Raw genomic sequence first — 115,343 nt, forward strand, 5'->3', positions numbered from 1 at the left:
AACCTTCACGCAGAGGCATCCCCATAGAATTAGAAAACTCAACAGGTGCTGCGCCAGTTCCACCTTCGCCACCATCAACACTTATAAAGTCTGGTTGAATACCAGTAGAGATCATAGCCTCACAGAAATCCATAAACTCTTGTTTGCGCCCAAGGCATAGTTTAAATCCTATAGGTTTTCCTTCAGATAAGTCTCTAAGTTTTTTAATAAAGTACATAAACTCCACTGGATTAGAAAACGCCGAATGCGACGGTGGCGAATGTACTGCAATACCAGGTTTAATGTGTCTTATTTTAGCTATTTCTTCGGTGTTTTTTATTGCAGGTAAAATACCACCATGTCCAGGTTTTGCACCTTGAGATAATTTTATTTCAATCATTTTTACTTCAGGGCGCAATGCATTTTCTTTAAAGGTTTTTTCGTTAAAGGTACCATCATCATGTCTGCAACCAAAATAACCCGTTCCTACTTGCCAAATAAGGTCGCCACCATATTTTAAATGATAGTTGCTTATACCGCCTTCTCCTGTATTGTGTGCAAAACCACCCATTTTAGCGCCTTTATTTAAAGCTAAAATGGCATTGGCGCTTAAAGATCCAAAGCTCATAGCCGAAATGTTTAATAGACTAGAAGAATAGGGTTGTTTACAGTCTTTACCACCAATAAGTAAACGTGGAAACTCACCAATATCTTGAGGATTTTTTTTTGCATACATAGAATGTTCTAACCACTCATAACCAGAATGATAAACGTTTAATTGGGTTCCAAATGGCTCAGTATCGTTTTGGCCTTTTGCTCTTCGGTATACCAAAGATCTTAAAATGCGGTTTAAAGGTCTTCCTTCTGTATCTGTCTCAACAAAATATTGCATGATTTCTGGTCTAATAGATTCTAACATATATCTAAAACGACCTATAAGAGGATAGTTTCTTCGTATGGTGTGCTTTTTTTGAAGTATATCGAAAACCCCCATTATTATTAGTGGAGCTATTAATAAAAATGACCATAAAATAGGAGTCCAAAATAAAGCTACAACAGCTACAGTTAATGTAACTACTATTGAAATTAAAATAAATTTTTCACGAACTTTCATGTTATCAATGTTATATCCAACTTAATAACAAATATAGTTTTAGTAAATAGAATTTCAAATGAAACCAATTATACTTTAGAAATTAAATACTTTTTTTAAACGTATTGTTTAAAAAATGTTTTGAACCATAAAAATTTAATATTTGAGATTATAACTTTTTTGTGTTAGAAAGGCTACTTTATATCGACTAACACAATAATTTGTAATTTTGTTATATAATAAATACAATATCATGGATATTAATGATAACCTAGAGTCGCCCTTAAAGCTTCAAGTTAGTTTTAATAAGCTACTTCAGCATTACGAAAAATTAGCTAAAAGTAGCGATGAGTTTATAACAGCTAAGGCTAAGCGTATATTAAAAACTGCTGATGCTTTTCCGGTTTTGCGTGAGGGTTTTAGTGATATATCTATACTAAACGAAAGGAAAAAAGAAATTGGCATAATTCTTCAAGATTCTTTTAGTCCAGTTTTAACCAATAACGAAATTAAAACAGCGTCTGTTCCTTTTCATAATCTAATTTTTAATTCATCTGAACGATTTAAAAACATTATAAGAAATGCTGGTGATGACTTTGAATTAGAAATTAAAAATATGCCAAAAGATGATAAGTACATTATTGCTTGTACTATCATTTTAAATTTTTGTTATGGATATAACTTAAATTTTAAGCGTCCGTTTTATTATGAAATTCCAGATGTAAATGGCATTACTCATTTTTATAAAATATTATATAATGCCGATTTTACTGAGATAGTGCCAAATAAAAATGCGCCAAAAATAACTCAGAAAGACTATGATGAGTTGTTAGATAATTTTGAAAATATTGAGCTTTGGAAAGAAAAATTTCCACCAAATAGTTACACCTTTAAAGGCTTTGTAATTTCAAATATTTTTGATGTTACAGATGATCAATCCATTTCTAATATAAAGTCTACACTTATTGGAGAAGATAAGCGTAAAGATGATGTCTTTATGGAAGGGTTTCAAGACATCTTTAGATCCCTTTTAGGAATAAACGACCTTAAAGTTGGGTTTTCTATATACAACGAAGCGGATAGTGTTTTTGAACGTGTTTATGGTGTAGGAATGAAAAGTTTCCTTTTAGGAGATAAAGAGCTTTTAAGCTGTTCAGATTCGTTGTGTTCTTGGTCTTATAATAGGTTAATTAAAGAAAACAAATATTTTTCAGTTTCTGATGTTGATAAAATGTATAAAAAAGCAAAAGGTCATGCGCCTCATATTATTACATTACATCAACAAGGGATTAAAAGTGCCATATTTGCACCAATTGCTAATGAAGATGGATTAATGGGTGTTATAGAGATTGTATCTAATAAACCTCAAGTGCTTAATAGTATTAATGCTAATAAATTAGAAGATGTTATGCCGTTTATTATATCGGCAGTAGAACGCTCAAAAAATGATGAGGAGAACTTAATAGAAGCAGTTATTCAAAAAGAGTGCACATCTATTCATCCAAGTGTACATTGGCGATTTGTAAAGGAAGCTAAAGATTACATTAAGTCTGAGTTTAACGGAGAAAAAGCGATTTTTAAAAAGATAGCTTTTGATAATATTTACCCGCTTTATGGGCAAATTGATATTAAAGGATCTTCTGAAGCTCGTAATAAGGCAACAAGATTAGATTTAATGCTACAACTAAATACTGTAAAAAATATTTTTGAAAAAGTTTTAGAAATTGAACCTTTACCGATTTATGAGCAATATATTTTTCAAATCAATAAGTTTTTAAAAGGACTCAATACGCATTTTCAAGTAGATAGTGAGCAACAAATTTCAGGATTTTTTAAAGATGAAATTGAACCCGTATTGAAGCATATTTATACTTTAAAAAGTGTAAAAGAAGATATTGATGCTTATTTTGAAAGTATTGATGATAAAGTAAATGTATTGTATAATCATAGAAAAGATTACGATGAAACAATTGCCTTAATAAATAAAGAAATGGCTTCGCTTTTAGATAGAAAACAAGAAGAAGCTCAAGCCATGTATCCGCACTATTTTGAGCGTTTTAAAACTGATGGAGTAGAGCATAATATGTATATTGGTGAGTCTATAACTAAAGAAGATAGTTTTAATCCTATTTACCTTTATAATTTAAGACTGTGGCAGTTACAGGTGATGTGCGAAATGGAAAATGCGTATTATCAAATGCAATCAGAGTTTCCTATTGCACTAGATGTAGCCTCTATGATTTTGGTATTTAATCAGCCTCTATCAATTAGCTTTAGAATGGATGAAAAGCAGTTTGATGTAGATGGTACTTATAACGCACGTTACGAGATTGTAAAAAAGCGTGTTGATAAAGCTTATATAAAAGGAACTAAAGAGCGTGTTACTCAAAAAGGTAAAATAAGTATTGTATATTCACAAAAGCAAGATGAAATAGAATATTTGAGATATATCAAGTTTTTACAAGAAAAAAAGTACTTGGATACAGATATTGAAATTGTTGAATTACAAGATTTACAAGCAGTAACAGGACTTAAAGCTATAAGAGTAAATGTGCTTTATCATAAAAATGAAGATGATAAAGCGTTTTACACCTATGATGATTTAATGAAAGAGATAAAAGCTTAGAGTTACTTTAAACTCTACCTTGAATTTTAAAAGCTACTGCAAAAGAAATAACACTAATTATTATACCTATCATAAAAACGGTATAGGTTGTTCTTAATAAATTATATTTTGTATTTAGAACTAAACCAAGGAAATATAAATCTTTAGTAAGAGACCCATATAGGTAATCTCGATCTTGCATCATTTCGTGCATTGCCCATTCAAATTCATCCAATTTCATTTTATGAAAATTGCCAAAAAATAATAAATTCACTTTTTTATTGGCAACATCTTGTTTAGTGAATTTTCCTTTAGTAACGTTAGGTCTGGTAGCTAAAACAGAAAGGACTATAGAAGTAACAGTAAATCCAGTAAAAATAACAGTTGGCCAAATAAGATAATCATTAGACGGGTTGTCTAATTTTGATACTAAATTAGATAAAACTAATGATATAATAATGGCGTTAACTGACAATAAAATATTAGCTTTAGTATCTGCAATGTCGCTTAAAGTAATGTGATTTCTTAATGCTACTCTAAACATGGTTTCAATACCTCGTTCTGGTAAAACTACTTTGTTTTTTTTAAACTTTAGCTCTTCTTTTTTATGTTTTAATTTAGAGCTTTCAAGTTTCAGCTTCTTTTGCATTTTAAGCAGTTGAGATAAATTTTTACCCTTTCCCTTGTCCCATAGACTAGAGGCTTCGTTGGTGTAAAACCTATGTTTAGTTGATAAAAAATTAATGTTATCTTCAAGCCATTCATCTTCGGTTAAAGTTTTATCACATTTAAGCTCCCATTCTTTTCTAAGTAATTCAGCAATGTCAATATAATTTTTGCTTCCAATATGTGCGCAATCTGCATCTCTAATTATTTTTTCTAGTTGATTTTTAGGATTTTTATAATCCATCTTTGTTGCAAGAATTAAATCACACACAGATTTAATATCGTCATCAGAAACGTTATACTCTTTTAAAAAATTAGTAGCTATAATAACACTTTCTACCTCATGGTTTTCAATTCCTTTAGTATAACCTGTATCGTGAAACCATGTGGCTAATTTTAATGTGTTTTTTTGCGTGTCATCAAGTTGCGAAAGCTCAGCTAATTCATTGGCTTTTTCAACAACACGTTGTGTATGTGCGAGATTATGATAGACAAAAGAGTTATCTAACTTTTCATTTAAAAAATTAATTACAAATTTTTCAGCTACTTCAATTAAAGTATTCATATTGGATGAATGGTTTATTAAGTAAAAATACTAAACTTTATTAAACAATTTTATTTGTCGTAATTTATTGTTTTTCTTTCAACTATAAATACTTTTCATAATTGTAAGGAATTTGTATTTATTTCGACTACATTTAAGTTGAAAAAGCATATTTATTAATTTAACAAGGAAAGGACAAAAAGTATGCTAACTTGGAAAGAATTAATAAACTTTTCCGTAAAAGGAAATCCTACTCCAGATAAACGAGTAGAAAAAACAGAAGCCGAATGGCGGGCTCAATTAACTCCAGAGCAATTTAGAATTACAAGACAAAAAGGTACTGAACGACCACATAGTGGTGCGCTTTGTAGTATCCATGAGGTTGGAAAGTATAATTGTGTATGCTGTGATACACCATTATTTGATTCTACAATTAAATTTGAATCTGGTACTGGCTGGCCTAGTTTTACACAACCCATTAAAGAAAATGCTATTAAGTATGAAAGAGATACAGCTTTTGGTATGGTTCGCGTTGAGGTGATGTGTAATACTTGTGATGCGCATTTAGGACATGTTTTTCCAGATGGACCAGAACCTAGTGGTTTGCGATATTGCATCAATTCAGAATCTATGATTTTAGATAAGGAGGCTGTAAATGACAACTAAAAATTTTCAAATAGCCACTATAGGTGGCGGCTGTTTTTGGTGTACAGAAGCTGTATTTCAAGAAGTTAAAGGAGTAGAAAAAGTAGTATCGGGTTACTCAGGAGGAAATGTTCCAGGCCATCCAACATATCGTGAGATTTGTTCAGGGTTAACGGGTCATGCCGAGGTAATACAAATTACTTTTGATTCAAATGTAATCTCTTATGAAGATATTTTAGTCATTTTTATGACAACTCATGATCCAACAACTTTAAATCGACAAGGGGCAGATCAAGGTACACAATATCGTTCGGTAATTTATTATCATAATGAAGTGCAAAAAGAAATAGCTAAAATCGTGGTTAAGGAAGTTACTCCTTATTATGAGAATGCTATTGTAACTGAAATTTTACCACTAGTTGTTTTTTATGAAGCCGAAAAAGAGCATCAGGATTATTACAGGAATAATCAAAATCAAGGCTATTGTAGTTTTGTGATAACTCCAAAACTAGCGAAGCTTAGAAAGCTACATGCAGATAAATTAAAGTAATTAAAGAATGTTGTCAGTTCGAGTGATTTCGAGATATCGAAATCGTATCGAGAACGTTTAATAATGACTTCTCGATACAATTTTTCTTTGAAAAATCACTCGAAGAGACTAAAAAAAGAAAGGGCAATAAAATGTCAAATCAAGCAGGACAAAAACAAGTATTTAAAGCTCCTGAATTTGATGTAAATCAATGGGTAGATGCCGCTGGAAATAAAATAGAAGCCGTAAAACTTTCAGACTTTAAAGGAAAGCTTAAAGTGGTGTATTGTTTTCAGCATTGGTGCCCTGGATGCCATAGCAAAGGTTTACCAGATTTAAAAAAAATGGTAGATGCTTTAAAGGATAACCATAAGGTTGTTTTTTTAGCATTACAAACTGTTTTTGAAGGTCATGATAAAAACACTTATGAGAAGATGGTTGAAACTCAAAAGCAGTACGATTTAAAAATACCGTTTGGGCATGACTCAGGCAGTTATGGAAAATCAGGATCTAATATTATGTTTAATTATAAAACAGGAGGAACACCATGGTTTATTTTTATTGATAAGCATGATAATGTAGTGTTTTCAGATTTACACTTAAACCCAGATAAGGCTATTGAGTTTTTAATAGAGGTGACATAATATGATTTCAGAAATTAAACTTTATGGAGCCAAAAGTTGTCACAAAACCCAACATTATAGGATGTTTTTTGAAGCACATAATTTAAATTATGTGTTTATTAGAAGTTGAATAAAATAAAGACCATGCAGAAGAATTGCGTGGTCTTTATGAAAATAGAAAACTGAATTTTCCAACCATTACAATTGGTAATAAAAAATTGAGAAATCCATCGGATTTAGAATTAAATAAATGGATAGAAAAGATAAAATAGTACTGGGTGGAGGCTGTCATTGGTGTACTGAAGCCGTTTTCAGTCATTAAGAGGCGTGGTAAAAGTAGAGTAAGGTTATGTGGCTTCAATGGGTGAAAATAATACATTTTCAGAATCAGTAATCATTCATTTTAACTCTGATGAAATTGAATTGCAAACCTTAATACAAATTTATTTGCATACTCATAAAAGTACTTCTGCACATTCTATGAGACATAAATACCGTTAAGCTGTTTACACTTTTACTAAAGAACAAGAAATGAAGCAGAATCCATTTTAGAAAGTTTACAATTAGAGTTCAATAATAAAATTATCACAAGAGTTTACCCATTTTCAAAATTTAAAATATCACTCCGAACTTATTGGGGGCTAAACTAGCCTACATTACTTATTCAAAAAAAAACAGTGACGATTTAATGCTTGATTTAGATGAGCAAAAACGTATAGATCATTTACAAAAGCGATTGGAATTTGTTGGAGATTAAATGATACTTAAAAAGCGAAACTCAAAGAGATTGCTTCAAAATGCCCTGTGCATAGAACCTTAATATCTGATACAATAATTGAAACAGAAGTGATAAATTAAAATTATCTACTAAAATTGTATTTCTTATATTTAAAAGTTAATCCACCAATCTATGAAATTTCAAAAATCAGCACTTTTAATATCCCTTATATTTCTTTTAAATGCGTGTGCAACTTATAAACCTCAGTACAAGGATACAAATTTTCAAACAACATTTCCAGATAAAAAAATAGCGCATTCGTTTTACCTTATTGGCGATGCTGGTGTTTCAGCGGATGCTAAATCCTCAGAAGCCGTTACTAGTTTTAAAAAAGAATTATCAAAGGCTTCCAAAAACAGCACAGTTATTTTTCTAGGAGATAATATTTATCCTAAAGGTTTGCCAAAAAAGAGTGAAGAAGGTAGAGCTTTAGCAGAGAATCAATTGAATACTCAAATTAATGCAGTTAAAGATTTTAAAGGAGAAACCGTTTTTATTCCAGGAAATCATGATTGGTATAGCAATGGGTTAAAAGGCTTAAAACGACAAGAGAAATATATTGAAGATGCGCTTGGTAAAAATACTTTTTTACCAGAAAATGGTTGCCCTATTGAGAAAATTGAGATTGCAAAAGATATAATTTTAATAGCTGTAGATTCTGAGTGGTACATGACCGATTGGGGTAAACACCCAACCATAAATGACGATTGTGAGATAAAAACAAGAGCTAAGTTTTTTGATGAATTGGAAGGCGAAATAAAAAAAGCGCGCGGTAAAACAACCATTATTGCCATTCATCACCCTATGTTTACAAATGGATCTCATGGTGGGCAATATTCTTTTGGGAGTCATATGTCGCCACTACCTGTTTTAGGAACTTTAAAAAACCTGATTAGAAAAACTGGAGGTATTATAACTGTCGATAATCAAAATAGTAGGTACAACGAGTTTAGAAAACGTATCATTACATTATCCCAAGAAAACGACAAAACCATTTTTGTGTCTGGGCATGATCATAATTTACAATACATAGTTGAAGATAACTTGCCTCAAATTGTAAGTGGTTCTGGATCTAAAATAAACTCAACACGTAATGTTGGTGGCGGCCAGTTTTCTTATGGTGCTTTTGGGTATGCACGATTAGATTTGTTTAAAGATGGTTCTTCGTATGTCCGTTTTTATGCTAATAATGAGGTGGTTTTTCAAACACAAGTGCTTAAAGAAGATGATAAAAAAGTCTTTAATACCTATCCTACATCATATCCAACAGACAAAGTAGCGTCTATTTATACGGAAAAGGAAACTACAAAAGGAGGTCTTTACAAGATGTTTTGGGGTGATCGTTATCGCGAAGATTTTAGTGCAAAAGTAAAAGCACCAACAGTAGATTTAGATACTTTATTTGGTGGTCTAACAGTAGTAAGGAAAGGTGGAGGGCATCAATCAAAGTCTCTGCGTTTAAAAGATAAAAAAGGGCGCGAATATGTTATGCGAGCACTTAGGAAAAATGCTATACAGTATTTGCAAGCAGTGGCGTTTAAAGAACAATATATTGAAGGGCAATTTGATGATACTTATACCGAAGGTTTGCTTTTGGATGTGTTTACAGGATCTCATCCGTACGCACCATTTACTATTGGAACTTTATCTGATGCTGTTGGCATATATCATACAAATCCAGTGTTGTATTATGTGCCAAAACAAAACGCATTAGGGCATTTTGCAAGTGAGTTTGGAAATGAGCTATATATGATTGAAGAACGCACAGATTCTGGTCATGGCAATAAAGCAAGTTTTGGTTTTTCAGATGAATTAATAAGTACAGATGATGTTTTAAAAAAGCTAAATAAAGATGAGGATTTTGTTTTAGATGAAGAAGCATACATCCGTGCAAGATTATTCGATATGCTTATAGGCGATTGGGACAGGCATGAAGACCAATGGCGTTGGGCAGAATTCAAGAAAGATGGTAAAAAGATTTACAGACCAGTACCACGAGATAGAGACCAAGCATTTTCAATTATGGCAGATGGTGCTTTGTTAGGTTTAGCTACTAAAATTGTTCCGGCATTGCGTTTAATGCAAAGTTATGATGAGGAATTAAAGAGCCCAAAATGGTTTAATCTAGAGCCTTACCCTTTAGATATGGCGCTAATAAATCAATCTGGAAAAGACGTTTGGAATGCTCAAGTAAAAAGAATTGTTGAAGGTTTAACAGATAATGTTATTGATGAAGCCTTTACAAATTTTCCTCCAGAAGTGAATCAAAATACAATTCAAGAGATTAAACAAAAGTTGATAGGAAGACGCTCAAATCTTCAAAAAATATCTGATGCTTATTACGAGCATGTTAATAAATTTGCAGTAGTAAAGGGTACAAATAAAGATGATTGGTTTGATGTTGAACGTTTGCCAAATGGAGAAACTAAGGTAACCGCATATCGAATTAAAAAAGGTAAAAAGGCAGATGTGTTTCATACACGAACCTATTCTTGCGATTCTACTAAAGAAATTTGGATATATGGTTTAGATGATGATGACAGATTTGAAGTTTTTGGAAATGGAGACAAGCTTATTAAAGTTCGTATTATTGGAGGTCAGAATAACGATGTGTATAATGTTACCAATGGGAAGCGATTAAAAATATACGATCATAAAACGAAAGAAAATCAATTCTTAACCAATAAAGGCAGTAAAAAATTGACTGATGATTATGAAACCAACGTGTACGATTATAAAAAGCTAAAAAACAGTTCAAATCAGTTTGTTCCTACTTTGGGAGCAAACCCGGATGATGGATTTAAAATAGGTTTTGTAAATACCATAACCAATTATGGTTTTGAACGTAATCCGTTTAGTTCTCAGCATACCATTTCGGCAGCATATTATTTCGCTACTAATGGTTTTGATGTTGGTTATTATGCTGAATTTGCAAATGTTGTAGGACATTGGAATTTAGCTGTAGACACCAAATTTACAAGTCCAAATTACGCGGTTAACTTTTTTGGTTTTGGGAATGAAACTGTAAATCCTGAAGCAGAAGATGGCGATAATTTCGATTTGGATTATAATCGTGTAAAATTAAGAACCTTTAAAGTAGCACCAGCTTTAACTTGGAGAGGAAAACTAGGTGCAAGTTTAAAGATTGGTGTGTCTTATGAGTCTAATGAAGTTGATAAAACAGCAGGACGATTTGTAGATATGCCTAGTGTTTTACCAAGTTCTGTATTCGATCAACAAGATTTTTATGGAGCCGATATGAAGTACGAATTTGCGAATGCTGATAATGCGGCATTCCCAACCTTAGGCATGATGTTCGCATTACAAACAGGATATAAAAATAACGTGAGTACATCTAAGGGTTTTGGTTATATAATTCCAGAATTAGGTTTTGATTATAAATTAGTATCAAACGGACAATTAGTTTTAGCAACAAAGCTAAAAGGACATTTTAATTTAGGGGATGATTTTGAATTTTATCAAGCAGCTAACTTAGGAGCCAATAATGGATTAAGGGGTTATAGAAATGAACGTTTTACTGGAAAAAGTACCTTTGTGCAGAGTACTGATGTACGTGTAAACCTCCGTAAAGTTAAAACGGGATTATTACCACTTAATATTGGTGTTTATGGTGGCGTAGACTACGGACGTGTTTGGATAGAAGGTGAAGATTCTAATAAATGGAATAACTCTTTTGGTGGTGGTATTTTTGCTAATGCGGCAGATATGATGACTTTGAATATTTCGGCTTTTAATAGTGATGATGGGTTGCGTTTAGCTTTTAAAATGGGCTTTGGGTTTTGATGCATTGTGTCATCCTGAACTCGTTTCAGGGTCTCAATTTTAGTTTAATCTTATCTAATTCACAATTCAAACTCGTACAAATTCCCACCTTCACCTTTAGTTTTTTCATCAGTAATAAAAACAGTTTTGGCATCTTTAAAACAAACGCCTTCTTTTTGAGAATTATGGTTAAATGGCAATTCTTCTATATTGCCTTCAAAGAAATCACCATCTTTAAAGCCGGTTATTTTCCAAAGTTTGTCATGATTTAATAATACTACGGTTTTACCATCATCACTAATATCAGCTGAGGTTATTTTATTGTTTTTTCCTTCTAAATTAAATGTAGCAATACGTGTAGCAGTATGTAATCCAATGGTATTAGGTACTTTAAAAAGCATACTGGATTTGTTTTCTTTACTAAAGATGTAGAAATAATTATTGTAAAGAAAAAAAGTTTCAAAATCTTTAGGTTTTACTTTTTTTGGTAAAACAAAATTAATACGCTCAGCTTTGGTTTTGTTACTACTAAAATCAGACACTTTGTAAATGGTAAAATCGTCTCTGTTTTTACTGTTGTTACCAAAATCGCCAATATATAAATTACCTTCTTTATCAGAAGTTAAATCCTCCCAATCAATATTACTAGAATTACTAATATCAATGTCTTTTACAATATTTCCTTTTAAATCTAAACCATAAATATTGTTCTTGTTACCAGAGTCTTCAATAGTCCAAAGTAACTCTGAATTTGCCACAGTTTCTATGGCAGAGACTTCTTTTAAACTGTTTGGTAAATCTGCAATAACAGTTAAATTTCCTGTTGTACAGCTTGAAGTAATTAGTAATATTGATAAAAGGAATTTATTCATTTAGGTAGTGCCCATTTATAATGCTAAATTTACACAGTAATTTTTAATATGACACAATACAACGTTATTATTGTTGGAGGCGGAGCAGCAGGTTTTTTTGCAGCTATAAATATAGCTGAACAAAATCTAGATTTAAAAGTCGCTATTTTAGAGCGAGGAAGTGAGGGTTTGCAAAAAGTAAAAATTTCTGGTGGCGGACGCTGTAATGTAACACACGCAGAGTTTATTCCAAGTGAATTAGTGCAAAATTACCCTAGAGGTGAAAAAGAATTATTAGGGCCTTTTCATAAATTCATGACAGGTGATACTATTGAGTGGTTTGAAAAACGAGGCGTTACTTTAAAAATTGAAGATGATGGTAGAATGTTTCCAGAGTCAAATTCCTCTCAAACAATTATTGATTGTTTTTTAAATGAAGCAAAAAAATATAAGGTTGAGATTTTGTATAATCATGTGGTTAAATCCATTCAGAATGAAGAAAACATTTGGAAGTTAAATACTAATCAAGGTGACTTTTTAAGTGAAAAATTATTAATAACAACAGGAAGTAATCCTAAAATCTGGAAACTTTTAGAAGCTTTAAATCATACCATTTCAGAACCAGTTCCATCACTTTTTACGTTTAACATTAATGATAAGCGCATAAAAGATATTCCAGGTGTTGTAGCAAAAAATGTTGATGTAAAAGTTGTAGATTCAAATTTAAAATCTGAAGGCCCTTTGCTTATTACACATGTAGGGATGAGCGCGCCAGCAATTTTAAAATTATCTGCCTTTGGTGCTTTAGAATTAGCCGAATGCGATTACAAATTTTCAATTGAAGTGAATTTTATAAGGCAATCTTTTGAAGCATGTTTTGAGAATTTAAAATTGCTAAAACAAGAATTAAATAAAAAAACCGTGTTTAAGTTTTCCCCATTCGATTTACCTAAACGGTTATGGCAACAATTAGTTTTAGCATCAAATATTTTAGAACTTACAACCTGGGCAGATTTAAATAAACAGCAATTAGAAGCTTTAGCACTACAATTAACCAAAGCTATTTTTAAAGTTGATGGAAAAAGCACGTTTAAAGAAGAATTTGTTACTGCTGGTGGAATTAATTTAAAGGAAGTTAATTTTAAAACCTTTGAAAGTAGATTACACAAAAACATGTATTTTGCTGGAGAAGTTTTAAATATTGATGCAGTTACTGGAGGTTTTAACTTTCAAAATGCATGGACAGGAGCCTTTATTGCTGCAAAATCAATTTCAATATTTAATTAATTTTGATATTATTTTTATATATTTGATATATAAAATCTATATATCATGGGAAAGACTAAAAAATTAATTGAATTAGATGATAAAGCTATCGAAATCCTTGAAAAACAAGCGAAACTTCAAAAGCGGTCACTAAAAAATTATATAGAATTTACTTTAGAAGATCAGGCATTGCGCTTTAGTGAACCCTCTGAGGAATACAAAGCGATCATGGATGATATGATAAAGCAGATGGAAAACGGTACATTAAAAACAACACCTCTAAATGAAGTTTTGAAAAAGTATGGGCGTGAATTATGAAATTACGGATGTCGCCCAAAAAGAACTTGATAAAGCCATATGTTATTTTAAATTAATTGATAAAAGCGAAGAGTTTTTAAATGATTTGATGGCACAATTAGATTTGATAATAAAAATGCCACTTGCATTTCAATTGCGTTACAGGCAAGTAAGAATTATCACTTTATCCCAATTTAATTACTCAATACACTACTCGATTTATGATGGTACAATTTTTATTCTAAGAATAATAAATCAAAACCAAGATTTCTAAATGCACACTTATATCGCTTTATTAAAGGGGATTAATGTTGGTGGACACAAAAAAGTACCCATGGCAGAATTACGAGAACTTTTAACAAAATCTGGATTTAAAAATGTAAAAACTTACATTCAAAGTGGTAATGTGGTGTTTCAATCTTCTGAAACTAATCTTCAAAATTTAGAAAATAACATACAGAAGTCAATTTTTGATAAGTTTGGATTTGAAGTTTATGTTATGGTAAGAACAAGAGCAGATTTACAGCGTATTTTTAATGATTCTCCGTTTTCTGAAGAGAAAAAGGTAAAAAGTTATTTTAGTATGTTGCATAAAACTCCTGAATCAGAATTAGTTAAAGCAGCTTCAGAAAAAATATATGACGGTGAAGAATATTACATTATCAACGACTGTATTTATTTTTATTGCGAAAAAGGATATGGTAAAGCTAAATTTAACATGAATTTTTTCGAGAGGAAACTTAAAACAATAGGTACGGCAAGAAACTATAACACAATGGTAAAGTTGTTATCTTTGTCCGATATTTAGAAGTATGTTAGAAGAACAGTTTATTTCAAAAGAGTATAACAATTTACCTGAAAAAGGAAGCTTTACTTGGTCATCGCCTAGCAATATAGCCTTAGTAAAATATTGGGGAAAAAAAGAAAATCAAATTCCCGCAAACCCCTCTATAAGTTTTACGTTAAATAATTGTAAAACTACTACTACTGTAAGTTTTACAAAAAAAGAGAGGAAAGATAATTTTTCTTTTGAGGTCTATTTAGATAATGAAAAAAAAGATGATTTTAAACCAAAAATTGAAACATTTTTTAAGCGTATTCTGCCTCATTTGTCTTTTTTAAAAGACTATCATTTTAAAATAGAAACTTCAAATACGTTTCCTCATAGTTCTGGAATTGCATCGTCAGCTTCAGGAATGAGCGCTTTGGCTGCTTGTTTAATGAGTATTGAAAAAGAATTAAACTCTGAAATTACAGATGAATATTTTATTAAAAAAGTATCATTTTTAGCACGTTTAGGCTCAGGAAGTGCTTGCAGAAGTTTAGAAGGCGATATAGTAGTTTGGGGAAAACATGATGAAATTGAAGAAAGCTCAGATTTATTTGGTGTAAATTATCCTTTTAAAGTCCATCAAAATTTTAAAAATTATAACGATACTATTTTATTAGTTGATAAAGGCGAAAAGCAAGTAAGCAGTACGGTTGGGCATAATTTAATGCACAATCATCCGTTTGCCGAGCAACGCTTTGCACAAGCACATAAAAACCTTTCAACGCTTATAAACGTATTTAAAACAGGGGATTTAAAATCATTTATTGAAATTGTTGAAAGTGAAGCACTAACACTTCACGCTATGATGATGACTAGTATGCCATATTTTATTTTAATGAAGCCTAATACACTAGAAATCATCAATAAAATTTGGGCGTATAGAAAAGAAACCAATTCTAAGGTTTGTTTTACTTTAGATGCTGGTGCTAATGTACATGTGTTGTACCCTGAAAATGAAACTGAAAGTGTATTAGAATTCATTAATAATGAATTAGTTGCATATTGCCAAAATGGACATTATATTTGTGACAGAATAGGTTTTGGAGCAAAATTAATAACTCATTTAATTTAAATTTGTTTAAAAAAAACTTATATTTGTTAAACAAATTTTTGTAGAATTTAGAAACGTTACATGAAAGGACCTCTTTTTTACTCAAAAATATTACTCTTTGGAGAGTATGGCATTATTAAAGATTCTAAGGGTTTATCTATTCCTTATAACTTTTATAATGGCGCTTTAAAGATGGATGATAATACTTCTGAAAGTGCTAAAATTTCTAACGAGAGTTTAAAAGAATTTGTTATTTATTTAAGTAAAATAGATAACAAATTAGTAAGCTTTGATATCGCAGTATTAAAAAAACATGTTGATGAAGGAATGTATTTCGATTCGTCAATTCCTCAAGGTTATGGAGTAGGTAGTAGTGGTGCATTAGTAGCTGCTATTTACGATAAATATGCTCAAAATAAAATTACGGTTCTAGAGAATTTAACCAGAGAAAAGCTTCTCAAGTTAAAGTCTATTTTTTCTGAAATGGAATCATTTTTTCATGGAAAATCTTCTGGTTTAGATCCTTTAAATAGCTATTTAAGTATTCCTATTTTAATCAATTCGAAAGATAATATAGAAGCCACAGGTATTCCTTCGCAAAAAACTGAAGGTAAAAATGCCGTATTTTTATTAGACTCTGGAATTATTGGAGAAACAGCTCCAATGGTTAGTATTTTTATGGAAAACATGAAACAAGAAGGTTTCAGAAAAATGCTTAAAGACCAATTTATTAAGCATACTGATGCTTGTGTTGATGATTTCTTAAAAGGTGATATTAAATCGTTATTTAGTAATACCAAACAATTGTCAAAAGTGGTATTAAATCATTTTAAACCTATGATTCCTAAACAATTTCATGACCTTTGGAAAAAAGGGATTGAAACTAACGAGTACTATTTAAAACTATGTGGTTCTGGCGGTGGCGGTTATATTTTAGGTTTTACTAAAAATATAGACATTGCTAAACAATCATTAAAAGATTATAAGTTAGAGGTGGTTTACAACTTTTAATTAGATCTCTCAACTCCGATTAATCGGATTGAGTATCCGCTGAAATTGTCATTCTCGCGAAGGCGGGAATTTAAATAAAAAGAGTTCCTATTATTTTTCAGATGTTATCCAGAAGACAGAAACATATACTATTAAAATTCTTCAGTATGTTTTCTGTAGTTCGTGGCTACAATATTTTAGTTATTGTAATTGCACAATATTTAACAGCTGTTTATATTCTTGCTCACGATAAGTCTGTTAAAAGCGTTATTTTTGATATTAATTTACTCATGTTGGTTTTAGCATCGGCAGCTACTATTGCTGGCGGTTATATTATTAATAATTTTTACGACTCAGAAAAAGATTTAATCAATCGCCCTCAAAAATCGAGACTTGATAGATTAGTTAGTCAAAACACAAAGCTATCATTTTACTTTGTATTAAATTTTATGGCAGTTATAATGGCTAGTTATGTGTCATTTAAACCAGTTTTATTCTTTTCACTTTACATATTTGGGATTTGGTTTTATTCACATAAATTAAAAAAACTCCCATTTATAGGAAACTTAACTTCTGCCATTTTAACTATTACACCGTTTTTTGCCATTTTTATGTATTATAAAAATTTTGAAACTGTCATTTTTGTACATGCCTTGTTCCTATTTTTAATTATATCAATGCGTGAGCTCACTAAAGACTTGGAAAATATTAAAGGTGACTTACTTTTAAATTATAAAACAATACCTATTACCTACGGAGAAAAAGCATCAAAAGTAATGCTAACAGCATTAGCTGTATTAACCCTAATTCCTAATTACTTACTAGTAAATCGTTTTGAAATTGGTTATATGTACATCTATTTTTATTTGTGTGTAGTATTACTAATAGGTTTTTTATTGTTGCTGTGGAAATCTAAAACAAAAACACATTACCTTATACTTCATAACATTTTAAAATTTATAATTTTAGCAGGTGTTTTTAGCATTATTTTAATTAATGTAAATTTAGTATTAAACAGAATCTAATAGGATAATATTTTAAAAACAGTAATAGCTCAAATTTTTCCAGCATGAATAATACTATTTCAAATAAGAAATGATATAAAGAAGTCTTAATAATTTATTCAATTGATTTTAATAGGATATAAGAAGGAGCACCAGAATTTAATCCTGTAGGGCATTATTATCGTCCTGATGTAACTAAATTATCTGTAAATAGAGAACGCCCATCTACCGTTAATTTTAATGATTAAAAACAAATTCTAATCTTAAATCGTCAATCTTAATTTTAACTATATCTTTGCAGCAAAATTAAAACAATGAGTAAGCAACAAGGTGGTCATAGAAAAGAGAAAACTAAAGTTGAAGCTTCTAAAAAGAACTTCAAAAAAAGTTATGGTAAAGGCAATGCATCTTATAAAAAAACCGAATCTAAACCAAAAAAACCTTCTAATCCAAATGAGATTCGCTTAAACAAGTACGTCGCAAATTCAGGAATGTGTTCGCGTCGTGAGGCAGATGTGCATATTGCTACAGGCTTAGTTTCTGTTAACGGAAAAGTAATTACAGAAATGGGTTATAAAGTTAAGCTAGGTGATGAAGTGCGTTATGATGGTGCGCGTATAAACCCAGAAAAAAAAGCTTACGTATTACTTAATAAACCTAAAGGATTTGCTACAACAACCAGCGAAGGTAAGGGGCGTACAGTTATGGATTTGGTTGCTAATGCTACAAATTCGAATATTAAACCAATTGGGCGTTTAGGTAGAAATTCTAAAGGGTTGTTACTTTTTACTAATGATGATACTATTGTTAGTAAATTTACAAATTCTAAAAATGGTGTGGCGCGTTTGTTTCATATTGAACTAGATAAAAATTTAAAGCTTGAAGACTTAAAAAAGATTGAAAAAGGTTTTAAAGTTGATGGAAAATTAATTGCTGTTGAAGAAATTAGTTATATTGATGGTGCATCAAAAAAAGAAATAGGTCTTAAAATTAAAAATACCGGAAACACTATTCTTCGTACTATTTTCGATTATTTAAGCTACGATATAATTAGTATAGACTGTGTAGCCATTGGACATTTAACTAAAAAAGATATACCACGCGGGCATTGGAAACATTTAACAGAGCAAGAGTTGAATATGCTTAAAATGCTTTAGGTTTTTTTAAACTCGCCAATATACCATAAAAATACCTGATGGATCGTGTACAAAATATTCATTTCCCCAATTGTTATAATGAATTTCTGAAATTCTAACCCTTTTATATTTGTTATTTAAGTTTAGTTTTTTTAAATTTTCTACTTCTAGAAAAACATAGTGTTATCAACCCAGTCTTTTGCATAATAACCTTGTAGATAAAATCCAAAATCTTCTTGTTTGAAATAGGACATTTTATCTAAAGTCTTAGTTTCAGTAAATCCAAAATCTTAATAAAAAGCTCTTGATATATTGTATTATTTGGCACCAATAAAAGCTCTTGTTGATTTGATTTGTTGTGTCATGATTGATTAATTGATTGTGATTTTTTAAGAAGAATGAAGATAAATAGATAATAATTATAAAAGCAGCGTTTTAAATAAAACCAAAAAAAAATCTGAAAATGTTTGGCGTATTAAAAAATAAATTACTTTTGCTTACCTTTTTTTGAGCAAGAACATTAGGCTTAAAGAAATAGCTGAACAAATTGAAACCTGTTTCTATGTTCGGGCTTTTGAAAATTAGGAAGTCATATTCAAAAGCAGCTTTCAGATTAAGCAACCGAATTTTAAAGCTAACTTCCGTGTCTCCAATATATGCTATACAGTATGAATATGCTTTTGTGCCTACAACTTGCAAAGCTTTTCGTATTTGATGTTTAATTGTTATTACCGTAACCTGTAGCTAATAAACAATTTGCATTTTTTATTTTTTAAATAAACATTTTGAATACTAAATATATTGATTTAATCAATCAGACTTTTGATTTTCCACAAGAGGAATTTAAAGTTGATAAAGGGCAGTTATATTTTCATGGGATTGATTTAATGCAACTTACAAGACAATATGGTGCGCCTCTAAAATTTACCTATTTGCCACAAATATCGAACAATATTAATAGAGCAAAAAGGTGGTTTACAAGTGCTATAGAAAAGTACAATTACAAAGGCAACTATAACTATTGTTATTGCACAAAAAGCAGCCATTTTAAGCATGTTTTGGATGAGGCTTTGAAGAATGATATACATATTGAAACATCTTCAGCTTTTGATATTGATATTGTTGAAAATTTAAAGGCTGAAGGAAAAATTAGAAACAATACCTATGTAATTAGCAATGGTTTTAAACGTGCGCAGTACATTACCAATATTGCACGTTTAATAAATAATGGACATAAAAATACTATTCCAATTATTGATAATTATGAGGAAATTGATTTGCTTTCACAAGAAATCAATGGTAAATTTAATCTTGGAATTAGAATAGCATCAGAAGAAGAACCAAAATTTGAGTTTTATACCTCGCGTTTAGGAATTGGCTACAAAAACATTGTCCCGTTTTATAAGAATCAGATTGCTAATAATGAAAAGGTAGAACTTAAAATGTTACACTTTTTTATTAATACCGGCATTCGTGATAATGCATATTACTGGAACGAGCTGCTGAAATGTTTAAAGGTGTACACGAGTTTAAAAAAGATTTGTCCGTCACTGGATAGCTTAAATATTGGCGGTGGTTTCCCAATAAAAAACTCGTTAGGTTTTGAGTTTGATTATGAATATATGGTCGATGAAATCATAAATCAAATTAAATTAACCTGCGAAGAAGAAGATGTTAAAGTACCAAACATTTTTACAGAATTTGGAAGTTTCACCGTTGGCGAAAGTGGTGGTGCCATTTACGAAGTATTGTACCAAAAGCAACAAAACGACCGTGAAAAGTGGAACATGATAAACTCTTCGTTCATTACCACATTGCCTGATACTTGGGCGATTAACAAGCGTTTTGTTTTGTTGGCGGTAAACCGCTGGCAAGATAGCTATGAGCGTATTTTACTAGGAGGTTTAACATGCGATAGTGACGATTATTACAATAGTGAACAACACATGAATGCGATTTACCTGCCAAAATACAATAAAGATAAACCATTGTATGTAGGTTTTTTTAATACTGGAGCCTACCAAGAAACCATTGGAGGTTTTGGTGGGTTACAACACTGCTTAATTCCATCACCAAAGCATATTTTAATTAATAGGGATACCGATAGTAATTTAATTACAAGTGTATTTAGCGAGCAACAAAAAAGTGAAGATTTACTAAAAATATTAGGTTACGAGAAACAATCAAGGGCTATTGAGTCAGAAGATTTAGACTTAGCTAATTATAATTAATACAATGAACAATAAAACATATGCTGGAATTCCTGAGGAATTCGCAAAGTTAGAACAAGCAAAAATTGTTTTAATTCCCGTGCCTTATGATGGTACTAGCACATGGCAAAAAGGCGCCGATAAAGGACCAAAAGCATTCTTAGAAGCTTCAGAAAACATGGAACTTTACGATATTGAAACAGATACTGAAGTTTATCAACAAGGGGTGTTTTTAGCTGATGCAGTTACCGAAAATGCATCGCCAGAAACCATGGTTGAGGCCGTACATCAAATCACAAAAAAGTATATCAAGAAAAATAAATTTGTTACCATTTTTGGTGGTGAACACTCCGTTTCTATTGGTACTATACGTGCATTTAATGAGATGTATCCTAGCTTAACAGTGTTACATATTGATGCGCATGCCGATTTACGAGAGTCGTATGAAGGTTCTAAGTGCAATCATGCTTGTGCGGTTTATGAAGCGAACCAAAATACAAATCTAATTCAAGTAGGGATTCGTTCCATGGACATCATGGAAAAAACGGTTATGGACAAAGAGAAAACTTATTTTGCTCATGATATGGCTGTGGATGATACTTGGATGGATTCGGCTATCGATCAGATGACAGATAATGTGTTTATTACGTTTGATTTAGATGCTTTTGATCCTTCTATTTTGCCAAGCACCGGTACACCAGAACCTGGAGGTTTGTTATGGTATGAAACGTTGGAGTTTTTAAAGCAAGTATTTGAAGAAAAGAACGTAGTAGGTTTTGATATTGTGGAATTATGCCCGAATTCAAAAGAAAAATCATCAGACTTTTTAGCTGCTAAATTGTATTATAAGATGCTAAGTTATAAGTTTATGAATGATAATATCGATGATGACTTTGATAATAACTATGAAGCAACCCAAATCAAAAAGAATACCTTAAAATTTACTGAAAATGATAACTACTAAAGGTCCAATTTCACAATTTATTGAGCAGCATTATTTACATTTTAATGCAGCGGCTTTGGTTGATGCAGCTAAAGGCTATGAAGCGCAACTAAATAATGGTGCTAAAATGTTGGTGTCTTTAGCAGGTGCTATGAGTACTGCGGAGTTAGGGAAAAGTTTTGCAGAAATGATTCGTCAAGATAAAGTGCAAATTATTTCCTGTACAGGAGCGAATTTAGAAGAAGACATCATGAATTTGGTGGCACACTCGCATTACAAACGCGTACCTAATTATCGTGATTTAACACCTCAAGAAGAATGGAATTTGTTAGAAAAAGGGTTAAATAGAGTTACAGACACTTGTATTCCTGAAGAAGAAGCCTTTAGAAGACTGCAACAACACATTTTTGAAATTTGGAAGGATACCGACATAAAAGGCGAACGTTATTTACCACACGAATATATGTATAAAATGTTACTATCGGGTGTTTTAGAACAATACTATGAAATTGATTTAAAGGATTCTTGGATGTATGCTGCTGCGGAAAAGAATTTACCAATAGTGTGCCCAGGTTGGGAAGATAGTACTATGGGAAATATTTTTGCAAGTTATGTGCTTAAAGGCGAATTAAAGGCAAGTACCATGAAATCGGGTATTGAATATATGACGTTTTTAGCAGATTGGTATACCGAAAACTCATCAAAAGGCATAGGTTTTTTTCAAATTGGAGGCGGTATTGCTGGCGATTTTCCTATTTGCGTTGTACCAATGTTATACCAAGATATGGAGCGTACAGACACACCATTTTGGAGTTATTTTTGTCAGATAAGTGATTCCACAACAAGTTATGGCTCCTACTCAGGAGCAGTTCCAAATGAAAAAATCACTTGGGGAAAACTAGATATTGATACCCCTAAATTTATTATAGAAAGTGATGCAACTATTGTTGCGCCTTTAATTTTTGCTTATCTTTTGGGCATGTAAATTGACCAAATCAAAAAAAATTACACCAACCATGAAAAATAGAAATGATAATTTGAAACGTGTCATTGTAGATTTTAAAAAATTAACACCAGAGATTCTTGCGCTTTTAGTTGAAAAGTATCCTGATGGGTATGACGACGATCATATTATATCGTTTAGAAATCAGCATAATGAACTTATAGAAGCTGTTGAAGTTGTTACTGAAGATACCAAATACTTGGTGAAAGTAAGTACCAAATTAGAAGTGACTATGGAGAATTATGATGTAGATGATTATGAAGATTTTGATGACGATGATCCAGAAGCGGTACAGCCTCCAAATATAGATGAGAGTGCTGATTCAGAAGACGATAACGATGATTAAAACATAGTAATAATAATATGAGAACAGCTGTTTTTAAGTCCTACAAAAACGGTTATTTTATCTTTTGGTTTGAAAACGGTGAAGAGCTAGCATTTGAAGAAGTGCATCCTCGCGTTTTAAAACAATTCGATTTAAAAAACAATAAAGAATTTAAAGATAAAGAGTTTCGAATAACTTTTGTAGAAGACGAAGATGGAGAAGATGTTATTTACCGAGTTGAAAGTTTGAAACCTCTTTAATAATTTTTTTAAAATTCCTTTAAAGTCTTTGGTGTTTTTATAAACACCTCCCAAATAAATACACTGTAAACAATACCATATTCTAAGCCTATTATCCATAAATTTTCAGATTTATCTGCTTTATCAATATTTAAATATGCTAAATAGCTTAATATAATTACAAAGCTCCATACCAACGGAAATTTATATTTTGTAAAGACTGATAATATCAATAATGTTGCAATATACCAAGGGTGTACCGTTGTAGCTGTAAAATAATAAAAAGACAGTACGAGTAACATTGCGGTTATTAATTCAATAGTCGTTTTGTTCCTTCTAAAAAAGGTTATAATCAATACGAAAACAAATACTATAATAGGTGTTATTTGCCCTATAATGGCAATTTCGTTGTAGCCTCTAAAAGTATACCCAATGGCTCTGGCGATGTAGTAAATGCTCGCGTTAAACTCAAAATTTTTAAACCAAAGCGCAACAGTTTCAGTATAGTTATTTATAAATTCAGAAGAGTAAAAAGGAAGAAATAATACAATTGTTGTTATGCCTACAATAACATAAAACGAGATTAAATGTGTTATCTTGAGTACACCAGAGATATCACGCTTATTAAACCACTGAAAAAATAAAGGTAGAAATATTAATGGTATTAATTTAACGGAAACTGAAAAAGCAAAAGCTACCGCAGCAAGTTGCCATTTACCAATGTGCAATAAGTACAAACTCCATATTAAAAAGAAAATCATCACTCCTTCAAAATGAAGATTACCAGTTAATTCAATAATTATAAAAGGATTTAAAATATACCAGAAAATACGGTAAGTTGGCATGTTTAGATTTGTGAGCAATTTTTTTCCGAAGTAAAGTGTGCCAAAATCTGCAACAATAATTAATAAACGCATTACCATTACCGAGCCTAAAATACTTTTCCCAGAAAACAGTCCAGCAATTACAAAGCAGAGTTGATTAATTGGGGGGTAATTGGTAAAATGGCTTGCATTTAATATGCCCATCCCTTTATATAGTTCTTTTGCTTGAGCCACAGGGAACTCGCCGTTACTAATAAAAGATTCAACCGTAAATAAATAAGGGTTAAAACCTTCTAATAGCATTCTACCATCCCAAATAAATCGATAAAAGTCTTGAGATAAATGGGGTATTGCTAAAATAAAAACAGCTCTAAATCCAAAAGCTAACCAAGTTAAAAGTTTAATGTTTGTTTTTAAAAGTTTTACTAGTTTAAAAAGTAAAAAGCATAAAGCAGTATAAAGCGAAACCAATTTTATATAGTCTGTACGTACTAAATCGTAAGCAAAAGATATATAAAACAGCAGGCTTGCAAATACTAAAAGCAAAGGTGTTTTATAGAGTTTAAAAAGAGTAGTATTTAAAAACATGAAGTAAATATAATGTTAATTGTTTGTCTCGCCTTAACTAGATAACTTACTTCTATTTTTTGGTTGTTAATTTTTATTTAATCATTGCATTTAGTTAAATTTGTTAATCTAGTTTACGGTTTTAATTAAAACTATTAAAAGAGATTAATTGCATATAGCATACTAATTTATTATGAGAAATAGAAAATTAAGGTTTATTAATTGTTTAATTTTGCTGGTCTTTGTTGCTGGTTGCCAAAAACCACAACAAGTAAAACAACCCAACATACTTTTAATTTGTGTTGATGACCTTCGTCCCGAATTAAAAAGCTTTGGTGCAGACCATATAATTTCTCCTAATATCGATAAGCTTGCTAAAAAGGGTGTTGCTTTCCAGAGTCATTATGTTAATTCTCCCAGTTGTGGACCATCGCGCTACACTTTGTTAACAGGCAATTATGGTACTCCAAATAATAACGCTCTTTTTTTAAGAGCACAGCAAATAACCAACGGGCAAACCGTTAATCAAAGTATGCCAGAGTGGTTTAAAACTCATGGTTATACTACAGTTTCGGTGGGTAAAGTCTCGCATCACCCAGGAGGGAGAGGTGGATTAAATTGGAATGATAGCACTAATATTGAAATGCCAAATGCTTGGGATAGACACCTTATGCCTGTTGAGAAATGGCAACATCCACGAGGAGCGATGCACGGATTAGCTTATGGTGAAATTAGAGTTAATGCAAGCGAGATGGATGTGTTTCAATCTGCTGAAGGGCATGATGATATTTATCCCGATGGAGCCATTACTAACGTAGCTTTAAATGAATTAAAAACATTGACTGCTGATAACAAAAAGCCATTTTTTCTTGCCGTTGGTTTTCTTAAACCTCATTTACCTTTTGGTGCTCCAAAAGCATATTTAGATAAGTATGAAGATATCGAGTTTCCTGAAGTAAACCATAATCAAAAGCCTATAGGGAGAACCACTTGGCATAAATCAGGTGAATTTAATCAATATAATAAGTGGGATAAAGACCCGAATACTGATAGTGAGTTTGCAGAAGAGATAAGACGACATTATGCTGCATGCGTTAGTTACGCTGATGCTCAAGTTGGAAAAGTTCTTGCAGAATTAAAACGCACTGGAGCAGATAAAAATACTATAGTTGTACTTTGGGGAGACCATGGTTGGCACTTGGGCGAACATGCTATTTGGGGAAAACATAGTTTATTTGAAGAGTCTTTGCATGCGCCACTAATAATACACGACCCAAGAGTAAAACAAAATGGTTTTAAAACGAATGCCATGGTTGAAACTTTAGATATTTTTCCAACCTTATGCGATTTGACAGCTATAGAAAATCCTAAATTCACTAAAGGGGTGTCGTTAAAAGATATTTTAAATAAACAAGATACTATAGGGCATAGTGTATTGGCTTATAAACCGGGAGCTAAAACGTTAAGAACCAAAACCCACCGATTAATATTGCATAATGATGGATTTGTAGAGTTATACGATCATACAACCATTGAAAAAGAAACTAAAAATATAGCTGATAAATATCCCGAATTAGTTAATAAGTTAATTGATGAATTACGCGCTAAATTTCATAACGAATTCTAAAAGTAACAAATCGTGGTTGAATAAAAGTTTCAGAATTAGATACCGAAAGGTTACCTGCGCTGTTTCTTACTCGAGAATCAATGTCTAATAAATTAGTTGCTCTAATTTCGTATTCCCATTTTGCATCTTTATCTTTTCTGTAGGCTAATGAGGCATCCCATGTTTCAAAAGTTTGTGCTGGTTGAGCGTCGCTACTTTGTCTGTTATAGGTGTATTCGGTTTTAAAAGTAACAGATTTCCATATGTAAGCATCAAAATCTATAGATGGCGCATTAGTAATAAATTTTGTTGAACTCGTACCCAAATTGTTATTAGATATACTATAATTGTACCTTACTCTTACATTTGGTGCAACTCTAAAATTAGTACGTAATTCGGGTCTGTAGCTTTGTGTATATCGTTCGTTTAAAGACTGTCGCCCTTGTATAAACTGATTAATTTTAGAGTAATTGAAATTAGAAGATAAGCTTGCTCTTATTTTACCAAAAGTACGCTGAAATCTACCAAAAGCTGATACACTTTCGTCTGCAAAATTTGAATTAAAAAAGGAACTCGTTCGTATTACATTTTCAAAATCTGTAAGGCCTCTAATTTGATCGATGTTTTTGGAGTAGGCAACACGCGCAAAAACATTAGTGTAATTAAATAAATTAAAACTGCTGTAAAATAAATTCACATTATGTGACAAAGAATTTTGCAAATCGGGTTCACCAAATTGAATACTGTTAAAATTGTTAAATACTAAGCCTTGAGCTAGACGTGTAACATCAGTAAATTGATTTTGCATATTGTAACGCAAGGTTAAGCTCTCACTCTTTTTAAACTGAATTCGGGTTTCGAAATCTGGTAAAAATCTAAAAAAGTTGTCTTTAAATGTTTCTCCAAATTGGCTGTTTTTGTTACCATAAGCATGCACAGAAAACCCAGGAGTAATGGTGAATTTACCTGTTTTTAAAGTATAATGGGCGCCTAAATAAACATCACTAAAATTATAATCGGTATCATTTATCGCTAGTCCGTTATTAAAATTTGGAGTTGGATTAAAAGTTGAACCATTTTCTAAAAACTGAAAAATATTGGAGTTAAATTGCTGATTGCTTAAAATAGTACCTAGGGTTAAGTTGATATTACTTTTTGAGTTAAGTATATTGTAATAATCTAGTTTAGCATCAAGTTGACTAGATTTAATTCGCCTATTTTGGGCAAAATTGTAATTATCTAGTGTAGTATTAAAACCCATTGCTTCAGCTGTAGTATCAAAGGCATCTCTATCGTCAGGGTCTGTTTCATTATTATTGTTTGGGTCGTTACCAAGCAAAGCATTGTAAAATGGATCTTCGTTTTTTAGTAAATGTTGTGCTTCAAAAGCAAAAATATTGGTTTCGTTAAGGGTATAATAATAGTTTAAATTTTGGTTTAAGCTAAAAGGTGTTACTTCATCTAATTGACTAGTACTTCCAATAACTGAAGATATTACACCTTGATTTTGCACGTCTTTAGAAAAACGTCCTAAAACATCATAATCAAGCTGGTTATTAAAATTTGGCTTGTAAGATGCACTTAATTTTGCTAAACCTTGAGTAGAACGCTCTTTACTGTTCTGCTCGGTGGCTTCGTCTGGAATACCTAAATCAGCATCCGTATATTGAACAAAACTGGTTTCTCTTGATAGAATTCTGCTACTATTAAAAATGGCAAATCCACTTAAATCTAAAGCCTTATTGGGCGAATAACTAAAATTAGTAGCTGCTAATTTGTTTTCAATTTCGAGTGCGTTATTTTGATTTGTTAAAAAGTTAAGACTGTTATCTCCTAAATTAATACTGGTACCGCTACTTCTACTTGGTGCTCTAAAACCACCTCCAAAACCACGAAGATCTCTTCGGGTTATAGCAAGCTCTCCTATGTTATTTAAATCGCCAATAAAATTAAGACTAAATTTAGGACTGTAATAAAACAATTTGGGTTGTGCTAAATATAATTCGCTATCTGGAGATGCGCCACCTCCGCCAGTAATATTACCAAACCAAAAGTTTTCTTTTCCTTCTTTAAGCTTTATGTTTATGGCAACATTATCTTGATTATTAGTAACACCACTTAATTGGCTAACTTCAGAAAAATTTCGTAGTACTTGTACTTTGTCTACAGCATTTGATGGTATATTTTTAGTTGCTAATTTGGTATCCCCATCAAAAAAATCTTTACCATTAACCATTAATTTGTTTACTACTTTACCTTCAACTTCAATTTGTCCATCGTCATTAATTTCAACACCAGGTAATTTTTCTAAAACATCTTCAAGTTTACGTTCAGAACCATTTTTAAATGAATCAGCATTATAAATTAAGGTGTCACCCTTAACTGTTATAGGCATTTCGTATGTAAGTTCTATTTCGTCTAAGGTGTTATCTGCAACCATGGAAACATCTTTAGTAATATTAGTTTCTTTAGTTGCAATAGTTTCTTGATGTGTTTTCATACTTATATAGCTTACCTGTAAACTATAATTGGTGTTTTTCTTTAAATTTAATTTATAGCGGCCTTGATCATTGGTAATGCCATAAGACTCTAACGCCTTAGTTTCTTGATTAATGGCAATAACATTTGCTAATTCTAGCGGATTACCGATACTATCTTTTACTACACCTTGAAGTTGAATTTGTGCGTAGTTAAAACTGGATACGCATAAAAGGGCTATAAAAATAATTCTTTTCATTGTTTTGATTGATTTGTGTAACTTGATATAGATGAGCGCTTTAACGTCTTCGTCTTCCTCTGTTATCTCTGAATTCTGTCATTTTTTTTGTTATAATTTCTTTATACTCATTACGAGTTACTTGTTGTCCTTTTTCTGGAGCTTTTATTTTAGTTTTTTCTTTAGGATTCATTACAATTTTTGAACAAAGTATAGTAGTGCTGCCGTCATTAATTTCAAGAATTAACCCAGGTAGTCCCCAATATTCTCCGGGGCCTTGACTAATTGGTATTTGTGGTGTGTACCAAGCTTCAATTTGTGCCATTTCTACTTCATTTTCATTTGAATCATTATTATTTCTTATTTGGCTCCATGAAAAAACATACCATGAAAGTTGGGATTTTGGAATAGAAGCTGTCGCTTTAAAACACATATATTGTCCTATTTGCTTTGTTTCGTTTTCCATTTTCCACTCAATAATTTGCATTTTATCTTTAACTAAAAATTGCTTACCATAAAATTCTTGACTTTGTAAGAACGTATTCGTTTTTATATTTTTATACTGATTGCCTGCTGTAAAGTTTTTACCCCAAGAATCTGTTGCTCCAGAGATAGCGTCTAATTTATCTTCTTCTTTATACATAGACTCTTCTTTGTTAAACGATAGAACATAGGTTTTTTCTAATCTGTTTTTTAAACGCGCTTCTACTTGCTTTTTTTGTTGCTCACTTAACCTTGCTCCCCAGCTTCCCAAATCCATAGGTGTTTTTGAAAAATAATAAGCTTTACCTTGAAATTCTTGAGCATTAATCGTAGTGCTACATGTGGATAAAATTAGTAACGTAATTGTTAATTTGTTTAAAAGTGTTTTCATTGCCAATAATTTAAATGATTATTTTGTTCAATAAAAATACTAAATAATTAAACAAAAAGATGATTTATTCTCATAGATAAGTGTTTGTTAAAATCTTCCGCCTCTTCTTCTACCTCTACTTTCTCTAAATTCTGTCATTTTTTTGGTTATAATTTCGTTGTATTCTTTTTTTGTAACAACTTCGCCTTTTTTCGGAGCTTCAATTTTTGTTTTTTCTTGAGGATTTATTATAATTTTAGAGCAAAGCATGGCGTTATTTCCTGCGCTTACTTCTAGTATTAAACCTGGTAATCCCCAATAATCAGAGGGTCCTTGGCTTACAGGTATTTGTGGCGTATACCACGCTACAACATCAATCATTTCAACCTCTTTATCTTCTTTTTTTTCAGTTTTTGATGCAATAGAGTCTTTAATTTTTAATGAATCGGGTTTAACTTCAGTATTTCTTCTTCTAGGAGAGAAATCAACTTCTGTTGAAGGTTTTTTAGCAGTAGCCTTAAAACATAAGTATTGGCCAATTTGTTTTGTTTCTGTACCCATTTTCCATTCTAAAGGTTGCATATCTTCCTTAATTAAAAATTGTTTACCAAAAAACTCTTGGTCTTGCAAAAACACACGTTCTTTTATGTTTTTATACTGTGGTCCAGGAGAAAAACTGCTCCCCCAAACACTTGGTCCTCTTCCGCCAACAGGCGATGATAATTTTTCGTCTTCTTTAAATATAGATTCCTCTTTATTAAATGTTAACACATAGGTTTTTTCTAACCATGATTTCATTCGCTCTTGCATTTGTTTTTTTTGTTGCTCACTCATCTGCCTTCCTCCTCTATTAAAGCGACTCATATCCATAGTTGTTTTAGAAAAATAGTGTGCTTCACCTTGAAATTCTTGAGCATTAGTTGAAATGGTAACTAATATGATTAAGCATAGTAAATAAAATTTAGTGCAAGTTTTCATTGTGGAGTTTTAAACGGTTAAAGTATTAACAAGCATAGTTAATTATGTCTTGTTAGACCACAATATTAGCTCAAGGTTTAAGGCTAAGTTGTTAATTTAAAGTTAAAAATTAACAGCCAATTCTAATGTGAACTTGCAACAAAAAATTGGACATTTAGTTAAGAGCCTATGTCAAAATAATATAAACTTGACTAAATTTTTGTCATGGACTTAGAATTATTTGTTAAAAAAATCTTACTGATTTTTAACAGGTGCGTCGTTTTCTCGAAAAACTTAACGCAATATGTAAACTACCGATTCTTAATTGACTATATAGATTTAAAAATAGGTCACAAGTTAGAATCATTTAACTTAGAGAAGTTTAACAAAATTAAATATTATAGTTAAAAATATTTTTTCTGGACAGAATTAAAAAGAAAAACAAGTGTTTAAATTCATTTTTTAGTTTAACCCGTAAAATATCAAAAGCTTTAGTCATTTGTCTTTCCACTGTTTTTATCGAAACTTTCATATAAGTGGCAATTTCTGAATTAGATAGACCTTCTTTTTTACTTAGTAAAAAGGTTTCTTTGCATCTTTTTGGTAATTTTTCAATTTCCAATTGTATTAGGCTTATTCTTTTTTTTAGTAATTCTTCATCGTGGTTTTCTACAATAGCGTTTAAAGATTGAATATACCTTTCTTCATAAGCTAAAGACCTTCTTTTTTCTTTTCTTTGCTCATCAATAAATTCATTACGAACAGATTTGTATAAAAAATCTTTTATAGATCTAATGTCTTTTATCTCTTTTCTTTTTACCCATAAGCGTATAAAAACATTTTGTACAATATCTTTTGAGGTGTCATGATCATGGCAGAGACTACTTGCATAAGCACAAAGAGGCTGATGAAAATTATCCATTAAATAGTCGAGTGCCTTTTCATTACCATTAGATAACTCTTTTATTAAGATTTCGTTATTCAAAAACAGCGTCCTCATTTTTTTGTGTTAGTAATGTGAGTAATGTAAGTATAATTAGGTGCAATTTAAAAAAAATATATAAAAATTGTTGGGGTGTTAAAATTTTGAGACGTCTTTAAGATATAAGATTTAAATTAATTTAAAAACAGAGTTTAGTGTAATGATAGATGAGGAAATTAAAATTATTATAACAAGGTGTTTAACCAATACTGATTCAAAGCCTGATAGAGAAAAGCTTAATAAGTGGTTAAATGAACCTGAAAATCAATCTATATTTAATGATTTTATTGAAGCTAACTATATAGTTAATTATGGTGTTGGTGAATTCAATACGGAAGCAGAAAAACAAAAAGTTTTTGACTTAATTCGAGAAAACCAGACTAAAACAAATAAAAATAGATTCCGCAGAATTCTCAAATATGCAGCTGTTTTTATAGGATTAATAGGATTGAGTTATGTGTATATTGAATTAAGTAATGGAGTTAATTCTATTAACGATCCTGAAATTTTAGATATAGATTTAGTTAATGAAGTAATAGTTGAGCCAGGTACAGATAAGGCAATATTAACTTTAGGAGATGGCTCTCAAGTTGCTTTGGAAAAGGGAACTGCTTATCAAACAAAAAATACCGTTAGTGATGGTGAAAAAATAGTATACAAAGATCAAAAAGAAAGAAGTAATATTCAAGAATACAATTTTTTGACAATACCACGAGGTGGGCAATATTTTGTAGAACTATCTGACGGAACTCAGGTTTGGCTAAATTCAGAATCTCAAATAAAGTTTCCTGTTAATTTTATCGAAGGTGAGACTCGAATTGTTGAATTGATTTATGGTGAAGCTTATTTTGATGTCTCGCCTAGTTATTTGCATAAAGGGTCTAAGTTTAAAGTTATTAATCAATTCCAAGAAATTGAAGTTATTGGAACTAAGTTTAATGTTAGTGCCTATAAAGATGAATTGGATATTTATACGACTTTAGTAGAAGGGGTTGTTAAAGTCGATAATGGAGTATCTAATCAAAATTTAGAGCCAAATCAACAACTAGTTTTAAATAGAGATAATAATTTATTTAGTTTAAAACAAGGAGTAGATGTTGAAAGTATAGCGTCTTGGACGAGAGGTGTTTTTAGCTTTAATGAAGGAAAGTCGTTAAAAAATATTATGAAGGTAATTTCTAGATGGTATGATGTAGATGTAGTATTTATGGATAAAAATTTAGAGTCTGTAAGGTTTAAAGGAATACTAAAAAAGCAGCTAAGTATTGATGAAGTCTTGTCAATAATGAAATCAAGTACAATAAATAGTTATGAGTTAAAGGATAGAACAGTAATCCTAAGATAAAATTGATAAGATGTCTCTTTACCTGAAATAATTTAGAACCAGAGAGATGTGGTTTTTGAGGAGAAGAATACTAAAGAATAATAATTAACTAAATAAAATAAATATATGGGATAAAAAAACTTTAAAAAAAATGAGGACGAAGTTTAGACCTGTCAAAGCATTAAACTACATCCTCTTAACTATTACTTATTAATTAAAAATGTTTAACTAACAAAATAATTAACAAATTTATGGAAATTAAATTAACCAAAGGCACTTTATTAATTAGAAAAGTGTTTTTAAAAACTATTATGAAACTATTTATTTTCTTGTTTTATGCAACAGTTTTTGCTTTTACTCCAAGTGAATTGGTGTCTCAAAATGTAAAGGTAAAAATAGATAAAAACGAAACTTTGACTGTTGATGAAGTTTTTAAGATTATAATGGACCAAACTGATTACGTCTTTTTTTATGAGGAAGGCATGTTCAAGGACTTTCCTCTTGTAGATGTGAAAAAAGGAACGGTTCGTGTAAACAAGTTATTAATTAATAGCTTGTCGAAAGAAAATTTAGAGATTGAAGTAACAAAGAATAATGGTATAATTATAAAAGATATACCAACTGAAGATATAATTCAATCTACCATTAGCGGAACTATATCTGATGAAAGTGGTGTTCCTTTAGCAGGTGCTAGTATAATAGAAAAGGGTACTACTAATGGGGTAACCAGTGATTTTAATGGAAACTTTGTTATCGAGTCAATTGGGCAAGATGTAATATTGGTTGTTTCTTTTATAGGTTATACAACTAAAGAAGTTCAAGTTACTGAATTAACAAATCTTAACATTGTTTTAGAGGAAAGTGCTACCGGTCTTGATCAGATTATAGTGGTTGGCTATGGTTCCCAAAATAAAAGATCGGTTACCTCAGCTATAGCGACCCTTAATTCAGAAGACTTAGGAGAAAACACAAATGATTCTTTTACAAGGGCATTGTCTGGTAAAGTTACAGGTGTGCAAGTCCAGCAAACAACAGGGGCACCAGGTGGAGCTCTTAAAGTTCGTGTTAGAGGGACGGGATCTTTAAATGCTAGTAATGATCCTTTATATGTAATTGATGGGATTCCGGTCGAAAACTCGAATTTTGGTAATGGGGCAAACGATGACCGTAATAATATTGGTTTTAATCCGTTGTCTACGCTTAACCCTTTTGATATTGAGTCCGTTCAGGTATTAAAGGATGCTGCTGCCTCAGCTATTTATGGTTCAAGGGGAGCTAATGGAGTTGTTATAATTACGACTAAACGAGGAAAATCAGGTAAACCTCAATTTAGTCTTACTACTTCTATGGCAACGCAATCGGTTCATAATAAAGTAGATTTATTATCTGGAGATCAGTTTTTAGATTTTTTGAGAGAATCATGGACCAATGCTGCGGCTACAACCAAACCTGGGTTACCAATGTTAGGCTTTCTTAGTGATGAAAGTCAATATAGAGGGGTTAACACTGATTGGCAGGATGTGATTTTCCGTTCGGCTATTGTACAGAATTACCAGCTATCTGTATCTGGTGGAACCGATAAATTCCAGTATTTTGTTTCGGGAGGTTTTCTTGATGAAGAAGGGATTATTATTGAATCTGGTTTTAAAAGGTATTCTTTGCGGGCTAATTTAGATGCCCAGTTAACCGATAAGTTAAAATTTGGTGTTAGTATTACTCCTAGTTTTACTTCTACAGACGAAGTAAAGGCTGAGGGGCATTGGGCAAGTGGGGGTGTAATACTTTCCTCATTAATTGCTCTTCCATTTTTACCTCCTAATGCAAGTACAGAAGATTTTGTAAATAGCCAGCCAGATTATGTTTGTTGTGGTACACCTAACCCGGGAGTCATAGCTCGTGAAAGGGAAACTAATAGCACGGCAACTAGGTTGTTGTCCAATGCCTTCTTGGAATATGAAATTGTTAATGGATTAAAAGCAAAGACGAGTCTTGGTTTTGATTATATAGATTTTGAAAGAAATGATTTTCAACCAGCAATTACTAGAAGGAATAATAATAATACAAGCGCAACAAACGAAAAAACAGGTCAAAGAAGTTGGTTGTTGGAGAATACGTTAGATTATAATCAGTCTTTTGGAAAGCATAATATAAATCTACTAGGAGGATTTACCTATCAAGAATTTAGAAGCCAAAACATATTTCTTGGAGCCGATGGTCTTCAAAACCCATCTTTAAGAACTATTACATCAGGTGACTTTGATAAGCTTAATCAGGCTGCATCAAATATAAGTGAATGGAGCTTGGTCTCTTTGTTGGGAAGATTGAACTACTCTTTTGATAATAAATACTTGTTATCGGCAGCGATTCGTCGTGATGGTTCTTCAAGATTTGGTGGCAATAACAAATATGCTTCGTTTCCATCCTTATCTCTAGGTTGGTTGGTTTCAGAAGAAAACTTTTTAAAGGATTCGGAAAAAATTAACTTATTAAAATTAAGAGCTAGCTATGGTGAGACAGGAAATAACCGGATTGGTAATTATGGCTCTGTGGGCTTGTTGGGCGGAGGAGCTAATTATGTTTTGGGTAGTGGAAATGGAACTAATATTGGAGGATTGGCACTTAACAGTATAGCAAATCCAGACTTAACATGGGAAACTACTAAACAATATGGTGTTGGACTAGAACTAGGTTTGTTCAACAATAGAATAGGTCTTACGGTGGATTATTTTAAAAGTAGAACCGAAGATTTATTACTTCAAGTTCCTATTCCCGCTACCACAGGTCTTACAAGTTCTCTTCAAAACTTGGGAAAAATTGAAAATAAAGGATGGGAATTTTTACTCAGTACAAAAAATTTTGCTAATGATTTTGTATGGGAAACAGATTTTAATATCACCTTTACAAAGAATAAGATTCTAGAACTTGGACCTGAAGGTGATCCTATAAGATTTGGTAGTGGTCGTGGTAATGTTTTTTTAAATGAAATTGGTGGTGAGTTAGGGGCGTTTAACGTGTACAAGCCTATTGGGATTTTTCAAACTCCGGAAGAAGTTAACAATAGTGCTACTTTTCCTCGTCCTACATTTCCTGGTGATGTTAAGTACCAAGATACTGATGGAGATGGAGTTATTACAGATGCTGATAGAGTTGTTGTTGGCAGCAATAGGCCTGATTTTGTATGGGGTATTACTAATACTTTTAGGTATAAAAATTGGGATTTAAGTGTTTTGATTAATGGTACTCAAGGAAATTTAATACATAATGTTCAGGGAGCGTTTACCTTAGGTTTGCAAGGATACATGAACCAATACGCTAGTACACTTGGTCGATGGAGATCTGCCAGTCAACCAGGAGATGGCAGAACTCCTCGTGCCACTTTTGATACAACAGGTAACAATAGTATAGCAGAAACAGGATGGTGGATAGAGGATGGTTCTTTTATACGTATTCAGAATGTTTCCCTAGGCTATAACTTCTCGCCTTCTGTTACTGAGAAACTAGGACTTAGCTCATTTAGGCTTTTCTTGTCTGGTAACAACCTAGCTACTTTTACAGATTATCAAGGGTATAATCCTGAAGTAAGTTATGCAGGAGGAAGTCCTTTGTCTGCTGGAGCTGATTACGGTACTTACCCATTAGCAACAAGAATTACATTAGGACTAAAAGTTGGGTTCTAGTTTAAATTTTAATTTTTTAAAAAATAAAAGAAATTATGAAATACATAAAATATTATTTATTTTCACTAGGGATACTATCTGTTTTATCTTGTGATAATGAACTTGAAATAGCCCCTGTATCCAACTTGAGTACATCAAGTTTTTATCAAAAAGAGTCCGATTTTGAGCAAGCTTTAATAGGTGCATATAGTGGACTTAAGAATACATATAATGATGTGTTTGTATTTGGTGATGTGCGTTCTGATAATACGATTCCTAATGAATCAGGTTCAGTAACCACTCTTCAGGATTTTGATAAATTTAATTTGAATCCGAGCAATGCATTGTTAGAATCGAATTGGAATAGAACATATAATACTATTAATAGAATAAATCTTATATTGGACAGAATTGATGATGCTGAGATTGATAATTCTATTGCAAGCCGTATCAAAGGTGAAGCTCAATTTTTAAGAGGGCTTAATTATTTTAACCATGTCCGTAATTTTGGGAATGTTCCTTTGATTTTAAATCCGATTACTGCTAATGAAGCACTGGAATTTCCTCAAAGCAATCCAACGGAAGTATATGCACAAATAGTCAGCGATTTAAAATCTGCAGCAAATCTTTTGCCAGAGAGTTTTAGTGGAAATGATGTTGGTAGAGCAACAAGCATAGCAGCTAATGCCCTTTTAGGGAAAGTGTATTTAACTATTGGTAATTATGTAGAGGCAGAGAGTTCTTTGCGCTCGGTATTAGCTTTAGAAGGGAGTAAGGTTGACTTACTTGCTAATTATGCAGATGTGTTTGACCAAGCTAATGAATATAATGCCGAAATTATTTTTGCTGTTAGATATGCAAATGACGGTCTAAATGGTAATGGGTTCAATTATGGTTTCGCTAATCCCCTTGAGCCAAATAATAGGGCTACAGGAACAGATTTATTTGATGAATATGAACCAGGTGATGTTAGAAGGGATTTTACTTTGAACACTGGAGTGGCGCCAGGTGAGATTTTAATATATAAGTACGGCAATCCAGGTACTTCCGGTAGAGGAGAAAGCGATTGGCCGATAATCCGATTTTCAGATGTGCTTTTAATGCTATCAGAAGCACTAAACGAACAATCTTATGTAGCTGATGGCGAGGCTTTCACACTATTGAACCGTATTAGAAATAGAGCTGGTTTAGGACCAATAACTTCTACAGAAGCTCCAAATCAAGAAACTTTTAGGCTTGCAATGGAACATGAGAGAAGGGTGGAATTTGCAGGAGAAGCTCACAGGTGGTATGATTTGGTGCGAACAGACAGATTTGAAGATCTGTTGGGGAGTTTAGGAGCTAAATCTACTAGCAATCTATTTCCAATCCCTTTAGCGGAAATTCAAAAAATAAATGATGAAAGCATTTTAAGACAAAATCCAGGATATTAAATATTTGAGTTAGTTAAGTTTATGAATAGGAATTGTAAACTTTTTAAAATTGCAGTTCCTTTTCTTTCTTTTCATTTGACTTGAGATATACTTATCAAAGTTTGATACAGTTTCGTACTGGTAAAGGTAGCGTCTTAATTATATGAAAATGATTGCTAATGTTCTCACAAAAGCTAAATTAAGATATTATTAAAATAGTGTTGCTCAAATTATGAATCATAAAAAATTGATGTTAAACTTCTTGGTCATTTTATTTTTGATTACAGGATGTAACTCCGAACTTCCGGATGGTGTAAAATTGAAATATCAAGCATTACCCGAAACGGTCGACTTTAATTTTCATGTACGCCCTATTCTATCTGACCGCTGTTTCCACTGCCATGGACCTGATGAGAATGGTCGAAAAGCAGACCTTCGATTGGACGTGCGAGCAGATGTCATTTCTAAAGGTCATGATAAAGAATTATTCACTATCAAGCCTGGGAAACCATGGGAAAGTAATTTAATTCGTAGAATCCTCACTGAAAAGGAAGAAGAATTGATGCCGCCTCCCGATTCTAAATTATATCTCACAGATGAGGAAAAGGCTATCTTGATTAAATGGATTGAACAGGGAGCTGCTTATAAAGAGCACTGGGCTTATATTCTGCCAAAAAAAGTGGCATTACCCAAGCTTAAATTAAATACATGGGCTCGAAATGAGATTGACTTTTTTGTAGGAGAGAAATTGGAAAAGATAGGTATTGAGCCTTCTTCAGAGGCAGATAAAACAACACTCATTCGTCGATTGACTTTTGATTTGATTGGTTTGCCTCCATCTCTTGAAGATGTTGCATTCTTTATTAATGACACAACTGAAAATGCCTATGAGATGTTAGTAGACAGACTACTAGCTTCTCCAAGATTTGGTGAACGTTGGGCATGGGAATGGCTAGATGTAGCTCGTTACTCCGATACCAATGGTTTTCAAGGTGATTATAGTAGAGATATGTGGCCTTGGCGTGATTGGGTAATCCAGGCATTTAATGATAATATGCCCTATGATGATTTTACTGTTAAGCAGCTTGCAGGTGATTTGTTGCCCAATCCTACAAAGAAAGATATCTTGGCTACAGCTTTTAATAGAAACCATCCTTATAACACCGAGGGAGGAAGTATTCCAGAAGAAACTCGTGTCGTGAACGTATTTGACAGAGTGGAGACTACTGGAACAGTTTGGTTGGGTCTAACTTTAGAATGTGCACGCTGCCATGATCATAAGTTTGATGCTGTGTCGCAGAAAGAGTATTACCAGCTATTTGATTATTTCAACCAAACTTCAGAGGAGGGAGGTGTTTGGATGAACAAGAAGATAAAACCTGTACTTAACATCTGTACTCCCGAAAAGGAAAAAGAAATAGAACAACTAGAGAATTATCTTGAAGGTCTGTATGCTGATATAGATAAAGCTGAACTACAAGTATTTCCACGCGAATTGGGACTTCCTAGTTCTGAATCCAAGATTGCAAAAAGTACTAAAAACCTTAATCGTAGAATTTTGTCGAGTTCAGCCAATAACAGGAGCGCAGGAGATTATAAAAGTTTGTTGAGTTATTTTAATCATTGGGATGATTATGCTTCTTTATTAAGGAAAGCGATTGAAAATACGGGGAAATTGCAAGAACTCGATTCTGAAATTCTTCGTGTTATGGTTATGGATGAAAAAGAAGAGGCTAGACAAACTTTTGTTTTGAATCGAGGAAGCTATGACGGACCATTATTTGACCAAGAAGTTTTCAGAAATGTTCCAGAAGTTCTTCCAGCATTACCTGATGGAATAAAAAATAATAGACTTGCTTTTGCCCAATGGTTAGTTTCCAAAGAGCAACCATTGACCTCAAGAGTTACAGTAAATAGGTATTGGCAGTCTTTTTTTGGAAAAGGTTTTGTAAAAACAGCCGATGATTTTGGGGTGCAGGGAGCGTTGCCAACACATCCTGAACTGTTAGACTGGCTATCAGTGGATTTTCAAGAAAGTGGATGGGACTTAAAGGCATTATTCAAAAAAATTGTGATGAGTTCTACCTACAGGCAATCGTCAAAAGTTCATGAAAAGCATCTGAAATTAGATCCAGAAAACAAGTTCTTGGCTCGGGCAACCCGAATGCGTTTACCTTCATGGATGCTAAGAGACCAAGCACTTGCCTTAAGTGGATTAATGGTAGATTCCTTGGGAGGAAAACCAGTAAAACCATATCAACCCAAGGGCATTTGGGAAGATGCAACATTTGGTAAAATAACCTATAATCAGGATCATGGAGATGCCCTTTACCGAAGGACGTTGTATACTTTTTGGAGACGTATCGTTGGACCAACTGTCTTGTTTGATAATTCTACACGTCTGAAAACAATGGTAAAACCCCAACTAACCAACACTCCTCTTCATGCCCTTACTACGCTAAATGATATAACCTATATGGAAGCAGCTAGGGTGTTGGCCACTAATACTATTAAATCCAATGCAAAGGATAAGGATCGAATCTTAAAGATGTTCACTACGGTAACTTCAAGAAAACCAATTGTTGCAGAACTGGAAATTTTTCAAGATAGATTGATACAGTTACAACAAGAGTTCAGAAAAAAAAGAGAGGAAGCACTAAAAATAGCTACCATTGGTGAGTTTCCTATGGATGAAAGTTTAGATTTTATCGAACTGGCATCTTATACCGTACTGGGATCTATTATGCTCAATTTGGACGAAACTATAACACGACAGTAATGAATAAAAACAAGTTACATCCTTTTGAAGCCTATAACGCTGGTATTACTCGGCGGGCTTTTTTTAGCAAAATAGCCGGTGGCATAGGTACAGCGGCTCTAGGAACAATGCTTAACAACAATTTACTATTTGGTTCTAACAATCCAAATAAATTGTCTTTTTCTAGTGAACGTGGTTTACCTCATTTTCCGCCAAAAGCAAAACGTATAATTTATTTGTTTCAGAACGGCGCTCCTTCCCATGTAGACCTGTTTGATTACAAACCTATGCTCAAGAAATGGCATGGAAAGCAGATTCCAGACGAACTAACACATGGAAAAAGGTTTTCAACGATGACGGGTAATCAGGTATCACGCCCTGTACTCGGAGAGATTTCCAACTTTGCCCAGCATGGACAAAGTGGTGCATGGATTTCAGATTTTATGCCAGAAACTGCTAAAGTGGCCGACGAACTCTGTTTTATAAAATCCATGTATACTGAGTCTGTTAACCATGCACCAGCCATAACCTTTTTTCTAACTGGTACGGAGCAGCCAGGAAGGCCTAGTATGGGATCTTGGCTCACCTATGGTTTGGGAAACTCTTCAAAAGATTTACCAGATTTTGTAGTCATGACATCTAGAGACAAAGAAGCTAGCTGTGGGCAAATATTCTACGATTATTATTGGGGTAGCGGTTTCTTACCAAGTAAGTTCCAAGGAGTGAAATTTAGAGGTAGCGGCGATCCTGTACTCTATCTTAAAAATCCCGAAGGAATGAGTAGAAGTATGAGAAGAAACCTATTGGATGATTTGCAAGCACTGAATGAACTCAATCACCAAGAATTTGGTGATCCAGAGATTCTCAGTAGGATTGCCCAATATGAGATGTCATATAAAATGCAAATGAGTGTTCCAGAACTAACCGATTTTTCAGATGAACCTCAACATGTTCTTGAAATGTACGGGCCAGATGTTAATCGGAAGGGAAGCTATGCATATAACTGTATCATGGCCCGTAGATTAGCCGAAAGAGGTGTTCCTTTTATTCAATGTATGCATGCTGGATGGGATCAACACAAAAACCTTAATCACCAACTTAAGATTCAATGTCAGGATACAGATGCACCCAGTGCTGCCTTAATCAAGGATTTAAAGCAACGGGGTATGCTTGAAGATACCTTAGTTATTTGGGGTGGCGAATTTGGAAGAACTCCATTTCTTCAAGGCGATATTGGGGATTATAAAAATTGGGGTCGAGACCATCATCCTTATGTATTCAGTCTTTGGATGGCTGGTGCTGGTGTAAAGCCTGGATTTAGTTTTGGTGCCTCGGATGATTTTGGATTCAATCCAATTGAGAACCCTGTTCATGTGCATGATTTCCAGGCAACCGTAATGCATTTAATGGGTATAAATCATGAAGATTTTACTTTTAAACATCAAGGAAGAAGGTATAGGCTTACCGATGTTCATGGACATGTGGTCAAGGATATTTTATCTTAATCAATAAAAATAACTATGGAGCGAAGAACTTTTATTAAGAATACGGGAATAGGTGTTGGTGCCTTGGTTACAGCCAAATCCATTCCATTTCAAATCTTGTCGTCAAAACCCAAATTGGATCAAACTATTCTGGGTCATGGTGATTTTAAATATAGGTTAGAACGTAAATGGGGAAACCTTAATCCAAAAAACCATCCCATTAAGAACTGTCATGAGATGGTTATGGATAAAAAAGGGCGCTTGTTGATGCTTACCGATCATGAGAAAAACAATATCCTTATTTATGAAAAATCGGGAAATTTGTTGGATAGTTGGACTCTGAATCTTCCAGGAGCACATGGATTGACCATCCATGACGAAGGTGATTCTGAATATCTATATATTACTGATTCAAGTTTAGGTAAAGTATTAAAATGTACACTTTCAGGCGAAGTAATTCTTACCTTGAATCCTCCTAATAAAATTGGAGAATATAGACCAGATATGAGTTTTAACCCTACGGAGACTGCAATAGGCCCGAATGGTGATATCTACGTGGCCGATGGTTATGGCTCCCAATTTATTTTACAGTATGATGCACGTGGTCGTTTTATTAGAAAATTTGGAGGTGCCAGTATATTAAAAGAAGACAGGTTTCAACAAGCTCATGGTGTAACTTTGGATACCCGTGACCCCAATAATCCTACTCTGTTATGTTCTGCAAGGATGAAAAATGCTTTTAAACGTTTTACCTTAGACGGTAAATATATAGAAACGTACTATCTACCTGGAGCTTATGTGAGTAGAGCTGTAATTCATGGAGAAAATCTTTATTCAGGTGTTTGCTTTGGAATGGAAGAAGGAGATTATAATATGAAAATGAATAAAGGGTTTGTTACCATTTTAAATAAGGAAAATAAAGTAATATCCAATCCTGGTGGTAATAGGCCTAAATATAAACAAGGAAAGTTGCAGCTGATGCTACAAGATGAACCAATTTTTAAACATTGCCATGATGTATGCGTGGATAATGATGAAAACCTTTATGTATGTCAATGGAACGCCGGAGGTGTTTACCCTTATAAATTACATAGGGTTTAGTTATTTTTTAATCAAGTTTAGTATTTTCTTTTAATAAGGAACAATGAACATTATATTAAATATACAAAAGTGAAGGAAGTTTCTGATACTATAATATTTTTAGGTAGATTTCATCCAGTTTTGGTCCACCTTCCAATAGGTTTTATCTTCTTAGCTGGACTTATGGAGTTACTTTCCTGTTTCTCGAAGAAAAACCACAAAGTATTGAAAACAGGTATTTATATAGCTCTAATTGCTGGTGGATTTGGAGCATTGCTATCTGCATTAATGGGATATTTGATATCCCAACAAGGTGGGTATGATGATAAAACTCTGTTTTGGCATCAATGGTTGGGTATAGCTCTAGCATTATTGTCTTTTTTGGGATGGGGAATAAAATCAAATCGATTAAGTTTCAGGTTTCTAAAATCTAGGGCTATAATTGTGCTATTGGTGGTCTTGATGTTCATAACAGGTCACTTGGGAGGTAATCTTACCCATGGTAGTGATTATTTAACTGCATACGCGCCAAATTTTGTAAAAAAGATCTTGGGATATGAAGCTTCGTATCCTTTGATAATTCCGAAAAGTCTCGACTCGGTTAGAGTATTTGATCACCTTATTCAGCCCATATTGAATGCGAAATGTGTTCAATGTCATGGTGAGAATAAGGTTAATGGAGGGCTTAAACTGTCGTCTATAGAAAGTATTAGTAAAGGAGGAGAAGGTGGTGCTGTAATTGTAAAAGGTCAACCTTATGAAAGTGAACTTTTATTGAGGTGTACCTTGCCTCAAGAGCATAAAAAATTTATGCCACCCAAAGGAACTCCACTTTCTTTTAGCGAGATGAAGCTTCTTGAATGGTGGATTTTACAAGGAGCATCTACGGACATGAAATTGACGACTACTATTGTTCCTACAGAAATTCATCAGTTCTTAATGCGTGATTTTGGTGTGGATACTAAAACTAAACCATTTTACGATCGTATACAAGTTCCACCAATTGAAGAAGATTTGCTGCTAGAGTTTTCAAATGTAGGATGGAAGGCAACTAGATTATCTGTAAATCATCAATTATTGAATGTTAAATTATTTAGCGACTCCTTGTCTATCAAGCATTTAGAAGTTTTGCAGAAGGCAAAGGACCATGTTTTTTGTTTAGATTTAAGTGGTATTCGCACCTTAACAGATGATATGGTTAAGGTGGTTGTGCAATTGCCACATATCACTCATCTTAAAGTTGAGAAAACAGGAATCAAAGATTCAGGAGTTAAACTATTGGTTGGGCTACAACATTTGGAAGTACTTAACCTATATGGTACCTCAGTAACCAATGAAAGTTTAATGGCTATTTCTGATATACCTAGCTTAAAGCGAGTATACCTTTGGAATACCAAAGTAACTCCAGAAAGCATAGTAAATTTTCATGAGTTGAATCCAAAAATAGAGGTAATAGGAATAGAATACGATCATCAAATAAAAGATTGAATAACTGGACTTATAGTTTTAAATCAAAATAAAAAAAATGAATTTAAAAAATGTTCTCATTTGGCACTTAAAAATGTTGCTCATCATTTTATTGAGTGGCTGTAGTAGTTCGCTGATAAAATCAGACAGCGGGATTATTTACGAAATTTTTGATGCTGAAACAAATTCTATAAAGAAAATAGCAGTAAATGTTTTGACTCCAACCGTTATAAAAATAGCTGTTGCTGAAAACGATTCTTTACTAGACATAGAAAGCTTAATTGCAAAAAAATCCTTAGAGAATGTCTTTGATTTTTCGGTTGAAGAAGAAAAAGAAAAAATTATTATAAGGACGGACAGTCTGTCCGTATATTTGGATAAATTTACAGGAGAATTTGATTTCAAAAACCACAAAGAGGTTTTATTAATGAGTGCCAAGAAAAGTCGTATAAAGCCTTTTCTCCAAAATGGTAATAGGTCTTTTCATATTCAACAAGATTTTAGTTGGCCAAATGAAGAGGTTCTTTATGGTTTAGGTCAACATGAGCAGGAAGATCTTAGTATTAGGGGAAAAAAGATAGAAATGACCCAACAGAACACAAGGGTTTCTATCCCAGTTATTTTGTCCTCTAAAGGTTATGGAATTTATTGGGATAATTATTCAAAGACTGTATTTGATGACACATCCGAACATCCATTCATTGCTTCCGAAATAGGAGATAAAATAGAGTACTACTTCATTCAAGGACAACGTTTCGACAATATTATTGCAAGCTTTAGGGAACTCACTGGGGAGGCACCCATGTTACCTAAATGGGCATTAGGCTATATTCAAAGTAGAAATAGATATAAAAACAAGGAGGAGTTAATGAAAGTTGTGGAAAAGCATAGAAGTCTTAACATTCCGTTGGATGCAATAATTTTAGATTATTTGCACTGGGGTGACTCTGGTTTTGGCTCGATGGTTTTTGACCCTGTCGATTTTCCAGATGCCGAGGATATGATTACCATTCTTCATGATGATTTTAATTGCAAATTGGTGGTTTCTGTATGGCCAAGTTTTAAAATTAATATCGATAATTGGAATTTGATGAATAAAAAAGGTTTTCTTCTTGATCTTGATTTAGGAAAATTCGGTCAAGTTTATGATGCTTTTAACCCTCAAGCGGGAAAGTTGTATTACGACCTTGTAAAAAAGAATTATTTGGATAAAGGGGTTGATGCTATTTGGTTTGATGCTACAGAACCTGAAAATTTCGATGAATTTACCAAGACCTCTTGTTTTTTAGGGCCTACGTCTAAATATTTGAATCTATATTCCTATTTCGATATGAAGAACATATATGAAAGACAGAGTATTAACAGGGATAAAAGAGCTTTTGTTCTAACACGCTCTGCTTTTGCAGGACAACAGAAATTTGCAAGTGTTGTGTGGTCGGGTGATATCGGAGTTGATTTTAAAACATTAAAAGAACAAATACCAACGGGGCTTAACTTTTGTATGACAGGACTTCCATATTGGAACACAGATATAGGAGGCTATGCTGGTGGAGATCCAAAAGATCCCGCTTATCAAGAAGTGTTTGTTAGGTGGTTTCAATATGGTACTTTTACACCTTTTTTTAGAGCTCATGGCCGTAGGTACCCTATGGAGACTAGAAGTGGGCACAATGAATTATGGTCCTACGGTAGTGATAATCAAAAAATATTGACCAATTATGTAAATCTTCGTTACCGTTTGTTACCTTATCTTTACACACTTTCTTATAAGGTTTATAGTGAAGGCTATACTATTATGAGAGCCTTACCTTTTGATTTTTTGCATGATAAAAATGTTCTTAAAATAAACGACCAGTTTATGTTTGGAAGTAATATTATGGTATGTCCCGTGTTAGAGCCTAATGCAAAAAAACGTGAGGTTTATTTGCCGAAGGGTGGAGATTGGTTTGATTTCTGGACACATGAAAAGTATAGTGGCGGCCAATTCATCATTGCAGATTCTCCTATAGAAATTATTCCATTATTTGTAAAATCAGGATCAATTCTGCCTATGGGTGAAATTTTACAACACACATCTGAGAAACCAATGGATAAACTTGAAATAAGGCTATATACAGGAAAGGATGCGGATTTTACTTTATATGAGGATGAAGGTGATAACTATAATTATATTAACGAAATTGGAACTACGATTCCTATGAAATATTCAGAAAAAAATAAAGTGTTTACCATGGGTCCTACTAAAGGGGGATTTAAAGGGATGCAAAAAGAAAAAAGAATCAATTTGAAAGTTATAAGTAAAAAAAAGGGGGCAATTATTAAAGAAATTAATTACACAGGTGATTTGTTAAAAATAAATATAGAATAGGGTACGCATATAAATAGTGTTGCTCTAATTATGAATCATAAAAAATTGATGTTAAACTTCTTGGTCATTTTATTTTTGATTACAGGATGTAACTCCGAACTTCCGGATGGTGTAAAATTGAAATATCAAGCATTATACCAATTTAATTATGTAATGTCGTTATATTTGTTTATCTTTAAGGATGGCAAAACCACAAGAATTCGCAATCAAAGAAAGTGTAGCAGAACTTGTTTCACTCCGCAAAAAGCAACCAAATTTTTAAGACCACTTATTTATACGGAAGTTATTCGCCCATAGATGGAGATAGTTTTGTATGGGAGGTCAACGGTGTGAACACAGATGTTTTTGAAGCATACTTAAAACAATTTTCGTTGCACAGGCCCAAAGAGCTTAAAATTGTTGTCATAGACAACGCGGGGTTCCATTCTACAAAAAACATAGAGGTCCCTCAAAACATACACCTATTGCGAATCCCACCTTACGCACCTGAACTCAATCCCTGTGAACAAATTTGGCAGTATATCAAGCAACGCTACAAAAATCAAAGATTTGAATCCATGGAAGATTTAAAAAAGTGGTTCCATGGAACGGTCAACAAAATGAGTGCCGAAACTATTAAATCAATTACAGCAAATCATCATTATATAGATGTCTTTATGGCGACATCATAAAGTTAAATTGGTATTAGTGGCTCACTTTAATCCGCTCTAGGTGTTTCACTTTATCCGTTTTTTGCAGTCTTATATTCAATATATAAGATACAAAATATCATGCACATAATCATTGTTTTTTTAACAAAAAAAAGCTGCCTCGGTTTTGAGACAGCTTCTTAAAATTTATATTTTTTTGGAATTAAAGTTTTGCAAACATTTTTTCCATTTTAGCTTTTTGTTCTTCAGCTAATGCAGCATCAACTAAAATTCTGCCACTGTGCTCATCAGTAATTACTTTTTTGCGCGAAGCAATTTCTACTTGAACCTGTGGTGGAATAGTAAAGAAAGACCCACCAGAAGCGCCTCTTTCAATTGGTACTACTGCTAAACCGTTTTTAACGTTTTTACGAATTCTGTTATAAGCAGCAACTAAGCGTTCTTCAATTTGAGTTTTATAATCCTCAGACTTTTTAATTAACGCTTCCTCTTCTTTTTCAGTCTCAGCTAAAATAGCATCTAACTCACTTTTCTTGTGTTTTAAATGGTTTTCACGTTCTTTTACGCGCTCTTTAGTTTCAGCTATAACTTCTTTTTTCTGCTCTATTTGCGACTTAAACTCTTTGATATGTTTTTCGGCTAATTCAATTTCTAATTCTTGAAATTCAACTTCTTTGGTTAAAGAATTAAATTCTCTGTTATTTCTAACATTTTTTTGTTGCTCGCTATACTTCTTTATTAAAGTTTTAGCTTCTTCAATAAGGTTCTTCTTTGAATTAATATCGTTATCGATTAGCTCTAAGTTTGACATTAGTTTTTCTAACCTAATGTTTAGTCCAGCAACTTCATCTTCTAAATCACGAACTTCTAACGGAAGTTCTCCACGAACATTTCTTATTTCATCTATACGAGAATCGATGAGTTGTAAATCGTATAAAGCTCTTAAGCGCTCTTCTACAGTTACTTCTTTCTTTTTAGCCATACTTTAAAAATACTTAACAGGATTGGTATTTGTGTTTGATAAAACGACTGCAAAATTAGTAATTTTTTTTGTAAGATATGCTACTAAAAGATTTTTTGTGAACTGTTCGCTTTCATAATGTCCTATATCAGCTAAAAGAATATGATTTTCTGCTGTAAAAAAATCGTGATATTTTAAATCGGCTGTTATAAAAGCATCAGCGCCAGAGGCTTTAGCTGCTTGAATAGCAAAACTACCCGATCCACCTAAAACCGCTACTTTTTTTATAGGTTTGTTTGTTAATGAGGAATGCCTAATACACTCCGTATTCATTTTGGCTTTTACATGATTTAAAAAGCGTTGCGCCTCCATGGGCTTTTCTAGCTCTCCAATCATGCCCATACCAATGTTTTGATTTTTGTTTTCTAGGGTTGTTATTTCGTAAGCTACCTCTTCATAACTATGGGTTTTAAAAAGAGCTTTCAGTATTTTAGATTCTAAATGTTTTGCATAAGTAATTGTTATTTTGGTTTCAGCTTCCTTATGTAAAATGCCTTTTTCACCAAGACTTGGGTTTGCTTTTTCATTGCCTTTATAAGTGCCTAATCCATCAACATTAAAACTACAATTATCATAATTACCAATACTTCCAGCACCGGTTTCAAATAATACAGTTCGTAATTCTTCGGCTTCATTTTTTGGTACATAAGTGGTTAGTTTTTTTATGGTTTCACTTTGCGGAATTAAAATGCGTTTGTTTGTTAATCCTAACTGATTGAAAATCATATCGTTTACACCTTGCAATGCATTGTCTAAAGCGGTGTGAATAGCATAAATTGCTATGTTATGCTTAATAGCTTTTAAAACCACACGTTCTACATATGTTTTGCCAGTAAGTTTTTTTAAACCCTTAAAAATAATAGGATGGAAGCTTACAATAAGATTGCAGTTTTTTTTAATAGCTTCTTCAACAACGGTTTCAAGGGTATCTAAAGTTACTAAAACACCAGTTATTTTTTCGTTTCTGTTGCCAACTAAAAGTCCAACATTATCAAAATCTTCGGCGTAAGCCAAAGGAGCAAGGGTTTCTAAATGATTTATAACGTCTTGAACTATCATATTATTTTAGGTATGTATTATAAAACAAATATAAATATTATATTTTCGTAGCTGTGAAGCTAGTTAGAAAAATATTATTTCCTATTGTTCCCATATATTATTTGGTGACTTGGTTGCGAAATAAACTATATGATTTGGGTATTAAAAAGTCTGAATCTTATAGTTTTCCAGTAATATGTGTTGGTAATTTAAGTGTAGGAGGCACGGGAAAAACACCAATGATTGAGTATTTAATTAGATTACTTAAAGATGATTTTAAAGTAGCTACATTAAGTAGAGGTTATAAGCGTAAAACAAAAGGGTTTGTATTAGGAAATACAAACTCAAGTGCTGAAACTTTGGGTGATGAACCCTTTCAGTTTTATAATAAATTTAAAAATGATGTTTTAGTTGCTGTTGATTCTGATAGAAAAAATGGTATTAAAAACTTAAGAGGTGTAAAGCAGAAACCAGACATTATTTTGCTTGACGATGCTTTTCAGCATAGAAAAGTTAAAGCGCGATTTAATATTTTATTGACAACTTACAGCAATCCTTATTATGCTGATTTTGTATTGCCAACGGGTAATTTGCGCGAACCCAAAAGTGGAGCGAAACGTGCTAATATTATTCTAGTTACAAAGTGTCCGGATGATTTAGAAGCATTTAAAAAAAACAATATTTTAAAAAAGCTAAACACTGAAAATTATCAGCATGTATTTTTTAGCTCTATTGATTATTCAAACGAAATATTTTCTACTGATTCAGTAAAAAACATTAATGATTTAAAGCATTTTACTTTGGCTACAGGTATAGCAAATGCAAAACCTTTAGTTGATTTTTTAAAAGCCAAAAGTTTAAATTTTGAACATTTATGCTATAAAGATCATCACGAATTTTCCCAACAAGATATTCTGTTGTTAGAAAAACAAAAGCTAATAGTTACAACAGAAAAAGATTTTATGAGATTAAAGCAATACAAATCTTTAAAAGATAAATTGTTTTATTTGCCAATAGCAGTTGTTATTGATGATGAGTTAACGCTAAATAAATTAATTAAACAAGCCGTTATGCGCTAGTAGAAGTATTCTTTTTTCTAGCTAAAGCATTGTAAAGTTTTTTCTCGAACTCTTCTTGTTTGAATGGCTTTGGAATAATATCTGTAAAACCAGCTTCTTCAAATTCATGCATTTTATCTTCGATGGTAACAGCGGTTAATGCAAAAATGGTTAGTTCTTTATCAAATGCTCTAACTCTTTTTGTAGCTTCAATACCGCTAATTCCTGGCATGTGGATATCCATTAAAATAATGTTGTATTTGTTGGCTTTAATCATTTCTACAGCCTCTTCGCCATTATCAACAATGTCACACACAAGATTCATTTTAGTAAGAATCTTTTTGGTAATCATCTGGTTTATTTTGTTGTCTTCAACAACTAAAATTTTAACGTTTGTTAAATCTAATTCGCTTGTGTCTCCATCAAAATAAGTTGAACCTATTTCGTTAGGTTCTTCAGTAGAGCTGTATTCTAAAGGAATTTCAAAGTAAAAAGTGGTGCCCTCACCTAATTCGCTTTTCATGTAAATATCACCTTTTAAAATATCAATTAAACCTTTTACAATAGAAAGACCTAAACCAGTGCCACCATATTTTCTGTTAATTTGAATAGAACCTTGTGAAAAGCTTTCAAACATTTTATCTTGTTTTTCTTGGCTGATACCAATGCCATTATCTTCTACCTCAAAGCGAAGTGTGTAAGTACTGTTTTTTTGTTCTATTTTATAAACTCTAATCCAAATATCGCCATCCTTTGTGAATTTAATCGAGTTACCAATTAGGTTTATAAGTATTTGAGAAATTTTTAATTGGTCTGCTACAAAATTTTCTGGCAAATCTGAATCGTACTCAAAATGAATTTTAATATTATTATCTAATGCAGAGTTATTTAGCGCTAAAACAATATTGTTTATTTTCTTTTTTAAGTTAAAAGATTCGGGTTCGATATCAACTTTATTAGCTTCAATTTTATTTATTTGAAGTATATCATTAATAAACGTAAGCAAGTAATCTCCAGAAAATTTAAGTGATTTTAAATGCTGAACCTGTTCTGGTTTTGGGTTTTCATCTAATAACATATTACTTAAACCAGTTACAGCATATAAAGGTGTTCTTAATTCGTGTGTTACCGTTGATAAGAAGTTGGCTTTTGTTTTTGAGGCTAATTCTGCTTTTTCTTTAGCAACTATTAATTCTGCGTTTTTTTTATGCAGCATATTATTAGTTTTTAACCTAATGTTGTTATTTTTGTAAAGGGATAAAGTTAGCAATGATAATATAGTAATTAACGCTACACTTAATATTGATATTAATGTACTTAAATCATTTTTGTTATTGGCTTCATCTCTTTCTTCTTTTACTTTTTTTACTTCTTCATTTTTGTCGGCCATTAAAAACTGTATCTTTTTGTCTGCTGATAAATTGACACGTTTAGCAGCTCTTAGAGAATCTGATAATTTAATATGAGCTTTTAAATACTTATTGGAAAGCTTATAATCTCCTATATTTTCATTTATTTTACTTAAAATCAAGTAACCATCATTTAAAATGCTAGCGTAATTGTTTTCTTTGGCGATTTGTATCCCTTCGTTAGTAAATTTTAAAGCTTTTTTGTTATCTCCTAAAACATTATAAATTTTACCGAGATTAACTAATCCTTGACTTTGAATTTTTAAATTATTATTTCTTTTTGCTAAAGCAATAGCTTCATCGTTAAGTGATCTAGCTTTTCTAAAGTTTTTTAAACTCATATAAGTTTTAACTTCACAAAGTAAAACTTCACTTAAGTTTTCGTTTAAACCTTCTTCTTGAAATTTAGTTTTTGCTGCTTTATATTGATCTAGAGCTTGGTAATATTCTTTTTTGTTAAAATAAATATCTCCAAACGTTTTATAAGAGTCACCAATGTTTACATTATCATTTATAATGCGTTGGATTGCAATAGCTTTTGTAAGCGATTGTATGGCATTATCTTCTTCTTCAATAATGAGTTGCAATTTAGCTTTAATAGCGTATATAATGCCTTCACTTTTTTTGTTGTTGGAATTTGAAGCAATCTCTAGAGCTTCATCAAGCTTTTTTTGAGCTTCAAAATAGTCGTAACTATCTATGTCGTATCTAGCTTGAGTGATATGATAATCAATCCTATTTTTAATAATTTCAGGGTCGTTTTCTACAGAATTTTGAGAGTAAACGCTGAGGCTTATTAGCATTAAAATAGCATATATGTAGTTCCTTATCTGGGGCATTTATATTTATTATTCTCGACAAATATAATTATTTTATCGATAAAAGTGCTTTTTTTTACGATAAATCGCATATTAAATCGATTATTCTTTTAGAATATCCCGTTTCATTATCGTACCAACCTATTATTTTTACCATATTTCCAATAGCAGATGTCATTTGAGAATCAAATATACATGAATGGGTGTTTCCTACAATATCTATTGAAACAATGGGGTCTTCGGTATATTCTAAAATACCTTTGTATTGATGTTTTGAAGCTTCTTTAAACGCATTATTTATGGTTTCAATGGTGACTTCATTTTTTACATTAAACGTTATATCGGTTAATGAGCCATTAATAACTGGCACTCTAATACCACAACCTCCAATTGAGTTGGCAAGTTTTGGAAAAATTTTTGTTAACGCTTTTGCAGCACCAGTTGTTGTTGGAACAATAGATTGACTTGCTGCTCTAGACCGACGTAAATCTCTATGAGGCTGATCATGCAAACTTTGGTCTGTTGTATACGAATGTACGGTTGTAATATAAGCTTGATTAATACCACAGAGTTTATCAATGATATCAATCATAGGCGCAGCGTTATTTGTTGTACATGATGCGTTAGAAATAATAGTTTCAGAGCCATCTAAACTTTTGTCATTAACTCCAAGGACAATTGTTTTAATATTATTTTCAATTGGTGGAACACTTAAAATAACACGTTTTGCACCATTATTTATGTGATGTTGCAGGTCTTTTGTGGTTTTAAACTTTCCTGAAGCTTCAATTACAAAATCTACATTAAAAGGAGTCCAATCTATATTTTTAGGATGATTATAGTTCAGAAGAGGGATGTTTAATTCATTTACAATAATATGATTTTCATCAAAAGAAACTTTTCCATTAAAAAGCCCATGAACACTATCGTATTTAAGCAAATGGCTTAATGTTTTCGTGTCTGCTAAATCGTTTATAACAACAACTTGGATGTTTTTATAGTCTTGTAGTAATCTAAAAACACGTCTGCCAATTCTTCCAAAGCCATTAATGGCAACTTTAATCATAATTAATTAATGTGTTTTTGAGCTTTATAAGATGAACGTACCAAAGCACTACTTTCAACATGGCGAAAGCCTAATTTTAAACCAATTTCTTCAAATTCTTTAAATTGGTCTGGATTGATAAATTGTTTTACAGGTAAATGTTTTTTACTTGGTTGAAGATATTGCCCAATAGTAACTACATCTACATCATTTTCTTTAAGGTCATGTAGCGTTGCAATCACTTCTTCTCGAGTTTCACCTAAACCTAACATAATCCCAGATTTTGTTCTGCGCTGACCTTTAGATTTTAAATATTTTAAAACACCTAAACTTCTGTCGTATTTTGCTTGTATACGAACCTCTCTCGTTAAACGCCTAACTGTTTCAATATTATGAGAGACTACTTCGGGAGCTACGTTAATAATTCTATCGATATGTTGTTCAATGCCTTGAAAATCGGGTATTAAAGTTTCTAAAGTAGTTTCTGGGTTCATTCTACGAACAGTTTTTACAGTTTCTGCCCACATTATGCTTCCCATATCTTTTAAATCGTCTCTATCTACACTGGTTAAAACCGCGTGTTTAATTTTCATAATTTTAATAGAGCGAGCTACTTTTTCAGGTTCGTCCCAATCTACCGTTTCTGGTCGCCCCGTTTTTACCCCACAAAATCCGCAAGAACGCGTACAGATATTACCTAAAATCATAAAAGTAGCAGTGCCTTCGCCCCAGCATTCACCCATATTCGGGCAACTTCCTGAGGTGCAAATTGTGTTTAACTTGTATTTGTCTACTAACCCTCTAAGTTCGGTATATTTTTTTCCCGTTGGAAGTTTTACACGAAGCCATTTGGGCTTAGCTTGTCTTTCAGGTAGTATATTTGAAGCTGTATTTATGTTCATTTAATATCAAATTTCAAAAGCACAAAGATACAAAGTATTCTATTAAAAAAATCTTATAAAGTTGTTAGATACCAAATACTAAACCCGATTAAAAAGATAATGCCAAACCAACTTAAAACATGTAATAGTTTTGATGGTTGCCATTTTTTAGGTGTATGTTTACTTGATACTAAAATGTAATTTATAATAGCATAAAAAGGTGCTGTAATAAACGATAAAATAGTAGCAATTTTTACTAGTAAACCCATTTCTGAGGCGAAGAAAAAGAAAATACAAATGGTACCTGCTGCTAATAATAAAATCCAAACTAAGTACCCGCGTTTATAATTTTTATTAAATAATAATTCTGATGTTCTGTCCATAGCCCTTGGAGAGGCATCTAAACAGGTAAGCGTAGTACTAAACATAGTTGTAAAAGCTGCTATACCTATTAAAACATAAGCCCAATCACCCAAGCTGGTGGTGTACATGTCTATAAGTTGACTAGAAAAGCTTCCTGCAGAATTACTAAATGTTTCACCTGTTCCAAACATAACTAGGCCACCTAAAAGAACAAAACATATACCTAAAACTACAGTGCCAATATAACCTACATTAAAATCAAATAAAGCGGATTTGGGTTTAAAGTTTTTTTCACTTTTTTGTTTTTCAACAGCCCATAAAGAATGCCATACCGATATATCTAATGGTGCTGGCATCCATCCCATAAAGGCAATAAGGAAAGCAACTTGAGTAGTTTCTTTGGGTAAAACTTGTGCAAGAGAAATACTTGAATTGTTACCATACAAAGCCATAGTAACTGCAGCTATAGTACTTACAGATAAGATGATAATAATAATCTTTATTAAATTATCAAGAAGTTTGTATTTTCCAATAATAAGAAGCCCTAGGCAAATAACAAGTACTATAATAGTCCATATTTTAACTGCTAATTCTGCGGTAAAACCTAAATTTCCAAATAGCGAAGAAGCTAAACCAGCAGTTACAATAGTAACAGCAGTTTGAATGGTAAACATGGTAGCAAAAGTTAAAATATAATAAGCTGTTAGCACGCCTTTACCTAGTCTTTTATAACCATCTAATAAGCTTTCTCCAGTAGCAGCTACATATCTTGGACCAAATTGAAAAAATGGATATTTGCACAAGTTTGCTAAAAGTAACGCCCACAATAAACCCATGCCAAAATCGGCACCAGCTCGAGTTGATTGAACCAAATGCGAAACACCAATGGCAGCACCTGCAAATAATAAACCAGGACCAAGATTTTTGAGTTTCTTAATCATTATTTTCTTTAATAATTTCTGCTAATAATTTTTTAGCCCGTAAAAGTTTAACCTTTACATTATTTATGGGTTCATTAAGTTCATTTGAAATTTCTTTATAACTCAATTCTTGAAAATAACGCAAGTTTATAACCTCTTGATAATGAGGTTTTAATTTTTTAATATCTCGAAGCAATTTGGCTAAATGTTGCTCTGTAATTAGTTTGTCTTCAGGTGATGGAGATTCGTCTAAAACTTGAAGTGCGCTACTATTGTCTTTTGAAAGCACTTGAGTTATTGAGTTTTTTTCTTTTCTAAGTAAATCAATATGAATGTTTTTTGAAATAGTTATCAACCATGTTTTAAACTTATAGGATTCATTATAGGTTTCAATTCTATCAAAAGCTCTAGAAAAAGTTTGAATGGTTATATCTTCAGCATCATTTTCGTTTTCAATGCGTTTTAGTTGAAATCCATAAACACTATCCCAAAATACATCTAACAGGTAATTAAATGCTTTTTGATCGTTTTTTTTAGCACGTTTAATAGCTTCCTCTATTTCCAATGGTTAGGTTTTGAAATAAGATTATTTATAAAGATAGTTAATTGTGATATAACTAAAAATATTTCTAAGAATGGAAGATAAATAATCAGATCTTTTTCATCTAATTTTTTTGCTGAAAAACCTATGGTGATGTATTGTGCAATAAGTCGTAATATAAATAGTGATAATACAAGTTTCCATTCAAATTGAAACACTAATAATATAATACCTAATGTCCAAAATAATAAATTGAAAAGATAAATTAATGCCAATAAAACCTTATGCTTTTTTTTGTAGTATTTGGCAGTTGATATATGGCGCCTTTTTTGTTTAAACCATGTTTTAAAACTTGTTTCTGGTATAGATGTTGTAAAACTGTTTTTTGAAAAACAAATTTCAGTATTACCCTTATTTGCTACTTCGTTTATAAATAAATCATCATCGCCCGAACGTATTTTCATGTGACTCATAAAACCGCGTGCATTGAAAAATTCTGTTTTTGTGTAGGCTAAATTTCTGCCAACACCCATATATGGAATACCTGTTTTTGCAAACGAAAAATACTGAGTAGCAGTAATTAAAGTTTCAAAGCGAATGAGTTTATTTATTAAGGAATTTTTGACTTTAGAATATGTACCATAGCCTAAAATAATACTTTTATTATGACTGAAATGCGAAACCATTTCTTTAATCCAGTTTTTAGAAACAGGGCTACAATCAGCGTCTGTAAATAGTAAATAATTGTTTTTAGCTGCTTTTATGCCAAGTGTTAAAGCATACTTTTTATTGCCCCAAAAGGCTTCATTATTTTTAACATCAACTATTTTTATATTGTTATGTTGAGACGAAAATGCTTCCATTATTTCGAGTGTTTCATCTTGTGAAGCATCATTAATTAAAACAATTTCAAAATTTGAATACTCTTGAGCTATAATTGAAGGTAAAAACGCTTTAAGATTTTCGGCTTCATTTTTAGCACAAATAATAACTGAAACAGGAATGTTTTTATTGGTTTTCTTTTTTAGTTTCAAAAAAGCAAATTGACTTAAAAAAAGTAAGTAATATATAACTTGAAAAAAAACTACAATAATAAATACGTAGTACATATAATCAAGAAAACTCATAAACAATTAAGAGTGTTGAGGTTCGTTACAGTCTTTAAATTGATTTGGTGTTTTACCACAAAACCCACAAGCTTCACCATCTTTATTTAACAAGGGGTTTTGGCTAGCACAAGTTCCGGCAAATTTACCATCTTTTTTTGCCCAAATTTTTATGGCAATTCCAGCAATTCCTAGGCCTAATAAAACGATGGTTATTAAAAGAAGTTTCATCTGTTTAAATTTATTTTATTCGTTGGTCAGATATAACATTCAAATCAAAATTGCCCAGTGGGACGATTTTTTTGATTTTAATGTTTCATGTTTGAAAATTTAATACAAAGATAGTGCTTTTAGCACTAATTTATGTTGTGATTAATGTGTTGAATGTGACGTAATTGCTTTTTAGTGTCAAAAAATTAATTTGTAAATTTAAACATCTAACCAATTTTAAAATTATTTAATTATGAAAAAATTATTTGCAGAATTTTTCGGAACATTTTGGCTCGTTTTTGGAGGCTGTGGTAGTGCTGTTTTTGCAGCGGGTTTCCCTGATTTGGGAATTGGCTTTGTAGGCGTAGCACTAGCATTTGGACTTACCGTTTTAACTATGGCTTATGCCGTTGGGCATATTTCTGGAGGGCACTTTAATCCAGCCGTTTCCCTTGGCTTATGGGCTGGAGGAAAGTTTGAAGCTAAGAATTTAGTTGGCTATATTGTAGCACAATTAATTGGTGCTATTGCCGCTGCTGGAGCACTTTATTTAATATTAAGGAATAAAGCTGATTTTGTTAGTATTGGTGGTTTTGCAGCTAATGGCTATGGCGAATTATCTCCTGATGGTTATTCCATGACTGCCGCTTTAATTGCAGAGTTTTTATTAACCGCATTTTTCTTGTTAATAATTTTAGGAAGCACCAATGCTAGAGCACCTAAAGGATTCGCTCCAATAGCTATTGGTTTAGGGTTAACATTAATTCATTTAATTAGTATCCCTATAACAAATACATCGGTAAATCCAGCACGTTCTACAAGTCAAGCTTTATTTGCAGGTGCAGATTTTACTAGCCAACTTTGGTTATTTTGGGTTGCACCTATTGCAGGAGCTATAGTAGCAGGATTTATCCACAAAGCGTTGTTTGATAAAGAATAACAAAGAGTCAATTATTATAGTATAAAAAAGCCTCACTTTAATGAGGCTTTTTGTTTTTTTAATGTTACAAATTATTTTTATTGTAAACTAATTTGTGCTACTGAATTTTCAATTGAAGCTATAGTATTTCCACCTTTAGGCTCAATAGTAATTTGTAATGCTAATGCATCTTCAGTATAAGGAAGCGATTTAAGCTGTCTGTCGGCTTCACTTAAAATACCTAAACTAACCATTTTGCCTTGTAATTCTGCCCATATTTGGTAGCATTGCTCTTCTGGTAATTCAGGTAACGATACCACATCAATCATTGACGTTTTTTCCTTTGGGTTTATGTATGCCACTGTTTTTAAATCTTTAGCACGTTCGTTTCCTTTTATAATATATTTTTCGGTTTCAGGATTGTTAAGCTTTAATAACTGGCGCATAACATTATCGAGCATTTTATTGTTTTGTGCAATATCACTACGCAAATCAAAAATTTCATCAACAACCACTTGGTTTTCTTCTGAAAGCTTTTTATTTTGAGTATAAAACAAGTAAGAGGTTCCTGCAAAAAGTAAGGCAGCAATACTAGCTGCTAAACTAAATTTGTACCATTTTTTGTACTTATACGATGTGTTTAATTTAATAACAGGTTTTTGGTCAAGTTCTTCTAAAATATTATTTAGAATATTTTTTGGAGCTTCAACAGCATTACTTTTTGCAACAATCTCTAGATTGTGTTGCAAAGTGTTGTAGGCATTCTGTACTTCTGGGTATCTTGAAATATAAGTTTCAACCATTTCTGTTTCAGCAGAAGTAGTTTCACCTAGTAGATATTTTTCTAATAGGCCAGAATTTAAAAAAGTAGTTATTTTCTCATTCATGACTTTATTTATTGTGGATTATAAATTTTTTTCAATTCTCGTAATCCAATTTTTAATCTCGATTTTATAGTTCCCAGCGGAATATCTAATTCATCACTAGCCTCTTGTTGTGTCATACCCTCAAAAAAGAGCGCATTAATTACTATTTGATATTTTTCATCAAGAGTATTTAGGTGATTTTTTATATCTAAAACGTCCTGATTTAATTCTCCAAATGATACTTTATATACGGATGAAGTCTCCATTTGGACTTCTTTTTCGGTTTTCTTCTTTAAAGAACGGATTTTATCTATAGATGTATTATAGGCAATTCGATATAACCATGTAAACAATTTGGCTTTACTAGAATCGTATTTTTTAGAATATCTCCAAATTTTTACAAAGGTTTCTTGTAGTACGTCTTGTGCTGTATCATCATCTACTATTACTTTTTTTATAACACCGTATAAAGCATCGCCATAGTTTTCGTATAATAAAGTTATAGCTTTTTTGTCGCCATTTTCAAGTAGATTAACAATGTCTTTTTCTATGGATGAAATCAAGATAAATTTGGTTTAAACGATACGTTTATTTGGTTAGTAATATTACCAAAGTTAGAAATTTCTTTTAGATTATAGAATATTAACTTCGGCTTCTATTGAAATATTAAAAAGTCTTTTAATAGTTTTTTGAATTAATTTTGAAAGATTCAAAATATCAGAACCTTTGGCATTACTATAATTTACAAGTACTAAAGCTTGTTTTTTATGTACGCCGTAGTTGCCAAAACGCTTGCCTTTAAAGCCAGCTTTTTCAATAAGCCAACCTGCAGGTATTTTTATTTTATCTTTAGAAATGGTATAACTTGGCATTTCTGGAAAATTTTCGAGTAAGGTGTTGTAATGAGCTTTTGAAATCACAGGGTTTTTAAAAAAACTACCACTATTACCAATCTCTTTTGGGTTTGGTAATTTGCTTTTGCGAATAGCAATTACAGCTTTAGAAACTTCTTTAATGGTTGGTTTTGTTATGCCCATTTTTTCAAGTTGAGTTGTAATGCTACCGTAATTAATATTTAATTTATGTTTATTTTTAGTGAGTTTAAAAGTAACGCTTGTAATAATATATTTTCCTTTTTCTTGTTGTTTGAATATAGAATTTCGGTAACCAAAATCACAATCAGTATTAGAAAATGATTTTAGTTGGTTGGTTTCTAAAGAAAGTCCTTCACAAGAAACAAAAGTGTCTTTTAATTCTACACCGTAAGCACCAATGTTTTGAATAGGAGCAGTACCAACATTTCCAGGTATTAATGATAAATTTTCAACACCTCCAAAATCATGTTTTAAACACCAAAGTACAAATTCGTGCCAGTTTTCGCCAGCATTTGCTTTTACAGTTGCAGAATTTTCATCTTCAGAAATTATAGTAATTCCTTTTAAGTTGATATGAATAACTAAAGCTTCTTGGTTTTTGGTAAGTAACAAATTGCTGCCTCCTCCTAAAATTAATTTATTAGGGAAGTCTTTTAATGATAAAACAACCTTTAATTCATTGAGATTTGAAACCGTTACAAAATGTTTTGCAAGTACATCAATACCAAAAGTATTGTAGGGTTTTAAAGATATATTTTCTTTAATCTTCACTAGTCTTTATAAACTTTTAAAGCTTCTTTTATAATATTCACAGCTTTAATTAGGCTTTCTTTGTTAAGTACGTAGGCTATACGAATTTGGTTTAAACCAACACCTGGAGTTGAGTAAAATCCACCTGCAGGAGCAACCATAACAGTTTCTCCATTAACGTCGAAATTTTCTAAAAGCCATTTCGCAAAATTATCAGAATTTTTTATTGGCAATTCTACAATGCAATAAAAAGCCCCTTTTGGTTTAGCTACTTTAAGACCATCAATTTTTTGTAATTCACTAATTAAAATGTTTCTTCTCTCAACATATTCTTCAATTACATCATCAAAGTAACTTTGTGGGGTGTCTAAAGCAGCTTCGCTTGCAATTTGTGCTAACGTTGGTGGGCTTAAGCGAGCTTGGGCAAATTTTAAGGCGGTTTGTATTACAGTTTTGTTTTTAGACACCAAACAACCAATTCTTGCACCACACATACTGTAGCGTTTTGAAACTGAATCAATCATAATAGCATAATCTTCAAGTTCAGTTTCTTGCATTATCGAGTAGTGTGTATTGCCATCGTATGCAAATTCTCGGTAAACTTCATCAGCAATCAAAAATAAATCGTGCTTTTTAACAATAGCTGCTAATTTTTCAATTTCTTCTTTGGAGTACAAATAGCCTGTTGGATTTCCTGGGTTGCAAATTAAAATAGCTTTTGTTTTTGATGTAATTAATTTTTCAAACTCTTCAATTGGAGGTAATGCAAAATTATCTTCAATCTTAGAAATAACAGGAACAACTTTTACAGCCGAAGCTGTTGAAAACCCGTTATAATTAGCATAAAATGGTTCTGGAATAATAATTTCATCATCTACATCCATAATACTTCCAAAAGCAAAAAGAAGAGCCTCACTACCACCTGTTGTTACAATAATATCGTTGTGGTTAACACCAATATCATGCTTTTTGTAATAAGCTGAAATTTTTTGTCTGTAAACCTCAGAACCTTCAGATCTTGAGTATGCTAAAATATCAATATTACTATTTTTAATAGCCTGTAAAGCAATTTCTGGGGTTTTAATATCGGGTTGACCAATATTTAAATAATAAATGAATTTACCTTTTTTTACCGCTTCTTCTGCAAACGGAACCAGTTTCCTAATAGGAGATTGTGGCATTAATTGCCCTTTTTTTGATATTGTTGGCATTAAAAAAGTATTATATAATGCAAAGTTGAGAAAATTATCTTAAAGTTTTTTTAAAAAACTACTATAAATGTTAATGATATTGTAAAGATTAGTAAATTCATGGAAGAAATATTTAATGTGCATACGTGAAAAAAGTTTTAACTCTTATTATAATCTTTTTTTGTTTGAGTAATCTTACGTATTCTCAAAGCAAGTTTGTTATTCAAAATAAAAAAGGGTCAAATAAAATAAAGTTTAAACTCATAAATAATTTAATAGTAATTCCTGTTGAAATTAATGGTGTAGAACTATCTTTTTTATTAGATACAGGTGTTAGTAAACCTATAATTTTTAATTTTCTAAATGTTTCTGATACTTTAAAAATTAAAAACGCTGAAAAGATATTTTTAAGAGGTTTAGGCGAGGGCGAATCGGTTGAGGCCTTAAAATCTAAAAATAATGTTTTTAGAATTGGTGATGCTATTAAATTAAATCAAGATTTATATGCTGTATATGATGCAAATTTAAATTTTGCACCAAGATTAGGTGTGCCAATTCATGGTATTTTAGGTTTTGATTTGTTTAAAGACTTAGTTGTAGAAATAAATTATTCGCATAAATATATTAGAATAACAGAGCCCAATAAATTTAAGTATAAAGATTGTAAAAAATGCGAAAAATTTAATATAGAGTTTTACAATAATAAACCCTATATAAATGCTAAAGTGAAAATTAATAACAAACAAATACCAGTAAAATTATTGATTGATTCTGGAGGAAGTGATGCACTGTGGTTGTTTGAAGATGATACTTTAGGAATTGTATCAAGCAATAAGTATTTTGAAGATTTTTTAGGTCATGGGCTTAGTGGAAGTGTTTATGGTAAACGTTCTAAAATAGATGAGTTTTCATTAAATAGATTTGTTCTTAAAAGAGCAAATGTGGCTTTTCCAGATTCTACATCCATTTCTTTTGCAAAAAAATTCGCTGGACGTAATGGCAGTTTAGCAGGTAATATTTTAAAACGTTTTAATGTTATAATGGATTACAGAAGAGCTACTGTAATCTTTAAAAAAAATGGATACTTTAAAGAAGAGTTTAGTTATAATAAAAGTGGAATTGAATTAGCACATAATGGAGTTAGGTTAGTAAAAGAAAGAGAAAACAGTGTTTCTAATGATTATGGTTTAAACAACAAAACTGGCGAAAATGGAACAAAAATTATTTTTGATACAGGATATAAATTTTCATTAAAACCAGCATATGCTATAGTAGAATTAAGAATGAATTCTCCAGCTCAAAAAGCAGGGTTAAAAAATGGTGATATTGTTTTGTACATAAACGGAAAACCAACTCATCAATTCTCATTACAAGAAATAATGTATAAGTTTTATGAAGATGATGGCACAAAAATAAGATTAAGAATAGATAGAGGCGGAGTTGTTTTAAACTATTCTTTTGTGCTAGAAGATTTTTTCAAATAACAAAGCCCGAAAATTAATGTTTGGGCTTTGTTAATTCATTTTGATTAAAGTATTATTGTTCTATAACACTTTTATCTTTTTTTTCCAAGACACTTTCTTTACTAGAATCTACAACTACTCCTTTAATTTTTAATGCAACTGTTGGTGTTTCAGCATTAGAAATAACGGTAATAGTTTTTCTAATAGGCATTACTCTTTTGGTGTCATACTTTACTTCTATTTCACCAGTTTGTCCTGGTAATATTGGCTCATTTGGTTTTTTTGGTATAGTACATCCGCAAGTAGAAGATACTTTTGAAATTATTAGAGGCGCATTTCCTGTATTGGTAAACTCAAAAATTCTTACACCATCAGATCCTTTTTCAATAGTTCCGTAATCAATGGTCTCTGATTTAAATTCTATTTTTGCCATTTTGTCTTGTGCATTAACAGAATAACTAATCAGTCCGATAAATAAAATTGTAATTAATTGTTTCATTACTTTTAATTTTAAATTCAAGTCAAACATAGGTACTTTTTCCACAATCTGCAAAAATAATAGACGTAATACGCAAATGTTGACATATTCAACTTAGTTATGAGTACAAATAGCTTTTCTTTTTATGTAAGAAAACTATATAGAATCAACTTTATTAATTGTTATTATAGTTTCCGTTTGATGGTTTATATTTAATATAATTGTCAAACGCAATTCGCATTTCAAGAATTCAAACTAAATGTAAACTTTTTGTCATGCTCATTTCACAGAAAAAGAAATATAAGTACTTTTGCACATTAATACTCAATAACTATTCCAAAGTATGCAAATTCCATCAAAATATGATGCAAGTCAAGTAGAAGGTAAATGGTACGATTACTGGATGAAAAACAACTATTTTCATTCAGAGCCAGATGAAAGAGAACCTTATACTATTGTAATTCCGCCACCAAACGTTACAGGTGTATTGCATATGGGGCATATGTTGAATAATACCATTCAGGATGTGTTGATTCGTCGTGCACGTTTGCAAGGAAAAAATGCCTGTTGGGTACCTGGTACAGACCACGCATCTATTGCTACCGAGGCTAAAGTAGTAGCTAAATTAAAGGAACAAGGAATTGATAAAAATGATTTAACCCGAGATGAATTTTTAAAGCATGCTTGGGATTGGACGCACGAATATGGCGGTGTTATTCTAGAACAGTTAAAAAAACTTGGTTGTTCTTGCGATTGGGATAGAACTAAATTTACTATGGATGACGACATGTCAGAATCTGTTATTAAGGTTTTTGTTGATTTATACAACAAAGGCTTAATTTACAGAGGTTACCGCATGGTGAATTGGGATCCTGAAGCAAAAACAACACTTTCTGATGAAGAGGTTGAATATGTTGAAAAACAAGGGAAATTATATTATGTAAAGTATAAAGTTGAAGGGAGCGATGATACTTTAACTATAGCTACTACACGACCTGAAACTATCTTGGGCGACACCGCCATTTGTATCAATCCAAATGATGAACGCCATCAAAACCTAAAGGGTAAAAAAGCTATTGTGCCTATTTGTAACCGTATTATTCCTATTATTGAAGATGATTACGTAGATGTTGAATTCGGGACAGGTTGTTTAAAAGTTACGCCAGCACATGATGAAAACGATAAGGTTTTAGGTGATAAATACAATCTTGAAGTAATTGATATTTTTAACGAAGATGCTACATTAAATGCCTTTGGAATGCATTATGAAGGTAAGGACAGATTTGCGGTTCGAAAAGAAATTGTAAAAGAACTTAAAGAAAAAGGACATATTCTTAAAATTGAAGATTATAATAATCGCGTAGGCATCTCAGAACGTACAAAAGCCATTATAGAACCACGATTATCAGATCAGTGGTTTTTAAAAATGGAAGAATTAGCAAAACCTGCTTTAAAAGCAGTTTTAAGTGAAAATTCAGATATTAAACTATTCCCAAAAAAGTTCCTAAACACTTATCGCCATTGGATGGAAAACATTCGCGATTGGAATATTTCGCGCCAATTATTATGGGGACAACAAATTCCTGCATATTATTACGGCAATGGAAAAGAAGACTTTGTAGTTGCAGAAAGCATAACAGATGCACTTGCTTTAGCAAAAGAAAAAACAGGAAAAGATAATTTAAAAGCAAAAGATTTAAAACAAGAAACAGACGCTTTAGACACTTGGTTTTCGTCTTGGTTATGGCCAATTAGTGTGTTTGATGGGATTAGAAACCCCGAAAATGAAGATGTTAAATACTATTACCCTACCAACGATTTGGTTACAGGACCAGATATTTTATTCTTTTGGGTTGCACGAATGATTGTTGCGGGTTACGAATATAAAAACGAAAAACCTTTTGAGAATGTTTACTTAACAGGACTTGTACGCGATAAGCAACGCCGAAAAATGAGTAAATCTTTAGGAAACTCTCCCGATGCCTTAAAACTTATTGAAACTTACGGAGCAGATGGTGTTCGTGTTGGGTTATTGCTGAGTTCTGCCGCTGGAAACGATTTAATGTTTGATGAAGCTTTATGTAATCAAGGTAAAGGGTTTGCTAATAAAATATGGAATGCTTTTAGGTTAATTAATGGATGGGAAGTAGCCGATATTAATAAGTCAGAATCTTCTAAAATAGCCGTTGATTGGTTTGAATCTAAATTTCAAAAAGTATTAAATGAAATAGAAGATCATTTTAGAAAATATCGATTGAGTGATGCTTTAATGAGCATGTATAAGTTGATTTACGATGATTTCTGCGGATGGTTTTTAGAAATGATAAAGCCTGCATACCAGCAGCCCATTGATAAGAAAACTTACGATGCAGCTATTTCCATCTTAGAAAATAATTTAAAAATATTGCATCCGTTTATGCCATTTTTAACTGAAGAAATTTGGCAGCATATTACACAAAGAACACCTAATGAGGCTTTAATTGTTTCTAGTTACCCTGAAAGTAAGCTAATTAATGAGACTTTAATTACAGAATTTGATTTTGCTTCCGAAGTTATTTCGGGTATTCGTACCATTAGAAAACAAAAGAATATTCCTTTTAAAGATGCTATAGAATTTTCGGTTATTAATAATGAGAATTCAACCAAAACATTTGATGGTGTTATACAGAAATTAGGTAACCTTGAAGCTATTAATTATGTTTCTGAAACTGTTGATGGAGCTTTAACTTTTAGAGTAAAATCTAACGAGTATTTTGTGCCTATGGCAGGAGCCATTGATGTTGAAGCCGAAATAAAAAAGCTTACAGAAGAGTTAAATTACACAGAAGGGTTTTTAAAATCAGTACAAAAAAAGCTTTCAAACGAAAGGTTTGTTAATAATGCACCAAAACAAGTAGTTAGCAGCGAAAAGAAAAAAGAAGCCGATGCTTTAGCTAAAATTGAAACCTTAAAGGCTAGTTTAGCGAGTTTGAATTAGGTTAGTTTAGTGGCTCCGTATAAGAATAGTTGCAATTTTATATACATCTCAAGCGTGTAAACACTTACTTCCTATACAAAAAATAATTATTCACTAAATCAATATAGTTTTGTTTAGCCTTGTCTTCGGTAATATTTTTGGCTTGAAATAAAGCATTGGTTTTAAAGGCATTAATTATGGGTTTTTTGCTACGCGGTCTGCCGTAATCGTTTGTGGCTATTTTGTAATAAGCATAAAGTTTTAATAGGGTATCGGCAGGAAAAGGTTCAGTATGAGCATTTACACGTGCAACAGCATTTCTAAATTCTATGTCTAACTTTTTGTTACTCATTTACTTCTGCAATAACACTTTCTCCACCACGCACTTTTTGGTTAAGCTGCACGTTTATTTTAGTATTTAAAGGCAAAAACAGATCTACTCGCGATCCAAATTTTATAAAACCAGAATCTGCACCTTGAACAGCTTTATTGTTTTGTTTTGCATAATTAACTATACGTTTTGCCAAAGCACCTGCTATTTGTCTATAAAGTACTTTTCCGTAAGCTTCGTTTTCTACAACAACGGTTGTGCGTTCGTTTTCTTCACTCGCTTTAGGATGCCATGCCACTAAATATTTTCCTGGGTGATACTTGCTGTAAATAACATGACCACCAATAGGGTAGCGCGTTACATGTACATTTATTGGAGACATAAATACACTAACTTGTAGGCGCTTGTCTTTAAAATATTCTTTTTCAAAAACCTCTTCAATAACTACAACTTTACCATCTACAGGAGAAACTACATGTTTATCGTTAAATGAGGTACGCCGTTTAGGGTTTCTAAAAAATTGAAGAATTAATATAAAAAAGCCTAATAATAAAATTAAAACCAATGTTCGTAACCATGCCGCAGTTATAAAACTATCTACTAACAAAAATGAAGCGACAATAATAATCAGTGTTATAAATATAATTTTATGGCCTTCTTTATGAAACATATTGTAAAATTCTTAAAAATAAATATATAAAAGGTGCTGCAAAAATAATACTATCTAGTCTATCTAGCAATCCGCCATGTCCTGGCATAATTATACCACTGTCTTTAACATTGGCTTGACGTTTAAATTTAGATTCTATTAAATCTCCTAAAGTTCCAAATACGCTAATAATAATACTTAAAATTAGCCAATTAGTAAAATTTAGTGTTTGTGTAAAGGTAGCAATAAAATAGCTTGCTATACACGAAAAAAACAAACCGCCTAAAAAGCCTTCAAAGGTTTTTTTAGGAGAAATTTTTTCAAATAATTTTTGTTTTCCGAAGTTTTTGCCAACTAAAAAAGCAAACGAATCGTTAACCCAAACCAAAATAAAAGTACCTAACAGTACACTTGGATTATAATTTACAATAAGAATTAAAAACACAAAAGCACTTGAAAGATAAAAGGTTGTAAGTATAAATCGTTTAGAGCTAAATAGCGGAATGGTTTTTTCTGAAAACAAATCTTTTATTAAAAACAACTGCACAAAAATGCTAATTACCATTAAAATTTGTGTAGCCTCGTCTAAGCCTGTATTAGTATTTAAAACCAATTGCCAATAGCCAAAAACGAGATAAAGTATTATAAAAATAAAGTAGGGTACTATACTTTTTAGCTGGATGAGTTTCATGAATTCTCCTATACATATTAAGCCAAAAACAAAAAAAAGTATAATTATAGCATGTTGGTTAAATAAACAGCCAATTAATAGTAAAACGTAAATTAAACCAGATACGGTTCGTATTAAGGTTTCTTTCATCTGTTTTATAAATCTTCTAAAAGTAACAGGTATAGGTTTTTTGCACTACTACCATAGCTTAAAAAATCTTTATCATCTTCAGATTTAAAGTGTTTTATAGTAGTAATATTTGTTGGGATTTTTTGTCTGTTTTTAGATTTTATACCACGTAAACCTTCGCCAATATTTTCAACAATTTGGCTAGTGGTAGCAAAAACAATGAAGTTTAAAGGTAATTCTGGTAACTTTTTCTCGTAAATCTGTTTAGAAGAAATTAATAAAGAACCATCATTGGCAATTAAGTTTTCGCATGTAGTTAAGAAAAAAGTTGAGTCGCTAATTTTTGCTGTAGTTTGTAAATTAGAATTCTTGAATTTATCTTTTAGGTTATCGTCTAAGAGAAGTGTTTTTTCATCATCCCATTTATTTTCGTCAATAATGTTTTGCAAGTTTTGGAATACTTCGTTTAAATCTTCGCAATACAAAAACTTACCACCATTAGCTTTAAAGTTTATGGTAAACCTTTCGTCTATTGGTAGTTTAACTTCTGGCATATATTTGCCTCGATCATTTGATTTTAGTTCTTCCTGAAAGTTATCAGATTTAGAACCAAATATTTTTCTAAAAAGACTCATTTAGATTGTTGCTATTAACTCAATTTTCATGGGTTTTATCAAATATAAAAAATCTTAAATTAACCAAAGGCCTAATTTAAGATTTTTACTAAAAGCTTAACAAAATTAGTCAGATATCTATTCTTCTTCTTCTTCTTCTTCTGTGTTTTCTTCTTTTTTTATTTCAGCAGAACTTTCTTTTTCAAAAGGACGTTTACCAAATATTTTTTCAAGATTATCTTTAAAAATCACTTCTTTTTCTAAGAGCACTTCTGCAAGTTCGGTAAGTTTGTCCTTATTTGCTTCAAGTAATTTTATGGCACGTTGGTATTGCTTTTCAATAATTGCAGAAATTTCCTTATCGATTAATTCTGCTGTTTCTTCACTATATGGTTTTGTAAAGCCGTATTCACTTTGCCCTGAAGAATCGTAATAAGTTAAATTACCTATTTTATCACTTAGTCCGTAAACGGTAACCATGGCTCTTGCTTGTTTGGTAACCTTTTCTAAATCGCTTAAAGCTCCAGTTGAAATTTTATCGAAAATCACTTTTTCGGCAGCACGACCACCAAGAGCAGCACACATTTCGTCTAGCATTTGTTCAGGACGAACAATTAAACGTTCTTCTGGCAAGTACCATGCTGCACCTAATGAACGACCACGAGGTACAATAGTAACTTTTACCAATGGTGCGGCATGCTCAAGCATCCAACTTGTAACAGCATGTCCAGCTTCGTGAAAAGCAACTGCTCGTTTTTCACTAGGCGTTATAATTTTGTTTTTCTTTTCTAAACCGCCAATAATTCTATCTACAGCATCAAGAAAGTCTTGTTTGTCAACTGCTTTTTTACCATTTCTAGCAGCAATTAATGCAGCTTCGTTACACACGTTGGCAATATCTGCACCAGAAAAACCTGGGGTTTGCTTTGATAAAAAGTCTAAATCTAAACCCTTAGCTTTTTTAAGAGGTCTTAAATGCACCTCGAAAATTTCTTTACGCTCACGAACATCAGGTAGATCAACAAAAATTTGTCTATCAAAACGTCCAGCACGCATTAAGGCTTTATCTAAAATATCAGCTCTATTGGTTGCAGCAAGTACAATAACATTTGTATTTGTACCAAAACCATCCATTTCTGTTAAAAGCTGGTTTAATGTGTTTTCTCGCTCATCGTTACTTCCAGACATGGCATTTTTACCCCTTGCACGACCAATAGCATCTATTTCGTCAATGAAAATTATTGAAGGCGATTTTTCTTTGGCTTGTTTAAATAAATCGCGTACTCTTGATGCACCAACTCCAACAAACATCTCTACAAAATCCGACCCAGATAATGAGAAGAAAGGTACTTTAGCTTCTCCTGCAACAGCTTTGGCTAAAAGCGTTTTACCAGTTCCTGGAGGGCCTACAAGTAGCGCGCCTTTAGGAATCTTTCCTCCTAAAGTGGTATATTTTTCAGGGAATTTTAAAAAGTCAACAATCTCTTGTACTTCTTCTTTTGCACCTTCTAATCCAGCAACATCTTTAAAGCTTGTTTTAACCTCTGTATTTTGGTCGAATAATTTGGCTTTCGATTTTCCAATGTTAAAAATCTGTCCGCCAGCACCACCACCAGCACCTCCAGACATACGGCGCATAATAAATATCCAAACTCCAATAAGTAATATAAATGGTAGAATACCTATTAAAAAATCGCCCCAAACATTTTCTTTAGTATTTAAGCTAAGTATATCATATTTGCCTATGGATTTTAAATCGTTTTCAAAATTTTGAAGATCACCAATTTCAAATGTATAGTTTGGCAATTTAGTAGCCGATGGAATAAAGGTTTTTGGTTTCGACTTTCTGTGAATTTCTTTTGCTTCGGCATCTTTTGTTAGATAAACTTGAGCAATACGGCGGTTTATAATTTCAACTTTATCAATATCGTCATCTTCAGCATATTTAAAAAATTCTGCTGGTGTTATAGTGCCACCGTCTTGATAACTACCACTACTAAATAATTGAAATCCTAAAAATATTGCTAATACAATACCGTAAATCCAATACGGACTAAACTTAGGTTTCTTTTCTTTTATTTTTTTTTTATCGTTTGCCATTTGCTTTTTTTAGTAACTAGTTTCTATTACTGTAGTTTTTGCATCACCCCAAAGACTCTCAATGTCATAATATTCTCTAATGTGCTTTTGAAACACATGTACAACAACATTAACATAATCTATCAATACCCATTCGGCATTATCTAAACCTTCAGTATGCCAAGGGTTATCTTTAAGCTCTTTACTTACTTTTTTTTGTATTGAATTGACTATGGCGTTTACTTGTGTATTTGAAGTTCCTTCGCAAATTATAAAGTAATCACAAACCGTATTTTCAATATCTCTTAAATCTAGAATATTTATTTCTTTACCTTTAACATCTTCAATACCACTTATTATTACAGATATTAATTGGTCTGGGCTTATTTTGTTTTTCGCCATTAAATTTTTTTAATTTGTGCAAAGTTATTATTTTTTTAGTTCTTTATACTTTAAAATAATCATAAGATTTAAAAGCTTTAAAATAACTTGTAAATGCGTATAATCAAACTTGATGCCATCGATTCGACAAATTCTTTTTTAAAAGAAATGATTTGTACTGAAACTGTCACCGATTATACTATTGTAGTTGCAGAATATCAAACTAATGGGCGCGGGCAGATGGGAACTAATTGGGACTCAGAAAAAGGTAAAAACCTTATGTTTAGCTTGTTTAAAGATTTAAGTATTCATGTTGTTGAGTTTCCTTTTTATATTAGTATGGCTATTTCTTTGGCTATTTTGAAAACCTTAAAGGCATTAAATATTCCGGATTTACATATTAAATGGCCAAACGACATTTTGTCAGCAGACAAAAAAATTTGTGGAATATTAATAGAGAATGTCATAAAAAACAAACTTAATTCTACCATTATTGGAATTGGAATTAATGTAAATCAAACAGAATTTAATAATCTTCCTAAAGCATCATCTTTAAAAAATATTACAGGCGTGCATTATAATTTAGATGAAATTCTGCAAAATATTATTAAGTACACTAAAGCTTATTCTGAGTGTTTACAACAAGGTGAATATGAAGCTGTTAAAAATGAATATGAAGCTAATTTATTTAGAAAAAATAAACCTTCAACATTTAAAAATACTGAAGGTGAGTTGTTTTCTGGTTTTATAAAAGGAGTAACTAAATATGGTAAACTTATGGTTACACTGGAAGACGAAGTTGTTAAAAAATTCGACCTAAAAGAAGTTACGCTGATGTATTAATTAGGTGGCTTCGAGAGCTTCGACCAACCATAAACTTTTAAATTGCATTAGGGATGCTAGTAGCAAGGGTTTCAATAAATTTACTTATTGGGCCTTTAATCATCATTGCCATCATAGGGTTAAAGTCGCCAGTAAATTCCAATTGAACTTCACTGGTGTCACTTCCTGTTTCAACAATATTTCCTATTAACGAAAAATCTAATTTACCACCTGCAGCACCCAAAACAATTTTATTTGGTGCTATAGCTTCTTTCTTTTTAAGTACTATTTCTGGCATGCCTTTTAATGCAAAAAGAAATTTATCGTTTTCTAAAACTTCAAACTTACTTATGTTTTCTGGCATTAAATTTTTAAAATTTTTAACAACAGATAAAAAATCAAAGACCTCTTGAGGTGATTTACTTACACTAATTTTTGGTGATTCTAAATTCATAATATCGTTAAGTTGTTATTTGTTAAGGTGTTTAGTTGTGTGTCTTAACAGCTTTACAACTAAACAACAAACTTTTTATATCAATTAGCGTTCCATTCACTAGGATTAGTGTTCCATTCAGACAAAGTTTCCAGTTCTTTTTGAGATATATAATTGGTTTCTAAGGCTTGCTCAAGTAAACTTTCGTAATTGCTTAGTGTGTGCAGGTTTATGTTTTCTTTTTTAAAATTTTCAGCAGCTACATTAAAACCATAGGTAAAAATGGCAACCATACCTTTTACATTAATATTGGCATCTTTTAAGGCTTTAACTGCATTTAAACTACTTTTCCCTGTGCTTATTAAATCTTCAACTACCACAACATTTTGACCGCTTTCAATAAACCCTTCAATTTGGTTTTTACGCCCGTGCCCTTTAGCATCTGGTCTTACATAAATAAAAGGTAGTCCCAAATATTCTGCAACCAGCATACCAATACCAATGGCTCCAGTAGCAACACCAGCAATAGCATCTGGTTTACCATATTGCTTTTCAATATGCTTACCCATTACTTCTCTAATATAATTTCGAATAGGTGGGAAAGACAATATAATTCTGTTGTCGCAATAAATTGGCGATTTCCATCCAGATGCCCATGTAAAAGGTTTTTTAGGACTAAGTTTTATAGCATTAACTTGTAATAAAACTTCGGCAGTTTTTCTAGCAGTATGTTTGTTAAAAATCATAAACACAAAATTACATATAAATTTGTTTCTATTCAGTTGCAAATTGGTGAATAAAATTATTTTTTTTAACAATGATTAAAATGTATTTAAAAGTGATATTTTTACCAAAGTATAAAAGTAATTAGAACCCATATGCAAAAGATTTTTGTAGGTGATAAACCTATAATTTTAACGACTAAAGTTGAAAAAGAAGATGGTTTTAAAAATTATCTACTAAAAACGGTAGATATGGGTAAGGTTATTAGAACCCTTAATAGAACAAAGCTTAAAGAAGCTAGATTTATTGGGAAAAAGAAAAAAAAACTACTTAAAACATTTCTTAAAAAGTTACCTAATGTAATTGCTGGTGGTGGAAAAGTATATAATGATGATGGTGATATTTTATTTATTTATAGAAATAATAAATGGGATTTACCTAAAGGAAAAGCTGAGGGTCTTGAAAGTATTGAAAGAACAGCTATTAGAGAAGTTACTGAGGAGACGGGTGTTGCTGGATTAAAAATTACTAAACCCCTAGAAACAACATACCACATTTTTAAGCGCAACGGGCGCTATAAAATAAAAATAACCTATTGGTTTGAAATGAAGACGAGTTTTAAAGGAAAATTATACCCACAACAAAATGAAGGTATTACTAAAGTAGAATGGCTTAATAAAGCACAAACTAAAAAAGCTTTAGAGAATAGTTACGCTAATATAAAGGCGCTGGTTTAAGATTTTTTTGAAGATGCGTTTAGCGGTCATAGGCTATGAGTAGTTGTTTGTAGTCTTTATCCACAGCTTTGTATCAGAGATTCTTGTTCGTCATTTTCTAATTTCCATATACAAAAAATGTCAATATGACATTTATTTAAGTTGAAAAATGACAATTATTCTGAAAAATTAATAGCAAAACAGGTAATTTAATAAAATACTTAGTATAAAATGTGGTAAATCCATTTTGGTACTTTTTTTGTTTTATTGAATTCGAAATCAATAGAGATTTCAAATTTGAAATAATGTTTAATTTAAAATTTTGTAATTATGAGCAATTTAGTTAGTGTTCCTAAAAACGGAAGTTTAGCGAACATCAATTCAAATCAAAACTTCCCAACTTTGTCAAATTGGTTAGATGATATATTTAATCGAGACCTTCCATCAGTATTTACTTCAAACTTCAATACTGGAATTACTTTGCCAAAAGTTAATATTAAAGAAACTGCTGATGATTTTACGGTAGAAATGGCAGTTCCTGGTCTTAAAAAATCAGACTTCCAAATTAACATTGATAACCAAGTATTATCAATCTCGACAGAGACAAAGGAAGAAAATGAACACAAAGAAGAAAATTATACTCGTAGAGAGTTTGGTTATTCTTCTTTCAAAAGAACCTTTACTCTGCCTGAAAGTGTAAATGATGAAAAAATTAATGCGAGTTATAGCGAAGGTATTTTGAGTATTCACTTACCGAAAAGAGAAGAAGCCAAGCAAAAGCCTGCTAGAAGCATTAAGATTTCATAATCAATTTACTAAAATTTTTGATTGAAGTGTAAAGTATATAGTAGGGGACCGAGTAATGGGTCTCCTCTATACTACTAGAAATGTTTAATCCTTAAAATCTAAAGCGATGCAAAAATATATTTTATTATTTATGATTGGCTTGTTAAGTGTTAGTTGCAACAGTCAAAATAATAATGTAAAAGATACGGAAACAAAGGAAAGCGATGAAAAAATAGTTAAAGAACCAAAGGGTACTTGGAAAGTAGATAAAGAATTTGATGAAAATGGAAATTTAATTAGATATGATAGTATTTATTCGTGGTCTTCCGATAATAAGTACAACAATCTATCATTGTCAGAGCGTGATAGTTTGATGCAGTCTTTTAAATCAAGATTTTTTACTAACTTTTCAGGATTTGAAAATCAAGGGTTTGAAGATGTTTTTTCTAAAGATTCACTTTTTAGTAAACATTTCTTTAATGACGATTTTTTCAGAAGTAATTTTGGTTCAGAGCTTATGGATATTGACAAAATAAGGCAACAAATGATTGCAAGACAGAAAAAATTTTTAGAGAAATATCAGTCAGAATTTATTAAACCTGAAGACGAAAACTAAATAGTTGTCATCTTTTTTCTTATGAGTTTTCGGTTGTTCTTGTATTAGACACAATGGCCCGCGGATATACGTTGTTTTAATAACTTACATCAAATGTTAAACGGAATTTCCTATTTTATTTAACAAAGCCAAGTTGTAAATATTTAATGATTAACCCCTGTAAAAAACAGGATATTGAAAATGTGCTTTTTCGTAATTTTTACTTTGTATGTGTAGTCAATTTAACTGTGCATACCAACTGTTTGCAAAAGCATCATCATTTTGCTTTTTAGTTTTAAACACTTCTTTTAATTTGGCGTTATCGTTTAATAATTCAAGTGTTTTATCTTCCCAAACATAAGGCGAAAAACATTCTTTCTTGTTGTAAAATAGTAACGAAAAAATTCCAATTAAAAAACGAATCTGTTGCTTGCGGCCCTAAAGTTTTAATCTAAAAGAATTCTGCGAGGCTTGCCTCCTGGGTAAAAGAGGAAAGTTTTAAAACCTAAGGTTTTCATCAAACTAAAATTAAATTTTTCTCTGTTGAATACTTCGTGGGCTTGCCCCGAGGATTATTTATTTATATATCGAAACGATGCTTGATTAGTTTTTGTAACATAATCCCACTTTCTTTAATATTAAATGTTCTGTTTTCGATATAATAGAAACATTATAATGCAAATAATGCACCTCATAAGCTTGTTGCCTCGTTTGTTTTTTCTGATTTTCGAAAAATTAAATTGAGACTCAGCGTTTAAAATAACTATATGCAAAGGTTTTCCAGAATCGGTTTTACCAATTTCTTGAATTGAAATTTTAGAATATACTTGGGCTAAGTTATTATAAAATTGAGTTGTTTGTTGGTAAGCTGTAGTTTCTTGTCCTTCAGAAATCTCAAAATGGGTTTCAAAATCATAATAAGGTTTTTCGTTTGATGAATTACAAGACATCATATAAAACCAAAAACATCAAAAGCATTCTCATTATTTTGAATTTTTCACCATTATATTTTTAATAAAAACAACTTTTTTTTGAATATAATATAAATCTACAATTTTATTATAATTAAAATTTTTCAACATATTTAAAACTTAAAAAATATATGTTAGCTTACACTAATTGTATTTTGCTAAAAGGTTAACACTAACATGTTGTTTTTTAGTTTTATAGGTCTCTCGTTAAAATAAGTTTATGAAGATTTGTAATCTGTCTTTTGGTGAAATTATCATTTTAAATAATAATCTAGCCGAAGTAATTGTTGATGAAGGTGTTGTTCTTAACGAGGTTATGGTTGAAGAATATCATGACTTTTTGCTCAATACTTTAGAGGCTCCTTTTTTTCTTATTATAAACAAAAAGCATTCTTATAGTTATACATTTCCTGCTCAAAAAAAGATAGCTAACTTAAAGGAGATTAAAGCTATGGCTGTGGTTGCAGTTACAAGTGGAGGTGTTATGTCTACTGAAACACTGGTAAATGTTAACAGGAATAATAAATGGAATATTAAAATATTTCAAGAACGAGAACAGGCTTTGACTTGGTTAGAAAAAGAAATGATTTCTTAAGTTATATCTTATTATATCTCAAACGTTTTAGTAATCACTTTAATAAATATATCTGTTAAGCATTTGCGCATCTTTATATTAACAGTAAATTTGCCGCTTGTTAAAACAAACCATTATGACTGAGTTTATTAGAAAACGAACGGCAAATGCTAAAAATGATATCTTAAGCGGAATAACTGTAGCTTTAGCATTAGTACCAGAAGCTGTAGCGTTTGCATTTGTTGCAGGAGTAGATCCTTTAGTTGGTTTATATGCTGCTTTTATGATTGGTTTGATAACCTCAATTTTTGGAGGAAGACCAGGAATGATTAGTGGAGCGACAGGTGCTTTAGCAGTGGTTATGGTAAGTTTAGTTGCCGAAGGAAATGCTATGGGAGCAGATGGCGAAAACCTAGGTCTATATTATTTGTTTGTTACAGTTGTTTTAATGGGCGTGATACAAATGTTAGCAGGTGTTTTTAAGTTAGGGAAGTTTGTTAGACTCATTCCGCATCCTGTAATGATGGGATTTGTTAATGGGTTGGCGATTGTAATTTTCTTGTCCCAATTAGGAATGTTTAAAGATGCAAATGGTGATTGGTTTACAGGAAATAGTCTTTGGGTTATGGTTGGTCTAGTGACCTTGACCATGGGCATCATGTTTGGTTTACCTAAACTCACAAAAAAATTACCAGAAGCATTAATTGCTATTTTAGTGGTTTCTGCTATTGTTATTTTTGGAAATTTAGATGTTGCAACTGTTGGAAGCTTTATTCGAGATGGAGGAGGAGAAGGCTTAAAAGGTAGCTTGCCGCAATTTCAAACCGATATATTTAGTAAAGTGCCATTTAATTTAGAAACTATAAAATTTATTTTCCCTTATGCATTAATTCTTGCAGCTATTGGTTTAATAGAATCGTTAATGACCTTAAATCTTGTTGATGAGTTAACTGAAACCAGAGGTAATACAAACAAAGAATGTTTAGCTCAAGGTGGCGCTAATATTGTTACAGGTTTTTTTGGAGGTATGGGAGGGTGTGCCATGATAGGACAATCGTTAATTAATATAAAAGGAGGAGGGCGTGGCAGGCTATCTGGCATAGTAGCAGCTTTAATGCTATTGGTGTTTATTTTGTTTGCATCTGGACTTATTGAACAAGTACCAATTGCCGCTTTAGTAGGCGTTATGTTTATGGTAGTTATAGGAACTTTTGCTTGGAGTAGTTTCAGAATATTAAATAAAATCCCGTTAAGCGATGTTATTGTTTTAGTAGCAGTATCAGCTTTAACTGTTATTTTCGATTTGGCAATTGCTGTAATAGCTGGTGTAATTATAAGTGCTTTAGTGTTTTCTTGGGAAAACGCAAAACGAATTCGTGCTCGTAAACGTATGAAAGAGGATGGAACAAAGGTTTATGAAATTTGGGGACCATTATTTTTTGGTTCTATTATAGCATTTAACGAAAAGTTTGATGTGAAAAACGACCCTCAAAATGTAGAAGTCGATTTTGTTGAATCTCGTGTAAGCGACCATTCTGCTATTGAAGCTATCTTTAATTTGGTTAATAAATACGAAGCCGAAGGAAAATCAATCAAACTAAAGCATTTAAGCGAAGATTGTAAAATCCTGCTTTACAAATCAAGCCCTAAGTTTAGAGAGGTTATTGTTGAGGCCATTGATGATCCGCGTTATCATTTAGCAGAAAACCCTGAGGCATTTACCAAAGGGCTTTCAGAGTATAAGTTTTAATGTTGCTAGGTGTGAAATGTAAATCAAATCTTCTTTACTAAAGCCTAAACCCTAGAGCCAAACTTACCGCATGGGTCTTTTTTAGTTGTTCTTTTTGTGCGGTCAAACAATCTTGATTTGAGTTTATAGCCGAACGCTATTGGGGACCAGCTTGGTGTAATCTCCGTTATTTCTAATCACATCGCGTACAATAGAAGAGGCAATATATGAGGTTTGGGCAGAGGTTAACAGGAACACAGTTTCAATGGGTGCTAAATCTCTATTGGTATGTGCAATGGCTTTTTCAAATTCAAAATCTGCTGGATTTCTAAGTCCACGTAAAATAAATTCAACTTCAATTTCTTGGCAAAAATCTACGGTTAAGCCTTTGTATGATACTACTTTTACTTTAGGTTCGTCTACAAAAGCATCTTCAATAAATTTTATACGTTCATCAAGTGAGAACATATATTTTTTATCGGCATTTATGCCAATAGCCACTATTATTTCATCAAAAAGTGTAACACCCCGTTTAATAATATCGTAGTGTCCTAAAGTTAGTGGGTCAAAAGACCCTGGAAATATAGCTCGTTTCATAAATATAAAATTACAACTTTTATTTCAAAGCTTCTTCAATAGCATTATCAAATAAATCGGGGAGTGATATTCCAGCTGCCGCAGCTTGTTGAGGCAAAATACTTTCTCTTGTTAATCCAGGAATGGTATTTATTTCTAATAAATGAGGTTCACCATCTTTAAAAATATATTCGCTTCTGCTAAAGCCTTTCATTTTTAAAATTTTATATACTTTTTTGGCTATGGTATTTACTTTTTCTTCTAGCTCTTTACTTAAACGAGCTGGTGTAATTTCTTGAGATTTACCTAAGTATTTTGCTTCGTAATCAAAAAAATCATTTTCGCTTACAATTTCAGTAATTGGTAATACTTTAGTTTTTCCTTTATATGTAATAACACCAACAGAAACTTCTACACCATCTAAAAACGATTCAATAATTATTTCGTTATCTTCTTTAAAAGCCACATTAATAGCGTTTTGTAAATCGTCCTTTTTATGCACTTTAGTTACACCAAAACTACTACCAGCTTTATTAGCTTTTACAAAACATGGTAAGCCTACTTTGGTTACTATTTCGTTTTCATTTATAGTGTCTCCTAAGTTTATATAATACGATTCGGCTGTTTTTATGCCGTAAGGTTTTAAAGTACTTAAACAATCTCGTTTATTAAATGTTAAAGCTGCTTGATACATGCCGCAACTGGTGTAAGGTATATTTATTAAATCAAAGTAGCCTTGCATAAAACCATCTTCACCAGGAGACCCATGTATAGCATTAAACACACAATGGAATGTGATTTTTTTATTTTTAACAGTAACGGAAAAATCATTTTTATCAATGGGAAATTCAACATCATTTTCATCAACATAAACCCATTTATTTTTAAATATATGAATACAATATGCATTGTATTTGGACTTGTTTAAAGTCTCAAAAACTACATTTCCGCTTTTTAATGAGATTTTGTATTCACTTGAATACCCCCCCATAATAATGGCAATATTTTTCTTCATTGATATTTAAATAATTTGTCTGTCAGTCTAAAACTTACAATAAAACGTATCTATATTAAGTTAAGCTAAAATATCATATATATTGCAAAAGAAAAAACAGTTCTGTTTTTATATATTTGCGTATCGAAAATTACAATACATGAGCATTATTAAATTTCTTGTAAGTAAAACATTTTTAAAACAAATTTTATTGGTTATAGTAGCGTTAGTTGTTTTTTGTTTTTTAATGTTACAATGGTTAAAATCGTCTACCAATCATGGTAATTTTGAAACTGTTCCAGACCTTACCGGGAAATCTATAAGTGTTGCTAAAATTGAGTTAGAGGAAAATGATTTAGTCATGCAAATTCAGGATTCGGCCAATTTCAATCCTAATTATCCTAAGTTTTCGGTGATTGAACAAGATCCACCAGCAGGAGCTAAAGTTAAAGAGAATAGAAAAATTTACATTACCTTAAATCCATCAGGTTACAGAAAAGTAAGAGTGCCTAATTTATTAGAAAGTACGTTAAGGCAAGCAAAACCAACTTTGGAAGCTCTAGAGTTTAAACTTGGTAAGCTTACTTATGTTGATAATATAGGTAAGGATATTGTACTAAAAATGCAGCATAAAGGCAAAATTATTCAAGCAGGAGATATGTTGTCGAAAACCGAAAAAATCGATTTAGTTCTTGGAAATGGGAGACGCCCATCAGCAAAGAATTAATTACAGGTTTCTATACGCATTTATTCAATAAAATGAAAGATTACGCACCACAATTGCCCGATGAGGATAATTTATACGAGCACTATGCTTTTACTGTAGATAAAGGTCAAGCACCGTTGCGTATAGATAAGTATTTAATGAATTTTGTTGAAAATGCTACCCGAAACAAAATTCAAGCTGCAGCCAAAAACGGAAGTGTTTTTGTTAATAATCAGCCTGTAAAATCTAATTATAAAGTAAAACCTTTTGATGCTATTCGGGTTTTGTTCGCACACCCACCTTTTGAAAACTTATTGGTTGGAGAGGATATTCCGTTAGATATAGTTTATGAAGATGACACCCTTTTAGTTGTTAATAAACCAGCAGGAATGGTAGTGCATCCAGGTCATGGGAATTACTCAGGCACTTTAATAAATGGACTGATTTATAGATTTGATAATTTACCAAATAACTCAAGCGAGCGCCCTGGTTTGGTGCATAGAATTGATAAAGATACCAGCGGACTTTTAGTGGTTGCAAAAACCGAAAAAGCGATGACACATTTGTCGTTACAATTTGCCGAAAAAACTAGCGAGCGCGAATACTTTGCTTTGGTTTGGGGTAATGTTGAAGAAGATGAAGGAACTATTGAAGGTAACATTGGGAGGCATCCAAAAAACAGATTACAGAACACTGTTTTTCTTGATGATGAAGCCGATAAAGGCAAACCTGCTATTACTCATTATAAAGTTTTAGAGCGTTTAGGTTATGTTACATTAGTGTCTTGTAAACTAGAAACAGGTCGAACACACCAAATACGTGTACACATGAAACACATTGGGCATACCTTATTTAACGATGCCCGCTATGGTGGAGAGAAAATATTAAAAGGGACAACATTTACTAAGTATAAGCAGTTTGTTGAGAATTGTTTTAAAGTCTTACCACGACAAGCATTACACGCCAAAACATTAGGTTTTATGCATCCAAAGACAAACGAATTTATGCGTTTTGAAACACCAATTCCAAGCGATATGTTAGATTGTATTAAAAAATGGAAAGGATATTCAAAACATATAGAATCGTAAGTTTAGTTTTTTACAACTTCTTGATGAATAGCGTCTAATAAACTATTTTTTTGTTGCGTATCGTTAGTCAATTGCCAAAACATAATACCTCCTAAATCATTTTTCTTAACGTATTTTGTTTTTAATTTAACCGATTCTGGATCATCATAAGATATAAATATACTATCCTTTGCATTATATAAATATGGTGCTTTTGCAATGGTATCCCAATACCTAACAAAACCGCCTTTGTTTTCGTATTTATCTCGAATATTAGCATATTTTGCCCAACCTACCCAGACACCTTTATTTTTTTGATATAACCCATTGTTTTCTGGAGCTACACCTTTCCATCCTCTACCATAAAAAGCACCCCCAATAACAATTTGTTCTGGTTTAACACCTAAATTTTTACAATATTCTACTATGCTTTCAGCTGATTTTGGATTTCTTTTTTGTTTACTATTACTTATTGCTTCATAAGCGGGTGTGCCTTTTAAATCGTTTAAAGTAAAAGCTCCTAAATTAGTATGATGTCCTGTAAATAAGGAACCGCCACCTGCTAAATCATAAGTCATAATATTCATGTAGTCGGCATATTTCATTACTTCTAAAGTTTCAATATGGTCGTAATAACGTTCCCAACCAGCAGAAGCAAAGGTTAATGTCATGTCCTTTCCTGTAGCATCTAAACCTTCCCTTAATTCTTTCATTAAAGCCGTAAAATTTTGAGTATCTTCTTTTCTAAACGTGTTTCCTGCTCCTCTCATGCCTGGATACTCCCAATCCATATCTGTACCATCTAAATCGTATTCTTTTATAAAATCTATGGTGCTTTTTACAAATTTCTGTCTTAATTTAGGATTGTTTGCCATATCTGAAAATCCTGCACAACCGCCCCAACCACCACAAGCAATCATAACTTTTAAATGCGGATGTTTCTTTTTGTAAGCAACTAAGTCTTTTAGTTTTTGAGAAGACAATTCATTCTTAAACTTCATTTCATTGTCTATCACTTCTGTAAAAGAGAAGATAATGTGCGTTAATTTTTCAAAAGGGATGCTTTCTAAAGGATAATTTTTAGAAGGGACATAATACGCCATTACGGCTAATTCTTTTTTTTCTTTTGAAGAACAAAAACTAAAAATTAGTAATGAACTAATAAGTACGAGTGAGATTTTTAAAGCTTTCATAATGTTTTATATTTAGCTATGGGTTATATAAGATAGAAATATATTTTATAACAAGGTTTTGTATAAAATTGCATTCGTATGATAATACCATTTCTTATTTGAAATGTTAAAATTTAAGGGTGTCATTTTTATTGGCAAAAAAATCATAGAAAGATATAGCTAAATCAACGTAAAATGACATTAATATATTGAACAAAAAAACCAAATTTATTCGTTAAAAATTATTACCATAGTAATTGCTATGTCTCAAATTTTTGTCTAAACCTTTGATTTTTTTCTTTAAGAATGTACCACATTGTTAATTTCTTATATCGTTAGAGCCTGTGTTATTATTTCGACTCGGTCTTCTTTTTGAATTATTTCTGTTTGGATTAGAATTTCTTTTATTATTTCTAGAATTTCGAGAACGATTTTGACCTTGTTTTATTGGTTCGGTAGAAGCATTCGGGTCGGGTTCGAAACCTTCAACAATTTCAACGGGTAATTTCATGCCTACCAATTTTTCGATATCGCGTAAATATGTTGTTTCGTCTGCGCTTACTAAAGATATGGCTTCACCACTTGCGCCTGCTCTTCCCGTTCTACCTATCCTGTGCACATAATCTTCAGAAATATTAGGTAACTCAAAATTTATAACATGTGGTAGTAATGGAATATCTAAACCACGAGCGGCAATATCTGTTGCTACTAAAACACGTACTCTTCCATTTTTAAAGCCTGCTAAAGCTTTGGTTCTTGCACCTTGACTTTTATTACCATGTATAGCTGCTGCAGTAATATTTGCACTAACCATTTTTTTGCAAAGTTTATTGGCGCCGTGTTTGGTTCTTGTAAAAACCAATACCTGTTTCCAATTATCGTCTGAAATTAACTTGATTATCAAATTGGTTTTTAAACCTTTGGCAACTCTGTAAACTTTCTGACTTATGGCATCAACTGTTGAATTTTCGGGAGTAGTTTCGACTTGTACGGGGTGATTTAAAATACCGTTTGCCAATTTTCTAATATCTTTTGAAAACGTTGCCGAAAACATTAAATTCTGACGTTTTGAAGGCATTAATTTCATGATACGCTCAATATCTCTTAAAAACCCCATGTCTAGCATTCTATCGGCTTCATCTAAAACCAAAATTTCTATGCGTTTTAAAGATAGTAACCCTTGATTTTCTAAATCAATTAAACGGCCTGGAGTTGCTACTAAAATATCTATACCTTCACGAATAGTTGCTACTTGTGGTTTTTGATTTACACCTCCAAAAATAACAGTACTTCTTAAATTTAAAAACGCGCTATACTCTCTAACATTAGCATAAACTTGGGCTGCTAATTCGCGTGTAGGTGTTAAAATTAAAGCACGAATGGGTCTGTATTTTGCTTTTGGGTTGTTAGAAAGGATATGTAAAAGGGGCAATGTAAACCCCGCTGTTTTACCAGTTCCAGTTTGTGCAGATGCTAATACATCTTTGCCTTGTAAAATTGGTGGAATTGCTTTTTGTTGAATTGGACTGGGAGTAGTGTATCCTTTTTTGCTAATAGCTTTTAGCAAGGCTTCAGATAAGCCTAAAGAGTTAAATGACATATAAATTCTTTATAAGTACTCTTAACGAGTATTTGAGATGACAATTTATAATGCATACCATCTCTTGGGTTAGTGGCAAATGTACGTTTAATTTGTCGAGTTTTCAGCGTGTTTAAAAAAGAGTCAGGAAAAGCGCATAAGTATTACCTATTACAGAGAAGAATACGAAAGAAACAATTCTAGGGTAAACAGCAGCCGAGGACGTTATATGAAAGCCAAACGGCAAAGCACAGTAGAGCCTGTATTTGGAACCCTTACCCAGTTTATGGGGCTTAGAAAATTAATACTATTGGAATAGATCAAGCCAACAAGGTCATGCATCTCTCTGCGATGGCCTATACTTAAAAAGTACTTGAAATTCACTCAAAACCGAGTAAAAAGTGGGGCAGGAATACTTCCTTTATTGAGTTTTATAAAAACGGGATGCAGAGAAGCAAATACATTGTTTTTAAGAGTGTTTAAAAATCCAGAAATTGTGATACTCTAAAAAGAAAAGCCCCTTAAAAAGGAGCTTTTATGTTAAAATGTATGTTTTTTAGGGATTTGTGCAACGATTACTGGTGTTCTACGCAGTTTTTATTCAGCTATTCTTTTTTTCAAATCCATTCTTTCGTGTAAGATTCTTGTTATTTCAACATAATCTTCACTTAATGTTCGATAAAATATTATGTGTCGGTTTGCTTTAATTCCGAGAAGTTGCTTTGAAATTCCCTCGTACTTTTTTCCTAAATCTGGATTTTCAGCTATTTCTTCACAATTTAAAATTAATTCATCATAGTATCTGTCGGCTTGTTTTTCCGACCAAACCTCAAATGTATATTCCCAAATTTTTGATAAATCAGCAACAGCTGTATTTGTCAGTTTATATTCAAACATTCGAGTTTTTTCTCGCTTTTAGTGATTCAAGATGTTTTTTGGCGTCAAAATCGTGAGCAATTCCGCTGTTAATTCCCTCTTGGATTGCATTTTTTAAAGCAATCACTTTATTTTCTTCTTCTTCCAAAAGTCTTAATCCTGCACGAATAACTTCGCTAACGTTTTTAAATCTTCCTTCTCTTATACTACTTTGAACGAAATGGTCAAAATAATTTCCGAGTGATATTGATGTGTTTTTGTTCATTTTGATACTAATTTAATTCAAATATACCAAAATTTGGTATAGTTTCAAAATTTTCCTCAAATTGCATAGAACGGTCTCGTATAACCTCAGTTACGGGTTTATATGTTTTACTTTTCGGTTAAGCACTGACATGGAGTTGCTATCTTTATCAGGACACAAAATTTAAGAGTGTTTCTTGCAAAACAAATATTTTAGAAACACGAAAACGAAAAAACGTATTTACACAAAGAGTTTAAAGATGAAGCAGTACTTCTAAGCTATCATCGCGCTAACATTAAAGGGTTAGCAAATGAACTTGGTATAAAAGTAGAGCGCATATACAAATGGCGTACCGACCAAAAAATAAGGAATTAGGCACATCCATTTCATTAAAATCAGAAAATCATGAATTTAAACAACTCAAAAAAGCACTTAAAAACCCAGAGTTAGAACTTGAAATATTAAAAAAAGCCGTTCACATTTTCTCCAAGAACGATGGGAAATCTATCAATTTATAGGCATGTATAGAGAAAAATATCCTGTTGAGAAAATGTGTAAAGTTTTACAAGTAAGCCGAAGTGCCTATTACAACTGGTTTAATGGCAAGCCAAGCAAACGTACTTTAGAAAATGAACAGTTATTAAAAGCTATTAAAAAGGAGTTTGATTTAAGTAAGCAAACCTATGGAAGTCCAAAAATAACAGAAGCATTACAAAAAAAAGGATGAAATGTATATAGAATACGAGTGGCTAAATTAATGCGTTTGAATAACTTAAAAATTAAAGTAAAAAAGAAATACAAAGTAACTACAGATTCTAATTATAATTACAGTATATCAAAGAATCATCTAAACAGATGATTTTAAACCAAAACGATTAAACAAAACTTGGGTTTCTGACATTACATACATTAGAACCGCTCAAGGATGGTTATATCTAACCAATGTTATAGATCTCTATGACAGGCAAGTTGTTGGTTGGTCGTTAAGCGACACCTTATATGCAAAAGATACCATACTAGCATGGAAAATGGCAATATCCAAAAGAGAAATTACTGAAAATTTAATTTTTCATTCTGATAGAGGTGTACAATATGCTAGTAATGCTTTTAGAGATTGTATTAAAACAAATAAACTGATAACCCAATCTATGAGTAGAAAGGATTTGAGATTAAGAATAAAAACAAAGATTTTACTATTAAAAAGTAATGCAGTAGCAGAAAGTTTCTTTAAAAATCTTAAAAAGAACATATTTGTCATGAATGATACAAGACCAAACAACAAGCCAAACTAGCTGTTTTTGAGTATATTGAAGTTTGGTATAACAAAAAAAATTACACTCAGCATTAGGTTACAAAACACCATATGAAACTGAAATTGAATTTTATAATTTTAAACTAGCAGCATAGCTCTTAAAAAAAATGTCCAAGTTTCTCTTGCAAGTCCAACCTCTTCAAAATCTATTTTTGGTATCAGACAGCGATTAAAAAGATGTTAATATCAATTTACTTCTAGTATCAAAACTATTTTAAAAATAGGTGCATTTGCTGTTGTTCTTATAGCGATTTATTCTTAAAAAGTGTAACGTTATTTCAAAATTTGCTACCTACATATAAAGCAGCTTTTTACGATTGTTAACTTACAACTTTTGAGTTTACCTAAAGTAATCTTTTATATTTTTCTATAGCTTCTTGAATTTTTTCAATTCTGTTGTCAGGATCAGGATGAGAGCTTTGAAATTCTGGTACTCGATTTGGACCAGCTGCATCTTTTAAAATTTTCATAACACCAATCATCTCATTTGGATTATATCCTGCATCTATCATAAAATGTACACCAAGTTCATCACTTTCTAGCTCGTCTCCTCTACCATTTTTTAATAATTGACCTTGCCCAAATTGCTGTGCTAAACCTCCCATGTCTATGGCAGAACTTCCCATTGCAAGTACCTTCCAAAAGTTAGCGTTTGTAATACGCTCGTTTGAGTGTTTTCCTAATACATGACCTATTTCATGACCAAGTACACCAGCTAATTGGTCTTCATTTTGCAATTTAGAAAACAAAGCATAAGTAATAAATATCTGTCCGCCTGGTAGTGCAAAAGCATTTATTGTGTTTTCATCAGCTAGTAAATGAAATTCATATTTATAAGGAGTGTTTTTGGCAATACTACTATTAACAAGGTTGTTGCCAATTTTGTCGACCAAAGCTTGGTAGTCATTTCTTGGATGTAAACCACCATGTTGCTGTGCCATTACTGGTGCACTTTCTAGACCAATAGCTATTTCTTCTTGTGGTGATAATGAAATAGCTTGTTTGGTTCCAGTATAAGGGTTTATTTCTTCTTGGCTACATTTTCTTAAATAAGCAAAAGCGGCAATAGCTATAAAAATAAAAATCCTAATTTTAAAATTTCCTCTTCTCATTGTTGTGAATTTATAGTACTAAAATTACAAAAAAAATAACCGCAATAAATAATTTGTTCAAATTTGTATGGTACTCAGTATAAGTTTTAGACACAATTTTTTAATTAAGTCACCTTTAAAAACTAGCTCAAACTAAAATGATATACATCATAATAATCAGAAAATAATTATCTTCACATAAAAAAATAATTTATGTCATTTCAGTTTAAAATTATTGGTAAACAGTATATAAATTCTATCATTCTTTTAGTTCAAAAACTGAATGGTAATCAAGTTTCTGATGCTGTTTTAAAAGAACGTTTTTTAGAAATGTTTAATCAAAATTATGAGTGCGCTGGAGTTTTTGAAGACGAAAAATTAATTGGAATTTCCGGATTATGGTTTTGCACAAGGCATTATTGTGGGAAAAGCGTTGAATCAGACCATGTTTTTATTGACGATGATTACCGTGGAAAAGGTTTAGGGAAGCAGTTTTTTGAATGGATTTACAATTATGTAAAGTTAAAAGGCTGTGAGTCAATAGAGTTAAATACTTATGTAAATAATTATCCATCACATAAATTTTATTACAACGAAGACTTTGAAATTTATGGCTATCATTTTTTTAAAAAGCTATAGTTTTTACTTGTAATTAAGTTGTTAGATTATATATTTGTATCGTTAATGTGGGAGTAATTCATCGCATAGTTCCCCGATAACTATCGGGACAGGAGTTAGAGTGTTAGTTCCACTGGTTTAAAAAAAATAATATTAATTGCGGGAGTAGCTCAGTTGGTAGAGCGTCAGCCTTCCAAGCTGAATGTCGCCAGTTCGAACCTGGTCTCCCGCTCGAAAAAACTTCATCTTAAATGGCGAAGTTTTTTTATTTTAAATGATTTAACTGAAATCCAGATTCTACTTCGTAAGGTGTTTTATTATATTCAAAAACACGTGCTTTTAACTTGCCTTTTAATAGTATAGAATCGCCATTAACTCTCAGCCAACTACCTTCGCGTAAACCAATTACTGGAGGCGTATTGTAACTATGAAATTCTTTAATTCTTGTTTCTCGGGTTTCTCCCATGTGTTTGCTATTAGTATTTGGGTCTAAATAATGCGGATTAATATTAAATGGAACAAACCCTAAAGTATTAAAACTTGGCGGATAAACAATTGGCATATCGTTGGATGTTTTTATGGTAAGTCCGCAAATATTACTACCCGCACTTGTACCCAAATAAGGGGTGCCATTTGTAACGGTTTCTTTTAAAGTTGTTATTAAATTATTTTTATATAATTGATTAACCAAAACAAACGTATTACCACCGCCAGTAAAAATAGCTTCAGCATTTTTAATAGCTTCAATAGGGTTTTTAAAAGTATGAATACCAACTACTTTTTTATCAATTTCAGCAAATGCTGTGGCGGCTTTTTTAGTGTATTCGTTATGCGATATTCCGCTAGGTCTTGCATAAGGAATAAACAAAATTGTTTTTGCATCTTTAAAAAAGGTGCTAAGCTCATCTAACATATACTCTAAATAATCACTTCCGTGTATTGTTGATGTGCTTGCAATTATAATGTTTTTCATAACGATTTAAAATTTAATGTAAAGCTAATCAAAATTGGTTTTTAATAAAGGATTTAATAATTCATATAAAAAGATTTAATGAATACTAGTCTAGAATTAGTCTTTAAAACCTTATCTTTAAAATAAAAAAAATCATGAAAAAACTACTTGCTATTTTAGGGTTTGTTGTTTCAATAAATGTCTTTTCTCAAAATGTTAATAGAATTGAAGTTTTTGGAAGTATTATTGTTGAAGGTGATGATATTACTGGCATTACAATTTTTAACACATCTTCAAACCAAGGTACTGTATCAAATGAAAAAGGAGCATTTACATTAAAAGTGGCATTAAATGATGTGATTGAGGTTAGTGCATTACAATATCAAAATATCAGTTTTAAAGTGAATGAAGATATTATCAAGTCAAAAAAAATGAGACTTTTTTTAATTGAAGAAATAAATAAATTAGATGAGATTATTGTAACAAAAAAGGGACTCTCTGGAAATCTTAATACAGATATAGAAGCTACAAAAACATTTAAACTTAAGAATGATGATTTGTATTTTGGAATTAAAAAGAATACTAGTTATAGTTATGAAAATGATGCACTATCTAACGTTGATAATATTGCAGTTAATATGCAAAACAGATTAATGGTTAATGGGTTAAACATTGTTAATGTGGTTGATCAGTTACTACTTCCTCTATTTAGGTCTGAGGTTTCAAATAAGAAAAAATTAGGTATTCCTGATGTTCCCGTAGAGGCAATTAAATATTATTTTGGTTCAGAGTTTTTAGTTAATAATTTTAAAATACCAGAGCATCGCGTTGAAGAATTTATTCGATTTGTTGAAAGAGACGACTTCGATTTCACCTTACTTAATTACGGTAAAGAAATGGAGTTTTTAGAGCTTCTTAATAAAAAAAGTAAAGAGTTTTTAACAAAAAATTAGAAGCTGTTTTTAATTTCTTTAAGATTATAAATACGTTCTTTACCTTATAATTAAGATACTTTTGGAACGTAAATTAACTTTTTTACTAATTGTTTTATTATCTCATTCTATACATAGCCAATCCATTAGAAGAATAGGGGTAAAAGGTTTAATTTCTGCCAATAATAATGATATTGAAAACGTAACGGTTTACAATACATCATCTAATAAAGGTACTATAACAAATACAAAAGGCGAATTTATTATTAAAGTAGGTTTAAACGATATTATTGAAGTTTCTGCACTACAATTTAAAGCTGTTACAGTTAAGGTTACAAAAGAAGTTATTGAGTCTAAATTGCTAAAAATTTATTTAGCTGAACATATTAACCAATTAGATGCTGTATTATTATCATCAGGACTTTCAGGGAATTTAAATGTGGATATTGATGAAGCTGAAGAATTACCTGTAATACAATTAGATTTAGGAAACATGAATGCTTTAGAGTATTTTGATGATAAGGCTTTTGATAATAAAGTACTCAATCAGGAATTAGACAATGTAATGAATAACAACACATTTTATAATGGAATAGATTTTGCTAAAACATTTGGATTGAATAAGTTGTTAAAACGGAAAAGTAAAAGGAGCGATTGGTATAGTGATAAAGATGATAAACCTAAAGATATTTTAGATGGGTATTCGCATGAGTTTATTAGTGAAACTTTTAATATTTCTATTGAAAATGTAGAATGGTTTATCGCTTTTTTAGAAGAAAATGGCATTAAAGAAGATTTGTACAAAACCGAAAACGAAATGTATTTAATTGAGTTTTTAGTAAAGCAAAGCAAAGTGTTTTTAAAGTTGAAAGATGAAAAGCTTTAAACATTTTTCTTTTTTAATACTGTTACTTATTTTTCAAACAACAACATCACAATCTGTTGAAATGTATGGAAAAGTAGAAAGTAGTGTAAGTGTTGAAAACATTCATGTAATAAATAAAACAGCTCAAGCTTTTGCCACAACAAATAAAAAAGGCGAATTTAAAATTACGGTAAAATTAAACGATACATTAATATTTTCTTCCATTCAACATATTCCGAAAAAAATAATAGTTGGCGAAAAGCTAGTTTTAAACCAAGCGGTAACTATAAAATTAGAAGAACAAATAAATGAATTAGATGAGGTTTTGGTTGGAAAAATATTAACAGGAGATTTACTTTCTGATGTTGAAAATGCTGATGACGACGCACCAATTAATTTTTATGATGTTGGGATATCTGGATATACGGGTAAGATTGCTACACAAAGTGAAAGGCGATTGCATGAAGCTGGAGAATTTAAACCCAAAATGCTTTTAGGGCTCTTGGGTGGTGGACTTCCATTAGACCCTATATTAAATGGGATTTCTGGCAGAACAAAACAGTTGAAAGAACGCGTTAGATTAGAAGCAAACGATGAATTATTACAAAAAATTAAAACAAGCCTGTCCAAAGATTTTTTTAGCGTCTATGAGCTTGATGAAAGTTTAAGAGTAGATTTTTTCTATTTCTGTCAAGAGGATGAAAACTTCACCAATACATGCACCAACAAAAGCGATATTGAAATTGTCGAGTTTTTAAAGGAAAAACTAGTGGCTTACAAAAACAATCTTAAAACTACCAACGATTAAATTTTTGGAATGCTTTTTGAAAAGTAAATAGAAACATCAAAATACTTACTTTAGCAAAAAAAAATATGAGATTAAAAAAATATTTTTTATTCCTCTTAATAATACCATTAATAGCATTTACTTCGGTACACAAATATTATGTAAGTGTAACCCAAGTGAATTATATTAAGGAAGAATCATCTGTTCAAATAACATCAAGAATTTTTATTGACGATTTTGAAAATTTAATCCGTAATCGCTACGACGAAAGTATAACATTGGCAGGTAAAAACGAACCTAAAATTGCAAACACTTACATTGAAAACTATTTAAAAGATAAAATAAAAATAAAAATCAATAATAAAGATACAAAACTCAATTTTATAGGGAAAGAATACGACGCTGATATTATGCTTTGCTATCTAGAAATTGAAGACGTAAAAGACATTACATCAATTCAAATTACAAATCAGTTACTATTCGATTTATACAGTGAGCAACAAAACATTGTTAAAACTAAAATAAACTCTAAGCAAAAAAGCTTTTTACTTATTCTTCAAAAAGATAAAGCTTTGTTAAACTTTAATTAAAATAAAATTAAAATTCTTAAGAATTTGTTATTTTCGTGCGCTTTATTGCATTAAAAAATGAAGATTCTAAAAAAAGCTTATTAAAAACCCAATAATTTAAGATGAAAAAAATTGTTTATTATTTTCTTTCTGTAGCCTTTATTTCTACAGGCGTATTTGCTCAAAATGAAGAAGAAAAAGAGCAAAAAAAAGGTCATACAAATACCAATAAATTTAAGCAGTTGTATGATGAGTTTTCAACACCAAACATGTACAGAGCAGCTTCTGGTGCTCCTGGTGTAGCATATTACCAACAACAAGCCGATTATAAAATGGATCTGGTTTTGGATGATGAAAATGCTAGATTATCTGGTTTTGAAACCATTACTTACACTAATAATTCTCCAGATGTTTTAAAGTATCTTTGGATTCAGTTAGATCAAAATATGCGTGCTAAAGATTCTAAATCACCTTTAATTGAAGGGAGTAGAGTATCACCAGTTCAAAGACCTTCTCAATTTTCAAACACATTTTTAAAAGGTCCTTTAGAAAGAGGTTTTAATATTGAAGAGGTTAAAGATATTAATGGTAAGCCACTGGAGCATACAATAAATAGAACCATGATGCGCGTAGAATTACCAAAACCAATGAAATCTGGTGATAAATTTTCATTTTCTATTAAATGGTGGTACAACATTAATAACCATGTAAAAGAAGGCGGACGTTCAGGTTATGAATATTTTGCTGAAAATGATAATAGAATTTATGTGATGTCTCAGTTTTATCCTAGAATGGCTGTTTATAATGATGTTGAAGGTTGGCAAAATTCTCAGTTTTGGGGGCGCGATGAATTTGCTTTACCATTTGGAAATTTTGAAGTAAATATTACAGTACCTGCAGATCATATTTTAGATGGGACAGGACGATTAATGAACAGAAAAGAAGTGTTTACAAAGACTATGATGCAGCGCTATGAAAAAGCAAAAAAATCTTACGATAAACCAGTACTAATTGTTACTCAAGAAGAAGCAGAAAAAGCCGAAAAATCTAAAAGTAATAAAAAGAAAACGTGGAAATTATATGCTGAAAATGTGCGTGACTTTGGATGGGCAACTTCACGAAAGTTAATATGGGATATGATGGCTGTAAAACTTGGTGATAGAGATGTTATGGCTGTATCAATGTATCCAAAGGAGGCAAATCCGCTGTGGGAAGATTGGTCTACTAATGCTGTTGCAAGTACCTTAAAATCCTATTCTAGAATGACATTTGATTATCCATATCACAAAGCTATTTCAGTAAGTGCACCAATGGGAATGGAATATCCTATGATATGTTACAATTTTGGTCGCCCTGATAAAGATGGTAATACGAGTGATCGAACAAAATTTGGGATGATAAGTGTCATTATTCATGAAGTTGGACATAACTTTTTCCCAATGATTGTAAATAGTGATGAGCGCCAATGGACATGGATGGACGAAGGGCTTAATACCTTTTTGCAATATGTCGCAGAACAAGATTTTGGAGAATGGTATCCAGCAGCATTATCAGCTGAGCAGGATAAATACCCATCCAGACGTGGTCCTGCTGCTAATATAGTGTCTTATATGGGCGGTAATCAAGATTATATTGCGCCAATTATGACTAAAGGATTGAATACCTATCAATTTGGTAATAACGCATACGGAAAACCTGCAACAGCCTTAAATATATTAAGAGAAACCGTAATGGGTCGCGATTTGTTTGATTATGCTTTTAAGGAATATGCAAACCGTTGGAAGTTTAAACATCCTACTCCAGAAGATTTCTTTAGAACTATGGAAGATGCCTCAGCTTTCGATTTAGATTGGTATTGGAGAGGTTGGTTTTATACAACCGATTGGACAGATATAGGCATTAAAGAAGTTAAAAAATACTATGTGTCTTCTAAGCCTAATAAGTTTATTAAAGACGTGGCAAAAGAAAATGGCAAAGAATTAAAAGATTTACCACCTCTAGTTTACATGGTTGAAGAAGGTAGCGAAGATTTTAAAGAAGAAATGAAAAATGGTACACCAATTGAAAACTCAACACCTATTAAAGAGTATATCATGAATAATTTCACGCCAGAAGAACAAAAAAACATAAAAGCACCAAAGTATTTTTATAATATCACGTTCAATAAACCAGGAGGTTTAGTAATGCCAATTATTGTAGAGTATATATATGCTGATGGTACTTCGAAAACAGAAACATATCCGGCTCAAATTTGGAGATTTAATGATAACGAAGTTAGTAAAGCAATTGCATCAGAAAAAGAAATTGTTAGCATTAAAATAGATCCTAATTTGGAAACAGCAGATGTTGACACCTCAAACAATTCATGGCCAAAGGAAGTTAAACAAAGTCAGTTCGATGAGTTTAAAAGCAAAGTAAAAGGAAAGTAAAATTAAAAGCCAACTTTATTAGTTGGCTTTTTTTTATTCTAACAAACACTCACTATATTTGTATTGTGATTAATCAACCTACATTTTTATTTATAAGCGGTGGCGAAATAGCATTTATACTATTTATTGTTATTATGGTTTTTGGTGCCGATAAGCTCCCCGAAATAGCTCGTGGTTTGGGTAAAGGCATGCGTACACTTAAAGATGCTACCAACGATATAAAACAAGAAATCACAAGAACTGCCGAAAATAACGGTATAGACACAAGTATTACTACCGATGTAAAAAAAGAGCTCGATAAAGTAAGAGACGATTTAGACGACTTTACAGGCTCTGTAAAACGTAAATTTTAGAGTTAATTCTTTCATTTTAACTGCGTATTTTATCTATTTGTCGGAAATAGATTTCTTTTCAACGATTTTTTTTCACCTTTTTTAAGTAATAAAAATACTTTGTAAGTCCCAAACTTAACCTTAAGAAGATGAAAATAAATCTACTATTATGTTTTCTGTCTATATCTATGTTGGTTATTGGCCAAAGAGATAGAGGTGTTATCAAAGAAATTGATAATTTAAATACTTCTGCATTAAAGTATTATCATAATAATCAAATTGCTGAATCTTTTAACAAATTTACTAGAGCTAAAGTATTATCTGATTCTATTCAAGATACTTATGGCACAGCAGTAACTAATTACAATTTAGGTAATATCTACAGCTTAGTGCAAAACAATGAATCTGCTAAAAATTGCTATAATTTAGCTTTAGAGTCTTCAAAAAAAATAGAGGACTATTATTTAATATCTAAGACCTATTTAGGTTTAGGACAATTATATAAAAGTAAAGGTGAATTTGCAAAAGCTACTTTTTATTTAGAAGAAGCATTAAATGATAAAAACATAGAAAACTATTATTTTTTCGATAAAATTGAAGAAAGAGAATTACAATTAACACTTCTAAAAATTAAAATAAACTTAGCAGAGGTATTTCTAGATACAAATAAAATAGATAATGCATTAATAACATTATTTAGTGTAAAAGATGAATTAGATAATGAGAATGTAGGTTCTTATACTAAGGGATATTTTAATTATGTTTTTGGGCTTTATCTTTACTATAAAGGTCATCAAAATAATGCTATTTTAAGATTTCAAAATACAATAAGTCTTTTAGAAAACAATCAACAAAATAGTAGCTTGTTACTTTTAAGTAATACTTATAAACAATTATCTAATATACATTTTGACCTAGGAAATAGTGATGAAGCTTATTTAAATTTATTATTGCATAATGACTATAAAAATGATTATTTAGAAAAAGAAAAGATTAATCAAGATATTATACTTAAGTCTAAATTTCTTATTGCAGACTATAAGTTTAATGCAGATTTTGCTAATTATAAAAGGCTTCAACAAATAGAAATGACCAATAAAACAAGTAAAATTAATGTAATAGTAACTATTATGTTGTTTTTGCTTTTTATTACTTCTGTTACTTTAATTGTAAGTTATATATCAAAAAGGAAATTAAGTAACGTATTAAAAACAAAAAACAAAGAGTTAGAAATTGCAAAAGATAAAGCTCTAAAAACATCTGAATTGAAATCGAAATTTATTTCTAGTGTATCTCACGAATTAAGAACTCCCTTATATGGAGTTGTAGGGATAGCATCATTATTATTAGATGAAAAGAAGGATTTTAATAGTCGCGAAGTAAAATATTTAAAATCTCTTAAATATTCTGGAGATTATCTTTTAAACCTTGTAAACGATATTTTGCAGGTTAATAAAATTGAAGCTCAAAAAATAGAATTGAAAAATGTATCGGTAAATTTAAAATCTTTAGTAGAACATATTGTAGATTCTTTTGAATATAGATTGCTTGAAACTAACAACAGAATTATTGTATCAATGGATAATAGTATTCCTGAAGATATTAAATGTGATAAGGTTAGACTGTCTCAAGTTTTAATTAATTTGATTGGAAATAGTATTAAGTTTACTGAAAGCGGAATAATTAATTTGAGAATTAAATTATTAAAATTAGATGCTAATAATGTTGATTTACGATTTGAAGTAGAAGATTGCGGTAAGGGAATACCTAAAGAAAAATTTAAAACTATTTTCGATAATTTTTCTCAACTGGGTAACGAAAACAATACAAAATATCAAGGAACCGGTTTAGGACTTTCGATAACTAAAAATATTATTGAATTATTTGACAGTGAAATTGAGTTAGAAAGTGAAATTGGAGTAGGAACTAAATTTAGTTTTAATATAACTTTTGAGATAGATAAAAGCAAAAAAACTGCATTAAACTTAAATGATAATGGTAGTATTTTAAACTTAAATAAAGATAAGAAATATAATATATTAATTGCTGAGGATAATAAGATTAACCAGATTGTAACTAAAAATTTATTGATTAAACAGAATTATAATTGCGATTTAGTTGATAATGGTTTAGAAGCAGTAAACCGTTTAAAAATAAAAGATTTTGATTTAGTATTAATGGATATTAATATGCCGGTTATGAATGGTAATAAAGCTACTAAAATTATTAGAGAGTTTAATAAAACATTACCAATTATAGCCTTAACAGCTTCAGATATTGAAAACTTTAAGCAAGACTATAAAAACACAGGTTTTAACGATGTTATTACAAAACCTTTTGATAATCATGAGTTTTTTCAAATTATTGAATCTCATATTCAAAAAGCCAAAGAAAAAGATATAGAGTTTGTTTTTGCTTCTTAATTTTTAATTAAGTTATTTTTTTCTGCTTATGGTTAAACCATCTCTAATTGGTAAAACAACAGTCTCAATCCTTTTATCTTTTTTTAAAAGTTTATTGTATTCAATTAATGCAGGGGTAGAGGTGTCCTCTTTTTTAAAGGTTGTATCTAAAACTTTACCACTCCACAATACATTGTCTGATAAAATAATGCCACCAGTATTTAGCTTATCAATAATTACATTAAAATAATTCGAGTAGTTTTCTTTATCGGCATCAATAAAAACCAAATCAAAGGTTTTATCAAGTTTTGGGATAATATTTAGTGCATCACCTAAGTACTGAAAAATTTGTTGTCCATAATCAGATTTATCAAAATACTTACGCTGAAAATCAAATAACTCTTCATTGATATCAACGGTATGAAGTTCTCCGTTTTTTTGTAAACCTTCTGCTAAACACAATGCAGAATATCCTGTATAAGTACCAATTTCTAATATGCTTTTTGGGTTTGTTAATTTAGAAATCATGCTTAATACACGACCCTGGTAATGCCCACTAAGCATACGTGGTTGCAATATTTTTTGATAGGTTTCTCTATTTAATTGTTGTAATAATTTTGGTTCGTCTTCAGAATGTTTTACAACATAATCATCAATATCTTCTGGTATAAAATGCATCTGTTTACCAGACCTGTTAGGTCTATTTAAGTTAATCTAAAATCAAAAGTATTACTTTTTTATGTATCGGTTTTCATTAAATCATCTTAATTGCAATTTGTAAAGTCTATAATGCAATTCGTCAGAAATTAGTTTTAGTAATTAAATTTATCAAGTTTCTTTGAGGTATTATAAATAGTTAAATTTATCATCATGAAGAAAATCATTTTGCTAGCTCTTATTGTTTTAATAGTTCCAATTGTAATAATTGAAGACACTAATAAAGATTTTAATTATCACAATGATAATTATCCAGATTTACAAAAAGATGAAAAATGGGAATATGTTAAAGAGCGTGTGTTTAACGGTTATAATGAAAAGGTGTATAAGTATAATGGACCTATTTTATTTGAGCTTTATAATGCTACAGAAAAAGACAGTCTTGTGGTGAACTCTATTTTAGATGAGCTAAAGGTTTTGTTGCCAAATAAAGAGCTTAATTACTTTAAGGATTATACGGGTTTAGCATTAGATGATAGTTTTCAAAGTAAGGATAGGGATATTAATTATTATAAGTTATCTGATTTAAAAAAAGCGACAATTAAACTATATTTTGAAGAAAACGATGATGCAAATTTATTTTCTAACATTCCATATAGTTTTAAAATTTATAATAAGGAATGGACATTTTATTCAGCAAAGAAAATATCTGGATTTGTTCAGCCTGATTTACATTATGTTTTTAGTGGTAAGTCAACTTTGAAACAAAGAAAAATAGAAATTCAAAGAGATTTTATTTGGACAATAGCATGCGCTCAATTTTTTCAAAATAAAAAAGATAAGACAGTAAACTCTAGAAACTCGATATTGGATAATAAAGAAAGTATTAGGATGGGAAGTCAATTTAGTGAATTGGATAAGTTTTTATTACAAAAATTATACTCACCTAACTTAAAGAAGGAATTTAAAGCTTATATGTATAAAACGTATCCTTGGAGTTATGCAAGTATTTATATAAATAAGGAGAAAACAAAGGTTTTTGCTATTTGGACAAGTATTATGTTAGGTGTAATCCTTTTTGTTTTAGGTTTTAGCCTTTTTTATAGAAGAAAATATAAACACCTTTATTATAGTTATTTTGTTCCTGTTTTGTATTTTATGATAAGCATTCTGTATGTTTTTAAAATATTTACTTATATGACTAAGCCTTATGAGTTTGAACATTGGCGACAATATATAAGTATTCATGTTGTTTTTATAATAGTTGCATTATTGATTGCTTTGTTCTTGATGCTTTTTGATAAATTTATTATTAAAAACAGCATGAGTTTTACATTGCAAATAGCTTTTAAAACAGTGTTTACCTTTTTTGTTTGTATTGCTCCGGTAGCTGCTATCTTTTTTTTAGAAAACAATCGCAATACATCTTGGTTTAATTTAAATCCGTTTTTATTATTGGTATTCACTTTTGCTGCAAGTAGAGGATTGTTATTATATCTTGAAAACTTTTCAGACTCTTTATTAAAACAAAAAGACGTTGAGTTAAGTCGATTAAAAGAGGTAAGTGCAAAAGCAGAAGTTAAACTGCTACAATCTCAAATAAACCCACATTTTTTATACAATGCTTTAAATTCTATCGCAACTTTAGTGTATAAAAATGCTGATAAAACAGAGCAAATGGCATTGTCGTTATCCGATTTGTTTAAATATTCTATTAATAAAAAAGGAGATAAAATGAGTACGGTTGCAGATGAGGTAGACATGGTTAAAAACTATTTAGATATTGAACAAATACGTTTTGGAGATCGGTTACAATTTTCTATTCAAGTAGATAAAGCTGTGGAATCTGTAAAAATACCAATGTTTATTATTCAACCTTTGGTAGAGAATGCTGTAAAACATGGTATTTCTAAAATTGGAAAAGACGGAATGGTAACATTAAAAATTAATAACAGTGACATAGGTCTCGATATTATTGTTGAAGATAATGGACCACATTTTCCTGAAGGGGTAGTGAGTGGTCATGGATTACAAACCGTATTTGACTTATTAAGATTAACCTATGGTGAAAGAGCATCATTAAGTTGGAAGAATGCACCAGTAAAACATATTAAAATTACCATTAAAAAAATTGCGTTATAATGAATCAATCGTATAAAACTATTATAATTGATGATGAACTCTTAGCAAGAGAACGTTTGTTAGATTTACTAGAAAATTATCCAGAGACATTTCAAGTTATTGATACAGCTAAAAATGGTGTTGAGGCTAAAGAAAAAATAAGTGCATTAAAACCCGATTTAATATTTCTAGATATTGAAATGCCTGAATTAACGGGGTTTGAATTGTTAGAACAACTTGATGCAATTCCCATTGTTGTTTTTTGTACGGCTTACGACCAATATTCACTAAAAGCTTTTGAAACCAATAGTATCGATTATTTGGTAAAACCAGTGAGATTAGAGCGCATTGAAAAAACTATTCAAAAATTAAAACTATTTAATGGGAATAATAACTCTCAACAATTATTAGAAGCAATTAAAGAAATGTCTATTAAGAAAGAGACTAAAAAAATGACATCTATCACTATTAAAAAAGGAGAGAAGTTAATTTTTGTAAAGTTAGAAGATGTTGTTTTTTTAGAAGCCAAAGATAAATATGTAACTGTATTTACGAATACAGCTAATCATTTAATCGAATTGTCTTTAACGCAGTTAGTAGTTAAATTACCAGACGATTTTTTAAGAGTACATCGAGCTACTATTATAAACACAAAGTATGTTGAAGAAGTTCAAAAATATTTTAACAATAGGTATGTAATCAGATTAAATAATAAGCAAAAAACAAGTATAACTTCAGGTAGAAGTTATACACCTCAAATTAAAAATTGGATGGATGTATAGTTAATTTAAAATTCTATCAATTAATTTTTGCTTCGCAGTTTCATCATCGCCGCATAACCATTGAATAACGTTATCTTCCCAAATAGCATCACATTCATCTTCAGTAATAATATCGCGTTCAATAGCTAAATCTAATATTTTACCTGGGTATGACGATTGTTTAGTACTTTCCATCTCACCTAAAGGATAAGGATCATCTAATCCCATAAGAACTTGTTTAGAGCCTTGATTTTTAATTAACAACTCTAAGCCGCCAGTATCGTGTACTAGCGTGTCAAAGAAAATGTTTTTGTGCCCAACGGCTTTTCTTGGGTGATGTTTGCCTTCAAATAAATCGGGTCTGCCATCAAACCCTTGTATACGTCGTCCTAAATTGATTTGAGCCAACTGTCCACCATGAGCAAAACAGGTTCGCATGTTTGGATATTTTTCTTGATATCCGTTTAAAGTTAAAAAATGATAAGCATCAGCACATTGTGCCAACATCCAAATAAGATGAAAACGCCAAGACGTGTTTTCTAATTTTATGAATTTTTCGCCGTCGTATGGATGAATTTCTACCGCTAGGTTATATTTATGTGCCAATTCAAAAATAGGCTCATTCTCTTCATCAAAAATACAACGCCAAGTACCAATAGTGTCCATGTAATGTGTTGGCAAACAGAGTAATTGCATGCCATGAGTTTCTACACAACGTTCAATTTCCCAACAGGCACTTCTAACAAAACCAGGATGTACAACAAACCCACAAGTAAATTTACTAGGGTTTTCGTGCTGAATTTTAGCATTAAAATCATTTTGAAAACGTAAGGCTTGTTTCATTTCTTCAACACGTAAACCGTTACCGTACAATTGAGACAAGTTTAAAACAACAGCATGATCAATTTTATTACGATCCATCCATTGTAGTTTATCATGTAAAAAGAAACTGGAATCTGTTACGGGTCTGCTCCAATCTTTTTGAAGCATAAATTTCCGATCTTTATCTACCCAAAAGATACCTTTTTCACGCATAAAATCTGGTATTTCTTCTGGGTAAGGAAGTAAATGAGAATGTCCATTAATACGAAGTTTCCGTTTCATTAATCTTCTATTTTTACTTTCTTTGGAGGCTGCATGACTTCGCCACAGTTAGGGCAAGATCTTTTGTCTTTGTTACTGTAATAATTATCAAAAATTTTAGGCATATCGGTTTCAATATTATCAAGCGTAAAATCTTCTTCATATAATTTGGTTGTACAATTTTCGCAAAACCATAGCAATGCATCTTGTACTCCCTTTTCTCTTGGATATTCAATTACTAAGCCAACGGTATTTGCTGGACGCTGCGGAGAGTGGGGCACTTTTGGTGGTAATAAAAAAATCTCCCCTTCTTTAATATGAATGTCTTTTGGTGTGCCTTTGTCAATAATTTTTAAAACAATATCGCCCTCAACTTGGTAAAAAAATTCAGGAGTTTCGTTATAATGATAATCCTTTCTGCTATTAGGGCCACCAACGACCATAACTATAAAATCGCCATCTTTCCAAACAACTTTATTGCCAACAGGTGGTTTTAAAAGGTGTCTGTTTTCGTTAATCCAAGCTTTAAAATTTATTGGTGGATATACTTTACTCATAATTCTATTTTTTATTAGTTTAAAGTTACAAGCTCTTTGTGCGACCACCATCAACAGGTACGTTAATTCCGTTAATGTAACTTGCAGCTTCACTGGCTAAAAAAGTGACGACATTGGCAGTTTCCTCAGGTTTCGCAAAACGCTTAGCAGGGGTGTGGTTTTTCATTATTTCTGCCATATCTTCAACGCTTTTTTCTTCTTTAGTAGCTTTAATTTTAATAATTTCATTTAAACGTTCAGTTTCGGTAAAACCAGGTAATACATTGTTTACAGTAATGCCAAATTCACCTACTTCGGTAGCTAAAGTTTTACTCCAATTACCAACTGCCCCTCTTATTGTGTTACTAACACCTAAACCTGGAATTGGTTCTTTAACAGAGGTAGAAATAATATTAACAATTCTACCAAAACCAGCTTCTTTCATAAACGGAATGGTGGCTTGCGCTAGTACATGATTGCATTTTAAATGTTGAATAAAAGCATTATCAAATTCCTCTAAAGCAGCCGTTAAAATAGAACCACTTCGTGGGCCACCAGTATTATTTATAACAATATGAAACCCATGATTTTTTTCTATAAATTTTATCACTTGCTCTTGCAAGTCTCTAGGGTTCGAAAAATTTGCAACTATGTAGCTATGGTTTCTATGTTCTGGTAATTCTGCTAAAACAGCTTTTAATTTTTCTCTATTCCTCGCTGCTAAGGTTACGTTAACACCTTCTGCAGCTAATGCCATAGCGGTTGCTTTACCTATTCCTGCTGTACTCCCGCAAACTAAAGCATTTTTATTATTAAGTTTTAAATCCATAATATTTCCAGTTAAGGTAGAATTTGTTTAATTTAAAAATTTGATTCATTTTATAAGATTTCCACTTTTGTGGAAACTAGTATTTTATACAAACATTTTTAGATTCAGTAAAAAAGCGCAAAGCTTCAAAGCCTCCTTCTCTTCCAATTCCAGATGCTTTTATGCCACCAAAAGGAGTTCGTAAATCGCGCAACATCCATGTGTTTATCCATACTATTCCAGCTTGTAATTGGTTGCTAATACGCATGGTTTTTTTTAAATCGTTTGTCCAAAGTGTTGCCGATAGACCATATTTTACTTTATTAGCCATTTGTAGTACATTTTCTTCAGTATTAAAAGGCATAATAGCTACAACTGGCCCAAATATTTCTTCTTGATTTACTGTGCAATCATTGGTTTTCACTTCAATAACAGTAGGTTCTAAATAATAACCATTTTCATAACCTTTTAAAGTTACACGATTTCCTCCACATAGAATTTCTCCATTTTCTTTTTTAGCAATTTCAATATATTTTAAAACCTTTTCTAAGTGTGATTTTGACACTAAAGCTCCAATGTTTGTGTTCTTATTTGAAGGATGACCAACTTTAAGTTCCTTTACTTTTTGAACAAAATCTATTTTAAATTTATTGTAAATTGAAGCTTCTACAAAAATACGACTTCCACATAAACAAATCTGCCCTTGATTTGCGAATGATGAACGTACTGTAGTTTCCAGCATATCTTCATAATTACAATCTGCAAATATGATGTTTGGGTTTTTCCCACCAAGTTCTAAAGATAGCTTTTTAAACATGGGTGCAGTTACTTTAGCGATATGTGCTCCAGTTGAAGTGCCTCCAGTAAAGCTAATGGCTTTAATATCTGGGTGTTCAATGATGGCTTGTCCTGTTGTTGTGCCTAACCCATGAATAATATTTAGTACTCCTTTTGGGAGGCCAGCTTCATTTAGTATATCACCTAATAGATAAGCTGTCATTGGTGTAACTTCACTTGGTTTTGCAACAACACAATTACCTGCAGCAATGGCTGGTGCTATTTTCCAAGTAAAGAGGTATAATGGAAGGTTCCAAGGAGAAATACAACCAACAACACCAATAGGTTGGCGAAGGGTATAGTTTATAACTTGTTGACCAACGCTCTCGTGACTTTCGCTAGCAAACTGAGTTATGGCATTTCCATAGAATCTAAAATTACTTGCTGCTCTAGGTATATCTACTGTTTTTGCTAAACTAATAGGCTTGCCATTGTCTTTGCTTTCGGCTTCTGCAAATTGATCTAGATTATCTTCTAATAATTCTGAGATTTTTATTAAGATCCTACTTCGTTCTTCCAAGGTGGTTTGAGACCAATGCTTAAAGGCAGATTTGGCAGCGTTATAAGCATTATCAATATCTGCTTTGGTTGAGTTTGGTGTTTGTCCATAAACTTCTCCGTTCGATGGATTGTAGTTGTCTATCCAATTATTTTGAATTGGATTATGATAGCTACCGTTTATATAGTTTTGGATGTTTTGCATAAGGCTTTTAGCTTTAGGACTTAGGTTTATAGGCCATCACCTTAATCTCCACCACCAGATCTGGATGCGGTAATTGGTGTACTGCAACGGTTGTTCGTGTTGGTCCGGTTTCCTTGTTAAAAAATTCTGCGTATGCTTTATTATAACCTGCAAAATCATTCATGTTTACTAAAAAAGATGTGACATCAACCACATCTTTTAAAGAGGCACCCTCATTGGCTAAATTCTTTTCAATATTATTTAAAACTTCGCGAGTTTGAACTTCAATATTTAAATGTTTGGTTCCCATTTCGTCAATAATATCGACACCAGCTATAGTGTTATCTGATTTTCTTGAACTGGTGCCAGATACAAATATAAAATCGCCTACACGTTTGGTATGTGGGTATGCGCCTCTTGGTGTTACTTTGTTACTCATACTAAAAAGCCCATTCTAACCTTCTCTAAGGGAAGGAATTCTTACTCGGGCGAATAAGAATTTGTTGTTGTTTTTTTTAAAGCGTACCAGTTTCCTTCCTTTAGAAGGGCTAGGAAGGCTTTTTATTTTAACCTTACAATTCTATCGTCTTCAAGAATAGCTTCAGTTTCTTGTTTTACTTTTTTTAAAATGATTTTTAGGTCTTCTTTTAAATCTATTTTTCCATCAGACAGTAAATTTAAAATAGCTTTATCTTGTGCTCTTCCTTTTAACATAGCCTCTCTATACCCTATATCTTCATTAAAAGTTACTAACGCGTATTTTGATGAATATTCATTAGGAAAATTTTCTTCCAAAGCCATTTCTAATTTACGCTTTTCTTGGAAAACAGTTTTAGCTACATGGTCTTTCATTTCATGAAAATTATCAATGGCTAAATCTGCAATAGCATCAGTATCTTTTTTACGTGTTTTTTCGTAGGTATTAAATGTAGCCTCCCAACTTTCTAAATTTTTATCTAACACTTTATCAAACTCAACAACATCTTCAAATGAAGCATTCATACCTTGTCCATAAAACGGTACAATCGCATGAGCAGCGTCTCCCATTAAAAGTGTATTACCTTTATAATGCCAAGGATAACATTTTACTGTGCCTAATGGCGACGTTGGGTTTTTAAAAAAATAATTAACTAAATTCGGCATTAAAGTCAAAGCATCGGGGAATTCTTTTAGGAAAAATTCTAACACTTTTTTTTCTGTTGTAAGATTATTAAAATTGTATTCGCCCTCATCGTAACTTAAAAAAAGTGTTACCGTAAAACTACCATCTAAATTTGGTAAAGCAATAAGCATAAAACTACCACGAGGCCAAATATGAAGTGCATTTTTATAGATTTTATAATCGCCATTTTTTTTAGGAAGAATGGTAAGTTCTTTATAGCCGTGAGTTAAATAATCTTGTGAAAAGCTAAATAGAAACTTTTTACCTAAATAGTAGCTTTTTCGCATTGCGGAACCAGCACCATCGGTAGCAATAATTATATCGGCATCTTCTACAAATTCATCTTTTGTTTTATAATCTTGAAATAGAGCGGTGGTTTTTTTAAAATCGACTGATTTACATTTTTTATTGAAGTAAATGGAAACATTTTTATGTTTTTCGGCTTCGGTTAAAAGTAATCCATTGAGCTCACCTCGAGAAATGGAGTTAATATATTCATGTTTTCGACCGCTGTAATTTGATAAATATGTGTTTCCTTTTTTATCGTGAATCATTCTGCCATTCATAGGAATGCAAAGTGCTTTTACTTTGTCTTCAATTCCAACAAGTTTCATAGCTTTATTACCTCGATTTGAAAATGCTAAATTTATAGAGCGCCCAGCAGAAATATCTACTTTACGAAGGTCTGGGCGCATCTCATAAACAGCAACATTATAGCCTCTTTGACCTAGGCGTAATGCTAGTAGAGAGCCACAAAGGCCAGCGCCAATGATTAGTATGTTTTGTTGTTTTTCTTTCATTTTGTCATCCTGAACTTGTTCCAATATTTCATTATTATTTATAATTTAATTCAAATTGGATTCCTGCCTTCGCAGGAATGACAAATTAATTCAAAATACTTTTCAATTTTTTAACTAAATAATAAATATCTTGAAACGAGTTGTAAAATGGTACTGGAGCACATCTAATAACATCTGGTTCTCTCCAATCACTTATAACACCAGCCTGAGTTAGTTTACTATGCAAATTTTTATTGGTATTTATAACTTGAATGGATAACTGGCATCCACGTTCTTCAGGACTATTAGGTGTTATAATTTTAATGGTGTCTTTTCCTAATTGCTTTAAAAGAAATTCGAAATAACCTGTTAATTTTTTAGATTTCTCGGTTAGCTTTTTAATACCCACTTCGTTAAACATGTCTAGTGATGCTTTAATAGCAGCCATTGATAAAATGGGTGGATTACTAAGTTGCCAACCTTCAGCTCCTGGAAGCACATCAAAGTCATCACGCATATTAAAACGTGTTTGTTTATTATGGCTCCACCAACCCGTAAAACGATTTAAATTTTTATTGTAAGCATGTCGCTCGTGAACAAAACAACCTGCTAAACTTCCTGGTCCAGAATTTAAGTATTTATAAGTACACCAAACGGCAAAATCTGCTCCCGAATCATGTAAATTTAATTGCACGTTTCCAGCAGCATGCGCACAATCAAATCCAACCATACAGCCATATTGATGTCCTAATTGTGCTATTCTTTTTAAATCGAAATACTGCCCAGTGTAGTAATTTACACCACCAATCATAATTAAGGCAATGTCTTCACCTTGATTTTCAAGAATATCTTCTAAATCTTGATATCGTAATAACTTTTCATCTTCGCGAGGTTTCCATAAAATTAAACTTTCTTTATCATCAAATCCATGATGACGTAATTGCGATTCTACTGCATACTTATCAGAAGGAAAAGCATCACTTTCAATAAGAATTTTATAACGTGTTTTAGTGGGTTTGTAAAAGGATACCATCATAAAATGAAGATTGGCGGTTAGGGTATTCATAACGACAACTTCAATGGGTTTTGCACCAACTACATTTGCCATACTTTCAGTTAAAAATTCATGATATGGTAACCATGGGTTTTTAGCTTCGGTATGACCTTCAACACCTAAATTCGCCCAATCTTTAAGTTCTTGATTAATGTATGATTGTGTAGATTTTGGTTGTAAACCAAGTGAGTTACCTGTCATATAAATCAACTTGTTTCCATATTTATCTTTAGGGATATGAAATTGATTTTTGTACAGTGATAATTCATCATTTTGGTCTTGTTGTTTTGCGTATTTAAGACCTAGTTTGTAGTTAGACAAAGTGATTGCATTTTTGGTTTCTAACAAAAATAAGAATTATAAATTTAGAAATGAACCGATAAATTATACTAAATTTTAGAATAATCTTTTTTGTATATTTATTAAAAACTAAAAGGTATGGGAAAAATTAAAGAATATTCAAACGGAGAAATAACAGTGGCTTGGGAAGCTGAAAAATGTATTCATTCTGCAATATGCGCAAAAGGATTACCAGAAGTATTTCAACCTAGGGTCAGACCATGGATAAAAATTGACGCAGCAAACACAGAAACTATAATTAATCAAGTTAAAGAATGTCCTTCTGGAGCTTTAAGGTTTTATATGAATGCTGAAGGAGATAAATCGTCTGAAACTTTGGAAACAAAAGTTGAAGTTTTAGAAAACGGCCCGTTATTAGTTTATGGAACGCTTAAAGTGACCCATAAAGACGGCAGTGAGGAAACTAAAAATAAAACTACTGCTTTTTGCAGATGCGGTGCATCTAACAACAAACCATTTTGTGATGGAATGCACGTAAAAGAATCATTTAAAGGTTAAAAATAGATTATAATTAGAAAGGAAAAGCGCTTCAACCAATGGTTGAAGCGCTTTTCATATATATAGGCGCAAATGCGGAAAAAACTATTTTATACTTTATATACGAACTTAGTCGTAAGTTAGATGATTTAATTACAAGGATTCTTAAAAATTATTCTAAAATCACTTTTACATTTGAAAGTTTAAGATTCCAATCACCTTCTGCTTTTTTATGATCTAATGCTAGTTTTAAACCATTAAAATCTTGATAGTTTTCAAAAGTATTGATTAATTCCGCTTCTGCTTTATTTCTTCTTCTAAATGCCCATTCTTTAATTATAAAATCATTAGTGTAAAAAATATCGTAGGCATCACCAGGAGTGTAACCGCCTTCTTTTGAATAAGTTAATATGATTTTATTCATTTCAGATTTGCTAATAGGTGCTTGCGCTTTTACTGGTTCAGAAATAGTAATACCTTCATCCCAAACCAACTGAAAAGGTATTAGCAGCCAAAATTTATCGTTTATAAAAGCACGATCCGCTTTTGTAGAAATACTATCTAACGATTTTCTGTTGTAACTTATAGTGTCCTTGTCAGTTTTTAGCGTAATATTATCCGATTTTGGGTTCCATACCCAGTTTCTGTTTTGTCCAAATTTAAATTGAATTTCAGAAATCTTTTCCCAGTTTTCAAAACCATGGGCATTTGCTATTTTTTGAGCAACAGAAAGTTCTGGTTCGGCTATTTTTGTTTTAGCTTTTTGTTTGCAAGAAATACAAAGACTTAGTATACCTAAAATGACTATTAATTTTTTCATAATTTAGATTTTTTGTAAAGATATCATTTAGAAGATGACAACAAACAATAAATATTTTAAAACTAATAAAGCCACTTGGAACCAGAAAGTAAAGGAGCATGCTAAAAGTGACATGTATAATTTGAATGATTTTAAAAAAGGAAAATCATCATTAATGCCATACGAATTAAATGCTTTGGGTGATGTAAACGGAAAGTCACTTTTACATTTGCAATGTCATTTTGGTCAAGATACACTAAGTTGGAGTAGAATGGGTGCAACATGTACAGGAGTTGATTTGAGTGATGAAGGCATAAAGCTAGCACAACAATTAAATAAAGATTTAAAGCTAAATGCAAATTTTGTACACTGCAATGTTTTGGATACGTCTCAGTTTGTTAAAGAAACTTTCGATATTGTTTTTACCAGTTACGGTGTTATTGGTTGGCTGCCTGATTTAAAACCTTGGGGCAAAATGATTGCTGAAAAACTTACTAAAGGTGGTGCGTTTTATATGGTTGAATTTCACCCTATTGTTTGGATGTTCGATTATTTAGAAGGAAAGCCTGTTATGAAATATGGGTACATGCAAGATGAAGTGATTTATGAAGAATATGAAGGTACTTATGCCAACGAAAACTCAAAGATGATTAGTAAAGAATATGGTTGGAATCATGGATTGGGCGAAGTTGTTAGTGCTTTAACCGAAGCAGGTTTGCATATAGACTATTTAAAAGAGCACAACGAAAGTCCTTACAATGTTTTACCAGATTTGGTTAAAACAGATTCTAGAATGTATGTTATAAAAGATAAATTGTATCCTTTGGTTTTTGAAATTAAAGCTACGAAATTTTAGAGTTTCGTTTAACATTTTTGTGTATGATTTCGTTGCGTATTTCAGGAACTAATCCGGCCAATTATACCCAGAATCTGTATTTGAAGGGGTGTTTACCAAGATTATTGGGTATGTGCGTATACAAAGGCATGGTAAGTGGGCATTGGACTTTCTATATTACCTGAATTAAATACTTTGAAAACGCCAAATGCTAACTCCTTAATACACAAAAAACTATTAATACATTACAGATATCAATACCCGTTTATTGTAATAACTCAATGTGCTAAATCCAATCTTTAAGGAGCAATACTTCAAAAAAATCGATATCAATCCTAGTTCTTGCATAAGGTTTTATCAACACATTAGTTACTAATTTTGGGTCAAAGACTTAATAAGTTCAACTTCTTTTGTTGAAAATGGAGTTCCATCTTTTCGAAAAATATCGTGAAACCATACTTTGGGTTCTTTTTCAAAAGGATTTTGCCAGCTGTGCCATGGATATATTGTATTTGATTTTCCATTTATAAACCCCCAATTATATGCGCCAATTTTATTCTCCTTGAAAAATGGCAAAGAATTTTCAAACGTTGAGTTAGCAGTTCGAGCCATATACTCAGTAGCTAGCAATGGACGATTGGATTTTTTAAGCTCTGCAACTACCTTTTTCTGCTTATCCAGCGGGAAATATGCGTGATAATTAATTACATCCGAATTCTTGTAGCAAAACTTATCTATCGCATCCAATTTATTGAGATCGGCATCTCCTGCTCTCCAAACATCTGCACATATAGGTTGAGTTGGGTTTACTTCCCTTGCCCACTGAAATGCTTTTTTAAGCAAGGCCAATGAGTAGGTCTCTTTGTTTTTCAACTCAATATCCCCATAACTTGAAGTGTTAGGGTTACCTGGTTCATTATACAAATCCCATATCAACACGCGTTTATCGCTCTTATATCTCTTCATTGTTTCTTTAACGTATGCCTTAATACTAGCCTCATGCTCTCCCAAGTTTTGAAGAATCTCTATTCCAGGACATTGTACCCATCCTGAGTTATGAACACCTTTTGTCGGTTCGGGCTGTTTGCCTGATTTCGGATTTGGATGCCATACATCATCGAAAAAGATAAGCATAACCCTAATATTATGACTCTGGCATATTTCTAAAAACTGGTCAACACGTTGATAAAATCCTTCTTTATCCTCTTTCCATGGCAAATAATGTAAAAATACACGAAGAGAATTAAAACCCAGATCTTCAGCCCAAGCTAATTCTTTATCAATAAGCTCGGGAGAAAAAGTTTCTTCCTGCCACATCTCTAATTGATTTATCGCATTTGCAGGTACATAGTTACACCCAACAATCCAAGGTTGATGATTATACCACTCAGTAATACGTTCAACAGTCCAGCGGTCTGTTATTTCTTTTTTATTGGTCGCCTCAATATTGTCTGCTGCACCTTGTTTTTGCTTATTTCTACCTGCACAAGCGCTCAATAGAATAATAGATAAAATGCAGATAATTTTAATTGATGTTTTCACTATTTCTCGATATTAAATTTATATATGCAAACTGAATGGTATTCCTCATTTGGTGTAAGCACTGTTGAGGGAAAATTATTATGATTTGGGCTATCCGGGAAATGCTGAGTCTCTAAACAAAATGCAGTTCTGTAGTTGTATTTTTTTCCTAATTTTCCTATATCATCTCCATTCAGGAAATTTCCCCCGTAAAATTGCAATCCTGGTTCATTCGTATACACCTCTATGGTTCTGCCCGATTGAGGTTCTGATATCTTTGCTGCAAGGTTCAACCCTTTGTCCGTCTTATTCAGCACCCAGTTATGATCGTAACCAAACCCATACTCTAATTGCTTATAATCATGATTAAGCCTTTCCCCGATAGCAATTGCTTCAGTGAAATCCATGGGAGTATTATTCACCGATAAAATCTCTCCGGTTGGTATTAGCCCTTGTTTTACAGGTGTATAATTATCAGCATTAATCATTAAATGATGGTCATTTATACTTCCGTTACCTGCTCCGTGTAAATTAAAGAAGCTGTGGTGAGTAAGGTTTACAACCGTTGGTTTATCTGTTGTTGCCCAATATTCAATTTTTAATTCATTGTTATCAGTTAGTGTGTAGCTTACCTTAACCTTTAAGTTTCCGGGATATCCTTCTTCCATATCTTTAGAAAGATAGGTCAATCTCAATGTTTGGTCATTTAACTGCTCAGTATTCCAAACCACATTATTAAACCCTTTAATACCTCCATGCAAATGGTTAGTTTCGTTATTGGTTGCTAACGAATACTCCTGATCATTCAATTTAAACTTTCCTTGATTTATTCTATTACCATAGCGCCCAATAAGAGCTCCAAAATAAATTTCATTACTATTTAAATAACCATCAATTGTTTCGTACCCTAAAACAATATCTTCCAATTGTCCCTCCTTATCAGGTACCCATAGCGAAACTACGCGACCACCGTAATTGGTAACTTGCGAAACTATACCATCTTTGTTTTTTAACGTAAATAGTTTTACTTGTTTCCCATCGATAATTTCATTGAAATTTCCCTCAGGAATTAACACCATGCTGTTTGGCTTATTTGTGCATGCAAAGCATAGAATCCCAAATACAAATAATACTACTAGATTTCTCATATTTCTTTATATGTA

104 protein-coding genes, 1 tRNA gene and 2 pseudogenes (1 of these 107 cut by a window edge) are annotated in these 115,343 nt (G+C 31.7%); 57 read left to right on the forward strand and 50 right to left on the reverse strand.

Annotated elements, in window-relative coordinates; all coding sequences use genetic code 11:
• Positions 1-1,093: the 5' portion of an FMN-binding glutamate synthase family protein gene (locus L3X37_RS02110; RefSeq protein ID WP_237238523.1), read on the reverse strand. It extends 497 nt beyond the left edge of the window; the window shows 1,093 of its 1,590 coding nt (coding positions 1-1,093); it begins with the start codon at positions 1,091-1,093; its stop codon lies beyond the left edge, outside the window.
• 232 nt (positions 1,094-1,325) lie between these two features.
• On the opposite strand from L3X37_RS02110, the gene L3X37_RS02115 reads away from it, so the two are divergent.
• Complete coding sequence (locus L3X37_RS02115) at positions 1,326-3,698, forward strand: GAF domain-containing protein (protein ID WP_237238524.1); 2,373 nt, start codon at positions 1,326-1,328, stop codon at positions 3,696-3,698.
• 7 nt (positions 3,699-3,705) lie between these two features.
• Here L3X37_RS02115 and L3X37_RS02120 read toward each other — a convergent pair whose 3' ends face one another.
• Positions 3,706-4,908 (reverse strand): Pycsar system effector family protein, encoded by a 1,203-nt coding sequence (locus L3X37_RS02120; RefSeq protein WP_237238525.1) that lies wholly within the window; start codon positions 4,906-4,908, stop codon positions 3,706-3,708.
• A 183-nt stretch (positions 4,909-5,091) separates the two neighbouring features.
• On the opposite strand from L3X37_RS02120, the gene msrB reads away from it, so the two are divergent.
• From msrB to L3X37_RS02140, 4 genes are all read left to right on the forward strand, one after another.
• The gene (gene msrB, locus L3X37_RS02125; protein WP_237238526.1) at positions 5,092-5,553 is read left to right on the forward strand and encodes a peptide-methionine (R)-S-oxide reductase MsrB; all 462 of its coding nucleotides are present in this window, start codon (positions 5,092-5,094) and stop codon (positions 5,551-5,553) included.
• Positions 5,543-6,082 carry a peptide-methionine (S)-S-oxide reductase MsrA gene (gene msrA / locus L3X37_RS02130; RefSeq protein WP_237238527.1) on the forward strand — a complete coding sequence of 180 codons (540 nt, stop codon included), beginning with the start codon at positions 5,543-5,545 and terminating at the stop codon, positions 6,080-6,082. The genes msrB and msrA overlap by 11 nt, the downstream gene beginning before the upstream one ends.
• A gap of 131 nt (positions 6,083-6,213) precedes the next feature.
• Positions 6,214-6,705, forward strand: a complete 492-nt coding sequence (locus L3X37_RS02135; protein WP_237238528.1) for a peroxiredoxin family protein — start codon at positions 6,214-6,216, stop codon at positions 6,703-6,705.
• Between the two features lie 889 nt (positions 6,706-7,594).
• A complete protein-coding gene (locus L3X37_RS02140; RefSeq protein ID WP_237238529.1) occupies positions 7,595-11,266 on the forward strand; it encodes a metallophosphoesterase in 3,672 nt (1,223 codons plus the stop codon).
• Between the two features lie 59 nt (positions 11,267-11,325).
• Here L3X37_RS02140 and L3X37_RS02145 read toward each other — a convergent pair whose 3' ends face one another.
• The gene (locus L3X37_RS02145) at positions 11,326-12,117 is read right to left on the reverse strand and encodes a hypothetical protein (protein ID WP_237238530.1); all 792 of its coding nucleotides are present in this window, start codon (positions 12,115-12,117) and stop codon (positions 11,326-11,328) included.
• Positions 12,118-12,165: 48 nt separating this feature from the next.
• Between L3X37_RS02145 and L3X37_RS02150 the strand changes: the two genes are divergently transcribed.
• The 13 genes from L3X37_RS02150 to L3X37_RS02220 all read left to right on the forward strand — a co-directional run bounded on the left by L3X37_RS02150 (position 12,166) and on the right by L3X37_RS02220 (position 23,413).
• Positions 12,166-13,383, forward strand: coding sequence for a BaiN/RdsA family NAD(P)/FAD-dependent oxidoreductase (locus L3X37_RS02150; RefSeq protein ID WP_237238531.1), 1,218 nt, complete (start codon positions 12,166-12,168; stop codon positions 13,381-13,383).
• 45 nt (positions 13,384-13,428) lie between these two features.
• A complete protein-coding gene (locus L3X37_RS02155) occupies positions 13,429-13,680 on the forward strand; it encodes a hypothetical protein (protein ID WP_237238532.1) in 252 nt (83 codons plus the stop codon).
• On the forward strand, positions 13,664-13,933 hold the full coding sequence (locus L3X37_RS02160; RefSeq protein ID WP_237238533.1) for a type II toxin-antitoxin system RelE/ParE family toxin: 270 nt from the start codon (positions 13,664-13,666) through the stop codon (positions 13,931-13,933). The genes L3X37_RS02155 and L3X37_RS02160 overlap by 17 nt, the downstream gene beginning before the upstream one ends.
• Complete coding sequence (locus tag L3X37_RS02165; RefSeq protein ID WP_237238534.1) at positions 13,934-14,467, forward strand: DUF1697 domain-containing protein; 534 nt, start codon at positions 13,934-13,936, stop codon at positions 14,465-14,467. It begins immediately after the preceding gene.
• A gap of 4 nt (positions 14,468-14,471) precedes the next feature.
• Complete coding sequence (gene mvaD, locus L3X37_RS02170; RefSeq protein WP_237238535.1) at positions 14,472-15,563, forward strand: diphosphomevalonate decarboxylase; 1,092 nt, start codon at positions 14,472-14,474, stop codon at positions 15,561-15,563.
• A 60-nt stretch (positions 15,564-15,623) separates the two neighbouring features.
• Positions 15,624-16,553 (forward strand): mevalonate kinase family protein, encoded by a 930-nt coding sequence (locus L3X37_RS02175; protein WP_237238536.1) that lies wholly within the window; start codon positions 15,624-15,626, stop codon positions 16,551-16,553.
• A 101-nt stretch (positions 16,554-16,654) separates the two neighbouring features.
• Entirely contained in the window at positions 16,655-17,557 is a 903-nt protein-coding gene (locus L3X37_RS02180; protein WP_237238537.1) for a geranylgeranylglycerol-phosphate geranylgeranyltransferase, read from the forward strand.
• Positions 17,558-17,850: 293 nt separating this feature from the next.
• A complete protein-coding gene (locus L3X37_RS02190; RefSeq protein WP_237238538.1) occupies positions 17,851-18,693 on the forward strand; it encodes a pseudouridine synthase in 843 nt (280 codons plus the stop codon).
• A 764-nt stretch (positions 18,694-19,457) separates the two neighbouring features.
• Complete coding sequence (locus L3X37_RS02200) at positions 19,458-20,903, forward strand: type III PLP-dependent enzyme domain-containing protein (protein WP_237238539.1); 1,446 nt, start codon at positions 19,458-19,460, stop codon at positions 20,901-20,903.
• A gap of 4 nt (positions 20,904-20,907) precedes the next feature.
• Entirely contained in the window at positions 20,908-21,846 is a 939-nt protein-coding gene (gene speB, locus L3X37_RS02205) for an agmatinase (RefSeq protein WP_237238540.1), read from the forward strand.
• A complete protein-coding gene (locus L3X37_RS02210; RefSeq protein WP_237238630.1) occupies positions 21,836-22,810 on the forward strand; it encodes a deoxyhypusine synthase family protein in 975 nt (324 codons plus the stop codon). Before speB ends, L3X37_RS02210 begins: the two co-directional genes overlap by 11 nt.
• Before the next feature lie 31 nt (positions 22,811-22,841).
• Positions 22,842-23,174: a hypothetical protein gene (locus tag L3X37_RS02215; RefSeq protein WP_237238541.1), complete on the forward strand. Its 333-nt coding sequence runs from the start codon at positions 22,842-22,844 to the stop codon at positions 23,172-23,174.
• Between the two features lie 17 nt (positions 23,175-23,191).
• On the forward strand, positions 23,192-23,413 hold the full coding sequence (locus L3X37_RS02220) for a hypothetical protein (RefSeq protein WP_237238542.1): 222 nt from the start codon (positions 23,192-23,194) through the stop codon (positions 23,411-23,413).
• An 8-nt stretch (positions 23,414-23,421) separates the two neighbouring features.
• On the opposite strand, the gene L3X37_RS02225 is transcribed toward L3X37_RS02220, so the two are convergent.
• Positions 23,422-24,804 carry an MptA/MptB family glycosyltransferase gene (locus L3X37_RS02225; RefSeq protein WP_237238543.1) on the reverse strand — a complete coding sequence of 461 codons (1,383 nt, stop codon included), beginning with the start codon at positions 24,802-24,804 and terminating at the stop codon, positions 23,422-23,424.
• Between the two features lie 172 nt (positions 24,805-24,976).
• On the opposite strand from L3X37_RS02225, the gene L3X37_RS02230 reads away from it, so the two are divergent.
• Positions 24,977-26,410, forward strand: a complete 1,434-nt coding sequence (locus tag L3X37_RS02230) for a sulfatase (protein WP_237238544.1) — start codon at positions 24,977-24,979, stop codon at positions 26,408-26,410.
• Here L3X37_RS02230 and L3X37_RS02235 read toward each other — a convergent pair.
• The 4 genes from L3X37_RS02235 to L3X37_RS02250 form a co-directional block, all read right to left on the reverse strand.
• A complete protein-coding gene (locus L3X37_RS02235) occupies positions 26,388-29,126 on the reverse strand; it encodes a carboxypeptidase regulatory-like domain-containing protein (RefSeq protein ID WP_237238545.1) in 2,739 nt (912 codons plus the stop codon). The genes L3X37_RS02230 and L3X37_RS02235 overlap by 23 nt on opposite strands.
• Positions 29,127-29,166: 40 nt before the next feature.
• Positions 29,167-29,979, reverse strand: a complete 813-nt coding sequence (locus L3X37_RS02240) for a GLPGLI family protein (RefSeq protein ID WP_237238546.1) — start codon at positions 29,977-29,979, stop codon at positions 29,167-29,169.
• Positions 29,980-30,066: 87 nt separating this feature from the next.
• Positions 30,067-30,936 (reverse strand): GLPGLI family protein, encoded by an 870-nt coding sequence (locus L3X37_RS02245; RefSeq protein WP_237238547.1) that lies wholly within the window; start codon positions 30,934-30,936, stop codon positions 30,067-30,069.
• A gap of 370 nt (positions 30,937-31,306) precedes the next feature.
• A complete protein-coding gene (locus L3X37_RS02250; protein WP_237238548.1) occupies positions 31,307-31,915 on the reverse strand; it encodes an RNA polymerase sigma factor in 609 nt (202 codons plus the stop codon).
• Positions 31,916-32,057: 142 nt separating this feature from the next.
• Here L3X37_RS02250 and L3X37_RS02255 point away from each other — a divergent pair, with 142 nt between their 5' ends.
• The 9 genes from L3X37_RS02255 to L3X37_RS02295 all read left to right on the forward strand — a co-directional run bounded on the left by L3X37_RS02255 (position 32,058) and on the right by L3X37_RS02295 (position 48,117).
• Positions 32,058-33,242, forward strand: coding sequence for a FecR family protein (locus tag L3X37_RS02255; protein WP_237238549.1), 1,185 nt, complete (start codon positions 32,058-32,060; stop codon positions 33,240-33,242).
• A 230-nt stretch (positions 33,243-33,472) separates the two neighbouring features.
• Positions 33,473-36,898 carry a SusC/RagA family TonB-linked outer membrane protein gene (locus L3X37_RS02260; RefSeq protein ID WP_237238550.1) on the forward strand — a complete coding sequence of 1,142 codons (3,426 nt, stop codon included), beginning with the start codon at positions 33,473-33,475 and terminating at the stop codon, positions 36,896-36,898.
• Between the two features lie 35 nt (positions 36,899-36,933).
• Positions 36,934-38,310, forward strand: a complete 1,377-nt coding sequence (locus tag L3X37_RS02265; protein WP_237238551.1) for a RagB/SusD family nutrient uptake outer membrane protein — start codon at positions 36,934-36,936, stop codon at positions 38,308-38,310.
• A gap of 211 nt (positions 38,311-38,521) precedes the next feature.
• On the forward strand, positions 38,522-41,068 hold the full coding sequence (locus L3X37_RS02270; protein WP_237238552.1) for a PSD1 and planctomycete cytochrome C domain-containing protein: 2,547 nt from the start codon (positions 38,522-38,524) through the stop codon (positions 41,066-41,068).
• 107 nt (positions 41,069-41,175) lie between these two features.
• A complete protein-coding gene (locus L3X37_RS02275) occupies positions 41,176-42,552 on the forward strand; it encodes a DUF1501 domain-containing protein (RefSeq protein ID WP_237238631.1) in 1,377 nt (458 codons plus the stop codon).
• Between the two features lie 15 nt (positions 42,553-42,567).
• A complete protein-coding gene (locus L3X37_RS02280) occupies positions 42,568-43,632 on the forward strand; it encodes an NHL repeat-containing protein (protein WP_237238553.1) in 1,065 nt (354 codons plus the stop codon).
• A 69-nt stretch (positions 43,633-43,701) separates the two neighbouring features.
• Positions 43,702-45,099: a c-type cytochrome domain-containing protein gene (locus L3X37_RS02285; protein ID WP_369409867.1), complete on the forward strand. Its 1,398-nt coding sequence runs from the start codon at positions 43,702-43,704 to the stop codon at positions 45,097-45,099.
• A 37-nt stretch (positions 45,100-45,136) separates the two neighbouring features.
• Positions 45,137-47,446 carry a glycoside hydrolase family 31 protein gene (locus L3X37_RS02290; RefSeq protein WP_237238555.1) on the forward strand — a complete coding sequence of 770 codons (2,310 nt, stop codon included), beginning with the start codon at positions 45,137-45,139 and terminating at the stop codon, positions 47,444-47,446.
• 227 nt (positions 47,447-47,673) lie between these two features.
• A complete protein-coding gene (locus L3X37_RS02295; RefSeq protein ID WP_237238556.1) occupies positions 47,674-48,117 on the forward strand; it encodes a transposase in 444 nt (147 codons plus the stop codon).
• Positions 48,118-48,298: 181 nt separating this feature from the next.
• Here L3X37_RS02295 and L3X37_RS02300 read toward each other — a convergent pair whose 3' ends face one another.
• Together L3X37_RS02300 and L3X37_RS02305 are read right to left on the reverse strand one after the other, a co-directional pair.
• Positions 48,299-49,078, reverse strand: coding sequence for a zinc ribbon domain-containing protein (locus L3X37_RS02300; RefSeq protein WP_237238557.1), 780 nt, complete (start codon positions 49,076-49,078; stop codon positions 48,299-48,301).
• 3 nt (positions 49,079-49,081) lie between these two features.
• A complete protein-coding gene (locus tag L3X37_RS02305; protein WP_237238558.1) occupies positions 49,082-50,176 on the reverse strand; it encodes a Nif3-like dinuclear metal center hexameric protein in 1,095 nt (364 codons plus the stop codon).
• A 53-nt stretch (positions 50,177-50,229) separates the two neighbouring features.
• On the opposite strand from L3X37_RS02305, the gene lpxK reads away from it, so the two are divergent.
• Positions 50,230-51,234: a tetraacyldisaccharide 4'-kinase gene (gene lpxK / locus L3X37_RS02310; protein ID WP_237238559.1), complete on the forward strand. Its 1,005-nt coding sequence runs from the start codon at positions 50,230-50,232 to the stop codon at positions 51,232-51,234.
• Here the strand turns inward: lpxK and L3X37_RS02315 are convergent.
• The 7 genes from L3X37_RS02315 to L3X37_RS02345 form a co-directional block, all read right to left on the reverse strand.
• Entirely contained in the window at positions 51,224-53,425 is a 2,202-nt protein-coding gene (locus tag L3X37_RS02315; protein WP_237238560.1) for an ATP-binding protein, read from the reverse strand. The genes lpxK and L3X37_RS02315 overlap by 11 nt on opposite strands.
• A 91-nt stretch (positions 53,426-53,516) precedes the next feature.
• Positions 53,517-54,506: a type I glyceraldehyde-3-phosphate dehydrogenase gene (gene gap / locus L3X37_RS02320; protein WP_237238561.1), complete on the reverse strand. Its 990-nt coding sequence runs from the start codon at positions 54,504-54,506 to the stop codon at positions 53,517-53,519.
• A gap of 2 nt (positions 54,507-54,508) precedes the next feature.
• Positions 54,509-55,387 carry a lipoyl synthase gene (gene lipA, locus L3X37_RS02325; protein ID WP_237238562.1) on the reverse strand — a complete coding sequence of 293 codons (879 nt, stop codon included), beginning with the start codon at positions 55,385-55,387 and terminating at the stop codon, positions 54,509-54,511.
• Positions 55,388-55,440: 53 nt separating this feature from the next.
• Positions 55,441-56,670, reverse strand: coding sequence for an Nramp family divalent metal transporter (locus tag L3X37_RS02330; protein WP_237238563.1), 1,230 nt, complete (start codon positions 56,668-56,670; stop codon positions 55,441-55,443).
• Positions 56,663-57,214 carry an RNA polymerase sigma factor gene (locus L3X37_RS02335; protein WP_237238564.1) on the reverse strand — a complete coding sequence of 184 codons (552 nt, stop codon included), beginning with the start codon at positions 57,212-57,214 and terminating at the stop codon, positions 56,663-56,665. Before L3X37_RS02335 ends, L3X37_RS02330 begins: the two co-directional genes overlap by 8 nt.
• On the reverse strand, positions 57,205-58,317 hold the full coding sequence (locus L3X37_RS02340) for a glycosyltransferase (RefSeq protein WP_237238565.1): 1,113 nt from the start codon (positions 58,315-58,317) through the stop codon (positions 57,205-57,207). Before L3X37_RS02340 ends, L3X37_RS02335 begins: the two co-directional genes overlap by 10 nt.
• Positions 58,318-58,323: 6 nt before the next feature.
• The gene (locus L3X37_RS02345; RefSeq protein ID WP_237238566.1) at positions 58,324-58,527 is read right to left on the reverse strand and encodes a membrane or secreted protein; all 204 of its coding nucleotides are present in this window, start codon (positions 58,525-58,527) and stop codon (positions 58,324-58,326) included.
• A gap of 232 nt (positions 58,528-58,759) precedes the next feature.
• Here L3X37_RS02345 and aqpZ point away from each other — a divergent pair, with 232 nt between their 5' ends.
• A complete protein-coding gene (aqpZ, locus tag L3X37_RS02350; RefSeq protein WP_237238567.1) occupies positions 58,760-59,446 on the forward strand; it encodes an aquaporin Z in 687 nt (228 codons plus the stop codon).
• A gap of 77 nt (positions 59,447-59,523) precedes the next feature.
• Here the strand turns inward: aqpZ and L3X37_RS02355 are convergent, their stop codons facing one another.
• The 4 genes from L3X37_RS02355 to L3X37_RS02370 form a co-directional block, all read right to left on the reverse strand.
• Positions 59,524-60,312: an anti-sigma factor gene (locus tag L3X37_RS02355; RefSeq protein WP_237238568.1), complete on the reverse strand. Its 789-nt coding sequence runs from the start codon at positions 60,310-60,312 to the stop codon at positions 59,524-59,526.
• Positions 60,313-60,320: 8 nt separating this feature from the next.
• Complete coding sequence (locus L3X37_RS02360; RefSeq protein WP_237238569.1) at positions 60,321-60,854, reverse strand: RNA polymerase sigma factor; 534 nt, start codon at positions 60,852-60,854, stop codon at positions 60,321-60,323.
• 69 nt (positions 60,855-60,923) lie between these two features.
• On the reverse strand, positions 60,924-61,937 hold the full coding sequence (gene murB / locus L3X37_RS02365; protein ID WP_237238570.1) for a UDP-N-acetylmuramate dehydrogenase: 1,014 nt from the start codon (positions 61,935-61,937) through the stop codon (positions 60,924-60,926).
• The gene (locus tag L3X37_RS02370; RefSeq protein WP_237238571.1) at positions 61,937-63,127 is read right to left on the reverse strand and encodes a pyridoxal phosphate-dependent aminotransferase; all 1,191 of its coding nucleotides are present in this window, start codon (positions 63,125-63,127) and stop codon (positions 61,937-61,939) included. The genes murB and L3X37_RS02370 overlap by 1 nt, the downstream gene beginning before the upstream one ends.
• Before the next feature lie 164 nt (positions 63,128-63,291).
• Between L3X37_RS02370 and L3X37_RS02375 the strand changes: the two genes are divergently transcribed.
• Positions 63,292-64,590, forward strand: a complete 1,299-nt coding sequence (locus tag L3X37_RS02375) for an aspartyl protease family protein (protein ID WP_237238572.1) — start codon at positions 63,292-63,294, stop codon at positions 64,588-64,590.
• Between the two features lie 52 nt (positions 64,591-64,642).
• Here the strand turns inward: L3X37_RS02375 and L3X37_RS02380 are convergent, their stop codons facing one another.
• Positions 64,643-65,068, reverse strand: a complete 426-nt coding sequence (locus tag L3X37_RS02380) for a DUF1573 domain-containing protein (RefSeq protein ID WP_237238573.1) — start codon at positions 65,066-65,068, stop codon at positions 64,643-64,645.
• 322 nt (positions 65,069-65,390) lie between these two features.
• Between L3X37_RS02380 and L3X37_RS02385 the strand changes: the two genes are divergently transcribed.
• Entirely contained in the window at positions 65,391-68,024 is a 2,634-nt protein-coding gene (locus L3X37_RS02385; RefSeq protein WP_237238574.1) for a valine--tRNA ligase, read from the forward strand.
• A 64-nt stretch (positions 68,025-68,088) separates the two neighbouring features.
• On the opposite strand, the gene L3X37_RS02390 is transcribed toward L3X37_RS02385, so the two are convergent.
• From L3X37_RS02390 to rsfS, 6 genes are all read right to left on the reverse strand, one after another.
• Positions 68,089-68,355, reverse strand: a complete 267-nt coding sequence (locus L3X37_RS02390; protein ID WP_237238575.1) for an acyl-CoA-binding protein — start codon at positions 68,353-68,355, stop codon at positions 68,089-68,091.
• Positions 68,348-69,004, reverse strand: a complete 657-nt coding sequence (locus L3X37_RS02395) for a phosphatidylserine decarboxylase family protein (protein ID WP_237238576.1) — start codon at positions 69,002-69,004, stop codon at positions 68,348-68,350. Before L3X37_RS02395 ends, L3X37_RS02390 begins: the two co-directional genes overlap by 8 nt.
• Positions 68,994-69,803, reverse strand: coding sequence for a phosphatidate cytidylyltransferase (locus L3X37_RS02400; RefSeq protein ID WP_237238577.1), 810 nt, complete (start codon positions 69,801-69,803; stop codon positions 68,994-68,996). Before L3X37_RS02400 ends, L3X37_RS02395 begins: the two co-directional genes overlap by 11 nt.
• A 5-nt stretch (positions 69,804-69,808) precedes the next feature.
• Positions 69,809-70,417, reverse strand: a complete 609-nt coding sequence (locus L3X37_RS02405; protein ID WP_237238578.1) for an LUD domain-containing protein — start codon at positions 70,415-70,417, stop codon at positions 69,809-69,811.
• Between the two features lie 117 nt (positions 70,418-70,534).
• Positions 70,535-72,496 carry an ATP-dependent zinc metalloprotease FtsH gene (ftsH, locus tag L3X37_RS02410; RefSeq protein ID WP_237238579.1) on the reverse strand — a complete coding sequence of 654 codons (1,962 nt, stop codon included), beginning with the start codon at positions 72,494-72,496 and terminating at the stop codon, positions 70,535-70,537.
• A gap of 9 nt (positions 72,497-72,505) precedes the next feature.
• Positions 72,506-72,877, reverse strand: a complete 372-nt coding sequence (gene rsfS / locus L3X37_RS02415; protein WP_237238580.1) for a ribosome silencing factor — start codon at positions 72,875-72,877, stop codon at positions 72,506-72,508.
• Positions 72,878-72,970: 93 nt separating this feature from the next.
• On the opposite strand from rsfS, the gene L3X37_RS02420 reads away from it, so the two are divergent.
• Positions 72,971-73,699, forward strand: a complete 729-nt coding sequence (locus L3X37_RS02420; protein WP_237238581.1) for a biotin--[acetyl-CoA-carboxylase] ligase — start codon at positions 72,971-72,973, stop codon at positions 73,697-73,699.
• A gap of 37 nt (positions 73,700-73,736) precedes the next feature.
• On the opposite strand, the gene L3X37_RS02425 is transcribed toward L3X37_RS02420, so the two are convergent.
• Both L3X37_RS02425 and pyrE read right to left on the reverse strand, forming a co-directional pair.
• On the reverse strand, positions 73,737-74,132 hold the full coding sequence (locus tag L3X37_RS02425) for an SRPBCC family protein (protein ID WP_237238582.1): 396 nt from the start codon (positions 74,130-74,132) through the stop codon (positions 73,737-73,739).
• An 80-nt stretch (positions 74,133-74,212) separates the two neighbouring features.
• The gene (pyrE, locus tag L3X37_RS02430) at positions 74,213-74,857 is read right to left on the reverse strand and encodes an orotate phosphoribosyltransferase (RefSeq protein ID WP_237238583.1); all 645 of its coding nucleotides are present in this window, start codon (positions 74,855-74,857) and stop codon (positions 74,213-74,215) included.
• Between the two features lie 132 nt (positions 74,858-74,989).
• Here pyrE and L3X37_RS02435 point away from each other — a divergent pair, with 132 nt between their 5' ends.
• The 3 genes from L3X37_RS02435 to L3X37_RS02445 all read left to right on the forward strand — a co-directional run bounded on the left by L3X37_RS02435 (position 74,990) and on the right by L3X37_RS02445 (position 76,952).
• A complete protein-coding gene (locus tag L3X37_RS02435) occupies positions 74,990-75,571 on the forward strand; it encodes an NUDIX hydrolase (RefSeq protein ID WP_237238584.1) in 582 nt (193 codons plus the stop codon).
• A gap of 309 nt (positions 75,572-75,880) precedes the next feature.
• Positions 75,881-76,357 (forward strand): Hsp20/alpha crystallin family protein, encoded by a 477-nt coding sequence (locus L3X37_RS02440; protein ID WP_237238585.1) that lies wholly within the window; start codon positions 75,881-75,883, stop codon positions 76,355-76,357.
• 106 nt (positions 76,358-76,463) lie between these two features.
• Entirely contained in the window at positions 76,464-76,952 is a 489-nt protein-coding gene (locus L3X37_RS02445; RefSeq protein ID WP_237238586.1) for a hypothetical protein, read from the forward strand.
• 617 nt (positions 76,953-77,569) lie between these two features.
• On the opposite strand, the gene L3X37_RS02450 is transcribed toward L3X37_RS02445, so the two are convergent.
• Positions 77,570-77,881, reverse strand: coding sequence for a hypothetical protein (locus L3X37_RS02450; RefSeq protein WP_237238587.1), 312 nt, complete (start codon positions 77,879-77,881; stop codon positions 77,570-77,572).
• Between the two features lie 241 nt (positions 77,882-78,122).
• Between L3X37_RS02450 and L3X37_RS02455 the strand changes: the two genes are divergently transcribed.
• Together L3X37_RS02455 and L3X37_RS02460 are read left to right on the forward strand one after the other, a co-directional pair.
• Positions 78,123-78,497: a hypothetical protein gene (locus tag L3X37_RS02455; RefSeq protein WP_237238588.1), complete on the forward strand. Its 375-nt coding sequence runs from the start codon at positions 78,123-78,125 to the stop codon at positions 78,495-78,497.
• Between the two features lie 115 nt (positions 78,498-78,612).
• On the forward strand, positions 78,613-80,226 hold the full coding sequence (locus L3X37_RS02460) for a SulP family inorganic anion transporter (protein WP_237238589.1): 1,614 nt from the start codon (positions 78,613-78,615) through the stop codon (positions 80,224-80,226).
• A gap of 123 nt (positions 80,227-80,349) precedes the next feature.
• Here the strand turns inward: L3X37_RS02460 and coaD are convergent, their stop codons facing one another.
• Both coaD and L3X37_RS02470 read right to left on the reverse strand, forming a co-directional pair.
• Positions 80,350-80,802: a pantetheine-phosphate adenylyltransferase gene (gene coaD / locus L3X37_RS02465; protein ID WP_237238590.1), complete on the reverse strand. Its 453-nt coding sequence runs from the start codon at positions 80,800-80,802 to the stop codon at positions 80,350-80,352.
• Positions 80,803-80,821: 19 nt separating this feature from the next.
• Positions 80,822-81,796 carry a D-alanine--D-alanine ligase gene (locus L3X37_RS02470; RefSeq protein ID WP_237238591.1) on the reverse strand — a complete coding sequence of 325 codons (975 nt, stop codon included), beginning with the start codon at positions 81,794-81,796 and terminating at the stop codon, positions 80,822-80,824.
• 139 nt (positions 81,797-81,935) lie between these two features.
• Between L3X37_RS02470 and L3X37_RS02475 the strand changes: the two genes are divergently transcribed.
• Entirely contained in the window at positions 81,936-82,502 is a 567-nt protein-coding gene (locus L3X37_RS02475; protein WP_237238592.1) for a PASTA domain-containing protein, read from the forward strand.
• Between the two features lie 32 nt (positions 82,503-82,534).
• Positions 82,535-83,569 (forward strand): RluA family pseudouridine synthase, encoded by a 1,035-nt coding sequence (locus L3X37_RS02480; protein ID WP_237238593.1) that lies wholly within the window; start codon positions 82,535-82,537, stop codon positions 83,567-83,569.
• Positions 83,570-83,571: 2 nt separating this feature from the next.
• Here the strand turns inward: L3X37_RS02480 and L3X37_RS02485 are convergent, their stop codons facing one another.
• Together L3X37_RS02485 and L3X37_RS02490 are read right to left on the reverse strand one after the other, a co-directional pair.
• Positions 83,572-84,741, reverse strand: coding sequence for a glycoside hydrolase family 18 protein (locus tag L3X37_RS02485; protein ID WP_237238594.1), 1,170 nt, complete (start codon positions 84,739-84,741; stop codon positions 83,572-83,574).
• A 298-nt stretch (positions 84,742-85,039) separates the two neighbouring features.
• A complete protein-coding gene (locus tag L3X37_RS02490; RefSeq protein ID WP_237238595.1) occupies positions 85,040-86,320 on the reverse strand; it encodes a DEAD/DEAH box helicase in 1,281 nt (426 codons plus the stop codon).
• Between the two features lie 109 nt (positions 86,321-86,429).
• On the opposite strand from L3X37_RS02490, the pseudogene L3X37_RS15510 reads away from it, so the two are divergent.
• Positions 86,430-86,807: pseudogene (locus L3X37_RS15510) on the forward strand (transposase); the annotation flags it as partial.
• Between the two features lie 89 nt (positions 86,808-86,896).
• On the opposite strand, the gene L3X37_RS02500 reads toward L3X37_RS15510, so the two are convergent.
• Both L3X37_RS02500 and L3X37_RS02505 read right to left on the reverse strand, forming a co-directional pair.
• Positions 86,897-87,196: a type II toxin-antitoxin system RelE/ParE family toxin gene (locus tag L3X37_RS02500; protein ID WP_237238596.1), complete on the reverse strand. Its 300-nt coding sequence runs from the start codon at positions 87,194-87,196 to the stop codon at positions 86,897-86,899.
• A complete protein-coding gene (locus L3X37_RS02505; protein ID WP_237238597.1) occupies positions 87,189-87,440 on the reverse strand; it encodes a type II toxin-antitoxin system ParD family antitoxin in 252 nt (83 codons plus the stop codon). Before L3X37_RS02505 ends, L3X37_RS02500 begins: the two co-directional genes overlap by 8 nt.
• 323 nt (positions 87,441-87,763) lie before the next feature.
• Here L3X37_RS02505 and L3X37_RS02510 point away from each other — a divergent pair, with 323 nt between their 5' ends.
• The 3 genes and pseudogenes from L3X37_RS02510 to L3X37_RS02520 form a co-directional block, all read left to right on the forward strand.
• Positions 87,764-87,937 (forward strand): hypothetical protein, encoded by a 174-nt coding sequence (locus L3X37_RS02510; protein ID WP_237238598.1) that lies wholly within the window; start codon positions 87,764-87,766, stop codon positions 87,935-87,937.
• Positions 87,938-87,939: 2 nt separating this feature from the next.
• Complete coding sequence (locus L3X37_RS02515; RefSeq protein ID WP_237238599.1) at positions 87,940-88,146, forward strand: IS3 family transposase; 207 nt, start codon at positions 87,940-87,942, stop codon at positions 88,144-88,146.
• A gap of 157 nt (positions 88,147-88,303) precedes the next feature.
• A pseudogene (locus tag L3X37_RS02520) lies at positions 88,304-88,711 on the forward strand (DDE-type integrase/transposase/recombinase); the annotation flags it as partial.
• A gap of 364 nt (positions 88,712-89,075) precedes the next feature.
• On the opposite strand, the gene L3X37_RS02525 reads toward L3X37_RS02520, so the two are convergent.
• The gene (locus L3X37_RS02525) at positions 89,076-89,843 is read right to left on the reverse strand and encodes a M48 family metalloprotease (protein WP_237238600.1); all 768 of its coding nucleotides are present in this window, start codon (positions 89,841-89,843) and stop codon (positions 89,076-89,078) included.
• A 192-nt stretch (positions 89,844-90,035) separates the two neighbouring features.
• Here L3X37_RS02525 and L3X37_RS02530 point away from each other — a divergent pair, with 192 nt between their 5' ends.
• Both L3X37_RS02530 and L3X37_RS02535 read left to right on the forward strand, forming a co-directional pair.
• The gene (locus L3X37_RS02530) at positions 90,036-90,461 is read left to right on the forward strand and encodes a GNAT family N-acetyltransferase (protein WP_237238601.1); all 426 of its coding nucleotides are present in this window, start codon (positions 90,036-90,038) and stop codon (positions 90,459-90,461) included.
• Positions 90,462-90,599: 138 nt separating this feature from the next.
• Positions 90,600-90,672: transfer RNA gene (locus L3X37_RS02535), tRNA-Gly, on the forward strand.
• A 33-nt stretch (positions 90,673-90,705) separates the two neighbouring features.
• Here the strand turns inward: L3X37_RS02535 and pepE are convergent.
• The gene (gene pepE, locus L3X37_RS02540; RefSeq protein ID WP_237238602.1) at positions 90,706-91,413 is read right to left on the reverse strand and encodes a dipeptidase PepE; all 708 of its coding nucleotides are present in this window, start codon (positions 91,411-91,413) and stop codon (positions 90,706-90,708) included.
• 134 nt (positions 91,414-91,547) lie between these two features.
• Here pepE and L3X37_RS02545 point away from each other — a divergent pair, with 134 nt between their 5' ends.
• The 7 genes from L3X37_RS02545 to L3X37_RS02575 all read left to right on the forward strand — a co-directional run bounded on the left by L3X37_RS02545 (position 91,548) and on the right by L3X37_RS02575 (position 99,729).
• Complete coding sequence (locus tag L3X37_RS02545; RefSeq protein WP_237238603.1) at positions 91,548-92,345, forward strand: carboxypeptidase-like regulatory domain-containing protein; 798 nt, start codon at positions 91,548-91,550, stop codon at positions 92,343-92,345.
• A gap of 61 nt (positions 92,346-92,406) precedes the next feature.
• Complete coding sequence (locus tag L3X37_RS02550; protein WP_237238604.1) at positions 92,407-93,210, forward strand: carboxypeptidase-like regulatory domain-containing protein; 804 nt, start codon at positions 92,407-92,409, stop codon at positions 93,208-93,210.
• Complete coding sequence (locus L3X37_RS02555; protein ID WP_237238605.1) at positions 93,197-93,997, forward strand: peptidase associated/transthyretin-like domain-containing protein; 801 nt, start codon at positions 93,197-93,199, stop codon at positions 93,995-93,997. Before L3X37_RS02550 ends, L3X37_RS02555 begins: the two co-directional genes overlap by 14 nt.
• Before the next feature lie 65 nt (positions 93,998-94,062).
• A complete protein-coding gene (locus L3X37_RS02560) occupies positions 94,063-94,566 on the forward strand; it encodes a DUF6702 family protein (RefSeq protein WP_237238606.1) in 504 nt (167 codons plus the stop codon).
• A gap of 101 nt (positions 94,567-94,667) precedes the next feature.
• Positions 94,668-96,974: a M1 family metallopeptidase gene (locus tag L3X37_RS02565; protein ID WP_237238607.1), complete on the forward strand. Its 2,307-nt coding sequence runs from the start codon at positions 94,668-94,670 to the stop codon at positions 96,972-96,974.
• A 65-nt stretch (positions 96,975-97,039) separates the two neighbouring features.
• Positions 97,040-97,327 carry a Sec-independent protein translocase subunit TatA/TatB gene (locus tag L3X37_RS02570; RefSeq protein WP_237238608.1) on the forward strand — a complete coding sequence of 96 codons (288 nt, stop codon included), beginning with the start codon at positions 97,040-97,042 and terminating at the stop codon, positions 97,325-97,327.
• A gap of 128 nt (positions 97,328-97,455) precedes the next feature.
• Positions 97,456-99,729 carry a response regulator gene (locus L3X37_RS02575; protein WP_237238609.1) on the forward strand — a complete coding sequence of 758 codons (2,274 nt, stop codon included), beginning with the start codon at positions 97,456-97,458 and terminating at the stop codon, positions 99,727-99,729.
• 12 nt (positions 99,730-99,741) lie between these two features.
• On the opposite strand, the gene L3X37_RS02580 is transcribed toward L3X37_RS02575, so the two are convergent.
• Positions 99,742-100,386, reverse strand: coding sequence for an O-methyltransferase (locus L3X37_RS02580; RefSeq protein WP_237238610.1), 645 nt, complete (start codon positions 100,384-100,386; stop codon positions 99,742-99,744).
• A 192-nt stretch (positions 100,387-100,578) separates the two neighbouring features.
• Here L3X37_RS02580 and L3X37_RS02585 point away from each other — a divergent pair, with 192 nt between their 5' ends.
• Both L3X37_RS02585 and L3X37_RS02590 read left to right on the forward strand, forming a co-directional pair.
• Entirely contained in the window at positions 100,579-102,507 is a 1,929-nt protein-coding gene (locus L3X37_RS02585; RefSeq protein ID WP_237238611.1) for a sensor histidine kinase, read from the forward strand.
• Positions 102,507-103,268, forward strand: a complete 762-nt coding sequence (locus L3X37_RS02590) for a LytR/AlgR family response regulator transcription factor (protein ID WP_237238612.1) — start codon at positions 102,507-102,509, stop codon at positions 103,266-103,268. Before L3X37_RS02585 ends, L3X37_RS02590 begins: the two co-directional genes overlap by 1 nt.
• On the opposite strand, the gene L3X37_RS02595 is transcribed toward L3X37_RS02590, so the two are convergent.
• The 7 genes from L3X37_RS02595 to kynU form a co-directional block, all read right to left on the reverse strand.
• Positions 103,269-104,351 (reverse strand): amidohydrolase family protein, encoded by a 1,083-nt coding sequence (locus L3X37_RS02595; RefSeq protein ID WP_237238613.1) that lies wholly within the window; start codon positions 104,349-104,351, stop codon positions 103,269-103,271.
• Complete coding sequence (locus L3X37_RS02600; RefSeq protein WP_237238614.1) at positions 104,351-104,887, reverse strand: 3-hydroxyanthranilate 3,4-dioxygenase; 537 nt, start codon at positions 104,885-104,887, stop codon at positions 104,351-104,353. Before L3X37_RS02600 ends, L3X37_RS02595 begins: the two co-directional genes overlap by 1 nt.
• Positions 104,888-104,912: 25 nt before the next feature.
• Positions 104,913-105,695, reverse strand: coding sequence for an SDR family oxidoreductase (locus tag L3X37_RS02605; protein ID WP_237238615.1), 783 nt, complete (start codon positions 105,693-105,695; stop codon positions 104,913-104,915).
• Between the two features lie 76 nt (positions 105,696-105,771).
• Positions 105,772-107,214, reverse strand: coding sequence for an aldehyde dehydrogenase (locus tag L3X37_RS02610; protein WP_237238616.1), 1,443 nt, complete (start codon positions 107,212-107,214; stop codon positions 105,772-105,774).
• A gap of 13 nt (positions 107,215-107,227) precedes the next feature.
• Entirely contained in the window at positions 107,228-107,632 is a 405-nt protein-coding gene (locus tag L3X37_RS02615) for a RidA family protein (protein ID WP_237238617.1), read from the reverse strand.
• Positions 107,633-107,754: 122 nt separating this feature from the next.
• On the reverse strand, positions 107,755-109,155 hold the full coding sequence (locus L3X37_RS02620; protein ID WP_237238634.1) for an FAD-dependent oxidoreductase: 1,401 nt from the start codon (positions 109,153-109,155) through the stop codon (positions 107,755-107,757).
• Between the two features lie 85 nt (positions 109,156-109,240).
• Positions 109,241-110,509: a kynureninase gene (kynU, locus tag L3X37_RS02625; RefSeq protein WP_237238618.1), complete on the reverse strand. Its 1,269-nt coding sequence runs from the start codon at positions 110,507-110,509 to the stop codon at positions 109,241-109,243.
• Positions 110,510-110,626: 117 nt separating this feature from the next.
• On the opposite strand from kynU, the gene L3X37_RS02630 reads away from it, so the two are divergent.
• Positions 110,627-111,046 carry a (4Fe-4S)-binding protein gene (locus L3X37_RS02630; protein ID WP_237238619.1) on the forward strand — a complete coding sequence of 140 codons (420 nt, stop codon included), beginning with the start codon at positions 110,627-110,629 and terminating at the stop codon, positions 111,044-111,046.
• A gap of 151 nt (positions 111,047-111,197) precedes the next feature.
• On the opposite strand, the gene L3X37_RS02635 is transcribed toward L3X37_RS02630, so the two are convergent.
• Positions 111,198-111,845 carry a hypothetical protein gene (locus tag L3X37_RS02635; RefSeq protein ID WP_237238620.1) on the reverse strand — a complete coding sequence of 216 codons (648 nt, stop codon included), beginning with the start codon at positions 111,843-111,845 and terminating at the stop codon, positions 111,198-111,200.
• Between the two features lie 34 nt (positions 111,846-111,879).
• Between L3X37_RS02635 and L3X37_RS02640 the strand changes: the two genes are divergently transcribed.
• Positions 111,880-112,680: a class I SAM-dependent methyltransferase gene (locus L3X37_RS02640; RefSeq protein ID WP_237238621.1), complete on the forward strand. Its 801-nt coding sequence runs from the start codon at positions 111,880-111,882 to the stop codon at positions 112,678-112,680.
• 351 nt (positions 112,681-113,031) lie between these two features.
• On the opposite strand, the gene L3X37_RS02645 is transcribed toward L3X37_RS02640, so the two are convergent.
• Both L3X37_RS02645 and L3X37_RS02650 read right to left on the reverse strand, forming a co-directional pair.
• A complete protein-coding gene (locus L3X37_RS02645; RefSeq protein WP_237238622.1) occupies positions 113,032-114,201 on the reverse strand; it encodes a glycoside hydrolase family 2 TIM barrel-domain containing protein in 1,170 nt (389 codons plus the stop codon).
• Positions 114,201-115,328, reverse strand: a complete 1,128-nt coding sequence (locus tag L3X37_RS02650) for an aldose epimerase family protein (protein ID WP_237238623.1) — start codon at positions 115,326-115,328, stop codon at positions 114,201-114,203. The genes L3X37_RS02645 and L3X37_RS02650 overlap by 1 nt, the downstream gene beginning before the upstream one ends.
• Positions 115,329-115,343 lie beyond the last annotated feature (15 nt).

It is taken from the genome of Wocania arenilitoris, assembly GCF_021728535.1.
GTDB classification, from domain to species: domain Bacteria; phylum Bacteroidota; class Bacteroidia; order Flavobacteriales; family Flavobacteriaceae; genus Wocania_A; species Wocania_A arenilitoris.

What these genes read in the sequence shown, in the direction of transcription:
- L3X37_RS02115 (WP_237238524.1), top strand. Translation starts at nt 1,326, where the DNA reads ATGGATATTAATGATAACCTAGAGTCGCCCTTAAAGCTTCAAGTTAGT.
- L3X37_RS02120 (WP_237238525.1), bottom strand. Translation starts at nt 4,908, where the DNA reads ATGAATACTTTAATTGAAGTAGCTGAAAAATTTGTAATTAATTTTTTA.
- msrB (WP_237238526.1), top strand. Translation starts at nt 5,092, where the DNA reads ATGCTAACTTGGAAAGAATTAATAAACTTTTCCGTAAAAGGAAATCCT.
- msrA (WP_237238527.1), top strand. Translation starts at nt 5,543, where the DNA reads ATGACAACTAAAAATTTTCAAATAGCCACTATAGGTGGCGGCTGTTTT.
- L3X37_RS02135 (WP_237238528.1), top strand. Translation starts at nt 6,214, where the DNA reads ATGTCAAATCAAGCAGGACAAAAACAAGTATTTAAAGCTCCTGAATTT.
- L3X37_RS02140 (WP_237238529.1), top strand. Translation starts at nt 7,595, where the DNA reads ATGAAATTTCAAAAATCAGCACTTTTAATATCCCTTATATTTCTTTTA.
- L3X37_RS02145 (WP_237238530.1), bottom strand. Translation starts at nt 12,117, where the DNA reads ATGAATAAATTCCTTTTATCAATATTACTAATTACTTCAAGCTGTACA.
- L3X37_RS02150 (WP_237238531.1), top strand. Translation starts at nt 12,166, where the DNA reads ATGACACAATACAACGTTATTATTGTTGGAGGCGGAGCAGCAGGTTTT.
- L3X37_RS02155 (WP_237238532.1), top strand. Translation starts at nt 13,429, where the DNA reads ATGGGAAAGACTAAAAAATTAATTGAATTAGATGATAAAGCTATCGAA.
- L3X37_RS02160 (WP_237238533.1), top strand. Translation starts at nt 13,664, where the DNA reads ATGGGCGTGAATTATGAAATTACGGATGTCGCCCAAAAAGAACTTGAT.
- L3X37_RS02165 (WP_237238534.1), top strand. Translation starts at nt 13,934, where the DNA reads ATGCACACTTATATCGCTTTATTAAAGGGGATTAATGTTGGTGGACAC.
- mvaD (WP_237238535.1), top strand. Translation starts at nt 14,472, where the DNA reads ATGTTAGAAGAACAGTTTATTTCAAAAGAGTATAACAATTTACCTGAA.
- L3X37_RS02175 (WP_237238536.1), top strand. Translation starts at nt 15,624, where the DNA reads ATGAAAGGACCTCTTTTTTACTCAAAAATATTACTCTTTGGAGAGTAT.
- L3X37_RS02180 (WP_237238537.1), top strand. Translation starts at nt 16,655, where the DNA reads ATGTTATCCAGAAGACAGAAACATATACTATTAAAATTCTTCAGTATG.
- L3X37_RS02190 (WP_237238538.1), top strand. Translation starts at nt 17,851, where the DNA reads ATGAGTAAGCAACAAGGTGGTCATAGAAAAGAGAAAACTAAAGTTGAA.
- speB (WP_237238540.1), top strand. Translation starts at nt 20,908, where the DNA reads ATGAACAATAAAACATATGCTGGAATTCCTGAGGAATTCGCAAAGTTA.
- L3X37_RS02215 (WP_237238541.1), top strand. Translation starts at nt 22,842, where the DNA reads ATGAAAAATAGAAATGATAATTTGAAACGTGTCATTGTAGATTTTAAA.
- L3X37_RS02220 (WP_237238542.1), top strand. Translation starts at nt 23,192, where the DNA reads ATGAGAACAGCTGTTTTTAAGTCCTACAAAAACGGTTATTTTATCTTT.
- L3X37_RS02225 (WP_237238543.1), bottom strand. Translation starts at nt 24,804, where the DNA reads ATGTTTTTAAATACTACTCTTTTTAAACTCTATAAAACACCTTTGCTT.
- L3X37_RS02230 (WP_237238544.1), top strand. Translation starts at nt 24,977, where the DNA reads ATGAGAAATAGAAAATTAAGGTTTATTAATTGTTTAATTTTGCTGGTC.
- L3X37_RS02235 (WP_237238545.1), bottom strand. Translation starts at nt 29,126, where the DNA reads ATGAAAAGAATTATTTTTATAGCCCTTTTATGCGTATCCAGTTTTAAC.
- L3X37_RS02240 (WP_237238546.1), bottom strand. Translation starts at nt 29,979, where the DNA reads ATGAAAACACTTTTAAACAAATTAACAATTACGTTACTAATTTTATCC.
- L3X37_RS02245 (WP_237238547.1), bottom strand. Translation starts at nt 30,936, where the DNA reads ATGAAAACTTGCACTAAATTTTATTTACTATGCTTAATCATATTAGTT.
- L3X37_RS02250 (WP_237238548.1), bottom strand. Translation starts at nt 31,915, where the DNA reads ATGAGGACGCTGTTTTTGAATAACGAAATCTTAATAAAAGAGTTATCT.
- L3X37_RS02255 (WP_237238549.1), top strand. Translation starts at nt 32,058, where the DNA reads ATGATAGATGAGGAAATTAAAATTATTATAACAAGGTGTTTAACCAAT.
- L3X37_RS02260 (WP_237238550.1), top strand. Translation starts at nt 33,473, where the DNA reads ATGGAAATTAAATTAACCAAAGGCACTTTATTAATTAGAAAAGTGTTT.
- L3X37_RS02265 (WP_237238551.1), top strand. Translation starts at nt 36,934, where the DNA reads ATGAAATACATAAAATATTATTTATTTTCACTAGGGATACTATCTGTT.
- L3X37_RS02270 (WP_237238552.1), top strand. Translation starts at nt 38,522, where the DNA reads ATGAATCATAAAAAATTGATGTTAAACTTCTTGGTCATTTTATTTTTG.
- L3X37_RS02275 (WP_237238631.1), top strand. Translation starts at nt 41,176, where the DNA reads ATGCTTAACAACAATTTACTATTTGGTTCTAACAATCCAAATAAATTG.
- L3X37_RS02280 (WP_237238553.1), top strand. Translation starts at nt 42,568, where the DNA reads ATGGAGCGAAGAACTTTTATTAAGAATACGGGAATAGGTGTTGGTGCC.
- L3X37_RS02290 (WP_237238555.1), top strand. Translation starts at nt 45,137, where the DNA reads ATGAATTTAAAAAATGTTCTCATTTGGCACTTAAAAATGTTGCTCATC.
- L3X37_RS02300 (WP_237238557.1), bottom strand. Translation starts at nt 49,078, where the DNA reads ATGGCTAAAAAGAAAGAAGTAACTGTAGAAGAGCGCTTAAGAGCTTTA.
- L3X37_RS02305 (WP_237238558.1), bottom strand. Translation starts at nt 50,176, where the DNA reads ATGATAGTTCAAGACGTTATAAATCATTTAGAAACCCTTGCTCCTTTG.
- L3X37_RS02315 (WP_237238560.1), bottom strand. Translation starts at nt 53,425, where the DNA reads ATGCTAATAAGCCTCAGCGTTTACTCTCAAAATTCTGTAGAAAACGAC.
- gap (WP_237238561.1), bottom strand. Translation starts at nt 54,506, where the DNA reads ATGATTAAAGTTGCCATTAATGGCTTTGGAAGAATTGGCAGACGTGTT.
- lipA (WP_237238562.1), bottom strand. Translation starts at nt 55,387, where the DNA reads ATGAACATAAATACAGCTTCAAATATACTACCTGAAAGACAAGCTAAG.
- L3X37_RS02330 (WP_237238563.1), bottom strand. Translation starts at nt 56,670, where the DNA reads ATGATTAAGAAACTCAAAAATCTTGGTCCTGGTTTATTATTTGCAGGT.
- L3X37_RS02340 (WP_237238565.1), bottom strand. Translation starts at nt 58,317, where the DNA reads ATGAGTTTTCTTGATTATATGTACTACGTATTTATTATTGTAGTTTTT.
- L3X37_RS02345 (WP_237238566.1), bottom strand. Translation starts at nt 58,527, where the DNA reads ATGAAACTTCTTTTAATAACCATCGTTTTATTAGGCCTAGGAATTGCT.
- aqpZ (WP_237238567.1), top strand. Translation starts at nt 58,760, where the DNA reads ATGAAAAAATTATTTGCAGAATTTTTCGGAACATTTTGGCTCGTTTTT.
- L3X37_RS02355 (WP_237238568.1), bottom strand. Translation starts at nt 60,312, where the DNA reads ATGAATGAGAAAATAACTACTTTTTTAAATTCTGGCCTATTAGAAAAA.
- L3X37_RS02370 (WP_237238571.1), bottom strand. Translation starts at nt 63,127, where the DNA reads ATGCCAACAATATCAAAAAAAGGGCAATTAATGCCACAATCTCCTATT.
- L3X37_RS02380 (WP_237238573.1), bottom strand. Translation starts at nt 65,068, where the DNA reads ATGAAACAATTAATTACAATTTTATTTATCGGACTGATTAGTTATTCT.
- L3X37_RS02385 (WP_237238574.1), top strand. Translation starts at nt 65,391, where the DNA reads ATGCAAATTCCATCAAAATATGATGCAAGTCAAGTAGAAGGTAAATGG.
- L3X37_RS02390 (WP_237238575.1), bottom strand. Translation starts at nt 68,355, where the DNA reads ATGAGTAACAAAAAGTTAGACATAGAATTTAGAAATGCTGTTGCACGT.
- L3X37_RS02395 (WP_237238576.1), bottom strand. Translation starts at nt 69,004, where the DNA reads ATGTTTCATAAAGAAGGCCATAAAATTATATTTATAACACTGATTATT.
- L3X37_RS02400 (WP_237238577.1), bottom strand. Translation starts at nt 69,803, where the DNA reads ATGAAAGAAACCTTAATACGAACCGTATCTGGTTTAATTTACGTTTTA.
- L3X37_RS02405 (WP_237238578.1), bottom strand. Translation starts at nt 70,417, where the DNA reads ATGAGTCTTTTTAGAAAAATATTTGGTTCTAAATCTGATAACTTTCAG.
- ftsH (WP_237238579.1), bottom strand. Translation starts at nt 72,496, where the DNA reads ATGGCAAACGATAAAAAAAAAATAAAAGAAAAGAAACCTAAGTTTAGT.
- rsfS (WP_237238580.1), bottom strand. Translation starts at nt 72,877, where the DNA reads ATGGCGAAAAACAAAATAAGCCCAGACCAATTAATATCTGTAATAATA.
- L3X37_RS02420 (WP_237238581.1), top strand. Translation starts at nt 72,971, where the DNA reads ATGCGTATAATCAAACTTGATGCCATCGATTCGACAAATTCTTTTTTA.
- L3X37_RS02425 (WP_237238582.1), bottom strand. Translation starts at nt 74,132, where the DNA reads ATGAATTTAGAATCACCAAAAATTAGTGTAAGTAAATCACCTCAAGAG.
- pyrE (WP_237238583.1), bottom strand. Translation starts at nt 74,857, where the DNA reads ATGATTTTTAACAAACATACTGCTAGAAAAACTGCCGAAGTTTTATTA.
- L3X37_RS02435 (WP_237238584.1), top strand. Translation starts at nt 74,990, where the DNA reads ATGCAAAAGATTTTTGTAGGTGATAAACCTATAATTTTAACGACTAAA.
- L3X37_RS02440 (WP_237238585.1), top strand. Translation starts at nt 75,881, where the DNA reads ATGAGCAATTTAGTTAGTGTTCCTAAAAACGGAAGTTTAGCGAACATC.
- L3X37_RS02445 (WP_237238586.1), top strand. Translation starts at nt 76,464, where the DNA reads ATGCAAAAATATATTTTATTATTTATGATTGGCTTGTTAAGTGTTAGT.
- L3X37_RS02450 (WP_237238587.1), bottom strand. Translation starts at nt 77,881, where the DNA reads ATGTCTTGTAATTCATCAAACGAAAAACCTTATTATGATTTTGAAACC.
- L3X37_RS02455 (WP_237238588.1), top strand. Translation starts at nt 78,123, where the DNA reads ATGAAGATTTGTAATCTGTCTTTTGGTGAAATTATCATTTTAAATAAT.
- L3X37_RS02460 (WP_237238589.1), top strand. Translation starts at nt 78,613, where the DNA reads ATGACTGAGTTTATTAGAAAACGAACGGCAAATGCTAAAAATGATATC.
- coaD (WP_237238590.1), bottom strand. Translation starts at nt 80,802, where the DNA reads ATGAAACGAGCTATATTTCCAGGGTCTTTTGACCCACTAACTTTAGGA.
- L3X37_RS02470 (WP_237238591.1), bottom strand. Translation starts at nt 81,796, where the DNA reads ATGAAGAAAAATATTGCCATTATTATGGGGGGGTATTCAAGTGAATAC.
- L3X37_RS02475 (WP_237238592.1), top strand. Translation starts at nt 81,936, where the DNA reads ATGAGCATTATTAAATTTCTTGTAAGTAAAACATTTTTAAAACAAATT.
- L3X37_RS02480 (WP_237238593.1), top strand. Translation starts at nt 82,535, where the DNA reads ATGAAAGATTACGCACCACAATTGCCCGATGAGGATAATTTATACGAG.
- L3X37_RS02485 (WP_237238594.1), bottom strand. Translation starts at nt 84,741, where the DNA reads ATGAAAGCTTTAAAAATCTCACTCGTACTTATTAGTTCATTACTAATT.
- L3X37_RS02490 (WP_237238595.1), bottom strand. Translation starts at nt 86,320, where the DNA reads ATGTCATTTAACTCTTTAGGCTTATCTGAAGCCTTGCTAAAAGCTATT.
- L3X37_RS02500 (WP_237238596.1), bottom strand. Translation starts at nt 87,196, where the DNA reads ATGTTTGAATATAAACTGACAAATACAGCTGTTGCTGATTTATCAAAA.
- L3X37_RS02505 (WP_237238597.1), bottom strand. Translation starts at nt 87,440, where the DNA reads ATGAACAAAAACACATCAATATCACTCGGAAATTATTTTGACCATTTC.
- L3X37_RS02510 (WP_237238598.1), top strand. Translation starts at nt 87,764, where the DNA reads ATGGCGTACCGACCAAAAAATAAGGAATTAGGCACATCCATTTCATTA.
- L3X37_RS02515 (WP_237238599.1), top strand. Translation starts at nt 87,940, where the DNA reads ATGTATAGAGAAAAATATCCTGTTGAGAAAATGTGTAAAGTTTTACAA.
- L3X37_RS02525 (WP_237238600.1), bottom strand. Translation starts at nt 89,843, where the DNA reads ATGAGAAGAGGAAATTTTAAAATTAGGATTTTTATTTTTATAGCTATT.
- L3X37_RS02530 (WP_237238601.1), top strand. Translation starts at nt 90,036, where the DNA reads ATGTCATTTCAGTTTAAAATTATTGGTAAACAGTATATAAATTCTATC.
- pepE (WP_237238602.1), bottom strand. Translation starts at nt 91,413, where the DNA reads ATGAAAAACATTATAATTGCAAGCACATCAACAATACACGGAAGTGAT.
- L3X37_RS02545 (WP_237238603.1), top strand. Translation starts at nt 91,548, where the DNA reads ATGAAAAAACTACTTGCTATTTTAGGGTTTGTTGTTTCAATAAATGTC.
- L3X37_RS02555 (WP_237238605.1), top strand. Translation starts at nt 93,197, where the DNA reads ATGAAAAGCTTTAAACATTTTTCTTTTTTAATACTGTTACTTATTTTT.
- L3X37_RS02560 (WP_237238606.1), top strand. Translation starts at nt 94,063, where the DNA reads ATGAGATTAAAAAAATATTTTTTATTCCTCTTAATAATACCATTAATA.
- L3X37_RS02565 (WP_237238607.1), top strand. Translation starts at nt 94,668, where the DNA reads ATGAAAAAAATTGTTTATTATTTTCTTTCTGTAGCCTTTATTTCTACA.
- L3X37_RS02575 (WP_237238609.1), top strand. Translation starts at nt 97,456, where the DNA reads ATGAAAATAAATCTACTATTATGTTTTCTGTCTATATCTATGTTGGTT.
- L3X37_RS02580 (WP_237238610.1), bottom strand. Translation starts at nt 100,386, where the DNA reads ATGCATTTTATACCAGAAGATATTGATGATTATGTTGTAAAACATTCT.
- L3X37_RS02585 (WP_237238611.1), top strand. Translation starts at nt 100,579, where the DNA reads ATGAAGAAAATCATTTTGCTAGCTCTTATTGTTTTAATAGTTCCAATT.
- L3X37_RS02590 (WP_237238612.1), top strand. Translation starts at nt 102,507, where the DNA reads ATGAATCAATCGTATAAAACTATTATAATTGATGATGAACTCTTAGCA.
- L3X37_RS02595 (WP_237238613.1), bottom strand. Translation starts at nt 104,351, where the DNA reads ATGAAACGGAAACTTCGTATTAATGGACATTCTCATTTACTTCCTTAC.
- L3X37_RS02600 (WP_237238614.1), bottom strand. Translation starts at nt 104,887, where the DNA reads ATGAGTAAAGTATATCCACCAATAAATTTTAAAGCTTGGATTAACGAA.
- L3X37_RS02605 (WP_237238615.1), bottom strand. Translation starts at nt 105,695, where the DNA reads ATGGATTTAAAACTTAATAATAAAAATGCTTTAGTTTGCGGGAGTACA.
- L3X37_RS02610 (WP_237238616.1), bottom strand. Translation starts at nt 107,214, where the DNA reads ATGCAAAACATCCAAAACTATATAAACGGTAGCTATCATAATCCAATT.
- L3X37_RS02615 (WP_237238617.1), bottom strand. Translation starts at nt 107,632, where the DNA reads ATGAGTAACAAAGTAACACCAAGAGGCGCATACCCACATACCAAACGT.
- L3X37_RS02620 (WP_237238634.1), bottom strand. Translation starts at nt 109,155, where the DNA reads ATGAAAGAAAAACAACAAAACATACTAATCATTGGCGCTGGCCTTTGT.
- L3X37_RS02630 (WP_237238619.1), top strand. Translation starts at nt 110,627, where the DNA reads ATGGGAAAAATTAAAGAATATTCAAACGGAGAAATAACAGTGGCTTGG.
- L3X37_RS02635 (WP_237238620.1), bottom strand. Translation starts at nt 111,845, where the DNA reads ATGAAAAAATTAATAGTCATTTTAGGTATACTAAGTCTTTGTATTTCT.
- L3X37_RS02640 (WP_237238621.1), top strand. Translation starts at nt 111,880, where the DNA reads ATGACAACAAACAATAAATATTTTAAAACTAATAAAGCCACTTGGAAC.
- L3X37_RS02650 (WP_237238623.1), bottom strand. Translation starts at nt 115,328, where the DNA reads ATGAGAAATCTAGTAGTATTATTTGTATTTGGGATTCTATGCTTTGCA.